Source organism: Singulisphaera rosea, assembly GCF_054877945.1.
Genome location: NZ_JBTYIP020000018.1, coordinates 115,344 through 207,127 on the forward strand (window position 1 = coordinate 115,344; position 91,784 = coordinate 207,127).

74 protein-coding genes and 1 tRNA gene (1 of these 75 only partly in view) are annotated in these 91,784 nt (G+C 63.4%); 25 read left to right on the top strand and 50 right to left on the bottom strand.

The window, feature by feature from the left end; translation table 11 throughout:
* On the bottom strand, positions 1 to 34 hold the start of the coding sequence (locus tag ACYOEI_RS26125; RefSeq protein WP_462852573.1) for a hypothetical protein. Its footprint begins 482 nt before the window's first position; 34 of the gene's 516 nt are visible here — the first part of the coding sequence; the start codon lies at positions 32 to 34; its stop codon lies beyond the left edge, outside the window.
* Positions 35 to 141: 107 nt separating this feature from the next.
* Entirely contained in the window at positions 142 to 606 is a 465-nt protein-coding gene (locus tag ACYOEI_RS26130) for a response regulator transcription factor (protein WP_462852574.1), read from the bottom strand.
* A gap of 391 nt (positions 607 to 997) precedes the next feature.
* Between ACYOEI_RS26130 and ACYOEI_RS26135 the strand changes: the two genes are divergently transcribed.
* Positions 998 to 1,636 (top strand): 3-keto-disaccharide hydrolase, encoded by a 639-nt coding sequence (locus ACYOEI_RS26135; protein ID WP_462852575.1) that lies wholly within the window; start codon positions 998 to 1,000, stop codon positions 1,634 to 1,636.
* 176 nt (positions 1,637 to 1,812) lie between these two features.
* Here ACYOEI_RS26135 and ACYOEI_RS26140 read toward each other — a convergent pair whose 3' ends face one another.
* Positions 1,813 to 3,471, bottom strand: a complete 1,659-nt coding sequence (locus tag ACYOEI_RS26140) for a serine/threonine-protein kinase (protein ID WP_462852576.1) — start codon at positions 3,469 to 3,471, stop codon at positions 1,813 to 1,815.
* A gap of 1,634 nt (positions 3,472 to 5,105) precedes the next feature.
* On the opposite strand from ACYOEI_RS26140, the gene ACYOEI_RS26145 reads away from it, so the two are divergent.
* A complete protein-coding gene (locus tag ACYOEI_RS26145; protein ID WP_462852577.1) occupies positions 5,106 to 6,041 on the top strand; it encodes a Kelch repeat-containing protein in 936 nt (311 codons plus the stop codon).
* 30 nt (positions 6,042 to 6,071) lie between these two features.
* On the opposite strand, the gene ACYOEI_RS26150 is transcribed toward ACYOEI_RS26145, so the two are convergent.
* The 16 genes from ACYOEI_RS26150 to ACYOEI_RS26225 form a co-directional block, all read right to left on the bottom strand.
* Complete coding sequence (locus ACYOEI_RS26150; RefSeq protein ID WP_462852578.1) at positions 6,072 to 8,342, bottom strand: serine/threonine-protein kinase; 2,271 nt, start codon at positions 8,340 to 8,342, stop codon at positions 6,072 to 6,074.
* The gene (locus tag ACYOEI_RS26155) at positions 8,339 to 8,947 is read right to left on the bottom strand and encodes an ECF-type sigma factor (RefSeq protein WP_462852579.1); all 609 of its coding nucleotides are present in this window, start codon (positions 8,945 to 8,947) and stop codon (positions 8,339 to 8,341) included. The genes ACYOEI_RS26150 and ACYOEI_RS26155 overlap by 4 nt, the downstream gene beginning before the upstream one ends.
* Positions 8,948 to 9,562: 615 nt before the next feature.
* Positions 9,563 to 13,981: a beta strand repeat-containing protein gene (locus tag ACYOEI_RS26160; RefSeq protein WP_462852580.1), complete on the bottom strand. Its 4,419-nt coding sequence runs from the start codon at positions 13,979 to 13,981 to the stop codon at positions 9,563 to 9,565.
* 398 nt (positions 13,982 to 14,379) lie between these two features.
* Positions 14,380 to 14,904: a CAP domain-containing protein gene (locus tag ACYOEI_RS26165; protein WP_462852581.1), complete on the bottom strand. Its 525-nt coding sequence runs from the start codon at positions 14,902 to 14,904 to the stop codon at positions 14,380 to 14,382.
* A 580-nt stretch (positions 14,905 to 15,484) separates the two neighbouring features.
* Entirely contained in the window at positions 15,485 to 16,036 is a 552-nt protein-coding gene (locus tag ACYOEI_RS26170) for a hypothetical protein (RefSeq protein ID WP_462852582.1), read from the bottom strand.
* Between the two features lie 950 nt (positions 16,037 to 16,986).
* Positions 16,987 to 17,058 (bottom strand) — tRNA-Gly (locus ACYOEI_RS26175).
* Between the two features lie 174 nt (positions 17,059 to 17,232).
* On the bottom strand, positions 17,233 to 18,534 hold the full coding sequence (gene hflX, locus ACYOEI_RS26180) for a GTPase HflX (RefSeq protein WP_462852584.1): 1,302 nt from the start codon (positions 18,532 to 18,534) through the stop codon (positions 17,233 to 17,235).
* 166 nt (positions 18,535 to 18,700) lie between these two features.
* Positions 18,701 to 19,651 carry a tRNA pseudouridine(55) synthase TruB gene (truB, locus tag ACYOEI_RS26185; protein ID WP_462852585.1) on the bottom strand — a complete coding sequence of 317 codons (951 nt, stop codon included), beginning with the start codon at positions 19,649 to 19,651 and terminating at the stop codon, positions 18,701 to 18,703.
* A 230-nt stretch (positions 19,652 to 19,881) separates the two neighbouring features.
* On the bottom strand, positions 19,882 to 22,356 hold the full coding sequence (locus ACYOEI_RS26190; protein ID WP_462852586.1) for a DUF255 domain-containing protein: 2,475 nt from the start codon (positions 22,354 to 22,356) through the stop codon (positions 19,882 to 19,884).
* A 113-nt stretch (positions 22,357 to 22,469) separates the two neighbouring features.
* Positions 22,470 to 24,392, bottom strand: a complete 1,923-nt coding sequence (locus ACYOEI_RS26195; protein ID WP_462852587.1) for a COG1361 S-layer family protein — start codon at positions 24,390 to 24,392, stop codon at positions 22,470 to 22,472.
* Positions 24,393 to 24,556: 164 nt separating this feature from the next.
* Positions 24,557 to 25,504 carry a tRNA (adenosine(37)-N6)-dimethylallyltransferase MiaA gene (gene miaA / locus ACYOEI_RS26200; protein ID WP_462852588.1) on the bottom strand — a complete coding sequence of 316 codons (948 nt, stop codon included), beginning with the start codon at positions 25,502 to 25,504 and terminating at the stop codon, positions 24,557 to 24,559.
* 746 nt (positions 25,505 to 26,250) lie between these two features.
* Positions 26,251 to 27,093 (bottom strand): FkbM family methyltransferase, encoded by an 843-nt coding sequence (locus ACYOEI_RS26205; RefSeq protein ID WP_462852589.1) that lies wholly within the window; start codon positions 27,091 to 27,093, stop codon positions 26,251 to 26,253.
* A 73-nt stretch (positions 27,094 to 27,166) separates the two neighbouring features.
* Positions 27,167 to 28,726, bottom strand: coding sequence for a hypothetical protein (locus tag ACYOEI_RS26210; RefSeq protein WP_462852590.1), 1,560 nt, complete (start codon positions 28,724 to 28,726; stop codon positions 27,167 to 27,169).
* Positions 28,727 to 28,823: 97 nt separating this feature from the next.
* On the bottom strand, positions 28,824 to 29,774 hold the full coding sequence (locus ACYOEI_RS26215) for a hypothetical protein (protein WP_462852591.1): 951 nt from the start codon (positions 29,772 to 29,774) through the stop codon (positions 28,824 to 28,826).
* Between the two features lie 130 nt (positions 29,775 to 29,904).
* Positions 29,905 to 31,317 (bottom strand): hypothetical protein, encoded by a 1,413-nt coding sequence (locus ACYOEI_RS26220; protein WP_462852592.1) that lies wholly within the window; start codon positions 31,315 to 31,317, stop codon positions 29,905 to 29,907.
* A 171-nt stretch (positions 31,318 to 31,488) separates the two neighbouring features.
* Positions 31,489 to 33,051, bottom strand: a complete 1,563-nt coding sequence (locus ACYOEI_RS26225) for a glycosyltransferase family 39 protein (protein ID WP_462852593.1) — start codon at positions 33,049 to 33,051, stop codon at positions 31,489 to 31,491.
* A gap of 249 nt (positions 33,052 to 33,300) precedes the next feature.
* Here ACYOEI_RS26225 and ACYOEI_RS26230 point away from each other — a divergent pair, with 249 nt between their 5' ends.
* Positions 33,301 to 33,951: a dual specificity protein phosphatase family protein gene (locus tag ACYOEI_RS26230; protein ID WP_462852594.1), complete on the top strand. Its 651-nt coding sequence runs from the start codon at positions 33,301 to 33,303 to the stop codon at positions 33,949 to 33,951.
* A 145-nt stretch (positions 33,952 to 34,096) separates the two neighbouring features.
* On the opposite strand, the gene ACYOEI_RS26235 is transcribed toward ACYOEI_RS26230, so the two are convergent.
* The 4 genes from ACYOEI_RS26235 to ACYOEI_RS26250 all read right to left on the bottom strand — a co-directional run bounded on the left by ACYOEI_RS26235 (position 34,097) and on the right by ACYOEI_RS26250 (position 41,759).
* Positions 34,097 to 35,542 (bottom strand): TolC family protein, encoded by a 1,446-nt coding sequence (locus tag ACYOEI_RS26235; RefSeq protein WP_462852595.1) that lies wholly within the window; start codon positions 35,540 to 35,542, stop codon positions 34,097 to 34,099.
* A gap of 411 nt (positions 35,543 to 35,953) precedes the next feature.
* The gene (locus ACYOEI_RS26240) at positions 35,954 to 39,682 is read right to left on the bottom strand and encodes an efflux RND transporter permease subunit (RefSeq protein WP_462852596.1); all 3,729 of its coding nucleotides are present in this window, start codon (positions 39,680 to 39,682) and stop codon (positions 35,954 to 35,956) included.
* Positions 39,683 to 39,748: 66 nt separating this feature from the next.
* On the bottom strand, positions 39,749 to 40,954 hold the full coding sequence (locus ACYOEI_RS26245; protein ID WP_462852597.1) for an efflux RND transporter periplasmic adaptor subunit: 1,206 nt from the start codon (positions 40,952 to 40,954) through the stop codon (positions 39,749 to 39,751).
* 25 nt (positions 40,955 to 40,979) lie between these two features.
* The gene (locus ACYOEI_RS26250) at positions 40,980 to 41,759 is read right to left on the bottom strand and encodes a TetR/AcrR family transcriptional regulator (RefSeq protein WP_462852598.1); all 780 of its coding nucleotides are present in this window, start codon (positions 41,757 to 41,759) and stop codon (positions 40,980 to 40,982) included.
* 145 nt (positions 41,760 to 41,904) lie between these two features.
* On the opposite strand from ACYOEI_RS26250, the gene ACYOEI_RS26255 reads away from it, so the two are divergent.
* Both ACYOEI_RS26255 and ACYOEI_RS26260 read left to right on the top strand, forming a co-directional pair.
* Positions 41,905 to 42,408, top strand: coding sequence for an N-acetyltransferase (locus ACYOEI_RS26255; protein WP_462852599.1), 504 nt, complete (start codon positions 41,905 to 41,907; stop codon positions 42,406 to 42,408).
* 88 nt (positions 42,409 to 42,496) lie between these two features.
* A complete protein-coding gene (locus ACYOEI_RS26260) occupies positions 42,497 to 44,233 on the top strand; it encodes an ArnT family glycosyltransferase (RefSeq protein WP_462852600.1) in 1,737 nt (578 codons plus the stop codon).
* On the opposite strand, the gene ACYOEI_RS26265 is transcribed toward ACYOEI_RS26260, so the two are convergent.
* Positions 44,227 to 46,230, bottom strand: a complete 2,004-nt coding sequence (locus tag ACYOEI_RS26265) for a redoxin family protein (RefSeq protein WP_462852601.1) — start codon at positions 46,228 to 46,230, stop codon at positions 44,227 to 44,229. The genes ACYOEI_RS26260 and ACYOEI_RS26265 overlap by 7 nt on opposite strands.
* 260 nt (positions 46,231 to 46,490) lie before the next feature.
* A complete protein-coding gene (locus ACYOEI_RS26270) occupies positions 46,491 to 47,327 on the bottom strand; it encodes a SirB1 family protein (RefSeq protein ID WP_462852602.1) in 837 nt (278 codons plus the stop codon).
* Positions 47,328 to 47,510: 183 nt separating this feature from the next.
* On the opposite strand from ACYOEI_RS26270, the gene ACYOEI_RS26275 reads away from it, so the two are divergent.
* The 3 genes from ACYOEI_RS26275 (at position 47,511) to ACYOEI_RS26285 (ending at position 50,257) form a co-directional block, all read left to right on the top strand.
* A complete protein-coding gene (locus tag ACYOEI_RS26275; protein WP_462852603.1) occupies positions 47,511 to 48,335 on the top strand; it encodes a cyclase family protein in 825 nt (274 codons plus the stop codon).
* Between the two features lie 562 nt (positions 48,336 to 48,897).
* Positions 48,898 to 49,494: an SGNH/GDSL hydrolase family protein gene (locus ACYOEI_RS26280; RefSeq protein WP_462852604.1), complete on the top strand. Its 597-nt coding sequence runs from the start codon at positions 48,898 to 48,900 to the stop codon at positions 49,492 to 49,494.
* 34 nt (positions 49,495 to 49,528) lie between these two features.
* On the top strand, positions 49,529 to 50,257 hold the full coding sequence (locus ACYOEI_RS26285) for an esterase family protein (protein WP_462852605.1): 729 nt from the start codon (positions 49,529 to 49,531) through the stop codon (positions 50,255 to 50,257).
* 198 nt (positions 50,258 to 50,455) lie between these two features.
* On the opposite strand, the gene ACYOEI_RS26290 is transcribed toward ACYOEI_RS26285, so the two are convergent.
* The 3 genes from ACYOEI_RS26290 to ACYOEI_RS26300 all read right to left on the bottom strand — a co-directional run bounded on the left by ACYOEI_RS26290 (position 50,456) and on the right by ACYOEI_RS26300 (position 54,726).
* Positions 50,456 to 53,476, bottom strand: coding sequence for a PVC-type heme-binding CxxCH protein (locus ACYOEI_RS26290; RefSeq protein WP_462852606.1), 3,021 nt, complete (start codon positions 53,474 to 53,476; stop codon positions 50,456 to 50,458).
* Between the two features lie 96 nt (positions 53,477 to 53,572).
* Positions 53,573 to 53,968, bottom strand: coding sequence for a VOC family protein (locus tag ACYOEI_RS26295; protein ID WP_462852607.1), 396 nt, complete (start codon positions 53,966 to 53,968; stop codon positions 53,573 to 53,575).
* A gap of 95 nt (positions 53,969 to 54,063) precedes the next feature.
* Positions 54,064 to 54,726, bottom strand: coding sequence for a BPL-N domain-containing protein (locus ACYOEI_RS26300; protein WP_462852608.1), 663 nt, complete (start codon positions 54,724 to 54,726; stop codon positions 54,064 to 54,066).
* A gap of 687 nt (positions 54,727 to 55,413) precedes the next feature.
* Between ACYOEI_RS26300 and lysS the strand changes: the two genes are divergently transcribed.
* From lysS to ACYOEI_RS26330, 6 genes are all read left to right on the top strand, one after another.
* The gene (gene lysS / locus ACYOEI_RS26305; protein ID WP_462852609.1) at positions 55,414 to 56,886 is read left to right on the top strand and encodes a lysine--tRNA ligase; all 1,473 of its coding nucleotides are present in this window, start codon (positions 55,414 to 55,416) and stop codon (positions 56,884 to 56,886) included.
* A 183-nt stretch (positions 56,887 to 57,069) separates the two neighbouring features.
* On the top strand, positions 57,070 to 58,473 hold the full coding sequence (locus tag ACYOEI_RS26310; protein ID WP_462852610.1) for an ABC transporter permease: 1,404 nt from the start codon (positions 57,070 to 57,072) through the stop codon (positions 58,471 to 58,473).
* A gap of 209 nt (positions 58,474 to 58,682) precedes the next feature.
* Positions 58,683 to 59,393: an ABC transporter ATP-binding protein gene (locus tag ACYOEI_RS26315; RefSeq protein ID WP_462852611.1), complete on the top strand. Its 711-nt coding sequence runs from the start codon at positions 58,683 to 58,685 to the stop codon at positions 59,391 to 59,393.
* A gap of 81 nt (positions 59,394 to 59,474) precedes the next feature.
* Entirely contained in the window at positions 59,475 to 60,338 is an 864-nt protein-coding gene (ilvE, locus tag ACYOEI_RS26320) for a branched-chain-amino-acid transaminase (RefSeq protein ID WP_462852612.1), read from the top strand.
* 13 nt (positions 60,339 to 60,351) lie between these two features.
* Positions 60,352 to 60,807, top strand: a complete 456-nt coding sequence (locus tag ACYOEI_RS26325; RefSeq protein ID WP_462852613.1) for a universal stress protein — start codon at positions 60,352 to 60,354, stop codon at positions 60,805 to 60,807.
* 218 nt (positions 60,808 to 61,025) lie between these two features.
* A complete protein-coding gene (locus ACYOEI_RS26330) occupies positions 61,026 to 61,559 on the top strand; it encodes an NUDIX hydrolase (protein ID WP_462852614.1) in 534 nt (177 codons plus the stop codon).
* 84 nt (positions 61,560 to 61,643) lie between these two features.
* Here the strand turns inward: ACYOEI_RS26330 and ACYOEI_RS26335 are convergent, their stop codons facing one another.
* From ACYOEI_RS26335 to ACYOEI_RS26360, 6 genes are all read right to left on the bottom strand, one after another.
* Positions 61,644 to 62,597 (bottom strand): hypothetical protein, encoded by a 954-nt coding sequence (locus ACYOEI_RS26335; RefSeq protein WP_462852615.1) that lies wholly within the window; start codon positions 62,595 to 62,597, stop codon positions 61,644 to 61,646.
* Positions 62,598 to 62,601: 4 nt separating this feature from the next.
* Positions 62,602 to 63,237 carry an RNA polymerase sigma factor gene (locus ACYOEI_RS26340; RefSeq protein ID WP_462852616.1) on the bottom strand — a complete coding sequence of 212 codons (636 nt, stop codon included), beginning with the start codon at positions 63,235 to 63,237 and terminating at the stop codon, positions 62,602 to 62,604.
* Positions 63,238 to 63,428: 191 nt separating this feature from the next.
* Complete coding sequence (locus ACYOEI_RS26345) at positions 63,429 to 63,962, bottom strand: hypothetical protein (protein ID WP_462852617.1); 534 nt, start codon at positions 63,960 to 63,962, stop codon at positions 63,429 to 63,431.
* A gap of 2 nt (positions 63,963 to 63,964) precedes the next feature.
* A complete protein-coding gene (locus ACYOEI_RS26350; RefSeq protein WP_462852618.1) occupies positions 63,965 to 64,804 on the bottom strand; it encodes a sugar phosphate isomerase/epimerase family protein in 840 nt (279 codons plus the stop codon).
* 16 nt (positions 64,805 to 64,820) lie between these two features.
* Positions 64,821 to 66,422, bottom strand: coding sequence for a glycine--tRNA ligase (locus ACYOEI_RS26355; protein WP_462852619.1), 1,602 nt, complete (start codon positions 66,420 to 66,422; stop codon positions 64,821 to 64,823).
* Positions 66,423 to 66,744: 322 nt separating this feature from the next.
* Entirely contained in the window at positions 66,745 to 67,536 is a 792-nt protein-coding gene (locus tag ACYOEI_RS26360) for a 2-phosphosulfolactate phosphatase (protein WP_462852620.1), read from the bottom strand.
* Positions 67,537 to 67,908: 372 nt separating this feature from the next.
* On the opposite strand from ACYOEI_RS26360, the gene ACYOEI_RS26365 reads away from it, so the two are divergent.
* Positions 67,909 to 68,709, top strand: a complete 801-nt coding sequence (locus ACYOEI_RS26365; protein ID WP_462852621.1) for a hypothetical protein — start codon at positions 67,909 to 67,911, stop codon at positions 68,707 to 68,709.
* 285 nt (positions 68,710 to 68,994) lie between these two features.
* Here the strand turns inward: ACYOEI_RS26365 and ACYOEI_RS26370 are convergent, their stop codons facing one another.
* The gene (locus ACYOEI_RS26370; RefSeq protein WP_462852622.1) at positions 68,995 to 69,828 is read right to left on the bottom strand and encodes a hypothetical protein; all 834 of its coding nucleotides are present in this window, start codon (positions 69,826 to 69,828) and stop codon (positions 68,995 to 68,997) included.
* A 376-nt stretch (positions 69,829 to 70,204) separates the two neighbouring features.
* Here ACYOEI_RS26370 and ACYOEI_RS26375 point away from each other — a divergent pair, with 376 nt between their 5' ends.
* Positions 70,205 to 70,627 (top strand): hypothetical protein, encoded by a 423-nt coding sequence (locus ACYOEI_RS26375; protein ID WP_462852623.1) that lies wholly within the window; start codon positions 70,205 to 70,207, stop codon positions 70,625 to 70,627.
* A gap of 924 nt (positions 70,628 to 71,551) precedes the next feature.
* Complete coding sequence (locus tag ACYOEI_RS26380; RefSeq protein WP_462852649.1) at positions 71,552 to 71,908, top strand: ArsR/SmtB family transcription factor; 357 nt, start codon at positions 71,552 to 71,554, stop codon at positions 71,906 to 71,908.
* 75 nt (positions 71,909 to 71,983) lie between these two features.
* On the opposite strand, the gene ACYOEI_RS26385 is transcribed toward ACYOEI_RS26380, so the two are convergent.
* The 3 genes from ACYOEI_RS26385 to ACYOEI_RS26395 all read right to left on the bottom strand — a co-directional run bounded on the left by ACYOEI_RS26385 (position 71,984) and on the right by ACYOEI_RS26395 (position 76,731).
* Positions 71,984 to 74,638: a hybrid sensor histidine kinase/response regulator gene (locus ACYOEI_RS26385; protein ID WP_462852624.1), complete on the bottom strand. Its 2,655-nt coding sequence runs from the start codon at positions 74,636 to 74,638 to the stop codon at positions 71,984 to 71,986.
* Positions 74,639 to 75,125: 487 nt separating this feature from the next.
* A complete protein-coding gene (locus ACYOEI_RS26390; protein ID WP_462852625.1) occupies positions 75,126 to 76,364 on the bottom strand; it encodes a LysR family transcriptional regulator in 1,239 nt (412 codons plus the stop codon).
* Complete coding sequence (locus ACYOEI_RS26395) at positions 76,339 to 76,731, bottom strand: hypothetical protein (RefSeq protein WP_462852626.1); 393 nt, start codon at positions 76,729 to 76,731, stop codon at positions 76,339 to 76,341. The genes ACYOEI_RS26390 and ACYOEI_RS26395 overlap by 26 nt, the downstream gene beginning before the upstream one ends.
* A 514-nt stretch (positions 76,732 to 77,245) precedes the next feature.
* On the opposite strand from ACYOEI_RS26395, the gene ACYOEI_RS26400 reads away from it, so the two are divergent.
* Positions 77,246 to 78,580, top strand: coding sequence for a tyrosine-type recombinase/integrase (locus ACYOEI_RS26400; RefSeq protein ID WP_462852627.1), 1,335 nt, complete (start codon positions 77,246 to 77,248; stop codon positions 78,578 to 78,580).
* A gap of 148 nt (positions 78,581 to 78,728) precedes the next feature.
* Here ACYOEI_RS26400 and ACYOEI_RS26405 read toward each other — a convergent pair whose 3' ends face one another.
* The 11 genes from ACYOEI_RS26405 to ACYOEI_RS26455 form a co-directional block, all read right to left on the bottom strand.
* Positions 78,729 to 79,379, bottom strand: a complete 651-nt coding sequence (locus ACYOEI_RS26405) for a hypothetical protein (RefSeq protein WP_462852628.1) — start codon at positions 79,377 to 79,379, stop codon at positions 78,729 to 78,731.
* 379 nt (positions 79,380 to 79,758) lie between these two features.
* Positions 79,759 to 79,950, bottom strand: coding sequence for a hypothetical protein (locus ACYOEI_RS26410; RefSeq protein WP_462852629.1), 192 nt, complete (start codon positions 79,948 to 79,950; stop codon positions 79,759 to 79,761).
* Positions 79,951 to 79,984: 34 nt separating this feature from the next.
* Positions 79,985 to 81,100, bottom strand: coding sequence for a hypothetical protein (locus tag ACYOEI_RS26415; protein ID WP_462852630.1), 1,116 nt, complete (start codon positions 81,098 to 81,100; stop codon positions 79,985 to 79,987).
* Positions 81,101 to 81,251: 151 nt separating this feature from the next.
* Complete coding sequence (locus ACYOEI_RS26420; protein WP_462852631.1) at positions 81,252 to 81,428, bottom strand: hypothetical protein; 177 nt, start codon at positions 81,426 to 81,428, stop codon at positions 81,252 to 81,254.
* A gap of 19 nt (positions 81,429 to 81,447) precedes the next feature.
* The gene (locus tag ACYOEI_RS26425; protein ID WP_462852632.1) at positions 81,448 to 81,615 is read right to left on the bottom strand and encodes a hypothetical protein; all 168 of its coding nucleotides are present in this window, start codon (positions 81,613 to 81,615) and stop codon (positions 81,448 to 81,450) included.
* Positions 81,616 to 81,669: 54 nt separating this feature from the next.
* On the bottom strand, positions 81,670 to 82,725 hold the full coding sequence (locus ACYOEI_RS26430; RefSeq protein ID WP_462852633.1) for a hypothetical protein: 1,056 nt from the start codon (positions 82,723 to 82,725) through the stop codon (positions 81,670 to 81,672).
* A gap of 89 nt (positions 82,726 to 82,814) precedes the next feature.
* Positions 82,815 to 83,153, bottom strand: a complete 339-nt coding sequence (locus tag ACYOEI_RS26435) for a hypothetical protein (RefSeq protein ID WP_462852634.1) — start codon at positions 83,151 to 83,153, stop codon at positions 82,815 to 82,817.
* Positions 83,154 to 83,195: 42 nt separating this feature from the next.
* Positions 83,196 to 83,747: a hypothetical protein gene (locus ACYOEI_RS26440; RefSeq protein ID WP_462852635.1), complete on the bottom strand. Its 552-nt coding sequence runs from the start codon at positions 83,745 to 83,747 to the stop codon at positions 83,196 to 83,198.
* Positions 83,747 to 85,321 (bottom strand): type IV secretory system conjugative DNA transfer family protein, encoded by a 1,575-nt coding sequence (locus tag ACYOEI_RS26445; protein WP_462852636.1) that lies wholly within the window; start codon positions 85,319 to 85,321, stop codon positions 83,747 to 83,749. Before ACYOEI_RS26445 ends, ACYOEI_RS26440 begins: the two co-directional genes overlap by 1 nt.
* 166 nt (positions 85,322 to 85,487) lie before the next feature.
* Positions 85,488 to 86,300, bottom strand: coding sequence for a hypothetical protein (locus ACYOEI_RS26450; protein ID WP_462852637.1), 813 nt, complete (start codon positions 86,298 to 86,300; stop codon positions 85,488 to 85,490).
* Positions 86,301 to 86,341: 41 nt separating this feature from the next.
* Positions 86,342 to 87,415 carry a hypothetical protein gene (locus tag ACYOEI_RS26455; RefSeq protein WP_462852638.1) on the bottom strand — a complete coding sequence of 358 codons (1,074 nt, stop codon included), beginning with the start codon at positions 87,413 to 87,415 and terminating at the stop codon, positions 86,342 to 86,344.
* A 178-nt stretch (positions 87,416 to 87,593) separates the two neighbouring features.
* Here ACYOEI_RS26455 and ACYOEI_RS26460 point away from each other — a divergent pair, with 178 nt between their 5' ends.
* The 4 genes from ACYOEI_RS26460 to ACYOEI_RS26475 all read left to right on the top strand — a co-directional run bounded on the left by ACYOEI_RS26460 (position 87,594) and on the right by ACYOEI_RS26475 (position 90,005).
* Complete coding sequence (locus ACYOEI_RS26460; RefSeq protein WP_462852639.1) at positions 87,594 to 88,145, top strand: hypothetical protein; 552 nt, start codon at positions 87,594 to 87,596, stop codon at positions 88,143 to 88,145.
* A complete protein-coding gene (locus tag ACYOEI_RS26465) occupies positions 88,142 to 88,474 on the top strand; it encodes a hypothetical protein (RefSeq protein WP_462852640.1) in 333 nt (110 codons plus the stop codon). The genes ACYOEI_RS26460 and ACYOEI_RS26465 overlap by 4 nt, the downstream gene beginning before the upstream one ends.
* 306 nt (positions 88,475 to 88,780) lie before the next feature.
* Complete coding sequence (locus tag ACYOEI_RS26470) at positions 88,781 to 89,524, top strand: hypothetical protein (protein WP_462852641.1); 744 nt, start codon at positions 88,781 to 88,783, stop codon at positions 89,522 to 89,524.
* A gap of 166 nt (positions 89,525 to 89,690) precedes the next feature.
* Positions 89,691 to 90,005 carry a hypothetical protein gene (locus ACYOEI_RS26475; RefSeq protein ID WP_462852642.1) on the top strand — a complete coding sequence of 105 codons (315 nt, stop codon included), beginning with the start codon at positions 89,691 to 89,693 and terminating at the stop codon, positions 90,003 to 90,005.
* Between the two features lies 1 nt (position 90,006).
* Here the strand turns inward: ACYOEI_RS26475 and ACYOEI_RS26480 are convergent, their stop codons facing one another.
* Positions 90,007 to 90,855 (bottom strand): tyrosine-type recombinase/integrase, encoded by an 849-nt coding sequence (locus ACYOEI_RS26480; protein WP_462852643.1) that lies wholly within the window; start codon positions 90,853 to 90,855, stop codon positions 90,007 to 90,009.
* 127 nt (positions 90,856 to 90,982) lie between these two features.
* Here ACYOEI_RS26480 and ACYOEI_RS26485 point away from each other — a divergent pair, with 127 nt between their 5' ends.
* Genes ACYOEI_RS26485 through ACYOEI_RS26495 form a run of 3 tightly spaced genes read left to right on the top strand, consistent with a single transcriptional unit; the run spans position 90,983 to position 91,594 of the window.
* On the top strand, positions 90,983 to 91,243 hold the full coding sequence (locus ACYOEI_RS26485; RefSeq protein WP_462852644.1) for a helix-turn-helix transcriptional regulator: 261 nt from the start codon (positions 90,983 to 90,985) through the stop codon (positions 91,241 to 91,243).
* A complete protein-coding gene (locus ACYOEI_RS26490; protein ID WP_462852645.1) occupies positions 91,243 to 91,440 on the top strand; it encodes a hypothetical protein in 198 nt (65 codons plus the stop codon). The genes ACYOEI_RS26485 and ACYOEI_RS26490 overlap by 1 nt, the downstream gene beginning before the upstream one ends.
* A gap of 1 nt (position 91,441) precedes the next feature.
* Complete coding sequence (locus tag ACYOEI_RS26495; RefSeq protein WP_462852646.1) at positions 91,442 to 91,594, top strand: hypothetical protein; 153 nt, start codon at positions 91,442 to 91,444, stop codon at positions 91,592 to 91,594.
* Positions 91,595 to 91,784 lie beyond the last annotated feature (190 nt).

Consider the following 91,784-nt stretch of genomic DNA (forward strand, 5'->3'; position numbering starts at 1 on the left):
GAAGTTCGAGGCGATTCAGCGGTTTCCCAGCCATGAAACCGTCCTTCGGCAGAGGGGACCTGGGTGAATGCAAAAGCGATACCCGCGCGCGTCCGCGTGCGGGTCCATTGCCATCATGTTAATCGATGGCCCCTGGCTTGGCTAGCGAGGCCGTCGGGCGGCATTGCTCGTCGTGGAGGTTGAGGAAGCGGCATGGAGCCGGATGCCCTGGAAGGGCGGCCCGCCGGCAACGTCTTGCAACTCGAAGTCGATGTGCTTCAGCAGGTCTTCGGGGTGGTAGGGCTTCGTCAGGTAGTGCTCGATCCCGAGAGCCATGAGGTCCTTCTCATGGTCGCTGAGGATCGCCGCGCTGCAGATCATCACCTTCTGGGTTGGATTCAAGCGGCGGACCTGTCGGCAGACCTCGACGCCGGAGAATCCCGGGAGATTCAGGTCGACCAGGATCAGGTCAAACGGCCCCGAATCGGAGAATCTCTCAACCCCTTCGGGACCGTCGGCCGCCTCGACCAATTGGAACCCTTCTCCGCGGAGGAACTGGGAGACCAGGCCTCGAAGCAGATGTTCATCTTCGACGACTAACAAATGGCCCTGTCGTTTTTCGACCATCCTTCCTCTCCTCCTGAGATGGAACGTCGCGGAGGACTTCCGCAAGGATGTGGTCCCATAGCCTTCGACCCTCGGCCATCCTAGCCGCGTGAACCCCTTGCGCCCACACGAAATCTCCTTTTGGACGGCGGAGTGTACCGCCCCGGGGTATCCCCGCCATCGAAGCCCGGCGCGACCTGGTTCCTGCTCGAAGTCATCGAGGGGGAACGTCTCCTCGATCCTTTGATACGGGCCCCGGGGCGTCGGACGTGTCTCGGGAGCCCCCTGAACGACTCCCTCTAGTCCCTGGCGGTTTGCCCAGCGGCGTGTCAAAATCCTTGGTCATTCATTGCCCGAGGTTCTTGCGGCAGGTCGACAACCGACGTGCCACGCCTTCGCGAGGATTACGCTCATGCTGCGAAAGCTCCTTCGTTCCGCCCTCCCCACACTCGCGCTGTTCACCCTGGCTTCGGCGGCTGAGCCGGAGGCAAAGCCGCTCTTCGACGGCAAGACCACCGAAGGCTGGACGGAAGTCGGCGGGAAGAAAGGGAACTGGCTGGTGGAAGACGGCCTGCTGGTCACAAAAGGAGAAGGTGGCGGTTGGCTGAGCACCAACAAGACGTACGAGAACTTCATCCTCAAGCTCGAATACCGAGTCGGCCCCGGTGGCAACTCCGGGGTCTTCATCCGCTCACCGAGGACCGGCGACCCGGCTTACACCGGCATGGAGCTCCAGGTCCTCGACGATGACCACCCGATGTACAAGGATCTCAAGCCGTTCCAGTACACGGGCTCGATCTACGGTGTCGTGGCAGCCAAGCGAGGCCACACGAAGCCCCCGGGCGAATGGAACCAGATGGAAGTCCACACCAAGGGTCCCAAGGTCGTCATCAAGCTCAACGGAACCGTGATCGTCGACGCCGACCTGAGTGAGCACCCCGAGGCCGTGAAGGCCCACCCTGGCATCCTCCGCAAGGATGGGTATGTCGGCCTCCAGTCGCACTCCGATCCGGTCCAGTACCGCAACCTCACCATCGAAGAACTGAAGTAAGCCCACGTCTTCTCTTGGAAGTTCCGATCTCGAGTGCGCCCCGGTCTTCTCCGGGACGCACTCGAAGCGATTCCCCATCGGATGATCTGTCCCAAACCTCGAAAGCTAGGTTCCCCTGGCTCGCGCGAGTTGTGGAAGGCTTGGCCCGAACCCGCGGATCAAGCCCTGTCGATGACTCAAGTCTTTGCGGGAGTCTCGGCCGACGTTCGACGATCTTTTTCGATCACGCGGTCGGCGTAACTCCACCAACGCGAGGCGTGTTCCTCGTCCCAATTTCGGGCGCAGGCACATCGCGCGAAGGCCTTTTCTAGGGCTCGAGCGTCAACGAAACGGTCGTCGACTGCTTTCGCGAGGCACGTCAGGACCACACGTTCGAGGTCCTCGGGGATTCCTTGCACCAACTCCGAAGGCGGCGTCACCGGGTCTTTCGCATGCGCGATGAGGACTCGGATACCGTCGTCCTTTTCGAACGGGGGATGCCCGGTGAGGAGAAAGTATGCGACCGCCCCGAGCGAATAGATGTCGCTGCGGGCGTCGATTTCGACGTCTCCGGTCGCCTGTTCGGGCGACATGAAGAGCGGCGTCCCCAGGACCTGGCCTTCCCCGCTCAGTTGGGGGTTCTCGGAGCCGGATCGGGCCAGGACGAGGCCGAAGTCGAGGAGCTTGGCGACGTCGTCGATCCCGCCTCGCCTCGAGGCGAAGATATTGGACGGTTTGATGTCGCGGTGGATCAACCCCGCCGCATGGGCCTCGCTCAACGCGCGACAGACCTGGCGTAGCAGGAAGACAACCCGGCCGGCCGGGAGGGGGCCGAAGGTCTCGACCAGGCCCGCGAGGCTCAGCCCCGGGAGGTATTCCATCACATAGTAGTAGGTCCCGTCCTTGGTGCGGCCGTAGTCGTAGATCTCGACGGTATTCGGGTTCGAGAGGGTCGCCGTCAGACGGACCTCGCGTTCGAATCGGGCGATGGCCCTCGGGTCGCCCACGCTCCCCGGGCGGATCAACTTCAAGGCGCACGGACGTTTCAGCAACCGGTGTTCAGCGAGGTAGACCTCCCCCATCCCTCCGGCCCCGATCTGGCGACGGAGATGGTACTGGCCGAGCTGACGCGCCTCCGCCGCCTGTCGACGCAGGCGAGAGATCGCCCGGGCCCCCACTGCCGATCCGACGGCCACGATCGGCAAGGTCATCGCGTCGAATCCGAAGAGGACCATGCGCGGCGTCTCGCTCGAGCGCCACCCCTGCACCAGCCAGCCCATCACCTCGCCATGCCGCAGGAAGAGCACGCCGAGCGTGGCGAATGGGAGGACGGCCATCAGCCCTCCCACCAACGCGGCCCGACGCCAGGTCTTCGGGACATAAAGTCCATGCGTCAGGATCAAAACCGTGGTCAGCAGCACGATGTTCTTCACGGTCAACTGGGCCAGCATCGAATCCCCGCGCAGGGAGAAGAGGAGCACGAGGCGATATTCGACGATCGCGACCCGGCAGCCCAGCACTCCGATGATGCCCATCTCCAGACTCTTCAATCGCGAGAGGGGGATCGCGCATGAACTCGAGAGGACGATGACGATCCCACCGAGCATGACGATCAGCGATCCGTCGAGGGCGTGCAAGAGACGGTCCTCATCCCAGAGAACGACATACCTCCAGAATGTCGCCATGGACAGGAACAGGATGTAGATCATCGGCAACTCGCGAAGTCTCGCCCTGACGACATGCTCGATCTCCGGCGTGGAATTCGGAGGCACACCCGCGACGACGGCCGCCTTTGGCGAAAACCCTCCGGGGCCAGGCCCCTCGAACTCGCGAGCCTCGCCGGTGATTCGCCGCATTCCGGATGGTCGAGGACGCCCCGAAGGATGCCAGCTCGCGGTCGGATTCCGGTTTCCTGCCTTTCCCGAAGCCGGAGCCTTCGGCCGCATTTCGTTCGGTCCCTCGCCCAACCGTCGGGCGACCTCCGACCGAAGTCGACTATCGTCGTTGCACGCCGCCCTCAGCCAAGCCTCGCGCACCGCGGGGTCGACCCGGTTTGCTTTCAATACAAGCTCATCGATTCTTTTATAAAATCGGGATTCCATAATATTTCACCTCGAAAACGATCCCTGGCCCCGCCGAGCGAACCGGAGCACACGGTCGCGGGTGGCACGGAGGCGATTCGATCCGTGCCTGGCGAATGACCCCCGAATACTCGACATTCCCGCCCGTCGCTCCCGACGATCCCACCCGTTCCGAGGCCCGTGGCCTTGATCGACGCAGCATTCTCAAAACAACGACCGCCGTCAGTGCCCACAGAGAAAGACGTCATCGGCTCTCTCGAAAGAATCCACCGACCGGGACGGAAAACTCGTATCCTGCCCAACTTCGAGCCAAGGGGACCAGACTCGTCTCGAACCTACCTCATGAGGCCCGAATGACTCGGCCCGCCTGCCGTCTCTCTCCAAGTGCTCCCATTCGTGAGGAGGTAACCATCAGCAAGGCCCCACGCTCATCCGGCCATCTTGAGCGTGAGGGTACTCGGCCGAAGTGCCCTCCTTTCGAAGAACTGCGGCCTGGAATGTTCATGGCCAAACGGGAGGGATTCGCGACACCCCCAGGGCCCAAGGTGCCGAAGCCCAGACACCACCCCCAATCTCCGGGCGAGTTTTAAAACGTGATTTCACAATAAACACTAAGTTATTCACACAAATTTAATATTTTATATAATAAATATTAAAATTCTCGTTCCCATGGTCCCCGTGGGATTGCCGTCTGGGGCGCCCTGCGTCTTGATTCTCGATCTCGGAAAGGCCCCGGAAACCTTCAAAGCGGACCAACCGGTTCACATCACAACTCTCGGTGCGACCCCTCTCCGGCGAGAACGACCCGAGCGAAAAGGTCTCTCCTCCCCATGGCACGGTTGCACTTTAGAGGCGGGAAAACAGGACGCAGAGCGTCCAAGACGGCATTCCCACGGAGAACTTGGGAACGAGCGTCCTGACACTCGGCTTCTTGTGGATTATTGACAAGGTAACCGCGAAAACAAGGATTTTGGCTGTCAGGACTTATGGGAGATGGATCGTCGTTGAGGACAGGAAATTCGAGCGTTTCGGCATCGATATTATATAAAAAGTAATTTACCATATAAATTCTTAATATTGTTGCAATAAAATCAAATCCACATTCTATAAGTATTTCAGACATCCCGTGAAAGACTTGACCGAGAGCTCGGCCTTCCTTAGGTCTCGGCTTGTTAAGGATGATTTCGCAAGAGAGATTTCGCCACCCTTCACTTGCGCCCCGACCACTCGACCGGTAAGCTCGACCAGTGATCGTCCGAAGCTTCCGTTAACGACAGGATCCGTGACGCCAACGAGACGGAGAGGCATCCCAAACGGCAATCCGGCCGACGTAGGCGAACGACGACGAGGACCGCAGAGTCAGGGACGTCGAGGCGAGAGTGACGATGACCCGAGGGACATGACGGCGAATGACGACCTTCTCCTGGCACGCGATCAAGACAGGGAAAAATGGGCCCGGTCCTCGGAGCCGGCATGGCTTGGTCTATGACCAAATCGCTCGGGCGACGATCCTTTTCGGGGGCGTGGTCTACGACGACGAAGATTGGCACCTACAGTCGGACACGTGGGAGTTGAGGGACGAGCAATGGTCCCCAGTCGACGTGTCCGCTCCGCCTCGGGCACGACACCGAGGTGCGATGGTTTTCGACGAGCACCGCGGCGTATCCGTCCTGTTCGGCGGCCAGGCTGACGACGGTTCCCTGTTGGGCGACACGTGGCTCTTTGCCAACCGTCGATGGCGGCGCCGGAGACCTTGGTCCTGGCGTCGACCGGAGCCTCGATGCGGCCATGCCTTGGCCTATGATGAGCCATCGGGGCTGGTCGTCCTATTCGGAGGCGTCGGGAGTGGCGACCGAGCCCTGGGCGACACCTGGGTCTTCAACGGCTCCTCGTGGCGATTGGTCGGTGGTCCGCAACCGCCGGCCCGCCGTTATGCCGCGTTCGCCTACAATCCGACTATGGGGGGATGCCTGCTCCACGGGGGTTCTTCCGACGACAGGGGAGCGGTCCAGTTCGGCGAATGCTGGCTTTTCCGCGAAGGGACCTGGACGAAGATGCCTCGCGGATTCGAGACCGACGTCCGCGACGACCACGGCCTGGGCTACCATCGCTCGGCGAAGATGATGGTCATGCTCGAGGGCGTAGGAGGATCCCGAGGGATCCTGACGAGTTCCCTCAGCGGCTGGAAGCCTGCGACCTGTCACCCGCTCCATCCCCGACACCAGTGCTCGCCGATGGCGTGGGACCCTGGCCTCCACGGCCTGGTCATCCACGGCGGAGAGGCCTATCACGAAGGGCCGCAATCCGCGACCACGCTGGTCCTGCGCCAATCGTCAACGATATGAAGCCCAGAAGCCCTATCGAGAGCACGAGCCTCAGCCCTGCGGCTCGACGGGAGGGCTCGGATTCGTTGAGGCGTCGGAGGGCTTGAGCTTGGCCTCGGCCGCTCGAGTCGCCGGGTGATCGGGGCCGAGGATCCGCCCCGCCTCGGCGACGGCTTGTCGGTAGTAATGTTCGGCCGCCGCGGAAAGCCCCTGGTCGTGTTCGACATCCCCCTGGTTGGTCAGGGCGACGATCCGGTCGGGGTGATTTGAGCCTCGGGCGCATTGGATGTCGTGTGCGTAGCGGTAGGCCAGGTCTTTGGCCTCGCGAAACTGCTTGCGTTCCCGAAGAAGTCGGCTGAGGAGGTAGATCGACCGCAAAGTCTGCGGATGCTCGGCCTTGAAGACTCGGGTCCGGTCCTCGACATTCTGCCGGAGGGTGGCCTCGGCCGCTTCATGCTTGCCGAGGTGCCAGAGCACGGTACTCAGGCGTTCTCCGGCGTCGAGCGTGATCGGTTCGTCAGGCCCGAGCGCTCGTCGACAGCGGTCGAGATTGCCTCGGAGCAAGGTCTCAGCCTCGCCGGAGCGGCCCGTACGATCGAGGAGCGTCGCGAGCAAGTTCGTAGCCCGGAGGCCGGTCCGACCGTCGGGGCCATCGGCCTGAGTATTCAAGCGGATCGCTGAGCGGAGTTGGTCCTCGGCCTGCCGGAACTGGTCGAGGGAGAGATACGCGCCCCCGATGGCGGTACGGACCTGGGCCTCGACGTCCGACTGCCCGTCGAGCCAACCGCCGAGGGTTGCGGCGGTGTGGTCGAGCAACTCGCGAGCGGTCGGGTTCTGCACCTGGGCGTTGAACTCGGGATCGGCCCGGACGAAGACGCGCTGGATCATCAGGTCGACGACGGCGTCGGACCGGGCCCGCTCTCGGACGGCTTCACGCCACTTCCAGGTAACGCCCGTGAAGCCGACGATCAGGAACAGTCCCGCGAGCATGGCGGTCGCAGCAAGGGCGGGGTTGCGTCGCGCCCACATCCAGGCGCGAACGCGAGTCCCCACCGGCCTTGCGACAATCGGTTCACCACGGAGCCAGCGAGTCAGGTCCTCGGACAGGGCCAAGGCGCTGGGATAACGTCGGGCCGGATCCTTTTCGAGGCACTTCCGGCAGATCACCTCGAGGTCGCGAGGGACCCGGGGATTCAGTCGAGACGGTGGCTCGGGAGACGTGGTGCGGACCAGGTCGAGTGTCTCGATCAGGCTCGACCCCTTGAAGGGGGCGCGACCGGCGAGCAGGGCGTAGAGGATCGTCCCCAGGCCGTAGACGTCGGTCGCCGTCGAGACGGCGACGCGGCCGCGGGAGGCCTGCTCGGGGGCCATATACGACGGAGTACCGACCAGGATGTCGGTCCTGGTGATCTCGACGTCGCCATCCAACCGCTTCGCGAGGCCGAAATCGGTGACGTGGGGGGCCCCCTGCTCGTCCAGTAGGATGTTCGCCGGCTTCAGGTCGCGGTGCAGAATCCCTCGTTGGTGGGCGTGGTGGATCGCCTCCGCGACCATCGCGACGAGCTTCGCGGATCGCTTCGGATCCTGGGCGAACTCCTCGAGGCGAGCGTCCAGACTCCCTCCGGAGATCAGCTTCATGCTGAAGAAGTGCCGACCCCGGCGACTGCCAACTTCGTAGACCGGGACGATTTGGGGATGGTCGAGATGAGCGACCGCCTCGGCCTCATTCTGGAAACGGAGCTGCTCGGCCTCGGACGCGAAGCTGTCGGAGCGGATGACCTTGAGCGCCACGACCCGGTTCAGCGAGATCTGGTGGGCCTCGAAGACGATCCCCATCCCGCCCGAGCCGAGGAGTCGGCGGACTTCGTACCCGGCCGACTCGAGGTCGGCAAGTGCCTCGGATCCGAGTCCGACCCGATCCCGGTGGGGGCCGGCGCGGCGGACCAGTCGAGTTTCGCTCTCGCCGTCGACGTCTTCCGACCCGGCCAACTCGGTGTCGGGAGATCGGAAGGCACTCTCCGCAGGTCGGTCGCCCAAGGTACGGAAGACGGAGTCGACCACCTCGCCGAGGTCGGAAAATTGTTCGCGGTATTGCAAAAGGTCGGGAAGCTCCCCGCGACGTTGACGGTATTCGAAGTCGAGGATCAGGAGGTTGCGGAAAAGCGGCTCGCGGCACTCCTGCGAGACCCCGTCCAGATAGGTGGCGAGGTCGGGTTGTCGCCCCGCCCGGCACTCGTCTTCGAACTGATCGCAGGCCGCGTCGATCCGGATGAAGGACGCCAACGGGACAGCAGGCCCGTCGACCTCGGGGCGTCGGTTCATCGCGGACTCTCCTCACTCCAGATGGCGCGGATCAGTTGCAGCTTGCGCTCGACCGTCTTCGTCGACACATCCAAGGCTTCGGCGATCTCTCGGGTCGAATCCCCTTCCAGCCGACGCAGGGCCACCGTGCGGAGCGTCGGCTCCTGGAGCCGGTCGAGGAAGCGGTGGTAATCGTCGGCGAACAGGGCCACTTCCTCGGGCGTCGGCTCGCGACTCAAGACTTCGGCGAGGCCCAGTCCTTCCTTATCCGTGTCGGTGAAGAACGCGGACTCGCCCTGCACCCGAGTCCCCCCCCGCTTCTGACGGGTCTGATGGCGAATCGAGTTCACGGCCTTGCGGACCGTGATCGCGGCCAGGAGCCTCCAGAGATCGTCCCGGCCGCTCAACTCGGGGAACTGACCTCGCGCAGCGCGTTCGCAGAAGCTCTGGAACGCGCTCAGTGCGACATCTTCCTCATCGAACGACCGCCGCGTGTGCGTCGGCAGCCTCGATCCGGCCAATCGGACCAAACGTTCGAAATACCGATCCCATAAGCGATGGACGTCCGACCCATCACCCGCCTTGACGCCATCGATCCATAACGTGACCGAGTTTTCCTGAGGCACGTCGTGTGGCTCCCTTCCGGACGGGGGGGAAAGCCGGGAATCGTCGGAACGCCTCGACGCTCCGGCTCAAACACATTCCTCCGGCCAGACCTGCCCTTCCAAGCTTCCGAGACGGGCTGGCCAAACATCACGACGACGCGCGACAACATCGATTGTCGAGGCAGAGGTTCCTCAAATCAAACGAATACGTCACAAGCGACCATCCGTGACACCTCGACAACCACATCTCTGTCTCCAACCACTCCGGAATTGTTGGCCCGAGCGGCCATTTGACAATGGCCCCTCACGCAAATGTGTCGCGGGGAGCAGGGGTTCACTTCGATTCATCGAAGGAATGAACCTCGCAACCGAAATCTTATTTCCATTCTATCACATTCACATTTTTAGATTTTATACCGCCGGACCAGCCCAAAACGGCTGGGCGTTGGGCCTGGCACTCGGCACCGATAACGACTTATCAACCTGGCGTTGGGGGAAGTGTCGCGAGAGCCTCAGGGAGAGGGAATCCAACGAAAAGAGCCCCGGGAACCCGACGCCGTTTCAGGCATCGGGTTCCCGGGGCCCCGAAACGGAATCGACCGCGCAGGTCGACCCGTGTCAGGAAGGGCCTGCGTTTTAGGAGGACGCGGGGCCTCGAGGATGGATGGCCTTCGAGAAGATGGCCCTCGAGCCCAGGCCACTCGGGGTTGCGACGGTGCCGCCGATGAGGACATCCTCGGCGGGCGTGTCGATCAGCGACTGGCCGCTCGGATAAACGGGATTCGTGACGAAGAACGGCGGAGTCGAGAGCTTGACCCGGACGCCCCCGAACTGCCCGAGCCCGAGGATGGTGCCGATGGTCGTGTGATGCGTGAGGGAGTGGACGGCCCCCGAGATCGTCGTCCGACGCCCCGTCGCGCCGAGGACCTGGAGCCGCTGAACATGCCCGTCCACGGCCCGTTCGATGTCGAGGGTCCCGGGCCCCCTGAGCTTCAGGACGACCGGCGAACTGTTTTCGTCGGTGTAGACGAGCGTATTGCCGCGAGCCACGGTAATCGCGTAGTCGCTCCCCGGGGTCACTCCCAGGGTGCTGTTCAAGGGGTTGCCCGCACGATCGGCGACCGCACCATCGCCGGTACCTCGGACGACGACCTCGAAGAATTCGTTGCTCGGCAAAGCAAACTGCGGGGTCAACGTAACCTTGCCGGAGCCGTCGTACGAGGCGGTTGCCACGCCGACGTGGGTCCCGGCGGGGAGGCCGAACTTGCCCCCGCCCCCGAGGGCAATGATCGAGTAGTTGGCGGTCGCCGTCGCGGTCGCCGGATTCAAGTGGCCGCTGATGTCGAGCTCGATGGCGTTGATGCTGTTGACCAGCCCGATCAACTTGACGTCGGTCACTTCAGGCCCGACGAGCACCGGATCGATGTCGACGACTCGGAGCGTCGCGTTCGTCGGAGCCGTCCCCCCGGGACGCCCGGCCTGGAGGATCCCACCTCCCGTGGGCGTATCAAGCTGAAGCCTGACGAGCTCATCGTGATTATCGAACGGGTCGGCGATCACCGGGACGGTCACCGTCTCCTGCGTGACGCCTGGAGCGAAATGAACGGTTCCGGAGACCGGCTGGAAATCGACCCCGGCCACCGCATTACCACCCCCGACCGTCGAGAAGTGGACCGTGACGTCGCGCTGCTCACCGCCGACCCGCTCCAGGGTGATGACGGCGACACCGGCATCCTCGCGGACGGTGTACGAGGCCGACGTGAACTCGATCAGGCTCGGGGGGAGGATCAGCGTCGTGACTACGCTCGAGGCGTTGTTCGAGGGATCCGAGTCCGTTTCGTTCGCGGCGACCGTCGCCGTATCGGTCTCGCTCCCGGGCTGGGTCGCGATGACCTTCAGGATCACGGTGACGGAATCACCCGCCGCCAAGGTTCCGATCGGCAGGGTCACGACGCCGTCGGCCTCGGTCCCGCTGACGTTGTCGCCTTCGATCGACTGGAAGGTCGCCCCCGCGAACAACGGGTCGGTGAAGACGACTCCAGTCGCTGGCGACGGACCGTGGTTGGTCACGACGGCGGTATAAGTGAGGACGTCGCCGGTATAGACCTGGCCCGACGGGCCCTTGAGGCTAACGGCAAGGTCGATCACCGGGGTGATCGTCACCGACGCGCTCGACTGGTTATTCCCCGTCGACGGATCATTGACCGCGGAGGAGACCGTGGTTGCGTCGCTGAAGTTCCCGACGACCGCGGCCTTCGCGAGGATCGTCAGGACCGCGGTCGCTCCATCGGCGAGCGAGTCGAGGTGGACCGTCACGACCCCGTCAGACTCGGTGACCGTCCCGCCGTCGATCGAGCCCGAGACGAAGGTCAGCCCCGAGGGGAGCGTGTCGACGATCGAGACGCCGGTCGCCGTCGAGGGTCCGTGATTCGCCACGTTGATCGTCAGCGTGACCTGCTGGTTGATGGGGACGGACGAGGGAGCGGCCGTCTCCGACGTGATGGCAAGGTCGGCGACGGGGAAGACGTCGGTGTCGAGGGTCGCCGAGTTATTCGAGGCGTCGGGGTCATCCTCCGTGGCCGAGACCTTGGCCGTATCGGTGATGGAAGGAGGGGCCGACGTGGTCGGAGTGACCACAATGGTCACCGTCACCGAGGCTCCCGAGGCGAGTGCCCCGATCGCGTCGGTCACCGTCCCCGAGGCCTCAGTCGGCGAGGCGCCGTTGTCCGCCTTGGCCGACACGAAGGTCACGTTCGCAGGGAGGGTGTCGGTCAACACGACTCCCGTGGCGTCGGACGGCCCGTGGTTGGTGACCGTCACCTGGTAAGTGAGATCCTGTCCGACCGGCTCGGCGGCGGTGGGACCGGTGACCACCACGGACAGGTCCGCGGACGGCGTGACCTGGGTCGTCACCGACGTCGTGTCCGCGCCTGCGGCCACCTGCGGGATGATCGACGTCACCTGGCCGGTGTTCGTAAAGGACGTCGGGGTCGAGCCCGAGGTTGCGAGCACGATCGTGACGGTGACGGAGTCCCCCCCCTGGAGCGTGCCGATCGAGGCCGTGGCGACCCCGTTCGCGAAAACCACGGGGACGCCGGTCGAGGTCGTCCCCGACACGAATGTTGTACCGGCAGGGATCGTGTCGCTGAAGACCACGCCCGAGTCGTCACCCGTGAAGGGGTTGCTGATGGTGAACGTATCGGTCACCTGCAGCCCGGCGGGGACCGTCGACGACGACGCGGTGACGTCGATGGTGGGCGGGCCGAACCCGTTGCCCGTGCCCGTGCCGATCAAGGGCTCCGAGAACTCGGAGGTATTCCCCAACGCATCGGTCGCCGTGGCGGTGATCAGGTCGCCGGGGGTGAAACCCGACGGGATATTCACGGAGAAGTCGGCCGAGGTCCCCGAGATCGCGACGGTCGCGCTGCCGAGATAGACCTTGCCCTCGGCATGTCCGGAGGCATTCAGGCCCGGGTTCGAGAAGAACTGCAAGGTGTACTGGCCCACGGCCCCGGTCAGGGTTCCCGTGAACGTGCTCACGCTCCCCATCGAGTCGGCCGAGTTCAAGCTCGGGGCCGCCTGGCCTTCATTCCCGTTGTCGAGCTCGATCCCGAGGTCGCTGTTGTCGTAGATCGAGTTCGAGAGCACCGACGTGTTCTTGCTCGTGACCACCACGCCCGAGTGGTCGAACGCCGCCAGATACCCGTTGTTGGCGATGACGTTCCCGGCACCAGGCGCCGTGCCGCCGATCGTGATCCCGTCGTACGTCGCCTGGACGCCGTCCCCGCCGTTGCCGAGATTCAACGTTCCCGACAGGTCGGTCCCGATGAAGTTGCCCTGGATCGTCAGCCCGGGCCCATCGGCGAACGTCGTGATGCCGGAGCCCTTGTTCCCCGAGATCACGTTGGCGTCGCCGGGGTCGGTCCCGCCGATGAGGACGTTGCTCGGTCCCCAGATATGCACGCCGGCGGACTGATTGCCGAGAGGCTTGGTCCCGCCAGCGTCGGTCCCGATGAAGTTGCCCTGGACCGTGAGGTCGCTCGACCCGATGACGAAGCAGTCGATCCCGTAACCGTTGTTCCCCGAGAGCACGTTGCCCGCGCCCGGGGTATTCCCGCCGATCGTGCTGTTCGAGATCCCCTTGAAGATGATCCCGCTGCCGAAGGTCCCGTTGCCGAGGGCCAGCGAACCGGTCACGTCGGTTCCGATATAGTTGCCTTCGACGACCGTGGAGTCGGAGTTGTCGTAGAGCTCGACGCCGTCGGAACCATTACCCGAGATAATGTTTCGGGTCTCCGCGGTCGTCCCGCCGAGCGTCGTCGAGGGCGCATTCTGGACGTAGACGCCCGCCCCGTCATTGCCGACGACGTGGGTGCCCGTCACGTCGGTCCCGATGAAGTTGCCCGTGATGACGTTCCCGGAGGTCATCGGGTTCGAGGCGGCGAAGAGCTGACCGTTGAGATACACGCCGTTCTGCGTGTTCCCCGAGATCACGTTATTCAGAATCGCGTTCTGATTGCTGTTCACCAGGACCAGGACGCCATCCTGGCCATTCCCTTCCTTCACCGTTCCGGTCGGGTCGGTCCCGATGAAGTTCCCCTCGATCGTGTTCTTCCCGGCAACCGACAGCGCGATCCCCTCGCCGGTGAAGCGGTTGATCACAAGACCCTTGACGGTCGAATTCCCGGCCGAGATATCCAGCCCGTCGACACCATTGCCAAATCCACCACCAGCCCCGGAGCCGTTGAGCTCGACCATGGGCGTGATCGAGGTCGGGGATTGAGACGTGCCGTCAATCGTGACCGGGACCGTGATCTTCGGCAGCGCCGAAGTGATCGCGATCGACTGGACGCCCGTCCCCGGGATCGCGAAATCGATCAGGTTGGACCCGGGCGTCCCGTTGGATTGCCCGATCGCCCAGCGCAACGATCCTGTCGACGTGTCGTCGTTGGTATTGGTGACGGTGAATGTGGAGAGCAAAAGACGGCTCTCGACCCCCTCCACCCCCGGTTTCAGCAAACGTTCCGCATTCTTGCGAGGAATCCGCCGTTGCATTCTTGCAACCTCTTCGTAGATGTTGTTTCAGCGGGCGTACGAGATCCCGGCGTTGGCCATCCCGGGGGGAAGGGGAAGAGTCAACGATTTCGCGGGCGGGACAAATTGGAAATGCCTCTGACGGCTAATATAATTAAGACCACGCACTCATGTCAAAAAGAATCACACCAAACTTCGAGTCATCATCGCATTCTGATTTCAATCGTCGCGACCCGAATGATCGATCGAATCGGCCCGAGTGTCGATCGGGTTGCGAGGAACCCACACGGGCCCCGGAGAGAACGATCTCCCCGGGGCCTGCATGTGCGTAACGTCTTGTCAAATTAGCCGTTAGCGAGTTCTTAGGGGTCATGACCGCGATCCGGTCGATTCTCCCCCTGAATTGTTGTCGACAAGAATCACTGGGCATTCATAGTCCAGTAGGGCCCCGGACCGTAGGCGATGCCGAAGCGCTGCGCCGAGGGGTCGAGCATGTTTGCCCGATGGCCCGGTGAATTCATCCATTCCGAGGCCGTGCTCGCGGCGTCGGGGGTGTTCCACGCGCAGTTCTGGATGAAGTTCTGGGCGACGTGGTGACCGATCCCACGCTGGACCTGCTCCGCGTTGTTATTTGAGGCCCACAACGACAAGTCATGGTCATAGACCAAAGGGGAAAGTCCGGCCGACGCTCGGTAGTTGTTGAGGATCGCGGCGAAGCCATAGAGATCGGCCGCTGGCACGGATTCCTCGGGAACCCGCTTCGAGTCGGGGTCGACGCGCCAGAGGCCGGAGTGGGGTCCCTCCTGGATCTGATATCCGTAGCCCCAGACGCCTTGCTTGGCGAGCCAAACCCATTGCTTCTCGGGCTCTCCGTCCGCGAAGGAGGGCGACGTGGTCACGATCAGCATCAGGGCCGCCACGGTGAGTCGGGTCACGTTGAACATCGGTATGTTCCCCTTCAATCAAGGTGGAGCTGGTTCGTCGCGTGGGAAATCTCGAAGTCCCGATGACACGCCAGACCATCCCTGGAGCACGAGGCGCGGACGACGATTCCCAACACTGGGCGTGCAGGATCGTCGCTCCCTCCCTGGAATGTCGGGAAGCGAGACAAAGCTTCGGTCGGGTTCAATTCGGATGGTGACCGCGGAGGGTCTTCCTCACCCCGCTTCAGTCAGCGAGTGCCGAGGACGGCAAGGGAAGAAGCAAGATTTGGGCCAAATGGGGATTTTGAAAGAATTGGTGCGAATTTTAAGGAGACTAGGTCCGATTGTGCGAGTTGGAAAGAGTCTGCAATCATCCTCCCCAAAGATCAGTTCAATAGCCTGGTCGAAATTACAACCCAAGTCCCCCCAATTCTCCAATCTTCCAATCTCTGACAACCGAACCCAATCCCGATTGAAGATTTGACTCACGTGAGCGTCACGAAGGCCGAGAGCTGAGGCAGCGAGTCCAACCGAGGCAAAGGCCCGGATTGGAGAGTACGCCAGGATCAGGGCGAGGTGCGATCCCGAGTCGGGTTCAAGGTCAGTGCGGGGAGGGGAGGTTGACTGGGGTAGGATGGCGGGGATGGATGTCGGCTAAAGGGAGCCAGGCCAGGGTTCCGTAGTGAGGGCGGACCATGATCTGGACCCGCTTCGAGGAGGCGGCGGTCTCGACGACCTTGGCGACCGTCCCGTTCGGGACCACGATCACCTTGCCGGCCTTGACCATCCTTTGGATCGCGTCGGTATTTGCGGACTGGAGAGAGTCCATCATCGAGTCGATCGCGCCGCCATCGAGCGCGAGGTAGACGTCCTCGCCACCGGACCGCTCCAGGACCACGGGGTCGCCGGGGAACAGACCGCCAGCCCCTTGCCCTTCGACGCCTGCCGAGGCTGCCTTGAATTGCTGTCGCGACCGGATCTCCAAGACCATTGCCAAGACGAAGAGGAGACCCAAGCCAATGGCCGCATAGACGGCGATCGGGTGCCCCAGGATCCCAAGCCTCGATCGGAGCCGATGGCCACACCGAGGGCAGACATTGGCACCAGGGTTCACGGGTTCCTTACAACCGTCACAGGTCGGGGCATATCTCAACGGGCAATCCTCTCCAGCATTCGGGGATCCGACCCCGCAAAGGACTTTCCTCTCGCGTGACCACTTCCAAAAGCCGGCCGAAAGGCACCGGCCCAGATGTCTCCCCGACACATGGACGTGGCAACACCCCTGGGCTGGGATCTCAACTCGAGCACATAGGTTGGGAATCGAAAGGAATAATGTACTTTATAATCGTCGGGTTAGGAATGTAAATCCACGAATCACAAAAGGAAACTCAATTCCCAGGTCGACTCATACGACCGAGAAGCCCCATTGCAGGCTCCCAACCAAGTCGCACGACGTTCACTCCTGCAATACTAGGTCACAGACTCGGAATCTCCAAGCCGAGGAAAGGGGGCACACCCTTCCTACGCGGTCGGTATAGATCCGGTGACCTTCATCGGAAAGCGGTCGATACGCCTTTGCCGACTTCTAGTCAACGCTTGAACAAAAAAAAAGACCGATCTCTCAGCGCAATCGTATCAAACCTTCGGTCTGCCCATAGCTATAGACGTCCTCTCCCGATGAGATCGGACGCTGGTCAGGCACCGTCGCCGAGAATTACGGCCCGAGCGTTTACGATGGCTACCGGGCGACGACGACGCGAGAGGGTGGGAGGATGTCCTACCCCACTCGCGATGAAGTCGAGGCCCTATGTGTGGGGCACGCGCCAGCTTCCGACTCGTCGAATTCTAACGGCCGCGACCAACGCAACGCGACCGGCTGAGTTAGCATGCTAACAATATTCAAAGCTACTCGCTTGGTGAATCCTGGCGACTCGAAGGAGTCTTTCGCCGCGAGCCTAGCGACAAAAGAATACTCCTGCGCTTGTCACGGCGAACGGAGAGCTGATAGCTCGTAGAAATCTTGAAATGCACGGACAATGAATGGGCATTGTGGAAACAATGCTGAAGATTGCACGAGATGAGTCGGGAAGGAAGGAGGTGAAGAGCGGGCGATGGGATTCGAACCCACGACGTCCAGCTTGGGAAGCTGGCATTCTACCACTGAATTACACCCGCAAACTTGCGTGAGGGAGAGGCGAAACACCCCTCAACGTCTGGGTCGAGTCTACCACGGACATTCACGAGCGGCAAGGGGTTGCGCCCGGCAATTTCGACGCGGGACCTCTCCGCCTCGCGCCCGAACCCGGGATTCCGGGTCGGGGAGCGATACGGGGAGGCCCCGGGTGGTCCTCAAGCGTAGAGACGCTGGCCGTTGCTGCGGACGTCGGCGCCATGTTCGCAGAGGAAGTCGAGGCAGCGTCGAGGCAGGCGGCACTGCAAAAGAACGCGGTTGTCTTCATAGCTTCGGCTGTGGATCTGAGCATGTTGCGCGAGGTAGGCCAGGACTCGACCGTTCTCGACGCCGGTCTCGATTTCGGCATCGAGGGCCCGCTCGTGCAGGGCCTCGCGGACGGCCTGCTCGAGCCTCGCAAGACCATCGCCTTGCGCCGCGCTGATCGCGACGGAGTCGTGGTGGTGTGCCTCCAGCACGTCGAGGAACGAGCGATCCGGGACGCGGTCCGTCTTGTTGAGCACGAGGATGGTCGGGTGATCGGCCAGCCCGAGCTCGTCGAGTACGGTCTTCACCGCGCGGATCTGCATCTCGGCGTCGGGGCTCGACGCATCGACGACATGGAGGAGCAAATCCGCCTGGCGTGCCTCTTCCAGGGTGGCCTTGAACGAGGCAACCAGGGTGTGGGGCAAGTTCCGGATGAACCCGACCGTGTCCGAGAGCAGGACCTGGCCTCCGCCCCGGAATCGCCAGCGCCTGGTCCGAGTATCGAGGGTTGCAAAGAGCTTGTCCTCGACCAGAACGCCCGCGTCGGTCAGGGCGTTCATCAGCGTGCTCTTGCCGGCGTTCGTGTAGCCCACGAGCGAGACCGTGGGGGCGTCGCTTCGCCCCGCGACTTCCCGCTCCTTGCGTTCCTGGACCTTCGTGAGCTTCGCCTTCAGGTCCTGGATCCGGTGCCCGACGAGCCGGCGGTCCTCTTCGAGCTGCTTCTCACCGGGACCTCGGACGCCGATCCCGCCCTTGTAGCGCGAGAGGTGGGTCCACATCCGCTTGAGCCTCGGCAACGCATATTCGAGCTGGGCGAGCTCGACCTGGAGATGAGCCTCGTGGGTCCTCGCACTGGTGGCGAAGATGTCGAGGATCACTTCCGTGCGGTCGATCACCTTGACGCCGAGGTGCTTCTCGAGGTTTCTCGTCTGAGCGGGGCCGAGGTCGTTGTCGAAAACGACGAGGTCGGCTTCGTGCGCCTGCACGAGTTCCTTGAGCTCTTCGAGCTTGCCCGAACCGATATACGTGGCGATGTCCACCTGATGCCGACGCTGGAGCATACTCCCGACGACGATCAATCCGGCCGTCTTGGCCAGCCCCCGGATTTCGTCCAGGGGATCGTCGAGGTTGATCTCAGCCCCGGGGAGGAGGACCCCGACGAGGATGGTCTTTTCCCGACGATCTAACCGATCGGTGCTCTTGTATTCGATCAAGGTGGGGGTGGTCCTCTTGAAGAGTAGTGAGGGCGCGGGATTCGGAAGAATCACGCCGGATTTTAGGAATTCCCGGTAACCGCGTCAACAACGGCAGGGATGTCCCACTCCGACGGATACGGACACGACCCGCCATCAATAAGTTCGTCGCGTGACCGTCAAATGTTCAGGAGAATCGGCTCGGGGCCTCGTCGAAAGCGCCCGCTCGAGCGAGCACCCTCCGCGGAAAGACTCGGCCGGTCCCGGGGATCGCCTCGCCGATCGCGACCAGTCCCCCCCCCGGACCGACGAGGGCGACCTCGCCTAGTAGCTCGGGCCGATCGTCGAGGGCATCGGGACGGATGGCACGACCCTGGAGGATCTCGACCACGTCCGTCCCTCGGACCGCGAGGCTCGGCAGCTCCGCGGCCGCCTCCAGCGCAGGGAGGAGGAGGCCGGGGATCGACTCGGGCGTCAATGCGGTCGGATCCACCGCGTCGGTCTGCCTGAAGGCCCCGATCCGGGTTCGCACGAGGACCTCGATCATGCCGCCGCAACCGAGGGCCTCGCCCACATCCCTGGCAATGGAACGGATGTAGGTCCCGCTCCCGCAATCGACCTCCACCTCGAGCTTCGGCCATTCGTACGAGAGCAACTCAACCCGGTCGATCCGGACCGGGCGAGCCTGGAGCTCGACCGACTGTCCGGTCCTCGCCAGGTCGTAGGCCCGCTTGCCGTCGACCTTGAGTGCCGAGAAGACGGGGGGCATTTGGTCGATCGTCCCGACTTGAGTCGCCAGGGCCGCGAGCACTTCCGCTTCGGTCGGCATCCGGGGGTTTTCGACCGGGGTCTGCGTTCCGTCCGCGTCGAGGGTGTCGCTGCGAACGCCAAGCCGGATGACGGACCGATACGACTTCGGCATCCGCTGCACGAGTTCGATGAGCCTCGTCGCCGCGCCGATGCAGACGACCAGGACCCCCGACGCCAGCGGGTCGAGGGTGCCGGCATGCCCGACCTTGTTCCCCCGGAGCGGTCGCGCGACGAAGTCGAGCGCCGCCCGAGACGTCATCCCGGAGGGCTTGTCGAGATTCAACAGTCCGCAAAGAGTAGGGCGCATCCCCGACGTCGACTTTCCCATTCTGATTACCGTACCTCAGACCTTCGACAGTGCGACACCGCGGCCGGTTCGCGGCCTTCGGCGTCGGTACTTCCCCAAAATGTCTCGCAAACCGGCCCGGTTACCCGAAACCCGTTATTTTCTTAAATAACGGGTTTCTGATGCACTCGACGTCGACAACCCACCAGGGATGTCATGGTGCATCCGCACAGAAATCGGCCTTTTGAGAAACCAGGTTTCGGGCCTAACGCTCATCGTTTCTCGAGAGTGATCGGGACGGAGACGGTCGCCGGGGCCAGGCAGGAGCGATCGTTGCACGTCTGGTACCGCACCCTCAAGTCGACCGTCTCCGGCATCGTCCTGGCGTCATCCTTGAGGCGGAGATGGACTTTGATCCTGGCCTGGCCTTCGTAGACAGAGACTTTCTCGTCACCGCTCGACGCGAGGACTTTGGCCTCGCCGGTCGGGTACTCGACCTTGGTGACGGTGAGGGGCTGGTCCGGGGCGAGCTCGACGCTGGTCGGGATCAGGTTCTCCACCCCGACGGGATTCGCATACACATGCCAACCCTCTTTAACTTGAAGTTTGACGACGACATCGACGTCGCGTCCCGAGGCGACCGGAGCGACGAGCTCGCCACGTACGGTGACAGTCCCTCCCGAGGGATCCTCAACCGGGGGTGAGGTGACGGCCCTTGCGGCGTTGGGTCGGGCGTCGAGATATTCTCCGAGCCCGACGAGCATGAGCGGATGAGACGCCGGGGTCGTATTCAGGCGGGCGCTGAAGGTCTCGAGGGTTTTGCCCGCGAGGTCGAGATACGAGGACTTACCGGTCGCCTTGGCCAACGCGACGAGGTTCCGGATCGCGACGCTATTGCCGCTGGGAAGGACGCCGTCGATGGCCTCTTTGGGCCGGGCCACGAGGCTCTCGTGGTCGGTCGCCGTGTAGAAGAACCCCCCGTCCTTCGTGTCGAGAAAATCGGCGATCATTCGGTCGGTCAGCTCTCGCGCCTGTTCGAGTCGGCGGGGGTCTCCGGTCGCGGCATGGAGCCGCAGGAGCCCTTGTGCGAGGAAGGCATAGTCTTCGAGGTATGCAGGGAGTTTCGCCCGGCCGGAGCGGAACGATCGGAGGAGCCGGCCATCGGGGGTCCGCATCTTCGAGAGCAGGAAGTCCGCGGCCCTTTCCGCGGCCAGTCGATAGCGAGGCTCCTTGAGGATCCGGAACCCGTCGGCGTAGGCCGCGATCATCAGCCCGTTCCAGGACGTCAGGACCTTGTCGTCGCGCAAGGGTGCGGGGCGCTGCTCGCGGACCGAGAGGAGCTTGGCGCGGAGCGGTGCGATCCGGGATTCGACCACGTCGGGGGTCGTCTTTAGCGTCAAGGCTTGCTCGGCGCGACTCCTCGGCTCGAGCAGGACGTAGCGATCCTTTTCGAAGTTCGGCTCGCGTTTCATCCCATACACGAGAGTGAACGCTTCGACGTCGGGACCGGCGCCGAGGGCCTTGGTGACGGCTTCCTGCGACCAGACGTAGTAACGCCCCTCCTCGCCCTGGGTCTCGGCGTCGAGTGCCGAGTAGAAGCCGCCTTCCGGGGCAGTCATGGTCCTGGCGATGAAGGCGAACGTATCTTCGGCCTCTCGGCGCCAGCGAGCGTCACCGGTCGCCTCGAACGCGAGCAGGTGCGCCGAGGCGAGTTGGGCGTTGTCGTAGAGCATTTTCTCGAAGTGCGGGACGATCCAGTACCGGCTCGTCGAGTACCGGTGGTAGCCGCCGGCGAGTTGGTCGCGGATCCCACCGCGTGCCATGTGGTCCATCGTCGTGAGGACCATCGCCAGCGGTTCCGTCTTGGAGTCCGTCGCGGCGACCTTGGCGGCGCGGTCGCGTCGGTGCTGGTCGAGCAGGAAGACGAGGTTCACCGGCTCGGGGAACTTCGGCCGCCGAGCGTTTTCGGGGTTGAAGCCGAAGCCGCCGAAGTCGGGGTCGAACTGTTCGACGAGTTCGTTTCGTCCCTGCGTGAGGCAAGTCACACCAATCGCCTGGCGACGTCCGGTCCCCGTCCCATCCAAGGAGCGTCGAACGAGGCCGGAGAGCCGATCGGCCGACTCCTCGATCTGGGCACGTTCATCGCGCCAGGCCTCGGCGACCCCTTTGAGGACCGTGGGAAAACCTTGCATCCCCAGGCGATCCTTGGGGGGGAAATAGGTTCCTCCGTAGAACGGCCTCCCGTCGGGGGTGAGGAACATCGAGAGCGGCCAACCGCCGTTCGAGAAGGCCTGGAGCGCCGCCATGTAGACCTGGTCGACATCGGGCCGTTCCTCGCGATCGACCTTGATGTTGACGAACCCCCGATTCATGAGCTGGGCGATTTCGGGGTCTTCGAAACATTCGCGCTCCATGACGTGGCACCAGTAGCACGAGCTGTAGCCGATCGAAAGGAAGATCGGCTTCTTCTCGGCCTTGGCCTTCGCGAACGCTTCGGGTCCCCAGGGATACCAGTCGACCGGGTTGTGCGCGTGGAGGAGGAGGTAGGGGCTGGTTTCCTTGGCGAGCCGGTTCGCCGGCCCTTTCGTCGCCGGGTCGGCGGAAAGGGCCAAGGGAGCGGGCAAGGCCAGGGCCAGGACGATCCCCAGCAGGACGTCCGCGCGGGGGTGCGGACGATCTCGGAGTCGCATCGCGTTGTCCTTCGCCTCGGTGTGCGTCTCGTCGGCAAGGCCCCTGAGGCCGTCCATGTCCCGCGATTCTACGCGAACCGGCGCGAAGATCCAATCATTCCGCCGGCCCTCTGACCTTCGACGAGGCCTCGCCCGGCCGTCGCGGCCGGGAACTCCCGAAAAACGGACGACTATTGCCGTCGTGACCCGGTGATTCGGGTCGTGGCGAGTTGTTCGATCTTGTTCTCGAGCTCGTTGTCGTTCATCAGGAACACCCGGCAGTTCCCCTGCCCCGGTTTGGCCGCCTTGACCCGGATGCCGAGCGTCATCGACGTCTTCGCGGCGAGATGCGGGATCGGCGGGAAGATGACTTCGTGTTTCACGGGGTCGAACTTGGCGGGCTCGTCGGTGCCGATCGTCTCCTTGACGCTCAAGCTATCCGAGATACTGGCGGAGACCAGGATATTGCTGGCCTCCTTGGTACCGACGTTCGTGATCTTGATGTGATACCTCGCCTCGTCATTCACGTCGATCACGCGCCGATCGGTCTCGACGTCCATCTCGAGGACGGCGATTCCCTGGACCTGAGTCTGGCACGTTGCCGGCTTCGAGAGTCCCCCGTCGGCCCTCGCTTCGGCGGCAATATGGACGAAGCCCGGCGCCCCCACGCGGACCTGGAACGGGAGCGTGACCATATCTTTATCGCCCGGCTGGAGCTCGGCGATCGACCAGAGCAGTCGACGCGCGTTGCCGTTCCAGGACATCCCGCTCGGCAAGGTCCCCACGGGGGTGGCATTGACGGGGATCGTGATGCCGACCTTTACATTCCTGGCGGCCGCCGTGCCGGGGTTCTTCAAGGCGATGGAATAGTTCGCCACTTGATCGGTGAACCGTTCGCGATCTCCCGTGAACACCAGTTCCAGACTCGGCTCGACGACCGTGACGGTTTGCGTGCTTTGGGAGCCATCTTGATCGGGGACGACATCCCGACTGACCCCGGTGACCTGGCACGACTGCGACCCGCCCCTCGTGGTGTCGCAGACCAAGGGATCGAGGTCGATGGATTGGCCGGGTTCGAGGTCGCCGAGCCCGATCTGGAAGAGGTTCAGCCGATTGGCCTCGTCGACGGTCGCCTTCAATCCGGGACTCAACTTCGCCCGGACGGTGACGCCTCGCGCGATCCCGCTCCCGGGATTGGTGACCCGGATCTTAAACGTGACCTGGTGCCCCTTGAGGATGTTCCCGGTCGTCGCCATCTGCTCGACGCGGAGCTTGGGCTCCTGAACCACCGTTCGCGCCTTCGCGCCGGCCATCATGGTGACGGTCGCGGCGTGGTGGTAGTCCCCGACCTTGGTCGGCTTCACGTTCAGGGTGATGACCCGCTCCTGCCCAGCCTGGATCGTGCCGAGTCGCCAGACGAGGAGCGACTCCGAGGCGCGTTCCTCGGCCGGTTGGCTCGAGACGAACTCGAGGTTCGGGGGGAGTTCGTCGCGGACGGCCACGCGCAAGGCGTCGGAGGTGCCGGTGTTCTTGACGACGATCTTGTAGAGCGCCGGCTTGTTCAGGTTGACCTTCTTGGGGCCGAGGACCTCGATCATCAGGCCGACCGACTGGTGGTCCGACTCGAGCTTGTCGGCGGGAAGGACGAAGGATTCGGCATCGCCGACCGCTCCGGGAGCCGGGGCCGGGCGTCCTTGTGCGGGCTCGATGGCGGGGGGAAGCGGGTTCTCACCAGGCGCTCCGGCCGCGACGGGAGGGGCCGAAGCCGCCGGTGTCTGGGCCGGTTTCACCTCGGGGTCGAGCGTGGCCGGGGCCGCAGGGGCCGAGTCGACGTCTTCGGGCGGGGGAAGCGCCGGGGCCGGACCCATCGCGGGAGGCTCGAGTGCATCCTTCTCGGGGGCGGTTGGCACGGCCCCCGGTTCGCCGACGGGGTTAGGCTCAACACCCGGCAGTGCTTCCGGTTCGGGTAGACCGGTTCCCTTGGTTTTGGGTTTCGCCCCGGCGCCCGGGGTTTCGCTCGTGCTTCCTTTGTCAACCGATTGCGCAAGCACGAACGGGACGCCGAAAGCGACGGCGAACGCCAATACGATCAATAAGACGAATCGCCGGCCCATGGGAATCGGTCCCCTCCTTGGGAACGGCCCCGAACGATGCGATACCGCACTCGAGATTTCGGAGCGGACAGGCCTAGTTTTCCCCTGGCTGATCGCCGGCCAGGCCGGGGATCGGGGGGGAAGCTGACGGCGTTAGATATCAGATTGCATGAGATCGAGGAAGGTCAGTTTGCCGTCGCGATCCGTTCGGCAAGACGCCTCGCGGTCAACTCAGCCGGCTCCTCCGGGCCGACCGGCCAAGGATGAACCTCTTCGAGTCCCCGGAACCAGGTTGCCTGCCGTTTCGCAAATTGGCGCGTCCGGGCCTGGATCCGCGCGATCGCCTCGGGCTCCGAGAACTCGTCGTCGAGTAGGCCGAGAACTTCGGAATACCCGACCCCTTGCGCGGGGACGGGCCCGATCGTCTTCGGGCCGTCGCGAAGCGATCGCACCTCCTCGACGAAGCCGTCGGCAAACATCCGGACCACACGTCGATCGATCCGGTCGCAGAGCCGATCGCGAGGACGTTCGAGGGCAAACACCGCGACCCCAGCCGGAGCGGGCCGGTCGTGCTCGCGTTGAAGTTCACTGAGCGGCTGCCCCGTGACCTCGAACACCTCGAGGGCCCGGATCACTCGCCGGCGATCATTCGGGTGGAGTCGGCTCGCCGAGGCGGGGTCGAGCGCCGCGAGCCGGGAATGGAGCGCCCCCGGACCGAGCCGATCGGCCTCCTTGTCGAGTTCGCGACGGATCTCGGGGACCGCCGCGGGCCCCTCGAATAGCCCGCGCAAGAGAGCCTTGAGGTAGAGTGGCGTCCCCCCGACGAACAACGCACGTCGCGCGCGTGATTCGATCGACAGGATGGCTTCCGCGGCCCAAGATCGAAATTCGGCGACGCTCGCGGACTCCCATGGGTCGAGAATATCGAGCAGGTGATGCGGCACGCCACCTCGTTCGTCGAGCGACGGCTTGGCCGTGCCGATGTCCATTCCTCGATACAAAGTCATCGAGTCGAGGGCGATCACCTCGGCATCGAGCTCTCGGGCGAGCGCCACGCCGACCGCTGTCTTGCCCGAGGCAGTCGGTCCTGTGAGATAGATCGCACGGTGGAAGGGCGAGGAGTGCTCGGTCATCGTGGAGGGAGCTGAGGAGTATCGATCGGGCGTGGGAATCCGAGCGGAATCCTCTTGCTCAAAATGCGGAACCCGATTATTGATAAGATGAGACGGCGAGTCTTTCGAGATCTATTGTCGCCGGTCTTTCGAGGTAGGGCAAGGAGGATCTTCGCCCCGAAGTGTCTTCACGTCCTCGAGCACGCTCTACGCAAAGGATCCATCCGCACGCCAACCTCCGAAGAACGATTCCCCTCGAGGTCAGACCATCCAGCAACCCGTTCGGACGCGGCCTTTTCAGGCCGACACGTCCGTCCCACATTCCTCCAAGGGTACGGCCAAACCCTTCCGCCGTGGCGTCACCGCCGAACGCTCGATGCGTTCGAGATTGGCCCGTCATTTGCCATGAGATTTGGCCAGGATCGCAACTCGTCCGTCTTCATGAGGTTTTGGGAGACATGGTGTCTTCCATTCCCATCGCTCCACATTGCTCAATTTTATCGAAGTGACCATGCAAACTATGCGTCTCCCCGAAATCGGGGCATCGGATCTCCAGGCCGCCCGCGCCTTCCTCAACGAGACCCGCGAAGAAGGTTCCAAAGCTCGAGCAACAGCACGGCCCAGTGAATCCAAAGGGCTCGTTCCCGTGCGCAACGGGATCGCCCGAGCTCGTCGGCGTTCGACCTCGAGCGATTCCTGAGCGCTCAGACCCTCTCCCAATGTCCGATGCCCCGGCTCTCCGCCGGGGCATTCTCGGACCAACCGTCTTAATTCCTCTCGACGGAGGCCGCCTCGTCCCGTCGCACCGCCACCAGGAAGAATCGGTCGTTGAGGAGCGGGCTATCGGCCCGATAGGGGCGGAAGCTGGGATTTGCCTCCGACGCGATAAACTTCTCGTAATAGGCGTCGGGGAATGAGGTGATCACTTCTTCCACGGAACCGCCGAGCTTCTCGAGGCCATGACCGACATGGACCTCGACGAACGCGTCCGGGCGCCTCGCGAGCGTCTCTCGGGCACCTCGTAGGGCGTGGCATTCGAAGCCTTCGACGTCGATGAACAGCACGTCGAACGGGCCGAACTGTCGGTCGAGGTCGTCGAGCGATCGTGCCGGGACCTCGATTTGGCCCCACTGCCCGCTCCCATCGTCGACCTGACCGTTGAGGCCTCGGTTGAAGGTCAACATGCCGGAATGCTCGGCGACCGCGGCCTCGAGGATCGTCAGGTGCTCGGCATGGTTGAGGTCGCGGTTCGTTCGGCCAACCTCCGCGTTATGAGGATTGGCCTCGACCGCGAGGACCGAGCCGTTCGGCCCGACCATTCGCTCCAGGATCATCGCGACGATGCACTGATGAGCCCCGGCGTCGAGCACTTTCGCCCCGGGCTTGAGGCGGTGGTTTCGGAGCAGGTCGATCTCGGGTGGCATGTCCCAGTCGTTATCGTACCACCCCTGTCCCAGGGAGTCCGCCAGGAAGATCTGCATCGGGAACCCGCCATAATTGTGGCGGACGGTTCGTCGTTGAAAACCTCTGAGGTCGTTCTCGATCCGTGAGATGCGAAGACGGGTCCACAGACCGGCCGGGACGAGCCGTTTGATCGTGGTTTTGATCATTCCTGATCTCACAGAGAATCGCGGGCCCTCATATTCCACCATCGAGAAATATAGAACAAATTTCGGGCCAAATTTACCTCCTTCGGTAGACCTTAAAGAATTTTCCGTCCAGGACGAGCTCAAATTTGGCGAGTGGAGCCCGGAACTCGGGCCATTCGGCGAGGAAGTCGTAATCCGGCGTGGTCATCCCGCCAACCTTGGACAGGACCACGACCGACGCCGTTGAGACCTGGCAGAGCTTCCGCTCAACGTCCGCGGGTCGTTCCGCGCCTCGGTCGAGATAGAGGGCTTGGGGTTTGCCGAAGCTTGGGAAGAGGACTTCGGTGTCGCCCCCGCGATGGAGCATGACCGCCTCGGCACCTCGGCAAAGTACAAGGACACGGCTCCATTCGGTGATCTCGTCGGGAGGTGCCCAAAGCCCGGCGACAATATCGCTGCGGATTCGGGAGTTCCAGAGCTTCGGGATGTCCCGCGCGGCGCTGGTGTCGGCGAGCAAGGCGAGCGCGATCAGGAGCCAGGTCCAAGGGTCTCGCTTCGACCCCAGTCCGGGACGAAGGACGAGCCCGAAGGGGAGCAGGAACGAATAGGTCGCCCAGTGCCCGGCCGTCCCGAAGAACAGGAAGATGAAAGCCAGGTGCATGAGCATCACATTGACGATCGTCTCATCCTGCGACCGGCGTTCCGACGACAGATCGAGGAGGATCCGCCGGAGTGCCAACAACCCGGAGCCGATGAGCACCGCCGTGGCGACCATCCAGGTGGCGGTGAAGGTCCCAAGGTAGTAAGTCAACCTCACGCCCGGCGGGGCCCAGAAGTTGCGCCCGTGGCCGAAGAAAAATCCGAAATGATGCAGGCGGTAGATCCTCGCCCCCGAGACCGGCGACAGGGAACGAATCAGAGACTCGGGCCCGAAGATCACCGAGAGGGCGACGGCCAGCCCGATCGCGACCGAAGCCGCGGTCGCGGGGATCCTCCACCAATATCGAGAATTCCTGGGACTTTCACGCCAGCATGCGTGAAGATCGAGCAAGATCAGGACCGCCCCGGCGATGAACGCCATGCTGGGCTTCACGAAGAGGCAGGTCGTGGCCGCGGCGAGCGCCGAGGCTCGACGACCCTGGCTCTGGGCCAGCAACATCCAGGAGAGGAGCAGCGGCTCGAGGGCGTGCGTGAACGAGCCGTAGGCGGTCGTGAAGGCCTGGGGGATCATCGCCGCCAGAAGGGCGATCCCGAGACGTCCCACGCGATTCTCCACGACGAATCGGGAGAGGATCCAAGCGAGCACCATGTTGCAGACAATCGTCGCCGCGATGAAATTCTCGGAGTTCCTGCCGAGGACACCGAACCAGATCCTCCCGACCCAAAGCGGCAACAGTCCGTAGATGCAACCGAAGTCGACTGCGGGGCGAAGCCCCTGGTCGAGCAAGGCCTGCGCGGTCAGGTTCGCCCCGAAATCACCGAAGGCGTGCGCATCCAGCTCCAGCGCCCGGGGAACTCGTGCGACCGCCAGGCTCAGCAACGCGATGCCGAAGACCGAGAACCAGAAGTGGGGCTTGGCCTCGGAGGATTCGTGCCGGCGACGACGGCCCGTCGGGGAGGACGACCGATCGGTGAGCGATTCCGCGTTGGTCATCGTACTGGTGATCCTGCCCGACCCTGGCGTTGTGGAGGACGTGCGAGCGCCCCCGACACGCCGAGCCGTCGAAGTCGGGTTGGGCTCTCGAGGCGCGTCACGACGTTTTTATAGCACGCGGATCGGAGCGCAAGGCCTTCAGAAATCCGGTCCGAACCAGGTGGGCCATCCCTTCCTGGTAGAGGAGCGTCCGGAAGAAGCCGGGATAGTGCTTGCAGACGAGCTCGGGGGAAAGTCCCGGCTTGGTGTCGACGAGATACGTCTCGGGGAGCAACTCGACGCCGTGAACCTGCGAGCACAGGGCGTGGATCGTCTGCTCGGTGACCCAACGGTTCTCGAACAGCTTCGGGTTCTCGAGCCAACGTTCGATGTCGTCGAAGTCGATCGAGTCGCGCTTGATCAGCGCCAGGCCGCTGTTGATGCGATCCGGGGGACGGATCCCAAACGCCTCGTCCAGCTCGTCGAGCTCCATGCTGTACCAGTAGTCGCAGTCGCGATTGTACCGGTTGACCGCGACGCCTCCCGGGGGGACCAGGAGGAGCTCAGGCTTTCGGAAGAAGACGATGTCCGAGTCGATGACCAGGAGGTACTCGGCCTCGGAGAAGGCGAAGAAATCGAAGAGCTTACGGGTGCTGACGTTCTTCAGGCGGTATTCAAGGCAGCGTTTGAGCCCGCGCCTGGTGAAGATGTCAACGACCTTGGCGTCGGCCTCGGCGGCTGGGACGAGGGTGGCGTCCGGGAAGTGGTGCCGCAAGACGTCGGCCTGGTGGGGGAGCAACCCGCCGTCGTGGATGAAGAGCGGGTAGTCGACCTCGGCGACGTGATAGAAGCTCTTCAGGGCCCAAATCAGGTTCATCCAGTCGCGCCGCCAGGTCAGCACGCGAATCTCGACCGGGCCGCCATGTCCGGTCCGCATTGGGGGGGTGCTGAGGATCCGCTTCTGGTACGACCTCCTGAGCCAGGCGTTCTTGTAGCCTTCCTGGCCCATCTCGCGGAACGCCAGCCAGGACGGGTGACGATGCAGCCAGCTCCGGAGTCGATTGATCATGGAGAAAATCTAGGTGACCTGAGCCCGGGGAATCTCACTTCAGCGGGACGCGATTATATCTTCCGCGCCTCGGATGATGAAACCGGTCGGTCGTCGGATCGAGAGACTCACGCGATCCGGGAGGCCCGACTCAGAGTTCCCAGAGCCGGCGCCCGCCCAGATACATCGTCAGCGAGCCGTCTTCGCTCACCTTGAGGACCGGCCCGTGATACGACGCGGCGATGGCGGCAAGCGTGCGCGCCCCTTCGATGGCGCGGGCGATCTTCAACGCCTCGGGGTCGATGCGGAGGATTGCCCCGAATGTGAGGAGCCGCCCGTCGAGGTCGGTGACCACCGCGCCATCGATGGCGGCGAGGGCCTCGAGCACCGAGCCGTCGATCTCGATGAGCGTCTGGCCCCGGACCACGTGGTGGAGCGACTGCTTCGCCAACCTGGGCGAGAGGTTGTCGGGATCTTGCGGGTCGTCCTCCGCAACCTCTCCCACGATCCGGTCGGCCGGGGCGATCAGCTTCGAGATCGACTCGGCCGGGTCCCGGAGCACGACGAAGAGGGCCCCTTTGCGGTCCTCGCTCAAGTTCATCGCGACCTGGAAGAGCCGCTCGGCGAGGTCGGTGGAGCATCCCTTGTCGACGGCCCGACACCAGGCCGAGTACTTCGCCGGGATGTCGAGCAGCCGCCAGCGGGCGTCGCTGAAGGCGAACGCCATGGTCCCCCGCGCGAAGACCTTGATCTCCTGGGAAGGGGTCAAGACCAAGCAGACATGATCACCGGACCTCGTCGCTTTGGCGTGGTTGACGTAGTTCCTCGGGCAGGGTTGCTCGAGCGGGACAGATCCCTGAGTCAGCTCGGCCCAACGCCCGATGTCGACCGATCGCATCAGGTCGCCTTGCTGATCGACCAGGAAGACCGTCCGGATGCCGTCACAGAGGCGGTGGAACCCCTTGATGGCGGTCAGCCGGATGTTGAACCGAGGGGCACCTTGCGGGTTGACCCAGCCTGGGGCGGAGGGATCGTTCGGCGTCCCGAGCAGGAGGGCCCCGATCGACACTCGGCGATTCTCATAGGTCGACAGCGCGGCGACGCGGAGCGCCTCGAGGGCCGGAGGGATCCGGAACGAGTCGTCCGTGTTCAGGTAGTCCGAGACGATCAGGTCTTCCTGGACGTAATGAAACCGCTCGAGACGATGGGCGACGTCGAGGTCGAAGAGGCTACGAAATCGGAGGTCGAGGGCGCAGAGGATGACCTCGATGAGTCGACGCTCGGCGGGGAGGAATGGCGAGGGGCTGCCGGGGAGGAACAGGTAACGGGTCCGAAACCAGTCGATCTGGACGCCGAGGCCATCGGGGTCATCTCGGACCCGATAGTGGTCCTCTTGCGGCGACCCGTCCCAGTTGATGAAGCTTCGGTCGCTCTCCGCCTCGAGGACTCCGTCAGGGAAGAAGTGCTCCAAACCTCGTCTCAGGAGCGTCTGATAAAGCCCGACGACTTTCGAAATCGGCCCCGACGGCCGTTCGGCAGGGACGAATAGTTGCTGCTCGACCATACTACCCGACCCCCCGATGCCCACCGGATCATCGTTCGCGGGAAAGCCTGACGTCCTGAACAGCTCCATGCCGAGAGCCCTCGGAGACCACCTCGTCCCTCTGCCCCATTTTACCGACCCGGTAAACTCACGATCGGCGAGACGTCCTCAACCATTCGGGCCGGCGACCTCCTAGTCGAGCACGCGCCTGGCGACTCGGCGTTCTTCGACGGGCTTCTGGAAGCCATCGAACGGGAACGGTTCGATCTGCCGGACGCAACGGAAAAATCGGACGCGACGAACCGGGGCCCCCGCGCGTTCCACGTCGAAGGTGCCGAGCGGCTCGATCTTCGAGAAGAAGCGTTCGTAGCACCCCGGCTCGGCCAGCCGGTCATTGAACGAGACGAGGATCCCATCTTGCCCGATCCAATCCCGGGGCCGGCTCCAGTACGAAAAACTCCTCGCATCCCACGAGTTATAGCAAAGCACCGGGGTCTTCGACTGCCGAGTCTCGAACCCGAGATGCCCACTATAATACCAGGCGCTCGTGAACAGAAAGGTCCCAGGGCGGTCGAGCAAGCCTCGGCGTTCGAGTTCGCGACCGATCTGGTCCCAGCCATAGAGGTCGAGGGTCGGATCACGCGAGACCCTCAAGAGGCCGAGGGTCCCGTGGCCCCCGACCTGGAAGATCCCCAGGCGAGCCTGGGCCAGGACCAGGGTCGCGATCACCGGGGGGAGCGTGGCGATGAGGATCCACCTCGTCGAAAGCCGAGGCGAGCGCAGGCTCCAAACCTGGCCGAGCATCGGGAAGAGCGAGAGGAAGGCAACCAGAGTCCAGTGCGGCAGGAGCGGGCGTGTGCAGGCGACGGCGAGGAAAACGACGAGGGGGACGACCGCCTGGCAGTAGAGCAGTCGCTCCGCCGTTGGCCGAGACTCCCCGACCGGTTCGCGGAAGGATTTCCCCTTCCGGAACAGGATCAAGACGAGCGAGGCCCAAATCCAGGGGAGGAGGTAGACGACCGGCCCCAGGATCGCGGCGAGCAAGGTGTCCGGGCGGAAGGCGAGACCTCCGAGGGCTCGCCCTCCCTGGAAGGCAAAGGAGGCCCACCCGTGGATCGCATTCCAAAATAGCACCGGCGCAAACGCCAGTAGGCCCAGGACCATCGCCACGTAAGGCCCGGGCGTCCGCAGGATGCGGCGAGCCTGCGGTTCGACGACGAGATAGACGACCGTGCCGAGCGGGAGGAAGACCGCATGGTACTTGCTCAGCATCGCCCCGCCCCAGGCCAGGCCCACGGCGACCCAGGGGCTGTTCTTCGTCGGGTTCTCGAAGGCCCGGACCAGGGAATCCAAGGTCAACAGCCAGAAGAACAGCAGCGGACCGTCGGGCAGGGCGAAGCTCCCCGCCGCGACGCTGAGGTAGGCCGTGACATTCAACGCGAGCGCCGCGAGAAATCCGGCCCTCGGGCCGTAGATCCGAGAAGCTAGCGAAGCCATCAGCCAGGTCGAGCCGGCGAAGAGGAGGATGAACCCAAGCCGGAGGCTGAACGCGGAGACGACGCCCCCGCAAAGCGCAATGCCCAACCGTTCGACCAGGGCGAGCATCGGCGGGTGGTCGAAGTAGCTCCAATCCGGATGGACGGAGAAGAGATAGTGATACGCCTCGTCATTGCCGAGGCCCAGGCCGCTCGACCAGGCCATCCGGAACAGGGCGGAGATCACGATGAGAAGCCAGAGCGCCTGTCGGGATGTCATCCTTGACCTCGACATCGGGGGTCGAACCGGGTTTTGGCCGATATTAACCGATCTTGACCTTCTAGCGACGCCAATCTGCTTGAGCCCAGTACGAATCTTTGAAGATTCGCCGAGTGATCATCCGATCCCTAATGATAAGGATGGTCGCAACCTGGGCAACCGAGCTTGCCCACGACAGGGGCCTCTGCTAACATCCCGCGCCCCCGGTGAGGGAAGGACCCCTGCCCGTTTGGTTCGGAGCATTTCGAGATGAGCAACCGACGTGTCTGGATCCGCCGGGGCTTGTATTCCGGCCTGGGGATCCTGACGGCACAACAAATCTGGCGACATGGTCGCGACTACGTCTTCGCCGACCAGTTCGCCGTGGTCGAGCCGGGCAAGATCTATCGAGGCGCCTGGCAACAGCCCTGGCCGATGCGCAGGATCGTCCAACAGTACAAGATCAAGACGGTCCTGGCCCTCGCCCATCCCCCCGATCATCCCCTGGCCGTCCGCGAGAAGGAGATGGCCAAGGAGCTCGGGTACCGTTGGATTCACATCCCGATCGTCGACGAACGCGCCATGGGCGACTGGCGGGTGATCTCCGACCACCTCGAGCAGTCCGCCGCGGTCCTCGCCGACCCGAAGAACCACCCGGTGTACTTGCATTGCCACCACGGCATCAACCGGGCGTCGATGGTCCAGATCGCGTATCGCACGAAATACTGCGGCTGGACCCTCGAGATGGCCACGGACGAGATCTCGAGGACATTCGGCCTCGTGGAAGTCTCCCACGGCCCCGACTACCGACACATGGAGTCGTTCTACCAGGAACGCGTCCTCCCCTTCCGCCAAGGCGGGTCGAAAGCCATCCCCGCCACGGCCTCCCGCTCCGGCCCTGAGCCTACCTCTCGGTTCTAAGGCTGGATGCGATCGGGAACAAGAACGGGGAGGACTCACCACAAAGGCACAAAGAACACAAAGTCAAGACAAAAGAATCAATTTCTTTTTGTTTTTACCTTTGTGTTCTTTGTGCCTTTGTGGTGAGTCCTCCCTCGTTTCGGTCTCAGAGTTCGCCGACCGAGCGACGGAGCCGGAAGATGGCGAGGACGGAGTCGTAGTTGGCGTTATACAGGTTCGTGAAGCTCTGGACTCGCCGGTTCTCGGCGTCAAGGACCTCGGTATAAGTGCTCAAACCTTGCCGATAACGATCCGTGACGACCGTGATGTTCTCTTCCGATTGCGTGACGGCCTGGCGAGCGACCGGGATGCGGAGCCGGGTCTCCTGGACGTCCAGCCACCGTGAACGCACTTCGAGGGCGATGTCGGCGGCCAGGTCGTCGCGTCGCTTGAGCGTCGACGTCTCCTGGAGTCGCTGCGAGGCGGCTCGTCGGCGGGTGGTGCCGAAGTCGGAAATCGTCCAGTCGAGGTTGAACGTCGCCATGTAGAAGTTGTTCTTCGGCAGGACGTCGATCCCGAGATAGGCATAGCCCGTCTGCACCGACACCTGCGGACGGATCCCCGCCTGGGTCGCCTCGGCCTGGAAGGCGAGGGACCTGGCCTGCTCGCTCAGACCCGCCAGCTCGGGCCTTCCCCGCATCGCCCTCATCGAGAGCTCGCGGACTTCGTCCTCACCAGGTCCGGCCCCGGAGCCGGCTTCTGGCCCCCCCGTAATTCGGCCGAGTGGGCTGCTGGCCAAAGCCCCCAGATCCTTCGGGGCGCCGCTGGCCGTGAGATCTTCGAGGTCGACACCCTGCGAGAGCGGTCGGCAAAGGTATCGGTTGTAGGTCGACCAGGCGACCGCGAGGTTCCGACGAGCCTGAATCTCCGTGAGGCGGGCGTTCGAGAGCGAGACATCCGCCGCGAGTTCGTCGTTGCGAGTGACGAGGCCTTGCTCTCGACGATTCTTGACGTCCTTCGCGAACGCCGCCAACCTCGACACGTCGCTCTGCGCGACCTGGAGATTCCGCAAGGCGCGGAGGACTCCGACGTACGCCTCCGCGACGGTCAGCTTCAGGTCGAGCGCGGTCCGGAACTCCTCGGAGCGCTGGGCGTTGAACGTGGCCCTCGCCGCCTCGACGTTGGCCTGGAGACGGCCACCGCTGTAAATCGAGTAATTGAGCGTGGTGAGGCTGATCGGGAAATTGGTCTGATTCGACCCGGGGATCTTCGTGTTCGCAAGCCTCGCGGCCGCCGGGGTCGTGGCGCCCCCCGCACCCCCGCCGGTCGTCGCCCCCGTGGCCGTATTCCCGAACGCACCACCGAGGCCCACCGGGGGAACCACCATCGCGTCGAGGGTCGTGTTCCGGATCGTAGGGAGCCGCGCCGTCCTCGCCGCGCTATAGCTCAACGCCGTGGACTGGGTCTGGGATTGCTGCGACTGCAACCGGGCGTTCACGTTGAGCGCGATCGACCAGGCCTGATCGAGATTCTCCGCCCGAGCCGCCTGGCCACCCCAGGGCACCACGCCGACGACCACCATCGCGAGAAATGATCGATGCAACATCCGCATCGGAACGGCCCCTCCCTGGTCCGTTTGACACGCGCGAGTCCCACGCGTCGTCTCGTCGCCTCGGGCCCTCTCGGCCCGGTCGGCTCCTGGCCTCGGCAATCCCCGCGAATTCGGGGATACCCCGCAACCATCCCGTATGTCGAAAGAGCCGATCTTCGGAACCCGCCGCAGTGAAGACTTACCCGATCAGCGAAACGGCATATCCCCGCCCATTCGCGTCATCAGGCTTTGTCGGTCACCTCTCCCAGCGTGATCGTCCCCTAGAAATCCTAAGAGCCCTACAAAAGATCGGCGAAATACAAAGTCCTGCTAAATAGAAAGCGCCGCGGTGAAGGTGTTCAGCCACTCCCAAGAGAAACCCGGTCATGGAGAGAGGACCGGAGTTCGGAGCGGCGACCAATTTCCCTCGGTTCAATGGGTGCCCAGAGGCATCGCGGTCGGTCGCGGCGGCTCGATGTGGATGCGATGGCCGTCGTGGACGAACTCGCGAGGAGGCCCTTCCTCCGAATGTTCGCCTGGGGCGTCCCAGCGAATCATCCCGAGGTCTTCGACGAAGATCACATAAAGGACGGGGACGACGACGGTCGTCACCAGGGTCGCGACGAGCAGGCCGATGATCTGGACGTAGCACAAGGGCTCCCAGAGAGGCCCCCCTTTGACGACGAGCGGGATCAAGCCGCCGACGGTCGCGAGGACGGTGACGAGCACCGGCCTCAGGCGGACGAGTGCGGCGTCGATGACCGCCTGCCGCAAAGGTTCGCCTCGCTCGTGGGCCTCTTCGATGTATTCGAAGAGCACGATGATGTGACTGATGATGACCCCGATGAGCGAGGTCAGGCCCAGCATCGCGAAGAACCCGAGCGGGACGTCGAAGATCAGCAGCCCGATCAGGCCGCCGACCATGCCGAAAGGGACCGCCGCGAACACGACGAACGGCTTCGTGAGACTGTTGAACTGGAGCACGAGCGCCAGGTAGATCGCCAGGGTCGACGCGATGAGCGCCACGGCCATCGAGTTGAAGCCCTTTTCTTGCTCCTCCTTCTCTCCCCCGAACGTGTAGCGGTAGCCGGGAGGCCAGTCCTTGGAGGCGACCCGGAGCTTCTGGTCGAGGAATTCGACGAGACGGCTGGGCAGGACGCCGGGGACGGTGTCGCTCTTGATCGTCAGGCAGCGTTCGTTATCGCGGCGGAAGATCTTGGGCGAGATCATCTCCGCGCGGAACGAGCTGATCTGGTCGAGCGGCACCCGATCTCCGGTCCGCATGCTGAACGTGTTCAGGGTCTTCATGTCGTCGAGCCGGCTCCGCTCGTCGGGCCTGAGCTTCAGCGCGACGGGGATGAGTCGGTCGCGCTCTCGGATCTGGGTCGGCACATAGCCCGCGAGGCCGCCGTTCATCATGACGGCCACGTCCTGGTGGGTAATCCCCGCGAGATTCGCGCGATCCGGATCCACATTGAGGGCGATCTGCACCGACTCGGGATCCCAGTCGTCCTGGATGTCCATGCTCCCGGGGAATTCACGCATGAATCCCTTGATCTGTTCGCCCAGCTTCCGGATCGTCGCCAGTTCGGCCCCCTGGAGGCGGACCTGGACGGGGATCCCGATCGGAGGCCCGGTCTCGATCTGCTGGACAACGACTCGGGACGCCGGCAGCAAGGGGGGGAGCTCCCGCTTGAGGCGGACCGCGAGGGCCTCGGTCGCCCGAGAGTTCCGGGTGTGGACGAGGATCTGGGCATAGTTCGCCGCCGGCTGCTCGGGGACGATCGAGAGCCAGAACCTCGGGCCGCCGGCGCCGACGAACGTGGTATAGGCCTCGACCTCATCGCCCGCCAGGCGTTCGACCAGGCCGATCGTCGCCATCGCCTCGGCCTTGGTCTGGCGGATCGGCGTCCCTTCGGCGAGGAGGAGGTTGACGGTGAAGACTGTGTGCAAATCCTTCGGGAAGAAGTTGGTCCCGATCAGCGGCACGAGGCTGGCGGCCCCGGCGAAGATCACGAGGCACGAGGCGATCGCCGCCCACTTGTGCGCCAGGCAACGTTCGGAGAACCCGTAGTAGAGCCGGGCGAACCACGAGCCCTTGCCCCCCTCGTCCGAGCTCGACTCCATGCCGTGCTGCCCCCTGAGCAGGTAATAGCCCAGGAAGGGGATGAAGGTCATCGAGACCAGCCGGCTCGCGACGAGCGAGGCCGTCACCACGACGGGGAGCGAGTAGATGAACTCGCCGACCACCCCCGTGACCAGGAGGAGGGGCAGGAAGGCGCCGCAGTTGGTGATGGTCGCGAAGAGGATCGCCCTCGAGAGTTTTTGCGGCCCGAGCCAGGCCGCGACGTCGCGTCTGACCCCATGGGCGATCTCGCGGTTGATGGCGTCGCCGGCCACGACGGGGTCGTCGACCAGGAGGCCGAGCGCGATGATCAGGGCCGCGATCGAGATCTGCTGGAGGTCGATCCCGAGCAACGCGCAAAAGCCCAGGGTCATCGCGACCGTGACCGGGATCGAGATCGCGATCAGGAGCGCACTACGCCACTCCATGAACAGGAGGGACACAACCACCACGATCACGACGGCTTCGAAGAAGCAGTCCTTGAACTGCTCGATCTTGTGGTCCACGAGCGCGGGCTCGTTGCTGGTCCGTTCGATCTTGAGGTCATCGGGCAGGACACCCTTGAGCGAGGCGAGGGCCGCGTCAACGTCTCGGCTGAATTCCGAGATCTGGGTTCCCTTGATATGTCGGACCGCCAGGGTGATCGCCCGAGACGTCCAGGCCTGGCCCGTCGGTGCCTTCGACTCCTTGGATTTCGCGTCGGCGTGCCCCGACGGTTCGGTCGGCGTCGTCGTCGTCGAGGAAAGGTTGGTCGGCGGATGCGCCGGGTCGTATTTCAAGGTCCGGAAGTTGAGGAACCTCGGCGGGTCTTCATAGCCTCGGACGACCTCGACCAGGTCGCGGAGGTAAACCGGTGCGCCGCCTCGTGTGTCGATGACCAGGTCGCCGATCTCAGACTCGCGGAGGAACTTCCCGCTCGGCTTGACGACGAGGTTCTGCCGGGGGAGTTCGACGGTCCCGCCCGGTAGGTTGATGTTCCGGAAGCCGAGGGCCTGCGCCAGCGAGGTCGGCTCGAAACCCTGGGAGGCGAGCCGTCTGTTGCTGTAATAAAGATAGACCTCTTCGTCCTGTACGCCGATCTGTTCGATCTTGCCGACCTTGGGAGACTGCCGCAGTCGGTCCTGAATTCGATCCGCGAACCGGTGGAGTTCTTCGTACGAATAGCGCGCAACGCCGCCGGGTTCACGCTGACAGAGCCGCTTCATTTCGGCCGCGAGGCCCTTCAGATCGCCGATGAGCACGCCCGGCCAGACGTCGGGATGCCCCAATCCGGCCCCGATGGTGTCGGTCTGCCAGCGGGCAACCTCGACGCGAAGTCTCTTCTCGTCGCCGCCAGGCCTCAAGCGGAAGTCGACCGCACCGACGCCGGGCTGGGCGACGTACTGACCGTCCTCGGCGAGGCCCCGGTCGGCGAGATCCTGGAGGAGCAGCCTCCCCATCCGCTCGATCATCGCCGGGGAGACCGTCGAGGGGTGGACCAGCACGCCGGTGAAGCGACGGTCGCGGAGCGGTTCGGGGCGTTCGACGCGGACCTTCTCCACCTGCGTGCCGATGAGCTCGGCCCGACGATCGATCTCGAAGTCGGAGATCGGCGGGCTGCTGATCGTGAGCATGACGGCGACCGTGTCGCCGAAATCCTTGTCGAGCCTCGGCTTCACGGGCTCGCCGCCGATGGCCGGCAAGTCGGTCATCGACGCGAGCTTGTTGTCGAGGTCCTGCCAGACCGGCTCGGCGTTCTTGGTCGAGTCGAACAGGTCGACGAAGACGACCGACAGCCCTTGCCGGCTGATCGAGCGGACATGCTCGACGGCCGGGTTCTCGGTCATCTTCTTCTCGATCTTGCGGGTGACCTCCTGCTCGACCTCCTCGGCGTTCGCCCCGGGATAGAGCGTCTGCACGGCCCCGCTCCGGACCTGGATCAACGGATCCTGGCGCTGGGGCATCGAGAGATACGCATAGACACCCCAGAGGAGGGTGAACACGAGCAAGGTCCAGGCGATCGGCCGCTTGTAGACGAAATACTGCGAGGTCGTCATGGACGTCTCCACGGGCGGACGTCGCCCGTCATGTACGTGAACGTCTTCAATCGATCGGGGTCCGGCTCACTCGACGACTCGGACCGACTCGCCGTCGTGGAGGCGGTGGGTCCCGACCGCGACGACATGGTCGCCCGGCTTCACGCCCGCGGGGCCTCCGACGAGGATCGTGACGCGATTGTCGAGGACGCCGCCGATCTGGACCGGCACCTCGCGGATCGTGTTTCGGCCCGAGTCTTCGACGACCCGATAGACGGCGAACGTCCCGCCCGAGGGAGACGGCACGATCGCCGTCAACGGGAGCAGATAAGCCCTGGCCTCGTGCCGGAAGGTGACGTTGGCGACCATCCCGGGGCGAAGACCTCGGGGACGGTCGACGCGGACCTCGATCGGGTAGGTCCGCGATCCGGCGTCGGCGGTCGAGGCGATCTTGTGGATCACCCCCGCGAAATGCTCGCCCGGGATCGCGTCGGTGTTCACCTCGACCGACTGCCCGATCGCCAGGCGGTTGACCAACGAGTCGGGGATGTTGAACGCGATCACGACGCTGGAGACGTCGATGACCAGGAACGCCTTCTGATTCGCGGCGACGCGCTCGTTGTTCTCGATGTAACGCGCGGCGATCGTGCTCCTCGGGAACGGGACCGTGAGGTTGCAGTACTTGAGGTCGACCTCCGACTGCTCGAGCTCGATCCTGGCCGCGGCCACCTGACCCTTGGCGGCGGCCTCGGCGGCGACGGAGTTCCGATGCTTCGTGCGGGCCGAGTCGTGCTCGGCGACCGTCATCGAGCTCGTCTTCACGAGGTGCTCGGCGCGTCGGAGGTCGAGCTCGGCCTGCGCCTTCGAAGATTGGGCCTCGGCCAGGTGGGCCTCGGCCGTCGCCAACTGCTCGGCCGCCCGGCGTCGGCGACGCTCGTAATCGCCCTGATCCAGCCGGGCGATCGGGGTGTCCTTCGCGATCGTGTCCCCTTCGTGCAGGTTCCGGAGCCGTCCCCCTGGCCCCTTCATCTGCAAGAGCGACTCGACCGTCCCGCCGACGCGAAACGAGAGCTCAGCTTTCTGAAGCTCCTTGACCACCGCGCTGTAGCGGGTGCCCGACTCGACCACCTCATCGGCGATCTCGATCACTCGGATCGCGGTCACCGGTGCCTCGGCGACCGCGGAGGCCCTCGAAGCCGCCACCGAGGCCATCAACCAACGGCCGGTGACCGTCAGGGCAACCACGACGACGAGAACGAAGAAACCGAGCGCCGAGTTTCGACATTTCGTCAAAAATCGAGAAAAAAAAGAGGCCGGTTTAACCGGCTGTGACGCGCCGCCATTCATCGGAAAAGACCTCCCGGGAGATGCGTTCGAATGTCTTGGCGTAATCCCACTCCGTGTGGAGCGGCTTCCATCCGAGCCCATCCAAGTAGATCTGCATGTTGAGGCGGAGCGATTCGAGGGGTGCGGTGACGCCGTTCTGGTGGAGGAGGGGCCGGAAATTGACCATGACGAGATGGGTGCCGATCGACATCGTAAACATCGCGAAGACGACGTCGCTCGGCGAAAGGCCGGGCACAAGGGCGAGGTCGCCGAGAGAGACGGCCTCGTCGATGATGTCCCGGACGTACTGGAAACAGCGACACTCGAGGTTCTGCAATGCCCCCATCCTTTCGGTGGAGGCTCGCCCTTCGAGGTCGGCCAGCTTGATGATCAGCTCCGACCGGAAGTAGGACGGGTGGAGCCGGACAAACAGCTCGTCGGCCATCCCGAGCGCGGTGAGCCGCTCGCGCGGCCGGCCGTCGAAGTGGAGGGCCTTGTCGAACAGAACCGTCCGACGCTCCATGCTCTGCTGGGCCAGGGCCGCGACCAGGTCTTCCTTGGTGGAGAAGTGCTGGTAGATCGTCCCCTTGGAATACTCCGTCGCCTCGGCCAGGCGATCCATGCTGAGGCTGGGGTAGCCCTGCTCCACGAGCATCTTGCGTGCGACGTCGAGGAGCATCAGCTCGCGTTCACGTACCTCGCGTTGTTTCCGCGTCAGGGTCCCCATGACGGCAATTATTGACGAACCGTCGAAAATCGTCAAGGAGTCCATGTTCTTTCGATGAACGCTCTTGATTCGTGGGGGCGTTCTTTTACAATGTTCCGTCCGCTCGAGGACACCCGGAAGGGTCTGGGTCGTCTCAACAGCACAGGCAAGAACGCCCGGGGTCAAAGCCGGGGCTTGGGGGATCCCTCGATTGAACATTCGCCCCGCTCGCGTCGGTGATGTGCCGGTCATCCAGGAATTGATTCGCACTTTCGCTGATCGTAAGCTGATGATCCGTCGGTCGTTGGGTGAACTCTACGAATCGATTCGAGAGTTCCTCGTCGTGACCGACGACGACGGCCAGATCATCGGTTGTGTGGCCTTGCACGTGTTCTGGGAAGACCTGGCCGAGCTCAAATGCTTGGCGGTCGCCACACACGCCCAGGGCCGGGGAGTGGGCAGGATGCTGGTCGATGCCTGCTGGGAGGCGGCGAGGCAGTTGGAGATCAGGTCGGTCTTCACCTTGACCTACGTCGCCGACTTCTTCGAGAAATGCGACTACCACCGGATCGAGAAGGCGGATCTGCCGCACAAGATCTGGAATGAGTGCGTCCGTTGCCCCCTCTTCCCGAACTGCAACGAGATCGCGCTGATCCGGTCGGTGGCCCCGGAATGGCAGGCGGTGAACGGCCTGCTCGAGACGACGACGGCCTGACGGGGAGGCCGGACCACCTCGAGGCCGATCGACACCTTGCGGCTTTGCTTGGCCCGGGCGTTCCTCCGCCCGGGCGACTCGAGGCAACATGAAGACCGACACCAGTGGCGCCGGGCCCTCGACGTCTCGTGCGGAGTGGTCGCTCCGCGGTTGGGGGCTCGCGGTCGCGGCCGCCACCCTGGCGCTCATGATCGCGACCGAGCCCCACCTGGCGATGGTCTGGGACGAAGGGTACACCCTCGGCCGCGAGGCGAGGATCCGGAGTTGGTTCCAGGCCATCCGGGACCCGGCGGGCTTCGCCAAGGCCTGGCAACCGCCGAATCCGCAGACCGAGCTCGTCCAGCAGGACGGTACGAGGTTCCCTCTCCCCGATCAGATCAACACCCTCGGAAAACTCTTCAGCCCCGAAGTGCTCGCCTGGTTCTGGCCGTTCGCGCGTGCGGAGCCGCACGGCCATCCCCCCTTCTACGCGATCGAGGGATTACTCGGGGACATCGTCGTCCCGTCCTGGGAAGAACTCCCCCGGGACCGCTTCGGCCCGATGTTCGCGTTCAGCCTGACGGCTGGGGTGCTTTGGGTATTCGTGGCGCGTCGCTGGGGGCGCTGGGCGGCGACCCTTTCGGCCGGGGCGTGGGTCTTCCAGCCGAACCTCTTCGCCAACGGGCATTACGCAACCCTGGATGCGTTACTCTCGTGTCTCTGGCTTTTGGCCCTGGTCGCGTTCGTGGGGGCCGTCACCACCAGGACCGGCGACGTGGTGAAGGGGGGATCTCCCCGCTGGGCGTGGGTCATCGTCTTCGGGATCCTCGTCGGCTGGGCGACGGACACGAAGCTGACCGGCTGGTTCCTCCCACTCCCGTTCTTCGTCTGGACCGCCCTCGAACGGAGCCGTCGCGGAATCCTGACGCTCGTCGTCGGCGGGATCATCGCCGTGCTCACCCTTTATGCGTTCAATCCGGCGTGGTGGCTCGACCCCGTCGGCGGGGTGCAAAAGTTCCTGGTCTCGAACCTGACCCGGGCAGAGACGGTCCGCATCCCTGTTCTTTTCCTGAGTGATATCTACGACACTCCCAGAGAGTCGCTCCCCTGGTACAACACGCTCGTCTGGACCGTCCTGGTGACGCCCGTGGGGTTCCTGGCCCTGGCCTTGCTCGGTGCCTGGCGAGTCGTCCGTCGACCGCGAATCGAGAGCGTCGGTCTCCTGGCCGTCGGGCACTGGGCGTTCCTGCTCACGCTTCGGGCCCTGCCCCACACGCCGGGTCATGACGGCGTCCGCCAGTTCCTCCCGGCGTTCGGGATCCTGGCGTTAGTCGCCGGCCTGGGGGCGGCGGTGGCGATCGAACGACTCGGCCGCTGGGGAAAGGTCGCCCTGGCCGCGGCAGTCTTCGAAGGGGCCGTGAGCGTTGCCTTGATGATGCCGGTCCCGCTCTCGTACTTCAGCCCGCTCGTGGGAGGGTTGCCGGGGGCCGCGCGGCTGGGGATGGAACCGACCTACTTCTGGGACGGGCTGACGGACGAGCCTCTCGGCTGGCTGAATCGCGAGACCAAGCCGGGAGAGAAGATCCTGTTCGCGACCAACCCCACGAATTGGCAGTACCTTCGCGATCACGGCCGGCTCAAGCACGAATTCAGGCCGGATCGGATCGGATTCCCGGCTTGGTACGTGATCCAGAACCGGCCCGGGGCTTTCCACGCGGTCGATCAGGCCCTGTTGACTCGAGCCACGCCAGCCTATGTATATAAGAAATTGGGTATCCCGCTGATCTGGGTCTTCCACTTCCGAGACTTCGAGACGCTGAGGGGAGCAGGCGGCATTGCTCAATAGCGGCGCAGTTTCTCCGAAGTCGCGCTGACCCCGGCAATCAACTTATCGAGCCTTGCGAGGTTCGCCGGGGTCGCGCCCTGGTCTTGCCAGAGGATCCGCCCCTCGCGATCGACGAGGATCAAGGTCGGGAAGGCCTGGATGTGGAGGGCGTGCTGGACGGGACAATCGCCATCCAGTCCGCTCAGCAGGACGGGGTAGTTGATCCCGAGCTTCTGGATCTCCTCCGCAACATGTCGCGAAGACTCCTGCGGGTTCCCCTTCTCGCAGGCGATCCCGACGACCTTGAACTTCTTCCCTCCCAGCCGCTTCTGGAGATCGACGAGGTGCGGCACGGACCGCAGGCAAGGCTGACACCAGGTGCCCCAGAAGTCGAGCAGGATCAGGTCGGCGTCGAGGTCCTTGAAACGCACCGGCCTGCCCTGGAGGTCGGGCAGGCGGAAATCGTTGATCCGACGATATTTGGAGTCGTAGTCACAGAACGACTTCCCCGTGTCAGGGCCCGGCGGTGCGGCCCTTGGCTTTGAGACGAAGCTGACCCGGGCCGCCTTCGGAGCTGCGCCTCGCGCGGAAGTCTGGGTCACGGGTGCGTCGGGGGCTTCGCTGGGGATCTCCACGGTCGCCATCGCCATCGTCAGGTCTTTCCAGGTCGCCCGTTTCTTGGGCTTCGACTCCGACTGGACCTCGGCTAGAGTCGCGAGCGGGGGCGCTTCCATCGCGGGGGGCAAAAGGGGAGCCGCCTCAGCCACCATTTCAGGTTGACCCGCCGGGTGGGAGGCCGGGGCCGAAGGCTCGACCAAGGCCGGAAGCCCCGTCGAGCCCTGGGCCACGGTCTCCGCCCCCCCGGCCGCCGATGCCGATACGGGCGACGACGCCATTCCCATCTCGTCTGGGATGTCGTTCAGGTCGGTGGTCGGCGCAGGGGCGGCCGCTGCAACCACACCAGCCGAGCCGGCAGCCAGGGCCATATCTTCGGGAATCTCGTCTCGAGACGCTTCGTGCGCCACGGGGCTGACCTCCGCCTCGGGAGCGGGTCCAGGCTCCGGTTCTCGCGAGGCGATGGCCTGCCCTTCCGGGAGTTGCATCGGTCGAGGATCGGGAGATGGCCGGGCGGAGGTGTGCTCGGCCTGTCCCGGCTCCAGCGCGGGAGGCAACGGGTTTGCCCCGTCATCCTCATCGGAGGCCGGCGCGACGGGCTCTCGGTTGGCCTTCGAGGCCGGACGCGACTTCGCCGACTCGGGTTCCGCGGGAAGTTCTTCCTCGCCCGACGCCTCGGATCCGGTGTCATCCGCGTTGGCCTTCTGCCACCCCGAGGTCTTGCCCGTTGAGCTCCGGCCGTTCGTCGACTTCCTGCGGACCGGCGCAGGCTCGACGTCGTCGGCCTCGTCCGCGGGCGCGACATCTTCGAGGTTAATGCTGGACTTCGACCCCTTCTTCGGAGCAGACCGATCTTCCTCCGCCTCGTCAATCGGCTCGCGTTCGGAGACGCGGTCGACGGTCTTGGCCCCTGCACCTCGGACGGGCCGACGGCCGACGGGAGCCGTCTCCATCGCCGCGAGTTGGATCTTTACATCCGTGTCGGGAGCATCGACCTCGCTCCGGCCGGACAGCCCCTCGTCCTCGTTCTCCGCGATCACGACGTACTTCGAGCCGGGGCGGACCCCCTTGAGGGTGAAGGCCCCGGTGCGGTCGGTCGTCGATCGGACCACCTTCCCACCCGGCGAGTTCCCGACAGCCAGCCGGACGTCAACGTTCGGGACCGGATCCCCATTCTCATCGTAAACACGCCCGGAGATCCGCCCCTCGGTCCTCCTGGGTCGGTCGGCCGCCGGTTGATCGGCCTCGACCCGTTCCCCGGCGTTGTCCGCGACCACGGGTTGCGTCTTGTCGCCGACGGACGTGATCGTCTGGTATTTCGAGGAAACGCCCTGGGTGCTGGCGCACCCGGCCAGGCAAAGCGGCATGATCAGGAGACGAGCCGTCACTCTCAAGGTGTGCATGGTGATTGTTCCTCCTCCTGACAACCGATCCGGCCCGGCGGACGGCCGACGACCTCGAAATCCCGAGTGGTGTCCGGGTCCGACCGGCACCACTTCGCGGACTTCGGTGTTCGGCTCGCCCTCTCCTCCCGACCGACGGCACCCCCTTTGAATTGAATGTGAATGCCGTAGTCCTCTCATCGACGACCTCGAAGAGGGACTTCAAACTTTCCCCGCGAGTCGACCATTTTTTTCTTCAAAGCGACCGGAATGCAGGCGGATCAATTCCAGGTTGAGACCTCGCGACGAGCCGCGCGGAGGAGGGTGTGGATCGGGTCGGCGTCGTCGGAGTCGGGACGGGCCTCGAGGTAGGATTGGAGGGGGGCGATCGCCTCGGCGGGGCGATCGAGTTGAAGGCAGAGCATCCCGAGATCACGAAGCTCCTTGGGCTCGTCCTTGCCCAGGGCGGCCAACCGCCTCTGGACGGGCAGGACCGTCGAGAACTCCTGGCTCCGGAGATAGATCGCCTTCAGATTGCGGAGCATTCGCAGGACGACCAACTCGAGGCTGCAAGGAGCGAACTGGTCGTCGGTCAGGAGCGCGGCCTCCCCGACGAGGTCGACGATTCGACGCTCGCACGCGTCACGGTCCAGGAGTTGACCGGAATGAAACGGGTCGATGAAGATGGTCGAGTCGGCGTGCCCGACCCTGAGCATAAAATGCGAAGGGAGGTTGACTCCCCCCAGCGAGACCCCCAGCCGCTCGGCCAACGTCCAGTAGAGGATGGAGAGCGAGATCGGGATCCCCGTCTTTCGATCCAGCACCTCGTTGAGGTAACTGTTCCGAGGGTCGTAGTAGTCGTCGCGGTTCCCCTGAAATCCTTCCTCGACGAACAAGACCCAGTTGATCTGCCCGAGCACGTGTCGGATCTTGGCGGAATTCGGGCATCGTTCGCGGACGCGAGACGCGAGGCCCTCGACCCGGAGCAGATACGACTCGATCTCGAGTTCGGGATAGGCGTCGCGGGCGATCTCGAGCGCCACTCGGATGAGGTCGGGTTGAGAATCCCGGGCGATCAGCTTCCGAAACTCCGGGCTGTCCGCAAACGGCAAACGCACGCGATGACCTCCGCGATCGACGCCCCGACGTTTCCACTCCTGGCAAAGATACGCGCGCCCACCGTCCGAGGCAACGGCCCCCGACGGTCGTCGCACACCTTCTCGACTCCACTCGTAGTCAGAATCCGCACGTCTTACCTCTAAACCGAGCGCCTCGCGCCCTCGACACACGGAGCCCCTGTAATGGACCGCAGAATGGTCGTCGCCGCGACTTTCCTCGCCGGGATCCTCGGGACCGGCACCCCTGTTGCCGAGGAAACGAGCACGAAGCCGACCGCGACCTCGAAGTCCGCCGAAATCGCGTTCAAGTCCATTGACCTGACCTACTCGTTCGACGAAAACACGATCTACTGGCCGACGGACCAATCGTTCCACTGGGAAAAGACCAAGTGGGGCGCCACCGCGGACGGCCACTGGTACGCCTCCGCCAACTTCGCCGCGAGCGAGCACGGCGGCACCCACCTCGACAGCCCGATCCACTTCGGGGAGGGCCAAAAGACGACCGACCAGATCCCCCTCACCCGTCTCATCGGCCCCGCCGTGGTCGTCGACGTCCGGAATCATTGCGTCAAGGATCGCGACTACCGCGTTCGCGTCACCGACCTCGACGCCTGGGAACGAGCCCATGGTCCAATCCCCGACGGCGCCATCGTCGTCGTCCGGACCGGTTGGGGTCGCTTCTGGCCCGACAAGTCCCGCTACCTCGGAACCGACCGTCCCAACGACACCGCGAACCTCCACTTCCCCGGCATCTCCCGCGAGGCCGCCGAGTGGCTCGTCTCCCGCCGCAAGGTCTCCGGCGTCGGCATCGACACTGCCAGCCTCGACCACGGCCCGTCGACCGACTTCATCGCCCACCAGATCCTGAACGGCGCCGGCGTCTACGGCCTGGAGAACGTCGCCTCGCTGGAAAAAGTTCCCGACTTTGGCGCCACCCTCATCGCCCTCCCCATGAAGATTAGGGGCGGGAGCGGAGGCCCGACGCGGATCATCGCGATCCTGCCATGAGGACCTGCCCGAAATCACGTCTTGGCACTAGATCCGAAATCGGGTGTCGGCCTCTCGACGACGTCAGCCGCGGGTTTCGGGATCGGGCATGATTCAAGCCCGTTCATCGCACGGAGAGTCGGGTCATCGATTTTTCATCGAGGAATCCAACGGACGGTGAATGACCGGAGCTCGAAGCGGGCCCAGGCGATCGAAGGAGACCATCGACTCGATCGACGCAAGTGCCATTGCGACAGCGAAGAGGCTTTGGGTCCGTGGGCGGTACGGCCGCAGGTCGCCAATTCCGATGAGTTTGCCGCGGGCCTTGTCCCTTGAGCCGTTGGCGGTAAATCAATGACGACCACGCGATAATGGAAGACGAATGGCTCAGTTTCCGGCGTGGACTCGACGAAAAGTAAGGAGTCTGTCAAACGGGCCCCTTCGTCTCCGATTGAGGGATTCCCAGGCACAAGTCGCCGACGCTTGGCAACTCGTCGCCGATGGCTGGCACGCTCAACGCGTCGCAGCCGCTGTCGCGGCTCATGACGATTTGAGACCCGCTTGAGTCCGAGGGAGATCTGTCGTGGAGTGGTATGAATCGGAGGTCCAGGCTCTGGAGCGAGCCGCGATGCTCGGCTCGAACGGGAGTCGACCCGTGGCGTTTTACGGCAGTTCGTCGATCCGGCTGTGGTCGACGTTGGTCGACGACCTGGGCGATCACCGGATTGTTAACCTCGGCTTCGGTGGCTCGACTCTGGCAGCATGCGACTATTTCTTCGAACGCCTGGTCGTCCCTCGACGGCCGACCTCGCTCGTACTCTACGCGGGCGACAACGACATCGGCGACGGCCGATCGCCCCACGAGGTCTCCGAATCGTTGCGATCGCTCCTCCGGAAGCTCGATTCGCACCTGGGCCTGATCCCCTTCTCGTTCATTTCCATCAAGCCCAGCCCCGCTCGATGGTGGCTGGACCAGGCGATCCGCACGGCGAACGAGCTGGCCCTCGAGCAGATCCGCTCGCGTCCCAACTCCCATTACATCGACATTTACACCCCCATGCTCGGATCCGATGGCCGCCCACAGCCCGGGCTTTACGCCGATGACGGCCTGCATCTCAGCCCGTCCGGCTATCGACTCTGGACGGATCGAATCCTTCCGCATCGAGACACCATTTTTTAACCGATGCTTCAAATCCATCGACTAAATTGGGGATATGAAGCGTGAGTATCACAAATGGTGGAGTCCCCGACTGGGACGAGACATGGAGCTGCTGGCCTTCGGCCATGAAGGGGCTCGCGTGCTCGTCTTCCCCTCCCGGATGGGAAAGTTCTACGACTACGAAAACTGGGGCCTGGTCGGGGCCGTCCGCTCGAAGATCGAGGCGGGCTGGATCCAGCTCTTTTGTGTGGACAGCGTGGACGAAGAAGGGCTCTACAGCAGTTGGGTGCGACCCCCCGATCGAATTCATCGGCATTGCCGATATGAAGACTACATCCTCTCGGAAGTCCTGCCGCTGACAAGAGACTTGAACCCCAATCCTTTCATGATCGCCCATGGTTGCAGCCTGGGCGCCTACCATGCCGTGAATATCGCCTTGAGGCATCCGGAACTGTTCGGCAAGGTCGTCGCCCTCAGTGGCCGGTACGACCTGACCGCGGCGATCGGCCCCTATCGTGGCCTCTTCGACGGCCATTACGACGATTCTATTTATTTCCACACTCCCAGCCATTATCTGCCGAATCTCTGGGAGCCCCACCGCCTCGAAACACTCCGCCATCTCGAGATCACCCTGGTCGTCGGGGCCGACGACCCGATCGCCGAGAATAACCGGCACCTCGAATGTGCCCTGCGTGAGAAGCAGGCACGAGTGGCCCTTCATCAATGGCCGGGGGAGGCTCATAAGCCCCGATATTGGCGGGAGATGGTTCCTCAATACCTGTGAAGGCAATCCGTCGAAATGGATGACGAGGTTTAAGTGTTATCCTTCGGCATGGTCAGAACAGTGGCCTTGCAACAAAACTAAAACATTGTAAAATTATTAATTTTACCAATAAAAACATTCTAAAACAAAATTCGCGAACCTGTCAATCAAACGACCTCCCGACGGGCGGAGGCGCATCGCCTCCGCCCGCGACGGGACTCATGGCGTCTTCGGATCCTGCTTCTGCGAGAGCAGGTATGCGAGCAGATCGTAGAACTCGGACTCGGGGATCTGGTCGACGAAATTCGCGGGCATCGGGGAGAGCTGGGAGACGGTGCGTTCCTCGACCTGATCCTTGGGGATTCGGACCTCCTTGCCTTGCGCGTCGGCGAGGACGTAGACGGCCCCTTCTTCCTTGAGGAGGAGGCCGGTGACGATCCGACCGTCGTTGAGCGCGAGGTTGGTCACGCGGAAGGCCTGGTCGACGTTCCGGCTCGGGTCGATGACGTCTTCGAGGAGGCGGTCGACGCCACGGACTCCCACGCCGTCGAGCTGAGGGCCGACGCGCGCCCCCTTGCCGGACAACTGGTGGCAGGCGGCGCAGGTTTTCTCGAAGACGGTGGCCCCTTGGGCTGGATCGCGCCGGGATGAGGCAAAACCCGTGCGACGATGGTCCAGGAGTTCCTTGAGTCGCTGGTCGGCGGGCGGGAGCCCCTTCAAGAGGACATCGAGGCGTCCTTTCAAGTCGACAACGCCGGAGTTCGACAACGGATTGGCGACGCGTGGTTCTTGCAAGAGTCGCGCCGAGGCTTTGCCCGTCTCGACCGCGTCAAGCAGGGCCTGGGCGCCTGGCTTCCTCGCCGCCAGGCCTGCGGCGATTGTCGTCTGGAGACGGTCGGGGGCCGTGGGAAGGACCTTGAGCAGGGCCTCGCGGGACTCGGCCTGGTCGATGGACGAGAGCGCCGAGGCGGATCGTTCGCGGAGGGAGACGGGGGCGGTCGCGTCGTTGAGAACCAGGGCCAACAACCCCGAGGTCTCCTGCGGGCCCATCGTCACGAGGGCCGCAAGGGCTTCGATACGCACGGTCTCGGGAGCGTCGCCGTTCTTGGTGATTGTTTCAAGTCGCTCACGCATCTCGCGGAGTTGGAAGGAGCCGGCCAAGCTGATCCCCAGGACGACCTGTTCTTGATCCTTCGAGTCGGTCAACGACCTGGACAGCTCGGCGGCCAACTCGTGGAGGTCCGCCCCGGGACCTTCGCCTCGTTCCTGGAGCCCTTGCTGGATCGCCTTGAGTAACTTGACCTGCGCCCCGGGGCCGTCTTCGGAACGACCGCGGACGAAGGCGAGGAGCGAGCCCCCCGTGCCGCCGCTCCCGTAGCGCGCGATGTGGTGGACGTAGCGCACCCGGTTCGCCGGGGTCTCGGAGCTCCGCTGGATGTGGTGGACGAGGAAGTTGGCGGACTCCGCGCTCGGGACGCCCGGAGCGATGTCGGCGACTCGGCGAGCGTCGGTCTCGTTCAGCTCAAGGCCCGCGAGTTGTCCCCAGTTCTGCGAAGGGCGGAGCTGGTCGCGAAGTGCCAAGCGGACGGCGTGGAGCAGGTGCGTGTCATCGGCGGGGACATCGGCCCGAAGGTCGAGGAGCGGCCGGATATTGGCGAAGTCGGGGTGCTGAGCGAGAGCGTCGGCGGCCAGGCGCCGGACGAACGCATCGGAGTCTTTCAAGCCTTGCCGGGCGAGCCGCAGGGTCTGGTCGGTCGCGGGACGACGCTCGGAGAGGACGCGCATCAGGTGAACCCGGAGCTCGCGAGCGGGGTCGGCGGCGGCCTTCTCCAGCAGGTCGTCCGTCAAGGTTCCTCGGCGTTGGAGGGACCAGAGGGCGTGGACGCGCTGCCAGACCTCTCCGTCCGAGGAGACGATCGAGACGAGCCGAGGGTCGATCCGGTAGTCCTCGCGGAGGACCAGCCGATTCGTGGCGAGGGTCCGGACGAAGAGGTTCGGATGGCCGAGCTCGTCAATCAGATCGTCGGTCGAAGCGGTCGCGATCTCCCGTCGAGGGGCGACGGCCTTCCCCTTGCCGTCCGGCCCTCGATAAATGATCCGCCAGATCCGGCCGTGGTCGTGGTCACGACCCGGGTGGGTTAGCGGGACTTCATAATGGCCGATGATCCGGTTGTAGAAGTCCGCCACGTAGAGTGCCCCGTCGGGGCCGAGCTCGATGTCGACGGGCCGGAACCAGTTGTCTTCGCTCCAGAGGAAGTCGGGCTGCTCGATCCCCTTCGGGCTCGAACCGTGCCACTCGATGCGATCGTGATTGATCCGGTTGGTCATCACGTTGCCGAGGAAGAGGGTGCCGCGATAGGCCTCGGGGAATTGGTCGGCGGCGTAATAGGTCGCGCCGTCGATCGCGGTCGAACCGTGGTCGTGGGCCACCATCTCGGGGCCGAACCCGAGGCCGTCGTCGGGCTTCCCGAAGCTCGGGTAATAGGCCCCTCGCAGGAGGAGATAAACGGGCTTGGTGTGGCAGTCGGACGAATAAAGATTCCCGAGCGGGTCGAACGAGAGGCCGAACGGATTGACCTGGCCGTGCGTAAAATACTCGGCGTGGGACCCGTCGGGCCGCATCCGATAGACGTTGCCCGAGTTCATCGTGATCGACGCCTTATCCCCCCCCTCGACCTTCGAGGTGTTCGAGAACCCGTGGCAGGCGTAGATCCAGCCGTCGAACCCCCAACTGAACGAGCCTGTCATGCCGTGGGTGTCGCGGAACCCGTACGACTGGTAGAACGGCGCCCGGCGATCAGCCTTGCCGTCGCCGTCGACGTCCTCGAAGCGATCGAGGGTGGGGATGCTGTAGACGAGGGCCCCCTGCCCTCCCGAGTTCGGCAACAGCCCGATCGGGATGTTGAGCCCGTCCGCGTACGTAGAAATCTTGCCGGCTCGACCGTCGGGCTGGAAGTCCTCGAGGATCTTGACGGTGTCCCTTGCGATCGTCCCCTTGGCGGCCGGGTAGGGATACTCCACGGTCCCCGTCACCCAGAGTCGGCCGCGATCGTCGAAAGCAATGTTCATTGGCTTCTGGATCGCGGGCTCGGACGCGACGAGCTGCACCTCGAACCCTTCGGGGACGTGGAGCGCCTTGCGCTCCTCGAACGCGGTCCGGGGCGGGAACGTCGAGACATTCTCAACAGGGGCCGGTGCCTGGGCCACGCTGGAGACGATGAGGGCGAGGACGAACTGCATCAGATGCTCCCAGTATCCTCAGTGATCGACGCCGGAACGACTTCGCGGCGGCAGGAAGGCGGGTCGCTCGGTCGTTGTGGCAAGGTAGGGTCGACGTCAGGCGGTCGTGGGGGGCGAAGGAGAAGGCAACAGGCTGTAAATCGTCAGGGGGATACCCTCGGGATCCCGCAATCGGGCCTCCCGGTACGATTCGATCGGATGATCGACGGCGGGCGAGACCTCGACGCCCAGGCCGATCAGTCGGGCCCGCTGCTCATCGACACTCGCCACGTGAAAGACGAGGCGGAGCCCCGACACCGGCGGGACGGACTCGGCGAACCCCCTCAGGGCGAGCCTGGCGTCGCCCGCGGCCAGGAGCGCGAACTCACGTTCGGCATCCTCCAGGACGACCTTCAGCCCAAGGATCCGCGCGTACCAATCGACCGCCCGACGCCAGTCCGAGACGCGGACTTCGGTAAACGATAATTCGAGGCTCGCGACCGATCCTGCCATCCCCTTATTGTGTCACCATTCGGAACGCGAGGCGAGGGCACGCTGACAACGGGCCTCCGTTGACATCGGAGATTCGTCGACCGCTTCATCCACGACTACATCGCGGGTTCCGGTTGAGAGCCGGTCGGTGAAGGCGGCCTCGCGGCCGAACGCAGAGCGGCCTTGACCAAGATCTCGCTGGCCGGCAATCGTTCGGGATGGGGGCTAAATGCGATGACTCGGCCTTCTCCAAATCGGGTGGCGATCATCGAAGGGGTTTGAATCATGGTCCCGCGATGGGCCTCATGATCCGCGAGCTCCGTCAGGTAGCGCGCCAGGGCCAGGACCGTGGGCCGGTCCGACTTGCCGGTCTCGATGAAAATCGGCCCGCCGGCGAATTCGACGAGGATTACCTTCGGAACCCCGCCGAGGATCGACTCACCCGCCTCGGTCAACTCGATTCGAGCCTGGCCGGGCCCTCGGGCCTGGATCGAACGGAGTCCGACGCCAGGAATTATCCGGTCCCCGGTCAGGACTTCGACGTTGGCGAGGTCCAGATATCGTTGCGTCGCGAGAAAGCCGCCGGCGCAAATTCCCACGAACCCACCCCCTCCGGCGACGAAGCGCCGGACGCCGTCACGGCCCTCATTTCCCAACGCATGGAGTTGGCCCGTGGCTCGTCCTCCAGGGAAGAGCACGACGTCATAGGAGGCGAGGTCTCCCGCTCGGATTTCCTGGGGACCGAGGACATCCCCACTCCAGGTCGACTCCGAACTCACGATCCGTGTCAGATCATCGAGCGGGTCGCAGCAAGCTTGGTCTTGAAAGTAGGCAATCCGTACTCGGCGCGTTGGGGCGAGAGGCAAAGGCTCGAACGATTCGGCCGTCCCCACGAGGAAGCCGGGATTCGCCGGAGGACTGGGAGCGGGCGCGACGGCTGGCCGAGTCTTTGGATCGAGCGTGATGGAGCGCGGCTGAGCTTCCGAAGGAATCGGCTTGATCACTCCGGCGATCCCCAGTCCCCGCTCGGCAACCGGGGATTTTGCGCCGTAGACAATGGCGAGAAAAACGACCAATCCAATAATCACAGCTATTGATGAACATATCAAAACAGACAGGATTCGAACTCGGGATGTCGCTCGCCTCCCATCGTCCATGCCACTCTCCTCCATAGCAACTGCGATCGTTCGGTCTCGCTGAAGTCGAGGCACGGAGAGGCCGCATTCCTCTAAGCGGTCATCTGGGCCTTGGCGGCCAAGTCCGAACCATTCGCGTGGAAGCCGGGTCTCATTGAGTGTTCCTGTTCATTATATAGGCCACCGACCCAACGCTGTCGACAACGAGTTCACGGTCCCCGAGACCGAGTTTCTGCCCACAACTCGGTTGGCGTTGACCAAAGTTGGGAGTTCTCTACAATTTGGCTCAAGTTTGCCTCGGAATGCGGCTCGACGAAACGAAGGCGTGCGATGTCGGAAGAATCCCTCGACGGCTTGGAATCGGTGCGGTTGGAGAAGCTCCGGCGGATCGAGGCGCTCGGCCTGGACCCTTGGGGGCAACGTTTCGACGGCCACCAACCGATCGAGTCCGTCCGGGCCCTCGGCTTGCCCGAAGGATCCGACTCCAACACCGTCGGGCCAACCGTCCGAGTCGCCGGGCGGATCATGCTCCGGCGCGGGCAGGGGAAGGTGATTTTCCTCGAGCTCCGCGACTGGACCGGCAGGATTCAGATCTTTGTCGGTAAGAATCAGCTCGGCGAGGCCGGATGGGCCCTCGCGAACGAACTCGACCTCCGCGACCGCATCGGCGTCGACGGCACGCTCGGGCTGACCAAGACCGGCGAGCTCACGGTCTTCGCCACGGCGCTGACTTTCCTGGGGAAGTGCCTCGCCCCGCCCCCGGAGAAGTGGCACGGCTTGACCGACCTCGAACAGCGCTACCGCCAGCGTTACGTCGACCTTTCGAGCAACCCCGAATCCCTCGAGACGTTCCTCGGTCGGTCGAAGATCGTCGCCGCCTTCCGCAAGGTGATGGGCGAGAAGGGGTACGTCGAGGTCGAGACCCCGACGATGCAGTCGATCGCGGGGGGGGCGGCGGCCCGGCCGTTCGTCACGCACCATAACACGCTCGACATCGAGCTCTTCATGCGGATCGCCCCCGAGCTCTTCCTCAAGCGACTGCTCGTGGGTGGTATGGAAAAGGTCTTCGAGATCGGCCGAGTGTATCGGAATGAGGGGATCAGCCCCAAGCACAACCCCGAGTTCACGATGCTGGAAGCCTATCAGGCCTATGGAGACTACCACTCCATGATGGACCTGACCGAGGCGCTCATCGTCGGGGCAATCGAGACGATCGGCGGGGGCTTCGAGCGGGCCTGGGGCGACTCGACGGTCGATTACACCCCCCCTTGGCCTCGCGTGACCTACGCCGAGCTCCTGCGAATCCACGCCGACGTCGACCCCTCGGACTTCGCGACCATCGAAGCCCGGGCCTCGGCCCTCGGGCTCGAGACCCGCGGGAAAGACCCGGACGTCGTCACGAGCGAGCTCTTCGAGGAGGTCGTCGAGGATCGCCTCGACGGCCCCGTCTTCGTCATCGACTATCCCGCGGCGATCTGCCCGTTGACCAAGCGAAAGACCTCGAACCCGGCGGTCGCCGAGCGTTTCGAGCTGTACGTCAAAGGCATGGAGCTCGCCAACGCGTACACCGAGCTGAACGACCCGCAACTCCAGGAGGCCCTGTTCCGGAACCAGCTCGCCGGGCAGAAGGAAGAGGACTCGATGGCGGTGATGGACGACGACTTCGTCCGCGCCCTGAAGCACGGGATGCCCCCCGCCGGGGGCTTGGGGATCGGGATCGACCGGCTCTGCATGCTCCTGTTGAATCGGTCGAGCATCCGAGACGTCGTCCTCTTCCCGCTGATGCGGCCTCAGAGCTCATAAGGCGTCGAGGGAACGCCGACCCGTCCAAACGCATCGTCATTCTCTCGATCGCCGAGGCACGCCAAGGTTGGCCACGCCTCGAATGGGCCGTGGCGGCCCGAACGATCTCGGTCTCTTCGGGGCGCACGCCGTGCGAACCATCGGGTCGAAGGTCAAATCCCAGGGCGTATGGAGGCGCCTGACGTGTACAAATACTTGCTCTGCTGGCGATATCTTCGCACCCGATACATCGCCTTGGCGAGTGTGATCAGCGTCATGCTGGGCGTCGCGACGATGATCGTCGTGAACTCGGTCATGGCCGGGTTCTCCGAGAAGATGCGCGACCGCCTCCACGGCGTGCTCGCCGACGTCGTCGTCGAGTCGGTCCGCGACATCAACGGGTTCTACGACTCGGAACAGGTCATCACGCGGATCAACGAGGTCGCCGGGGACATGATCGAGGCAACCGCCCCGGCGCTCGAGACCTTCGGGCTCATGAAGTTCAACGTCGGGCCCGAGACATATACCCGACAGGTCCTGATCATCGGCGTCGACCCGAAGAAGCGGGCGATGACCGGAGACTTCGCGAAGTATCTCTACAACCAGTTCAGCAAACCCATAGAGCCCTCGTTCAAGGTCCCGGAAAGCCTCCGCATGGCGACGACCCCCGCCGGCCAGGTTCTCCAGGATTCGGGCTCCGTCGACGACGAGATGGAACGGATCCTCCGAGCGGACATGGAGCAACAGTCCTCGGAGTTCGGCGCGGTCATCGGCTGGGCACTCGGGACCCACCATTTCAACGGCAAGGACGAGGTGATCATCAGGCCCGGTGCGCAGATCGGCCTGGTCTTCCCGACCGCGAGCCAGAAGCCGGAACCCGGCTACGACAGCTATACGGTCGTCGGCTACTTCAAGAGCGGTATGAGCGAGAATGACTCGACTCATGTCTATGTACCACTAGAACGGTTCCAGCGAATCCGCTCGCAGCTCCAGCCGGACGGCCGGGGCGCCGTCAACCAGATCCAGATCAAGGTTCGCCCCGGAGTGGACATCAACGTCGTCCGAGACAAGCTCCAGATCGCGCTCGAGAAGATGCATCCGTTCTACTTCCGCGTCTCGACGTGGGAGCAGAAGCAAGGCCCGCTGCTGGCGGCCGTCTCGGTCGAGCAGAGCATCTTGAACATCCTCTTGTTCTTCATCATCGCCGTGGCCGGTTTCGGGATCCTGGCGATCTTCTCGATGATCGTGGTCGAGAAAACCCGTGACATCGGGATCATGAAGGCCCTCGGCGCCTCGACCTCGGGAGTCCGCGGGATCTTCCTCGCTTACGGACTCCTCCTGGGGAGCGTCGGCAGTAGCGTCGGGATGGCCGGCGGCCTCCTCTTCGTCTACTACATCAACCCCATCGAAAAGGGGCTGAGCGTACTCACCGGACGAAGGGTCTTCGACGACACCATCTACTACTTCAACGAGATCCCGACCCTCGTCGAACCCTGGACCGTCGTCGGCGTCGTCTTCGGCGCCCTCTTCATCGCCACCGCCGCCAGCGTCTGGCCGGCCCAGCGGGCCGCAAGGTTGCATCCGGTCAAGGCGCTTCGCTTCGAGTAAGCAGTTAGACAGTAGACAGTAGACAGAAAACAGGAGACAGCAGTCGGAAGACGCAGAAGGCGGAAGGTAGGAAAGGGTTAGGCGAAGGTGAGCCTGGGACGCCCCGCCGGGACGGTGAACCCTGAATCCGTGCCTTCCGCCCGACGTTCGCGCCTGTTGATGCCTCCGGATCTGACACGGACGACGGATTCTCCGGGGAGACAATCGAGATGGCCATCCATCTATCGGCGACGGGGATCGAGAAGAGCTATCGCAAGGGGAAGAGCCAGGTTCCCGTCCTCCGGGGCGTCGACCTGGAGGTTGAACACGGCGAGTTGGTGGCGATCGTCGGCGCCAGCGGGTCGGGCAAGAGCACGTTGCTGCATGTGCTCGGGATGCTCGACGAGCCCGACGTCGGTGCGGTTTACCTCGAAGGTAGCCGGATCGACGACCGTCCCGAACGGACGCGGGACCGATTGAGGAACCGGACCTTCGGCTTCATCTTCCAGTTCTATCATCTGCTTCCCGAGCTCACCGCGCTCGAGAACGTGATGATGCCCCACCTGATCCGACACGGCCTCTGGTCGTACATGTCGCACCGGGTGAGGATCCGCAAAGAGGCCGCGGCCTTGCTCGAACGCGTGGGGCTCGGACACCGGCTCGACCACTACCCGACGGAGCTCTCCGGGGGCGAGATGCAACGCGCCGCGATCGCTCGGGCGCTCTCCGGATCGCCCGCCTTCTTGCTCGCCGACGAGCCCACCGGGAACCTCGACGCGACCACGGGTCATGGGGTCCTCGAGCTCCTGCGTGACTTGAACCGAGAGCGCGGACTCACTATGATCATGGTCACTCACGACGGTCAAATTGCCCAGCAAGCCGACCGGGTTGTTCGGCTCGCCGAGGGACGAATCGAGGAGTGGGCCCCCGCGCTCGCCTGACCAACGGTCGGGCAAGGGCGGGGGCTTGCCGCCCCCCAGAGGGCGGATTTGACCCGGCCCGAGTGGCGGAGCGCGATTCGGATGAGCCTCAAGGTATACATCGGCGGCAAGCTCTTCGATAAAGCGGATGCTAAGATCAGCGTCTACGACCACGGATTGCTCTACGGAGACGGCGTCTTCGAAGGAATCCGTTCGTATTCCGGCCGAGTCTTCCGCCTCAAGCAGCACGTCGACAGGCTCTACGAATCCGCCCGCTCGATCCACCTCGAGATCCCGATCTCCAAGGGAGAGATGGCGGCGGCGATCACCGACACCCTCGCGGCCAACTCGCTGATCGACGCCTACATCCGCGTCATCGTCACCCGAGGTGCCGGGAGCCTCGGACTCGATCCGAGGAAGACGACCGATCCCCAGATCATCGTCATCACCGACGCGATCAGCCTCTATCCTCCCGAGTTGTACGAGCACGGCCTGAAGATCGTCACCGCGGGGACCCAGCGCAACCACCCGAGTGCGCTCAATCCCAGGATCAAGTCGCTCAACTACCTCAACAACATCATGGCCAAGATCGAGGGGACCAACGCCGGTTGCCTCGAAGCCCTGATGCTGAACCACAAAGGTGAAGTCGCCGAGTGCACGGGCGACAACATCTTCGTCATCCGCCGAGGCGAGATCCACACGCCCGGGATCGACTCCGGGATCCTCGAGGGGATCACGCGCGATGCGGTCATCGAACTCGCCCGCGAGGCCGGGTACACGGTCGTCGAGCGCTCGATGGATCGGCACGACGTTTATACCGCCGAGGAGTGCTTCCTGACGGGGACCGCGGCCGAGGTCATCCCGGTCGTGGAGTGCGACGGCCGGGCCATCGGCACGGGCATTCCGGGACCGGTCACCCGAGACCTCCTGCGACGGTTCCATTCCCTGGTCCGCGAAGAACGCTGAGGGAGCCGCTCCCGTGATCGAGATCCGAAAGATCCTGGCGCCGACCGACTTCACGGCCCATTCCGCCAAGGCCGTCCGGTACGCCTGCGGCCTGGCCGAGCGGCTCGGTGCCGAGCTCCACTTGCTGCACATCCTCTCGGATATCGTCCCGGCCGGTCCCGACCCGATGCTGACCCCGATCCTCCCTCCCGAGTTCTATACCGAGAGCGAGACAAACGCGCGCGAGGCCTTGGCGAAAGTCGTCGACCCGTCCTGGGGCCAGCCGGCGAAGATCGTCACCTCGACGCGCTGGGGCAATCCGGTCGAGGAGATGGTCCAGGAGGCCGTCGACAAGTCGGTCGACCTGATCGTGATCGTCACCCACGGCCGCACCGGCCTCAGCCACGCCCTCCTCGGGTCGTCCGCCGAGCACATCATCCGCGAAGCCCCCTGCCCCGTCCTCACGATCCGAGATCACGATCACTCCTGAATCACTTCGAGGGCAAGGGACGCCCGCCCCCCCCGCGTTATCCGCCGTCCTCGCTTCGAGCCTTGCCCGGAGGCGATCCTCGCCCCGGGCCGTTGCATAGACGGACCATCCCTCGAATGATCCTCGACCGAGAGTTGAGTGCTCGACTCCATGCAAGGTGGTGTCACGGAGATTTCCACGTCCGTATTTGTTATTAGAGGGGAAAGGAACGCACCGCCATGTCGGAAACGTCAAAGCCGAGGCGTCTTGTCTACCGAGGTCGGAAGATCGACCTGGCGTTGCAGACGGTTGTCCTGGCCGATGGCTCCTCCGCCGAGCGCGAGGTGGTCGTGCATCGCGGGGCCGTCGCCCTGGTTCCGATGGTGGATCCCGATCATGTTTGCTTGATCGAGAACTATCGATATTCGATTAATAAGACGCTGCTGGAAGTCCCCGCGGGGACGATCGACGAGGGCGAATCGCCCGACGAGACCGCGCCTCGGGAGCTGACCGAGGAGACGGGCTACGTCGCGGGGAAGATCACCCGGATCCGCGATTGGTACGTGTCGCCCGGAGTCATGAACGAGCGGATGTATCTTTACCTCTGCGAAGATCTCCGTCCCGGCCCGACGGACCACCAACCCGACGAGCAGCTCAAGCCGGTGGTCGTCCCGTGGGCGGACGCCGTACAGATGGTCCTGGACGGGCGGATCGAGGATGCGAAGACGATGGTGGCGATTCTCACCCTCGACCGGAATCGTTCCGGACGCTGATCGGCCGCAAACGCAGACGGCCGGGCGAAATTCGCCCGGCCGCCGAGAGACGACGTACGTTGTCGGGAACGTGCACCCCGAGTTTTACCAGCCGGTGGTGAAGGGGCAGAGGCTCGGGACGAGGGCGGCGTCCTGGATGTTCACCCCAGGACCGGCCTGATTTCGGGCGTTGAGGAAGACGTCGAGGTCGTCGGGGCTGACCCGACGCGAGTCGTACCAGGAGGAGTGGCCGTCGCTGAAGAGGACGTTCTGACCGCGGCGACCGTGGTTGGGGCTATTCCCCTCGAGGATCAGGCTCGCGTCGTGGGGCGGTTGGTCGGCGACGAGCGGAACCCGGGACGTGAGCACCGCGGGTACGGCCCCGACCTTGCCAGACTCGTGTCGATATCCGGCGTGGTAGGCATAATCCCAGCAGAGCAATTTGCGAAGTCGGTCCGACGAGGCGGACCGCAATTCGGCGAGCTTGCCCAGCTTCGGGAGCGTGGCTGTCTTATCGTGGGGGCCATTGCACGGGCAGTGCAGGGCCGAGAGGTCGTGGAGGAGGTTGGAGTCGTGCAGCGTGGCCGCGAACGTGCCGGAGGGCGCGTTGGGATAGCCCGGAGGAGCGTAGGGGAAATGTCCGTGCTGCGCGGCGTACTGGGCCAGGCTGACGCCCAACTGCTGAAGGTTGAAGGCGCAACCGGCTTGATCCATCTTATCCTTCGAACGTCGCATGGCCGGGATCAACGTCAAGAGGCTGGCCAGGAGGATCCCGGCGGCGACGGCAACATCCGCCCACCGAAACGGGATCTTGGTCGGCACGAAATCAAGGATCGAACGACGCCTCCGGTTCTCGGAGACGAATGCGATCGTACGGCTTGCTAGCCCGGCCGGCGGGTCGAACGAGTCGCCGTCGTCGAGCAAGCGGTGGAGCGCCCTCCCGAGCCGATCGAGCGATTCCGCAAGGACAGGGTCGTCCGCGATTTCCCGCTCGGCACGCTCACCGGCGGCTCCATCGAGCTGGCCGAAGGCGTAGTCGATCATATCTGATGAGTTCATGGGATTAACCGTGTCCATCTCGATTCGCCGACTTGGCCATTTGTTGGAGCTTCGCAAGGGCGGCGTGCAGCCTCGACTTGACCGTCCCAACGGGGATCTTCAAGATTTCGGCGATCTCGCGATATTTCAGGTCTTGGTTGTAGGCAAGGATCAGCGTCTGCCTGAGGGTCTCCGGGAGCTTGGCCACGCTGTCACGGACCCATTCCGCTCGTTCTTGCCCTTGCAGCTCGTCCAGCGGATCCGACTCTTCGCCCACCAGGATATCGACCAGGCTCCCCGCGTCGGCCTCGCCTGAGGCAACGCGCTGGTCGATGCTGACCGTCGGGTGGCGGCCGGTTTTCCTCAACGCGTCGACCGCCTGGTGGGTGGCGATCGCATAGAGCCAAGGGCGGACCGGCCTACCGTCTTCGTACAACGCTCGTTTCAGGTGAACCTGCAAGAAGGTGTTCTGGAAGACATCCTCAGCCAGCGCCTTGTCGCCAAGGTAGCGGGCGAGGTAACGGTAGAGCTCGTTTTCGTAGCGGTGAACGAGGGCGTCGAAATCCTTGGTCTGGCCCGAGTCACGATAGCGGGCAAGCAGGGCCTCGTCCGAGGTCTGGGCGAGGTCTTCCGCCGCATCAGTGTCAAGCGCCTTCATCATGAGTACGTTCTTCCGCGCCGGAGTGTTCGCGGTTATGAGCCGAATTTGTTTCGGGTCGAATCGGGAAGGATTTGCAAACAGTCCCGCGCAAGCTGTTGTAATCGTTAGTCTAAGCGCCGTCGAAGGCGTGTCAACACGTTCATCGGACCAACAGCGGAAGGGAGGCCTGGCTCAGGGAGAGGATGCGACGCTCAAGACCCCGGCCGGATCGCCCGCTCCAACGCCCGAGCGAGGTCCTCGGGGTGCTGGCTCCCGATCAAGAATCGCGTCCCATCCGCAAGGTCGATCCGGACCCCGCGATTCCCCCGAGCGTTCAGGACGCGAACTCCGTCGCGACCCTGACGAATCCCCCATCCCCCATAGTCGACCAGGGGGCGGTAACTGACGACCTCCACTCGTTGGATCGTCCCCAGCGGGATCATCCGTCGGTACGTCGGGATCCAGCCGAACCAGACGCGGAGATCCGTCGGGCCGACTTCGGTGGTCATCCGGAGGAGTCCGACGACCAGGAGCGCGGGGAGGACCAACCCAACCCCCGCCACCACCGACAGCTCGACCAGGCCGAGGCGATGCCCACCGCCAGGCTGGACGGGTTGCTGGTGAAACCAGAGGAGACCGAGCCAGACCAGGACTTCGCTCGCGACGACGAAGACGTAGACGCGCCAGTCGAAGTTCTGCTCCTCGCGGTAGACGACCATCGAAGGTTGGAATGCCACCGAGGCCACGCTCAGGATCCTCCCAACGAGTCGGTCCGATCCCAACGCCCCAGGGTTCGCCGCGTCGCGTGCAGGCCGAGGTCGGCGACCCGATCGGCCGAGACGCGCCAGAGTTGGGGGTTGAGGACCTCGAGCGAGACGTAGCCCTCGTAACCGATGGAACCCAGATGGTCCAGGATCGGATCGATCTGGAAATCCCCTTCGCCCGGAAAGATCCGGTCGGCGTCCCCCGCGAGCTCACGGGGGACCCCGCTCAGGTCACAGAGCTGGACCCAGGCGAGATTCTGGGGGGACAGGTAGGCGAGGTCCTCGAATTTGCTGGGCCCCGTGTAGTAGTGGAAGACGTCGAGGCAGACCCCGATCCCTTCGACTCCGCACTGGGCGATCAGGGCCAGCGTCGTGTCCAGGCTGGCGCAGAAGCTGGCCGACTTCTGGAACTCGAGCGCCAGCCGAACTCCTGCCCCTCGGGCGAGCTCGGCCGCCTCGACGAGAGACTCCGCCGCGCGGCCGTAGTCATCGGAGACCATCTCGCGGACGAAATCCGCGACGACGATCAGGGTCGGCACCTTCAACTCCGCGAGAGTGTCGAGCCGACGGCGGTAGTGGTCCCAATGGGCCTCGCGCTCGGGGCCTCGCGAGAGGAGGAGGCCCCCCTGAGACGAGGCGGCGACCGCCTCCAGCCGGTTCTCGGCGAGCCGCGTCTTCGCCTCGTCGATCGAGTGCGATTCCAGGAACGTCTCGAGCTTCGTCAGCCAGAGTTCGACGGCGGACCAGCCGGCCTGGGAATAGGCCGTCAGGTCCTCCTCGAAGGGCGTGCTCAAGGTTGTGGCTTGGCTGATGCAAGGTTTCATCGGGTTGCCCTCCGGATCACGACCCGACGCCCGAGGGGATCGGCTGGCCTTCGAACAGGTCCCGGAGCGCCGAGAGCAGTCCCTCCGAGGGGACTCGCCATTGCCGACAACTGTCGCGGTCGCGAAGTGTCACGGTGCCGTCGGTCAGGGTCTGGCCGTCGACCGTGATGCAGAACGGAGTTCCGATCTCGTCCTGCCTCCGATAACGTCGGCCGATCGCCCCCTTCTCATCGTAGAAGACCGGGAATTGCCGTTTCAGCTCGCGATAGATCGCCTCGGCCTTCTCCGGCATCCCGTCCTTCTTGACGAGCGGGAAGACGGCTGCCTTGATCGGGGCGAAGCGGGGGTGGAACTTGAGGACGGTGCGGGACTCGCCCCCGACTTCGTCCTCGTTGTAGGCTTCGCAGAGGAATGCCAGGGTCGCCCGGTCCGCCCCCGCCGACGGCTCGATGACGTGCGGGAGGTACTGGTACGGGTAACCAGCCTTCGCCTCCCCTTCGCGACGCTTCAAATACTCCTTGAAGGACGTGAAGCCCAGGCCTGCCTTGTCTCGCTCCCAGCGGTCCTCATCGAAATAGCTGAGGTCCTTGCCGCTGAACTTCTGGTGCTGCGTGAGGTCGTACTCGCCCCGGTGGGCGATCCCCTCGAGCTCGCTCACCCCGAACGGGAAGCTGTATTCGATGTCGGCCGTCGCCGTCGAGTAGAACGCGAGCTCGTCGGGGTCGTGGTCCCGAAGGCGGAGCCGGTCGCTCCGGAGACCGTGCGTGACGTACCACTGGAACCGCGTGTCTCGCCAGTATTTGTACCACTGGGCCGCGTCGTCGGGATGGCAGAAGAACTCGATCTCCATCTGCTCGAACTCGCGCGAGCGGAAGATGAAGTTCCGGGGGTTGATCTCGTTCCGAAAGCTCTTCCCGACCTGAGCGATGCCGAAGGGGACCTTGACCCGCCCCGTGTCGACCACGTTCTTGAAGTTCGCGAAGATCCCCTGCGCCGTCTCGGGACGGAGATAGACCTTGTTCGCGTCGTCGGCGACGGCCCCGGCGTGCGACTCGAACATCAGGTTGAAGTTGCGTGGCTCGGTGAGCGTGCCGGCCTCCTTGCAGGTCGGGCAAGGGACCTTGGCATATTCGTCGGCGGGGCCCTGGGATTGGGCTGCCAGATTGAACTCGGCCTCCTGGGCCGTCCCCAGCTTCTTTCGGTCCTTATCCAGGTCCTTCTGGTTCGCCTTGCGGACGTCGTCCACGCTGCCGACCGCACTGTAGTAGCGTACGGCCGCGGCGCCTTCCGCCCCCTGATACTGGATCCTCAGGACCGTGATCTGGTCGGCGCGGAACCGCCCCTTGCAAGAGCGGCAGTCGACCATCGGATCGCTGAATCCGCCGACGTGGCCGGACGCTTCCCAGACCTTCGGATGCATGATGATCGAGCAGTCGAGCCCGACCATGTCGTCGCGCAACTGGATATTGTCGCGCCACCACGCATCCTTGATGTTCCGCTTCAATTCGACACCGAGCGGCCCGTAGTCCCAGAACCCGTTGATTCCGCCGTAGATCTCGCTCGAAGGGAAGATGAACCCTCGGCGCTTGCAGAGCGAGACCAGCTTATCCATGTCCATCGCGTCGTCGTCCTCTGGATGCGGGTGGGGATACCGCCGATTTCTCAAACTTGATCGCGGATCCCGCCGCTCTCACCGGCATTGACTTCGTGTTGCAGGGTCTGGTTCGTGACTGGGACCGTCGAATGTCACCGCAAACCTCGCGGATCGCCCGTCGATGGCCGCTCTCTTCGTCGCGAACGACGGGGAAACTCGGCACCTTCGCTCGGAACCCGGGCGGCCGCAGGCACATTCTCTGCGAATCCAGGCGAGTCGTCCAGGCGTCGTGACGGGAGTACTCCAACTCTATTACGGTGGATCCCGGCACTTCCGGGCACTCGGTCTAAGGAATGGCCACGATTCTCAAAGGATCTCGGAGCAATTCGGCAGTCAGTTGGTGGTCCGAGTCATTCAAACGTGCCGCGACATGGATGTCTTCGACGAGGCCGATTTCCGTGACGCGTCGCCCTCCCCGCCCACGTTTCAGGTAGCGAACCAGGGGGTTGGCTTCGCCTTCGGGATCCCCGCCCTTGAACCAGAGCGAATTATGAATCTTCGACCAGGCGCCGGCGGCGATCTCCGCCTCGTCGTTGCTCAGGGTCGAGCCCAGATCCTTCATATGTTGGGCGAAGGCCCCGGCGAGCAAGGTATCCTCGAAGCTGATCTGCCCGTCGGTCCCGGCACAGACGACGTGGAGGTCGCGACGTTCGTTGTGGAGGGTGAGCATCGTCGAGGCGAAGTTGGGGAACGCCCCGATCAGGACACGGTCGGCTTCGAGGCTGGCGAGGATCGCCCGCGTGCCGTTCGTCGTGGTCATGACCAGCGTCTTTCCCTGGCAGACTTCGCGGGTGAACGCCCCCGGCGAGTTCCCGAGGTCGAACCCCTCGATCGGCAACCCTCGGCGTTCGCCGGCCAGAATCGCCGAGCCGTGCGGGAGTCGCCCGGCCACCTCCAGGGCCTCTTCGATTTCACCGCAAGGGATCACGGCCTCGCACCCGGACGCCAGGGCATGGATCATGACGGTCGTCGCCCGGAGCACGTCCAGCACGACCGCGATCCCGCCCCGGAGTGCCCCTTCCGGGATCAAGCTCGGGAGCAAATGAACGAACACCGACGGACCTTCGGAATCGGGCATCGGCCATCATCCTAACGCGAGACTTGATCCGCTATCAGGCATTTCGTCCGTGATTATGGCACGGCAACCCTCCCCTTGGGGAGTCCTCATTCCTCGCCAACAACACCCGAAGGAACCTACATCCCCGCGCCCGACCGGACCCGGTCCCCTTTTCTCAACCTTCGGCTTCCCACGAACGGACGATTTCGTTACTGTGCCGCCCTCAAGCCGACCCGATTTCCCATCCGGACCGCTTGTGGATCTGGGTCGGCGGTTCAGCCTGGGCGAGGTGCATGGATGCACGAGCCAAAGGGAAGGATTCTTCCGATTTCCGGGCCCAGACGATTCATCATCGATCTGGTGCACTTTGCCCGTCAGGTCCCTTCGACTCCCGTGAGCCGAGTCATCAACGTCTCCGCGTTGAGCGACCCTCGCGTGAACCATCCGAAGCGACCGTCCTGGGCCGTACTGTTCATGAAGGCGTACTCGCTGGTGGGGATGAAACATCCCTGGCTCCGGCGGGCGCTCCTGGAATTCCCGACATCGCGGATGTACGAACATCCCTGGATGAATTGTGCTCTCGCCATCGAGAGGACGTTCCAGGGCGAGCACGTCGTCTTCGTCGGGCTCTTCCGGGCCCCCGAGCAGCAGTCGATCGGCCAGTTGCAGGATGCGCTCCAGTACTATAAGAATCAGCCGCTGGAGCGCGTCGGCGTCTACCGAAGGGCTCTCAAATTCAGCCGGGTCCCCCGGCCGATTCGACGGCTCTTCTGGTGGAGCACGCTGAATGTCTCGGGGTACAAGCGGGCCAAACGCTTCGGCACGTTCGGCCTGACGAGCTACGGGGCGTTGGGAGCGGAGTCGCTCCACCCGATCTCCCCACTCACGACGACCTTGACCTTCGGCCCGATCTCCCCCTCCGGCGAAGTCACAGTCAAGTTGATCTATGACCATCGCGTGCTCGACGGTGCCTACATCGCCCGAGTCCTCCGCGACGTCGAGAACACCCTCAACGGGGTGATCCTCGAGGAGCTCCTCCAGGAGACCGAGAACGTCGCTAACTCGGGAAAGCCTCTCGGGATGCCGAAGTCCTCGGTGAAGCTGCACATCCCGGTCACCTCCGACGAATCCGAGATCCGCATCCTCCCAGCTCGGACCGGAGACTTGAAGGTCAAGGGGCAGGCCGCCGTCTGAGACGGACCAAACGGCGTCGATCCTAATCGACGAGGGACGGGCAACCCGCGACGCGGGATGCCCGTCCCTCTTTCTCGTTTCACCGGCCATCGTCCCAGACTGGGCCACGCACCGCGCGTCTGCTCGGACCATCCTCCCGAGACGCCTCGCCCTATCCTCTCGAGGAGGCCGACCGCCCATCGGAATTCGCAAGCGTCCCGACCTGTTACGAAGGTCGACGATCGCTGCAAGACCGGAAGAGGCGAGGGGCACTCGCCTCGTCGGGCGATTGGAAAGGGCTCCGTGTCAGGGCTGGGCCACTTCCTGGTCGGTCGTGACGCGAACTTCGAGGCGGCTCATGAGGCGCTTCAGGCCCTCCTCCTTCCGATTGATGAAGAGGACGTTATCCAGCACGATCGCCTTACGCTCTTCCGTCACGTGCAGGACAAGTCGCCCCGCGCCCAGCATGACGAACTCGAAGACGTCCGGGATCTCCTTGTCGAACTTGAGGTTCAGGGTCGGGTACCGCTCGAGGTCGCTGAGCGGGCCGTGGTGGTGGAGGATCTCGTTCGGCAAGATCTCCCAGTAGTCGAGGAATCGCGTGACGTAGATGATCGCGAACATCACGAACAGGATCATCGAGAACATGAAGTAGAAGCCGGAGTTCGCGACCGTATAGATCTGGCCGAAAAGCCACTTCGCAGGGTCCATCAGGTCGTAGTCGAAGTACGCTCCGATCCAGAGTAGGACGAATAAGACGAGGAGCACCACCAGGAAGATCGCGACGACCGTAAACCTCGGGAAGTCGATTGCCATGATCAGCAGGTTGAAGGCAAAGATCCCGAGGAACAGGACGCCGAGCAAGTTCTGAGAGGTGAGAAACCGTTGATCCTTGAGAACCACCGGGGTCTTGGTGCCGACCACGTGGTCGACTTTGGCCCCGGGCGCGGACGCGCTCGCCTTGAGCGGGTCGGCCGTCTTGTCCCCGATCAAAGTCATCCCGATCCCGCAGATCATCGCCGCGAGGAACGTCGGGAAGATGAAGATCAGCTTGGGATAGGTGAAAACCCGGATCCCATGGTCGCGCTGGACGACCGTCGGGGTCACGGGGGGCGGCGTGGGCTTAGCGTCCGAGGCCATAACAGGGAATCTCCAGGACCGGACATCATTGTGGGTCGAAAAACCTTGGCGGCAACTCGCCGCGCGGTTCCACCGGGCGGCAAAGACGTCCGGATTCAGGGCATGGTAACGCCTGGCGATGGCTCGGTAAAGTCCCCACGATCAAGGAGATCCGCACTAAACACATCGCACTCCGTGCCGCCAGAAAGTGTTCGCACGCCATCGTCAATCATTATGACCGACGGGCATCAACACCTCGAAGTACCCCGTCTCGACCCCGATTCGAAAAAATTGGGAACCATTGAAAAAAGCACTTGGCCAGGTACCAAACGGTTTGTACACTATCACCGAGATCGTGACCGCTTTCAATGTTCTTCGTTTTGAAAGGTAGGATGTGATGACTTTGCCTCGGCGATTCGGCGGTGTCGGTATGGGCCTTATAGGCTTGGCCCTCCTCGGAGCGATCGCGACGGCGGCCCAGGAACCGGCGACGAAAGAGTCGTCGGATAAAGAGGCACCGCCGTCGGCGAAGCGCACCTATAACCCTTCGCGACGGGTCCCCGACTTCTTCGGCCAGCTCGGGCTGACTCCGGAACAGAAGGAAAGCATCTACACAATCCGAGGTAAGCACTACGACGAGATCACCGCCCTGCAGAAGCAGATCGCCGACATTCAGGCGAAGATGCTCACCGAGTGCGAGGGCGTGCTGACGGACGCCCAGAAGCAGTCGCTCGCCAACAGGCGCAAGGCTGCGGCCGAGACCAAGAAGAAGGCCGCGTCGGAGAAGTCGACGTCGAAGACCTCGACGCCCACCTCTTGAAGTCGCCCAGGCCTCGGTCATCCGACCGAGGCCCCCTCACGTCCGGCCGACGAAGATCGCATCCGTCGGATTCGCCGCGCCTCGAAGTCGATATCCCCCCTCCCCTCTCCTCCCACCCTGACTGAACGTCCCAGCGGCCCCACCCCCGGACGTTCGGCCGAAGACGCAGCCGGCCCTAACCGAGGACCAATCGCCACGGTCTAAGGACGAACCGGAGCGTGGCTTGGCGAATCAACGCGTCTCGACCCTCGACATTTGTTCCCCGGCCGTCGTCCTTCTTACGATCTTCACTACGACACTCCCTTAAATTCTTCCGATCCGGCGGTAAAAGGGAGTCGCACGACGCTCGATCATGGTTTATGCTAGACCGTCGACTCGGATCCGCGCCCTCCGCGTTCCGCCCGATTCCCCCCCCGACCGGCCCGACAGCCTCACAGGTAGCCACATTACTTCGCCCTTGAAGATTTCCGGACCTCGACGCCGAGGCCGAGCTCACCACAATCGCCCGAGTGCGACCGTCGCCCGTCGAGGACTGGGGGACAATCGAGCCCGGGACTTCGCCACACCATTGACACTAAAAAATTCATCATGTTAGGACATTTTAACAAAATATCGTCTGCGTTTCGTCCGGATCGGCCTCAAGGACGGCAAAACCCCATCGATCGGACACAAAATCCTGGCGATATTCTCTGATAAGCGAAATTCGGATTGACGAAGCGTCACTTCATGCGAACAATACACGAAATGAGATCGCTTTAGGATTCATCTTCGTGACTAACCATGAAGTGTCGAACACTCCCTATTGTGTTTCGACGAAGGATCTCCAGCCAAGGCGACTCTTTTTTTGGTGACTTCCTGAATCTCGGAGAGGCGGAGGGGCTATCCCCGACCGTACCGGGAACCTTTCAAACGAAGGACGGAATGATGGCGACGGCGACCGGACGAGCGAAGACCACCCCGAAGACCCCGGCGACCAAGGCGAGCAAGGCCCAAGCCGCGGCGGCGGGCCGACTGAAGTCCGCCCAGAAGGCGGCGATGCTCCTCAAGCAGATCAGCGACGCGACCCGGCTCCAGGTCATCCTGATGCTCGACGAAGGCGAGAAGCACGTCGGGGCGTTGAGCGAGAACCTCAACATGAGCCAGCCCGCCGTCAGTCATCACCTCGCCCTCCTCCGTCACGGCGGGATCATCGTTCCCCGCCGCCAGGGCAAGAACAACTACTACGCCCTCAGCGAGACCGGCGAAGAGCTGGCCGAGGTCGTCAAGACCGTCCTCGCCTGATCGAATCTCGACGCGTGAATTTCATGGGCCCTGCGACAACGCCTTTTGGCGAGTTGTCGCAGGGCCCATCCCCTTTCAGTACTTGAGCTCGGCCAGCACGAGGCGGAGTTCCTCGGGATCCACGGGCTTGACGAGATGGAGGTCGAAACTCGCCGCTTGGGTCCGTTGCCTCGCCGACTCCTGGCCCCAGCCGGTCAGTGCGATCAAGCGGATTTCCCCGAAGTCGGGCCGTTCTCGCAAGCGACTCGCCACCTCGTACCCGTCCATGCCGGGCATCCCCAGGTCGAGGAGGATGACTTCGGGGCGGAACTGCTCGCACAACTCGAGTGCGGTGGGGCCGTCGTGGGCGACCTTCACGTCTTGACCGTAGAGCCTCTGGAGCAGTTTCCCCAGGCTCGTCGCCGCGTCCACGTTGTCGTCCACCACGAGCACCCGACGTCGAGGCAACGGCCGGTCGGCCGTCGACTCATCTCGATCAGCCTCCGCGAGCGTCCCGGTTTCGACCTTCGCAACGGGCAAGCGGATGATGAACTCACTTCCGCACCCCGGCCCATCGCTCTTGACCGCGACCGAGCCCCCGTGTTTCTCGACCAGGGTTTTGACGAGGCTCAGCCCGATGCCGAGGCCGCCCTGGGCCCTGACCGAGCGATCCTCGACCTGGACGAACATGTCGAAGACCTTCGGTAGCATCGAGGCCTCGATCCCGATCCCCGTATCTTTGAGCTGGATGACGCAATCGTCCCCGTCCCTCCGGGCGGAGAGTTCGATTCGGCCTCCCGGCTCGGTGTATTTTGAGGCGTTGTTCAGCAGGTTCCCGAGGATTTGCTCGAGCCGAGTCGGATCCGCCTCGATCGGGATCGGGTCGAGGGGCAGGGCGACCTCCAGGGCGTGGTTGTGCTCGACGAGCCCCGGTCGGGCCGACTCGACGACCCGACGGATCACCGAGGCAACCTCGATGAGCTCCATGCGAAGCTCGATCTTGCCTCGGCTGATCCGGGCGATGTCCATGAGGTCGCCGACCAGTCGGGCGAGGTGGACGACTTGTCGCTCGGCCATCGCCCTCTCGGGTTCATACGGCTGGCCATTCGTCGCCGACTGGTCCCTTCCCATCAGGAATAAGGCATTGCGGATCGAGGCGAGCGGATTCCTCAACTCGTGCGCGAGCGTGGCGAGGAACTCGTCCTTGCGACGATCGGCTTCCTTCAAGGCGTCTTCCATCTCCATCCGATCGGTGATGTCGGTGTGGGTCCCGAACCAGCGCACCACTCGCTTCGACTCATCCCGCACGGGCAGTGCGCGGGAGAGATGCCAGCGCATCGTCCCGTCGTGTCGTCGCAGCGGAAAGGTATCCTCCCAGGGCTCCCCGGTGGCGATCGCGGCAAGGAAACCCGGGAGTACCCGTCCCAGCTCGACCGGGTCGTGGACCGACTGCCAGCCCCAACCTTCCATTCGGGCGAGAGGCTCTCCCGTGTATTCCAGCCAGCGCCGATTGAACCAGGAAATCGAGCCGTCCGGCCGGGCCATCCAGGCGAGTTGCGGGATCGAATCGGCGAGCGTGTGGAACTGCTCCTCGCTCAGCCTGAGGGCCTCCTCCGCCCGTTTCAGCCCGGTGATGTCGATCGCCATGCCGCCGACGAGCGGGGCCGCCCCTTCCTGGGGTGGGATGGGGAACTTGCTGACGACCGAGTGATGGAGAAACCCATCCTCATGTTCGAGAGTTTCGATCACCTGCACACCTTTCCGACTCGAAAGGGCTCGGCGATCGTTGGCCTTGAATTGGGCGGCGGTCTCGGCGGTGAAGACCTCGTCGTCGGTCTTGCCGTAGAGCTGCTCGCGGGCGCGTTTGAACGCCTTCTCCGCCGCGTCGTTGGCATAGATGTAGCGTCCCTCACCGTCCTTGATCCAGGCGAGCCCGGGGAGGTGCTGCATGAACCGGGCGAACCGCTCCTCGCTCGCCCGCAGCGATTCCTCGGCCTTCCTGCGCTCCGTGACGTCCCGGAAGATGATGACAACCCCGGTGATGTCCCCATGGTCATCCTGGATCGGCGCCGTGCAGTGCTCGATGGCGATCCGCCGCCCCCCCCTGCCGACGAGCTCGGTCTGGTCCATCGGTTGGACGATCCGCCCTTCGATGACCCGCATGACGGGCAACTCTGCCGTCCGATGCGTCACCTGGTCGACGGTGCGGAACACCTTAGACAGGGGGAGGCCCGTGGCATCGCTCGACGTCCAGCCGGTCATCTGTTCGGCGACGGGGTTCAGCGACGTCACATACCCTCGGGAATCCGTGACGATGATCCCCTCGGCGATGCTCTGGAGTGTGACCCTGAGACGATCGCCCTGGACCCGTTCCGCATCGAGCGCCTGCGTCGCCCGAGTTTCTCCCAGGATGGCCCGCTGCCGAGCAGCCCGCATCGCCCCTCCGAGCAATGCCACCACCGACCCCGTGAACAGGAACCGCCACGAATTGATCTCGGCCTCGACGCTCCAGTAGGGCAATCCCCCACGGACATCCGTGAACGTCGGGACGGCGACGAACGCGATGACCAGAGCCAGCAACGAAGGCCCGAGCCCCCCGTACCAGGCGACCACCACCAGGGCGATGAAGTAGGTACCTAACGGGAAGCGATCCCCCACGAGCGGAGTCAGGATCCACCGCAAAGCCGTGGCGACCAGGATCGCCAACACGGCTCCGCCGTAGCGCAGGAGAATCTCTCGAGTCCTCGCCATGATCGTGCCCAACCCCGCACCGCCGACCCGGTCGCCGGGCTGCCATCATGGGAGCCCTTTCCCCTACCATCTTAATCTCCCGACGATTTCTCGGGGACCGCAGACTTGACCCGCGTCACCCAGTTCCCGATTCCCTAACCCGAGGCGACCCGAAGCTCACGTGCAACATTCCCTCACGGCGGCTCACCGAGGAGAGACGTCGCCTTGCTGCGACTGTTCACCATCAACGTGACAACATTTCGCAAGCCCTGAGACCATAAATCATTACGAGCCGGATCCCGCCCCCGAGCCTCGCCTCTAAATTCTCTTCCTTTCACCGGCTTCGCGCAACGGGCGACGTCGGCGCCTCACACCACATCGTCGTACCTCGTTCTCAAAGGGAACGCGATTCCACGAGAAATCTTGGTGTCGCCATTCGACAATCATCGCCTTGGTCGCCGAGACTTCCAAGCAAGGGGGTGCAAGACGCGGTTCGTAATCTGGGGGATTACGCAGCTTTCGCCTTTTCCCTAGCCTTATAGCTACGAAATGGGCTGGCCGGACGTGTCTTCAGGTGGTGCTGCAGCCGGTTGTCTTCGGAGAGGACCGCCGCCCGAAGTTGGAGGATCGTCTCCGCTCCCGACTCTCCCCAGAACTTCTCCGAACCTTTCACCCGCCGGTTGAAGAGCTTCACCGTCGACTCGATGTGGCTGCTCGTCCAGGGCAAGCCTTCTTGACGATAGCGCGGGTAGCCCATGCGTGACTCGTTCCGCTCCAAATAACCGAGTTCCTGAGCCAGGACCTTCCGCGGGTCGTCCTCGGCCAACTCCTTCAACTCCTGGTCCGAGATCGCTCCCTGCCCATCGCGCAGGTCCCGGAGTTCACTCAGGACTCGGGCCGTCTGACCCTTCCAGATCGCTTCGGCCCAGGCTTGGAACAACGTCCAACGCTCCGAAACCCCTCCTACCGCCGCCTTGGCCGCCGCGAACACATGGCCCAGGACATGGAGGAAATCGACCACCGCTTGATAGGTCGGGAAGCACTCCTTCTTGAGTGTCCAGATCCAGGCCGATCCGTCTCCTATGAAGACACGGCCCGAGGCGTTGTCGAAGTTCCGCCGCCGGGCCTCGGCAGCGACCATCGGCCCGAACTCGTCGCTCGGGCTCATGCTGGCCACATACGTCCGTACCAACAGCTCCGGCCGCTTTCGCGCATCCGGTCGGCCCTCCGCCGGACATGGCGACGAGTCCGATGGGCCTTCGGGGGCCGCCGTGCTACTCAAGGGCCCTTCTCCGGCAATCCCGCTCAACAGCCTTTCGACGTATTCGCGATCCCGGAAGCACTCGGGCAACTCCGGCTCGGGGTCCGAAGCCGACACGGTCCTCGCGGCCGTGGCGAGCAACGCGAACTTATCTTCGCGCCATCCGGCCTCATGGGCGCCCGGACCCTCCCCCGTGCCACGGACCTGGAGCCGGCCGCCGTCGACTTCCACGATCGCCAGCGCAGGTCGCGTCGTCACGTCGCGCGGGAGCTCTCCTCGACGGAATTGCTCGACCTGCTGATCGCGTCGCGCCTCCAACTGGTGACCGACTTCATGGGCGATGCGCGCCAGCTGACGGCCGCAGAGCTTCACCTCGGCGAGTTCCTCGAGGACCACGGCCGCCTCTTGGAAGGAAGATCCCCGTGCGCCGGCCCGGACGGCCTTCTCTTGGACCGAGGGGCTATAGTGGTGGGAGTTCAGTCGCAACGTCGGCCGCTGAGGGAAAAAAATCCCGGCGGCAGGCCGGGCAATGGCACTTCGGTTCGCGATACTCGACCTCAGCCCCCCAGAAGACGATGGTTCGGGATTCGCGTCGGACGGGACAAGATCGCTGGCACTGGGGGCAGGACTGCTCGGGGCCGAGGGCGGCGGCCTTCTTCTCGAGGAGTTCCTCGATCGCGCTCTTGGCCACGGCGCAGGCGGCCGTCTTGGCGATTTGCTCGATCTCATCGGCGTCGAGGTCCAGGTCCGGGCCGATCTGCTCCTCGACGCGCCGCGCGACGACTTTCCCCCACCCCTCGGCCACCTTTCCGATCCCCGCTGCATCCATCAAAGACGACTTACGGAAAGGCATGGGAAATCCCTCCTTGGACTTGCGGAACGAAACGAATTGGAAAAGCTAGCTTGACATCCTACCTCATGAGGTAGTCCCTGCGAACCGCGTCTTGCACCCCAAGCAAGGCGAGGGAGGGATTGCCAGGACACCGCCATTCCGGTTATCTTATGGCGGGTCGAGTCCACCCAACCCGGGTGGGATCGTGAGACTCGAGGTTCCCAACCAACCTCGTCCTCCCGTAACTCCGACTGCCTTCTTGACTTCGGCGACGTTTGGAGAGGTGACCGAGAGGCCGAAGGTGCGGCACTGGAAAAGCCAGAAATCCACCCATTTTAACATTTTGAATCGACATAAACCCCCTCCCAGCAACGACTTAGAACCCATCAAAAAACTCCTCTCCCTCCGAATCCCGTAACAAATCGCCCCGAATCGTAACAAGTCCCAGTAACAAAATCTTGCCTCTCGGGCACCCCATTGGGTAGCATCGAGGGAGCGGCATTTTGCTACTCCGCTTGTTACTCCCCGAGGCACCATGGCCAAGCGCCTGGCGATGACCTGGGTCCCCTCCGGCCGCCGTTGGAGGAAGGTCCACGACGGCAAGGTCTACGTCGTCTCCTGCCGCCAACTCGGCGTCCCCGATACCAAGGATGCATCCTGGCGCGCGGCCAACGAGTGGTGGGAACAGCAGCAAAAGATCGCCGACATCCCGCCCGAGGACGACCGGCTCCGGCGTGCCGCCCGGATCGGCGCCCTCGTCCGCGACTTCTCCCAACTCGACGACGACGCCCGACGCGAGGCCGTCGAGGCGTTGCTCGGCGGCGGGTCCTATGACGGCCTCAAGGCGCAGGCCGACGCCATGCTATCGAGCATGGATTCGCCCTCCCCGGATCGCACGGTCGCCGTCCAGGTCGACCAATGGAAGACGCTCCTCCGCTCGGTCTGCCAATCGGGCCAAATCTCCGAGGGACGGTACGACGCCTATTGCCGCCGGATCCGGCCGTTCGCGGAATGGGTCGGCCCCGGTGCGTCGATCGACTCCATCGACGAGGCCAAGCTCGAAGGCTACTTCAACCGCCTCTCCGCCAAGGTCGAGGCCGGCGAATACGCCCCGAGTTCCGCGCACGAACTCCTGATGACCGCGAAGCAGTTCATCCGCCGCCTGGTCAAGATGAAGCTCATCGCCCTGCCCGGCAACATCGACGAACGCCGTTTCCGATTCAATCATTCCGCCGCCAGGACGATCGAGACGTTCTCCGTCGAGGAAGTCCATGCCATGCTCGCGGCCTGCGACGGCTTCAGCGAACGGACCAAGCTCTACCTGCTCCTGATGCTCAACTGCGGCATGTACCAGAACGACGTCGCCGAGCTCCGGCAAGATGAGGTCGATTGGACGCGGGGTCTGGTCCGTCGGGCGCGGAGCAAGACCCGCGAACGGAACGGCCCCGTCGTCACCTACCGCCTGTGGCCGGAGACTTTCGACCTGCTCAAAAAGTCCCGAGCGGAGGGCGAATTGGCCTTGCTCACCGATGACGGCAATCCATTGGTCAGGGAATGGCTGGAGGAGGGGAAATATCGGAAATACGACTCCATCCGATCGGCCTGGGAGCGTCTGGCCAAGAAGATGGGCCGCAAGAAGGGCCGGTTGGGCCTGAAGCACCTGCGGAAGACCAGTTCGACGATCCTCGGCGAGCACCCCCAGTACAAATTCTTCACCACGTATTTCCTCGCCGACTCACCCCGGGGGATGTCCGAGAAGCACTACACCAGGCCGAGCGACGTCGAATTCTTCGAGGCGCTCGACTGGCTGCGGGGCCGGTTCCTGACGGAAGACGGCCAGCCTCCGCCTGATCCCGTCCTCGATCAATAGCGAGAGGATGAGCCGGGAAACCTGCTCCCGGCTCAAGTCGAGGTAGGGTTCCGCAACCTCCTCGAAACCACGCATGCGATCCCTCCTCCCCTGCCGCCGCTCCCTCGGCGTATCCTCGCGTCGTGCTGTCCGGTCGATCTCCACTCGATCACGCCGACTTCGATCTCGTGAACGTCCCGAACCCGAGAGAGTCCGCCCATCGGCGGAACAGACCGGGACTTTCGGGCTCCTCCCGGCCGGCGACCGGGTTCGACGCCACGGCACCATCCTCCCAGTGGATGCCGCTCAAGATCCCGACGAAGGCGTCGGTCAGCATGTCGAGCGTTCGCTTTGGCATGTTCGGGATGCGGTCGCAGAAATATTCCACGAGGACGCGGAATCTCGACCTGCTCTCCTCACCGTCACATCGCACGTAGCCCTCTTTCAGCGCCTGATTGCAGAAGCCATGTCTCCATTCCTCGAGGGAAAGATCGTCTCGATCTCGCGGCATCGACCTGATGAAACTCATCACGGTCCCCGGCGTCACAGGCAGCCCCGCCTGGATCAGAATCGAAGAGACGTTCCGGGCCAGCGTCTCGCAGCCCTCCCTGAAGAAGGCGTAGCTGGGTCCGATAGATCGCCGGAAGACCACGGGGTCAGCGCCGTCCGTCTTCAACGTCGGGACGCTGATGGCGAACTGGGCCAGGCAGGAACCGCATTGCCCCAGTCGACCCTCCAGCGAAGGGTCGGCCTCGTATTGGCGGAGACAATGCGGGCAAGAGATCACGGCGGTCATGCCGCCGGAAGGTGTCGCGCTCATGGTTGCTCAATCTCCGTTTGTTTGGATCTAGTGCTCTGTCAAACTTCTGATTTAGGGTTGTACTCCTTGGTTCCTGCGGAATCGGCTGGCGTCCGATCGACCACTGCACCCTAATTTAGAAGCTTGACAGACCACTAGGACCGTTTGGGCTACGGCAGTCGTGGAGGTCGGTGTACGCATCGTGCTCGTCGCCTGAGTTTGACACTCCACCCCGGAGGTTCACGTCCGCACCGATTCCCGAGACGACCTCTGGGACTCGCTAGACTCGCGGTCCAGTGATCGAATCGCCAAGAGGCCGGAGGCCGCGAGGAGGGCGACCCCTCCACCGTCTCGACGCGATTGTCCCTCCCCCGGAGCACGTTCCAGACGAACATGGGCCTCAGTTCTCCGAGGGGCTGAACCGGGCGTCGTTCAGCTCCTGGGCCGACAGCCGCATGCTCTCGAGCACGATGATCAGGACTCTGCCAAACGCCTCGCTCTTGGGGAGCGACGGGTCGATCAGGTTGACGATACGGGCTGCGGCCGATGCGGCGATCGGGTAGTGGTGTTCCTCGAGATGCTGTGATTTCAATGTTGGCTCCTTGTGGTGGAAGACGATGAGGTGTTCAGTCTTTCGCCTCCGAGCCCGCCCCAGTCGCCTTGGCCCTGGCTTCCTCCTCGTCGGCCGCCTTGCGTCGCGCGGCGAGATCCGCTTTCTTCTTCGCTTCGAGACGCTCTCTAACACTCTCGCCATAGCTCTCCGCTTCCTTCCCACGAATTCTTATCATGCCTGAACCAGCAACATATGTAGAAAAATCTGTATCAAGCTCGATTGCCTTCCGCGGCTCCCATCCGTCTTTGATTCGGCCGGCAATGGCGTTTGCGTCAACGCCCTCTCCCCGGATGTCATCCTTAGCCCATTCGGCGATGGATTTGGTCTCGCCGAAGGCCGTCAGAAGCCGAGAGTACCGTTCCGCTTCCTTTCGCTTCTCCTCCAGTTCCTTCCGCTCCACCTCCGATTTCGCCGCATTCTCCTCGGCGAGCAAAGCGGACTCGTCCGGCATGTAAGATCGCGTCCAGCGTGGATGACGCCGGAGGATCCCGGCCATCTCCTTGCTGATCGTCGCGTTCCGCTGGCAAGCGGCACACTGCCGATGGTAGTAGGAATCATCGTCCGGGGACGTGACGAACCTGGATTGCCACCCGGTGGTCGTCTTGCTCATGTGGTCGACCTCGGAACCGACGCCCGACGCATGAAGGTCATCGAATGCCTTCGAGAGCTTCTCCATCGTCGACCTGTCCTTGGACGGATTGAGATCGACCGATTTCCTGTTCAGCTCGGCCACCTGTTTTTCCAACCTTGCGTTCAACTCCGCCACCTGCCGCTCGGCCTTGGCTCGCAGCTCGTCCGCGCCCGTCTTCTGATATTCGGCCTGCCGACGCTCCTGGTCGGCGACGGTGGCCTCGCGCCTGGCCTCGTCGATGTAGCCTTCGTATTGCTTCAGTTGCGACTGGAGCGTCTTGATCTGCTCGTTGTCCGACCCCGTGAGCGTGCGGAACACCTCCCTCACCACGACCTTCTCTACCGGCTTCTCCACGACCTTGGCGGGCATCAGCTTGTATCCCGCCGCGAACGAGGCGGGGCCGAGACACGCGACGACAGCGAGGAGGAGGACGGCCCGGGGTCTGGCCTTGATGCCTCCGGCCATCCTCCTCGCAAGATCCGGGGCTTTCGCGAGCAAAAGCTTGATCGGCCGGAGGAGCAGGCCAAGGACCACGAGGCCCCCGGCCGCGCCCGCGATGTGCCGCCAGTGGACGGCGACGGAATCCCAGCCAAACTGCTTGATGATGTCTTCCATTGCGAAGCTCCTTGATGGGTGAAGCGGCGTGGTATCAACGGTCGATCAGGACCGCGTCGCGAGCCGGATTCGTGGCGATAGCGAGAGGTGACGGTCGGACGGGCTTTTCGAGGCGCACGTAGTCGGCCCGGCGGAAGGCCAGCAGCCAGGCGACGACGGCGCCGTGGACGAACGTGACGAGGATGATCAGGAGCGAGAGGAATTCGATCATCGCGGTCCCCTTTTGTGGGTCAGATGCCGACTTTTCTCGCGAGGATCGACCCCGCCGCGAGGGAGAACGCCCCGAACGTGAGTTGCGTCCAGTGGTGGTGCAGGGACAGTATGAATGCAGACATGAGCATGAGAGAATTGCTCGGCTTTCGGAGCCAACGAAGGATCCACGCTCGCAAGGTCTTCACGATCGATCTCCTTGAACGCGAGGCGAAGAACGGACACTTCAATGGAGTTCCCTTTCACTTGAAGAAGGTTTCCAGAGCCTTCAGCCCGGCGGCCCGCTCGGCCCGTTCTTTGAGTTCCTCCTGCTCGGCCTTCACGCGAGCCTTGAGGGCCTCCTCACGCTCCTTGATTTCCTCCTCCAGCTCCGCCTTCTTCCTCGCCAATCGGTCGGAGGCCTCGTCCCTGACACCGCCCATCCCCTCTTTCACGATCCCGACACCCCTGTCGATTGTTCCCCTCACGTGATCCGGGAACTCGACCCTCGCGCCCATGATCCAGAGCGGGATCGACAGGACGATGGTGCCGGCGGCGATGAGGATGTTGAAGCCGAGCGCCCCGCTGATGAGTGAAATGATCACATGAGCCACCATATGGCTCCTCACCCTCTGCCCGAAGGTCAAGGGACGATGGGGGGCGGGGACACTCTCGGCGGTTTCCGCGACCGAAGGCGGCTTGGCACCGAACGCACGCCGGGCTAGGCTCAGCGTGATCGCACCCGCCGGGAAGAAGAACCCCGCCAGGGTCGCGGCATGACGGCGCACGACCGGCATCGCGGCCCTGGCGTGGTCAAGGACGGGTCGGCACGGGGCCAGTAGCCGCTCGGTATCTTCACCCGACCAGGCTTCGGCACGCCGCCTCGCCCGGACGATCCAGAGTTGCGCGGCGCTGCACGCGAAACAGATCATGAGGAAGAGGCCCGTGTATTCCCGCAGGAACGCGTCGGCGACCAGTGCGAGGATGATTGCGAAAATCCATTCATGTTTGCCGAGCCAACAATGGCTGATGCCAGGGTCGAGCGGAGGCTTGTGGCTTCGCCATTTCACGATCATCTGGACGAGGGTCCAGAAGATAAGGGCCCACCAGGACAAGGCGCAAGCCTTGAAAGTCGGGGCGGTTGGAGAAAGCGGGCAGGCACCCGGATAGATGACCAGCACGCCGAACCAGGTAGCCGGCCACGTCAGCGGGCCGCCGAATGTCCCGAGCTTCCAGGCGACGACCCGGTACACGCCACCGCAAGGCGTGAGAAGCAACAGCAAGGCATTGGCGACGGCGGCGATCAGGAGCTTTCGCATCGATCCTCCTTCAGTTGGTGTTAGGGATCGCTGGGGCGGGATGCCTAGATAGTCATCCCGCCCTGGGTTCTAACGGGTTGCCGGGAGCGTCAGCGCTCGATGCCCTGGCTCTGGTCCTGGGCCTGAACGTTGCCACGGGCCGCGGCGCGGTCGAGCATGTCGTTGTAGCCCATCTCGTCGCTCACGATCTGGGCCGTGGGATTGCCGCAAACCCCGGGCTCTTCGATTGGTCGGACGTTGCTGTCGGGAAAGGCGGCGAGGGCCTGAGTCAGCTCATGCCCACCGAGACGGCCCATCGCCGTGGCATGGCCGTCGCCCACGCGGAGGTTCTCCCATCCCTCCTTGAAGGCCTGGACCGCCCGTTGCACAATCCCCGGCTTCACCTCGGGTTCATTGACGCCGAGGTTGGGATACGCCTTGTCTGCCATGGACCGCTCCGATCATTGTTGATGTGAATGGGACAAAATCACTCAGCGGCGGCCGCGGAACATCCGCCCCATGTGCTCGTGATAAAGGGCCGCGTCTCGCATCTCTCGCATGCGACGGCTGAGCATCTGCCTGTCGAACGCCGCGACGAGGGCCATCGCCGCGGCCCCGAACAGGAAGAAGACGCTCAAGGCCTTCGAGTAAGACTCGATCCCCGCACCGGCCCCGGCGACCAGGAGCGGCTCGACGAACCTCCCTCTCGACGCGGTGTTGATGAAGGGGAGCTTCATCGCGACCACGGGGTCTCCGGTATAGGTCGAGATCTCGTCCCTCTCGGTGCACCAGATGCGGCGATAGATGATCATCAGTAGCCAGGCCCCCATGAACCAAGTCAGTTCCGGGGCCTCCGCGAAGCCGATCCAGACGAACATGAGCACCAGTGCGAACGGGCCGTACCACGCGAAGGCATGGGTCCCGAAGTGCGAATGCAGGAAGGGGTAGAAGCATGTCGACAACGTCATGCACAGCGGATAGAAGATGTCGATCGCCTCGCTCGGCTTCATCCACATCGACTCGGGTTCTTTCTCTCTCGACATCAGCGTCTCCTTGTGGGCTGGCGGAACGCGGCGCGGTGCCACGCCTCGCCCGAGGAAAAGGGTTGTCCGCTCCTGATCACGATGGCCTCCGCGATCCAGTCGGGAGGCCCACCGGTCGCAAGACCGGTGGAGAAGGCGTTCGATTGCAAGATGGGCTGGTATTGGGACGAGAAGGAGCTATTGAATCCGCTCCTACCGCACATCTCCTCCCCGGCGCTCCGGCTCGGATCTTCCGATCCCCCGGTCATGGTCTCCTGGCGCTGGCCGAGCAACGCCACGCCAAGCTCTGCCGTCTTGGCATCGCCCACCGCATGGAAGATTTTATATAAATAATTCGACAAAAGTGAATTCGATGGATTTTCGCCCATCGCCTCGTACATCCCGTGGACCGACTGAGTGAGAGCGACGAGGCTCCCACGATGACTCCGGCACTCGGCCAGGTAAGCCGCGTCGTAGCTATTGGCCACCTTCTGATATTCATCTGTCCATACGACAATCACTCGGTCGTCACCGCCGGCCTTCCGCCGGAGGATCCGGCGCTCGACGGCATACTTCCAGGCGACGTTGACGAAGGTGGCCGTGGCGTCCCCGGCGACGATCGGCATGTTGATGAGGATTGACCGGCCCTCATCCAGGATCGCCGGGGTGATGTTCGTCTCGCCCGCGATGAGCTCGCGTACTATTCCGGTGTTCAGTACGTGGAGCAGGCCCAGGACTCCGGCCTCGATCGAAGTTCGTGTACGATCGTTTAGTGTCGGTATCTCCTCCGTCCAGTAGAGGCGAGCCAGCTCGAAGTCGTGTTTGGCAAGCGCCGTTTTCTCGCAATGGCAGGCTCGCATGAGCACTTCATTGTGGAAGCTCGCCTTCCACTTGTCATCCTTCAGGTCTGCGGGGGAACGCGCCGCCCCGGTGATGAACCGCTGGAGGTCCCACGGGTCGACGCGGCCGGTGGCTTGCTTGAGCGCCTCGATCGCGTTGTGGAGCATGCGACGGTTCGCCTCCCTCCAGAATGGGTCTCGATGCGAATCGCCGTCACCCCGGCCCAGCCCCTCGGCCAGGGTCAATAAACATTGGGTGATATCTCGAGTCTGCCCTCCTTCCTTCAGCTCCGCGTCGAGCACGTTGAAGCAGAGGCCGCCTCCGGGCTCGACCACCACGAGCTCTCGCTTGGCGGCGGCGAAAATCCCCCCCCAGAACTCCTTGTCCTCGATCTTCGAGGCCAGGATGAGCATCGAAGTGGAAGGGTTGCGCGCGATGGCGCTCCCGATCCCGAAACCGGCACCCGTCGTCTTGCCGGAACCTGTACCTCCGAACACTATAGCATTGCGTGTAAGATCCCGTAACGTGTAGGAATCTTGCTCCGTCCACTTGAATAACACCTGCTCGAGCACATCCCGGGCGCCGGGCCTCCTCTTCACGCCCAGCGACCCTAGCTTTCCGAACAGCCGGAACACGGAGAAAGCGACCAGGGCGACGACGAAGCTGGCGGTCAGGGCCTGGCCGTCGAACCGCTGGCCGAACGAGTAGCACATGGCGGCGTGAAACACGCCCCAGAGGCCGAGCAGACGTCGCATAGGCTCCTCACTTGTTCGGGAAGGTTTTTTGGTCGGCGGGTCGTCCGGCGCGCAGCCCGGCCCAACGCCTGACCGAGGTCAACCGGCGAAGGTCAGGACGTGCCGGGTCCGTCACCGGGATCCGGCGCACCCTACGTCGAGATGGTCGGCCGCGAACGACGCGGCGTCAGCTCGCCTCGGCCATGTCCTTCATGGCCTTGGCGAAGGTCCTGGGCGATATGCCACGCTTCTTCGCGTCCCGCAGGGCACGGAGGGCCTGGACAAGCAGGCCTTCCGCACTGTCGAGGTCCATCTCCTCGCCGGGCATGCTGGCCAAAGTGACGGTGCCGTGAACGCTGATATCGCCCTCTTCGACCGCCAGGCGAATCGGGAGCCGCGCGACCTTGTCCGGAGGGGTTTCACCCGGATCCCGAGGCGGCTTCGGCACCTTGCCGCCGGCGAGGCGTTTCGTGAGGCCGACGAGCTGGTCCTCCTGAGAGAGGCGAGCCAGGTCGGCGCAGTCGGCGAGGCCGATCTTCCCGGCCTTCAAGGCTTCTTGGACCGCCAAGACGCACTTCGAGGGGGAAAGCCCTCGGCTGACCGTCCCTTCGTTGACGTGGAGTTTCTCGGCGATGTCTCGTTGCTTCAGGGACGGATAGGCCGCCACAATGTTTTCGAGGGTTCGCCACTGCTCAGCGCCGCTGAGCCCCTTCCGGTGGTAGGCGGTTGCCCAGCCCGCTTCGAGCAATTCAGCGTCGGAGAGGTCAGCGTCGGTTTGAAAGCCGTCGACTTCCGTCTCGCCGAGAAGCAGCAACCCGTCGAGCCTGCGATGGCCATCGACCACGGTGAAATCGGATCGCCAGATGATTGGATGGATGGGACGGGAGAGCCACGAGCGGGCGAGGGACGTCAGAACATCCTCGGGTTCGAGGCCGTCGCGGATGGAGTTGCGGCGGAGGGAGGAGATGGGGGCGCGGACGTGCTTTCCGGTCATGGTCATTGCGAAAATCTCCTGCGATAAGACAATGGTAATTTTGCGACTTACGCATCGAGCTGCTCGCTCGTCCTTTCTGCTCCTTGCACCCATTGAATCGCCGACCTGACGAGCCCGTACTTGCTGATTTCAACGAAGTTGGACCCGTTGATCGGGCAACGATGCTCCCAGATGTCTCTGCCCGTAATAGGGGTCTTGCGTCCGGAGGACACGTAGCCGAGAGTCCTGAGACGTTTGGTCGCCACCGCATCGCCTGCGAGTGTCACAGACCTGGGCTTCATCTCATCTTTCTTCAGGAGCGGGCAAATCGAGGCGGTCTGTGACAGCATAGTCCGCACTTGCAAATAGGCCCGAGCGGACTTCCCGCGAGCCTTCATGATCTCGGGATCCTCACAAGCTTGGTTCACATGAAGCCAGAGACTATGTTTCGGAAGGTCATCCCGCCCGGCCTCGATTTCCTCGGCCCGGCCCTCGAGGAATCGCATATAAAACTGTTCCGTGATAGGAACGATACAGGTCATGCCGATTCGCCGCGGTCCGTCTCTCCCGGGGGCGACGGTGAATAGCACCGAATACTCGTTGACCTCCCAGCATCGCCTGAAGTACGCTGTATATTCGGCGAGATCCCGATTCATACTCTTCGTAGAGTAATCAAGTGCTTCGGCTTTGGTCTTGCGCTTGCCATCCATGACACCGTGGTAATGCATCGCCATCTCAGCAGCCGCCCTGAGGTCATCCTCATCCTTGCACAAAGCGTCTTCCGAGATGACGAATTCCTTTGTCATCTCGTTAATCACCCAGGGCCATCCCTTTTCCCATACATTTTCGCGCGGCGGAGGCATGCTCGCAGATCTTCTCGTGGGGGGTTCGCCTTCGGCAGAAACCTCCGTCAGCTTGTACGACCCCAATTTCAGAACATGATTTAAATAATAAATCAAATATTCGATCATGTCCGCCGGCACATTCTCGCCCTCCTTCATTGGTTTCCACTTTTGTTTGCTGAAGAACTGGTTCTGCGTCCTCCCCCAGTCGCGGAACGCGTCCCTATCGATCACATCCAGATCGACCTTGCTCAGGAAATCATCCGTGAGAGATCGGTACTTCACCTTCACCGGTTCCATCGCATAGTTCTCCCGGCACAGGTTACGGCCAAATCAGTTCCTGGACACGATAGCGGCGGAACAATCAGCCCGCCATGGTTTCCGCCTCAGGGTTCGTACGCGCGCGTACCGCCCACACACTAAACGCTTGACAGCCATCCGAATCCGTGCCACCGCTCTCCCCAACCAAGGAGGGTTCATGGCACGCCGCAAATCCAAATCAGACTTCACCGCAACCCTTCAAGAACCCGTTCCCATCGCGTCCGCCCTCGAGGAGGTCATCGAGAAGGCTGGACTCACGACCGCCGATCAGCTTGAGCACCCCGCCCCATCGCTCGAGCAAGCCGCCAAACGACTCGGCGTATGGGCCCATCCCGATCCCGAGCCCGAGCTCGTCCTGCCCGAGCCTTCCTTCGTCGAACGCCTGACCCAGCCAAGCGGCCTGCGACCCACGCCCAAAGGCTTCCGCGGCATGGAGGGTCACTACTCGGCGGGTATCCGCCTCACCCGATCGGACGACAAGAACGTGGTGGGCATCCAGTTCAGCGACGAACATAAGCCTTCCCGTGATGGGCTGAACCCCGAGACCGAGCGGATGAGGGAGCGCGGGTTCCTCTACGTGCCGATGCGAACCCAATGGGAACGGGTCGATCGGGAGCAGCCGGCGGCGAACTATCAGGACGCGAAAGAGTTGGTTTTCGCGCTGGTGCAGGACCGACTCGAAGGGCCTGACGAGGGTAGAGGGCGATGATCGAGACGCCATTGGATTGCGTAGGGATTGCGCCGCGCAAGGCGGATGTCGGCAAGCATGATTTCCGTTTTCACCAGCCAAAGTGCCATGAAGCCGATTACCTGGCCAAGTTGTCCAGAACGGTGGCCGGGCCGAGCGATTTGACCACGGCTGAGGAAGAACTCGCGGAAGTCACGCGCGAGAGAGACATCCTCGTCGCCAAGCTCACCGAGGTCGCCAATGGGATCGATACTCGCCCTGGACGGGTGATCGCACGGGAGTTGCTGGCGAAATTGAAACCCGAAAACCTCCGCACGGCCTCGAATGCTTGCCCACCTCACCGTCCGTAACGGACGCCTCGCCTGGTCCGGATACACGGCTTCAGGTGATCCCGCCCATTCGTTCGCGGCCATCATCGACGTGGGGAGAGACTTCATCATCACGAGCGAGGGCAACCTCTACCTCACAGGGCCGGGGCCGCATCAGTTCGAGGATTTCTCGCCAGCGGGGTTGGTACTGGCGGCTCGGTCAGGGATGTTCGGCTTCAGGATCCTCGAGGAAAAAGAGTTAGCCTCCAGGTGCGCAGACCGATCCGATCACGAGAGGCAGCGGCTGGGTCGCCGGGGGCGCATTGCCGAGGATCAGAGGGGGCGAGCGTGATTCCTTATCATGGTCTACCCATCACGCCGGCCTCTGCGGCTACACGAGCCATCGCCGGAGGTCACGCCTTCGTCTCGTTCCGCTATCCCGAGCAGCTCGGACTGGCCATCGAGGTCGCCCAGAGCTTCGCCGTCGACAACGGGGCGTTTTCAGCCTGGAAGAGCGGAGAGCCCGTCGAAGATTGGCAATCCTACTACGACTGGCTCGCGGGCATCCGGCGTGTCCCGAACTTTGACTTCGCCGTTATTCCCGACGTAATCGAGGGCTCCGAGGCCGAGAACGACGCGCTCATCGAGGAATGGCCGTGGGGACACGCGGGCGCCCCAGTCTGGCACCTTCACGAATCTCTTGGCCGGTTGGAACGGCTGTCCTATGAGTGGCCGCGAATCTGCCTCGGAAGCTCCAGCCAGTTCGCCCAGATCGGCACGCGGGCCTGGTGGAATCGCTTGGCGCAGGCGATGAACGTCGTCTGCGACCTGAACGGCCTGCCCGTTTGCAAGCTCCACGGACTCAGGATGCTCGACCCGAAGGTCTTCACACGGTTCCCGTTCGCCTCAGCGGATTCCACGAACATCGCCCAGAACATCGGGATCGACGCGAAATGGAGGGGGACCTACACGCCCCCGAGCAAGGAATGCCGGGCCCAGGTCATGCGAGAGAGGATCGAGTCGCACCAGGCCGCAGCGAGGTGGGATCGGGCGGCGCATCCGGTGCAGGTGGAGTTGGATTGGGTTGCGTAGACAGTCGCAGACCGCTCCATCAAGGTCGGTCCGCCAGCTTCCTCCGTGAGTACACTCCGTGCAGCCGGCTCCTCTCTCTTGACTCCGCTCAATCCAGATTCGGCCTTTAGGCCGCGAATGGCCGGCTGCGCCGCCATCGCCGCCTCGTTCGATTCTGGAGAATCCGATGCGACACCGAAAAGAACGCCAGCTCCTGCTCTTCGAGATCACCTATCGCAAGTCGAAGCCCAACCGCCTTCCCGGGATCAACGAGACGCAAGCCGCGGAGATCATCGCCAAAGAATGGAGGATGCTCAACGGATCACTCGTTCCCGAGGATCAGGCGTCCTACTGGGCCTCGCAGTTCTTCCGCTGCATGCGGTTCGAACCGATACCGATCTGGATGCCACCGAAGCCAAAAAAGCGACCGGAACGACCGACGGCAGAGCGATTGCGTCGTTTCATTGGGTTGGAGACGGATTGGGTGCGAGCGACGGAATAGATCAATCCTCCAACGCCTTCTTCAGGTACGCATCGTCTTTCTCCACGTGAGAGTAGATTTTCGAAATCATCGAGCCGTCCGCGTGTCCCATGAGGGCTGCCAAGACCAGATGACCGTGCCCCTGCTTGAGCTTCCTGGTGGCCCACCCATGGCGCAGGGAGTAACAGAAGAGCCGCTTGCCAAGCTTATGTGAGAGCCGGTGGAACCTGTTACAAATGGCATACTTCGTCCACGGTTGACCCCGGCTATTCAAGAACAACTTCCCTGCCCTGCCCTCTCCCATCAGCCTAGTGACGGATTCCAGTGAGACGCCTTGCAGGTAGATGACCCGCTTGGCCCGCTTGCCCTTCGACTCCTCGGCCGGGAACACGATGCGCTCCGAGTCGAGCTGGACGTGCCTCGGCTCGATGTGCCTGGCCTCCTGCGGCCGGCATCCCGTGAGCCAGACGAAGAGGAAGAAGTCGCGGAACGGGTCGCCTTCGCGTAGCTCGGCCAGGATCGTTTGGAAATCCTCCGGCGTCATGAACACCTCGCGACGCTTCGCTGGCGGCTTCTTGATCTTCTTGACAGGATTGGCCGAAACATACCCGAGCTCTTCGGCCCAGTTGAACGCCCGCTGGACGGCGACGATCGCACCGCGCCGATAGTTGTCGCCCCAGGTTTCATGCGAGTCGACCCACTCGACGATGTGGTAGGGCTTCAGATCCATCGCATGCATCTCGGCCTGGTCGCCCAGGTGGTCGAGAAAACCATGCAAATGACCCCCGTACCACTCGCACGTCCTCGGCGACCGGTGCTTGCGGTTCCAGTCGAGAAACTTGTGGAGAATGGCGCTGACAGTGGGTTCCATGAGGGTAGCTTGCGCGCGCTTTGAAAGTTTGCGCAAGCAGAAAATGCATCACTGAAAATAATGCTTGCAATGTACGCCAAAACGCTCTACAGCTTACTCATTAACGAGCGAATGCAGGGAATACGATATGACCCCAATCGAAAGATTACAGAAACAGATCGACGACGTTGGTGGAATAAGGAGGGCCGCCGCCCAGTTGGGGATCAGCCCCAGTTATCTGTCAGACCTGATGAATGGTAAGCGGGGTGTGTCCGTTGCCTTGGCTGAGCGCGCGGAGGAAAAAATGGGGATCAAGGCCCTCGACCTCTTGAAATGGCAGGCTGCCGAGGATTGGCGGCTCTATCAGGAGCGGAAAAGAAAGCAAAACGAAAGGCAATGGAGCAAATAATGATCTTCAAAAACCAAAACGGCTATCACACTTTTGCTGAGTTTCATTGCGATACAGTAATTGTCGAGGCCGCGATGACAAAGATTCAGGAAGGGGTCATCGCAATCGATCAGCATTACGCAAATGTCGATCCTGAGCAACATGCAAAGCTTTTGGCGATGGCAAGCACATTAATGACAATGTTGGAGGACGAATAACATGAAAGCAGCCCACGCAATATCGATGGCAATTATTTGGATTGCAAGTGCAGTCGGCGCGGTTCTCTTGAAGGAGCCGAACATCTTCTGGGCGCCGGCCGTTGCAACGCTCGCATGGTTGGATCGGCCATGGGACAAGCAGAAGGAAGATTAACCGCGAAAGAATCCAGTACACAAGGGTAACGAGGAAGAGAGGTGATATGGGAACGGACATACATGCAGCCTATGTTCCGCACATCCGCCCTTCATTTTCTCTGAATTTCTTTCGCCTGTACTCGCGATCGGTGCACTCAACGAAGACTCGCCGTGCCAGCCTTCGGCGGGCGCTGTCCCTATGGACCGTG

What these genes read in the sequence shown, in the direction of transcription:
- ACYOEI_RS26130 (WP_462852574.1), bottom strand. Translation starts at nt 606, where the DNA reads ATGGTCGAAAAACGACAGGGCCATTTGTTAGTCGTCGAAGATGAACAT.
- ACYOEI_RS26135 (WP_462852575.1), top strand. Translation starts at nt 998, where the DNA reads ATGCTGCGAAAGCTCCTTCGTTCCGCCCTCCCCACACTCGCGCTGTTC.
- ACYOEI_RS26140 (WP_462852576.1), bottom strand. Translation starts at nt 3,471, where the DNA reads ATGCGGCGAATCACCGGCGAGGCTCGCGAGTTCGAGGGGCCTGGCCCC.
- ACYOEI_RS26145 (WP_462852577.1), top strand. Translation starts at nt 5,106, where the DNA reads ATGACGACCTTCTCCTGGCACGCGATCAAGACAGGGAAAAATGGGCCC.
- ACYOEI_RS26150 (WP_462852578.1), bottom strand. Translation starts at nt 8,342, where the DNA reads ATGAACCGACGCCCCGAGGTCGACGGGCCTGCTGTCCCGTTGGCGTCC.
- ACYOEI_RS26160 (WP_462852580.1), bottom strand. Translation starts at nt 13,981, where the DNA reads ATGCAACGGCGGATTCCTCGCAAGAATGCGGAACGTTTGCTGAAACCG.
- ACYOEI_RS26165 (WP_462852581.1), bottom strand. Translation starts at nt 14,904, where the DNA reads ATGTTCAACGTGACCCGACTCACCGTGGCGGCCCTGATGCTGATCGTG.
- truB (WP_462852585.1), bottom strand. Translation starts at nt 19,651, where the DNA reads ATGGGAAAGTCGACGTCGGGGATGCGCCCTACTCTTTGCGGACTGTTG.
- ACYOEI_RS26190 (WP_462852586.1), bottom strand. Translation starts at nt 22,356, where the DNA reads ATGGACGGCCTCAGGGGCCTTGCCGACGAGACGCACACCGAGGCGAAG.
- ACYOEI_RS26195 (WP_462852587.1), bottom strand. Translation starts at nt 24,392, where the DNA reads ATGGGCCGGCGATTCGTCTTATTGATCGTATTGGCGTTCGCCGTCGCT.
- miaA (WP_462852588.1), bottom strand. Translation starts at nt 25,504, where the DNA reads ATGACCGAGCACTCCTCGCCCTTCCACCGTGCGATCTATCTCACAGGA.
- ACYOEI_RS26205 (WP_462852589.1), bottom strand. Translation starts at nt 27,093, where the DNA reads ATGATCAAAACCACGATCAAACGGCTCGTCCCGGCCGGTCTGTGGACC.
- ACYOEI_RS26210 (WP_462852590.1), bottom strand. Translation starts at nt 28,726, where the DNA reads ATGACCAACGCGGAATCGCTCACCGATCGGTCGTCCTCCCCGACGGGC.
- ACYOEI_RS26215 (WP_462852591.1), bottom strand. Translation starts at nt 29,774, where the DNA reads ATGATCAATCGACTCCGGAGCTGGCTGCATCGTCACCCGTCCTGGCTG.
- ACYOEI_RS26220 (WP_462852592.1), bottom strand. Translation starts at nt 31,317, where the DNA reads ATGGTCGAGCAGCAACTATTCGTCCCTGCCGAACGGCCGTCGGGGCCG.
- ACYOEI_RS26225 (WP_462852593.1), bottom strand. Translation starts at nt 33,051, where the DNA reads ATGACATCCCGACAGGCGCTCTGGCTTCTCATCGTGATCTCCGCCCTG.
- ACYOEI_RS26230 (WP_462852594.1), top strand. Translation starts at nt 33,301, where the DNA reads ATGAGCAACCGACGTGTCTGGATCCGCCGGGGCTTGTATTCCGGCCTG.
- ACYOEI_RS26235 (WP_462852595.1), bottom strand. Translation starts at nt 35,542, where the DNA reads ATGCGGATGTTGCATCGATCATTTCTCGCGATGGTGGTCGTCGGCGTG.
- ACYOEI_RS26240 (WP_462852596.1), bottom strand. Translation starts at nt 39,682, where the DNA reads ATGACGACCTCGCAGTATTTCGTCTACAAGCGGCCGATCGCCTGGACC.
- ACYOEI_RS26250 (WP_462852598.1), bottom strand. Translation starts at nt 41,759, where the DNA reads ATGGACTCCTTGACGATTTTCGACGGTTCGTCAATAATTGCCGTCATG.
- ACYOEI_RS26260 (WP_462852600.1), top strand. Translation starts at nt 42,497, where the DNA reads ATGAAGACCGACACCAGTGGCGCCGGGCCCTCGACGTCTCGTGCGGAG.
- ACYOEI_RS26265 (WP_462852601.1), bottom strand. Translation starts at nt 46,230, where the DNA reads ATGCACACCTTGAGAGTGACGGCTCGTCTCCTGATCATGCCGCTTTGC.
- ACYOEI_RS26275 (WP_462852603.1), top strand. Translation starts at nt 47,511, where the DNA reads ATGGACCGCAGAATGGTCGTCGCCGCGACTTTCCTCGCCGGGATCCTC.
- ACYOEI_RS26285 (WP_462852605.1), top strand. Translation starts at nt 49,529, where the DNA reads ATGAAGCGTGAGTATCACAAATGGTGGAGTCCCCGACTGGGACGAGAC.
- ACYOEI_RS26290 (WP_462852606.1), bottom strand. Translation starts at nt 53,476, where the DNA reads ATGCAGTTCGTCCTCGCCCTCATCGTCTCCAGCGTGGCCCAGGCACCG.
- ACYOEI_RS26295 (WP_462852607.1), bottom strand. Translation starts at nt 53,968, where the DNA reads ATGGCAGGATCGGTCGCGAGCCTCGAATTATCGTTTACCGAAGTCCGC.
- lysS (WP_462852609.1), top strand. Translation starts at nt 55,414, where the DNA reads ATGTCGGAAGAATCCCTCGACGGCTTGGAATCGGTGCGGTTGGAGAAG.
- ACYOEI_RS26315 (WP_462852611.1), top strand. Translation starts at nt 58,683, where the DNA reads ATGGCCATCCATCTATCGGCGACGGGGATCGAGAAGAGCTATCGCAAG.
- ilvE (WP_462852612.1), top strand. Translation starts at nt 59,475, where the DNA reads ATGAGCCTCAAGGTATACATCGGCGGCAAGCTCTTCGATAAAGCGGAT.
- ACYOEI_RS26330 (WP_462852614.1), top strand. Translation starts at nt 61,026, where the DNA reads ATGTCGGAAACGTCAAAGCCGAGGCGTCTTGTCTACCGAGGTCGGAAG.
- ACYOEI_RS26335 (WP_462852615.1), bottom strand. Translation starts at nt 62,597, where the DNA reads ATGAACTCATCAGATATGATCGACTACGCCTTCGGCCAGCTCGATGGA.
- ACYOEI_RS26340 (WP_462852616.1), bottom strand. Translation starts at nt 63,237, where the DNA reads ATGATGAAGGCGCTTGACACTGATGCGGCGGAAGACCTCGCCCAGACC.
- ACYOEI_RS26350 (WP_462852618.1), bottom strand. Translation starts at nt 64,804, where the DNA reads ATGAAACCTTGCATCAGCCAAGCCACAACCTTGAGCACGCCCTTCGAG.
- ACYOEI_RS26355 (WP_462852619.1), bottom strand. Translation starts at nt 66,422, where the DNA reads ATGGACATGGATAAGCTGGTCTCGCTCTGCAAGCGCCGAGGGTTCATC.
- ACYOEI_RS26360 (WP_462852620.1), bottom strand. Translation starts at nt 67,536, where the DNA reads ATGCCCGATTCCGAAGGTCCGTCGGTGTTCGTTCATTTGCTCCCGAGC.
- ACYOEI_RS26370 (WP_462852622.1), bottom strand. Translation starts at nt 69,828, where the DNA reads ATGGCCTCGGACGCTAAGCCCACGCCGCCCCCCGTGACCCCGACGGTC.
- ACYOEI_RS26375 (WP_462852623.1), top strand. Translation starts at nt 70,205, where the DNA reads ATGACTTTGCCTCGGCGATTCGGCGGTGTCGGTATGGGCCTTATAGGC.
- ACYOEI_RS26380 (WP_462852649.1), top strand. Translation starts at nt 71,552, where the DNA reads ATGGCGACGGCGACCGGACGAGCGAAGACCACCCCGAAGACCCCGGCG.
- ACYOEI_RS26385 (WP_462852624.1), bottom strand. Translation starts at nt 74,638, where the DNA reads ATGGCGAGGACTCGAGAGATTCTCCTGCGCTACGGCGGAGCCGTGTTG.
- ACYOEI_RS26395 (WP_462852626.1), bottom strand. Translation starts at nt 76,731, where the DNA reads ATGCCTTTCCGTAAGTCGTCTTTGATGGATGCAGCGGGGATCGGAAAG.
- ACYOEI_RS26400 (WP_462852627.1), top strand. Translation starts at nt 77,246, where the DNA reads ATGGCCAAGCGCCTGGCGATGACCTGGGTCCCCTCCGGCCGCCGTTGG.
- ACYOEI_RS26405 (WP_462852628.1), bottom strand. Translation starts at nt 79,379, where the DNA reads ATGAGCGCGACACCTTCCGGCGGCATGACCGCCGTGATCTCTTGCCCG.
- ACYOEI_RS26420 (WP_462852631.1), bottom strand. Translation starts at nt 81,428, where the DNA reads ATGATCGAATTCCTCTCGCTCCTGATCATCCTCGTCACGTTCGTCCAC.
- ACYOEI_RS26430 (WP_462852633.1), bottom strand. Translation starts at nt 82,725, where the DNA reads ATGCGAAAGCTCCTGATCGCCGCCGTCGCCAATGCCTTGCTGTTGCTT.
- ACYOEI_RS26435 (WP_462852634.1), bottom strand. Translation starts at nt 83,153, where the DNA reads ATGGCAGACAAGGCGTATCCCAACCTCGGCGTCAATGAACCCGAGGTG.
- ACYOEI_RS26440 (WP_462852635.1), bottom strand. Translation starts at nt 83,747, where the DNA reads ATGTCGAGAGAGAAAGAACCCGAGTCGATGTGGATGAAGCCGAGCGAG.
- ACYOEI_RS26445 (WP_462852636.1), bottom strand. Translation starts at nt 85,321, where the DNA reads ATGCGACGTCTGCTCGGCCTCTGGGGCGTGTTTCACGCCGCCATGTGC.
- ACYOEI_RS26450 (WP_462852637.1), bottom strand. Translation starts at nt 86,300, where the DNA reads ATGACCATGACCGGAAAGCACGTCCGCGCCCCCATCTCCTCCCTCCGC.
- ACYOEI_RS26455 (WP_462852638.1), bottom strand. Translation starts at nt 87,415, where the DNA reads ATGGAACCGGTGAAGGTGAAGTACCGATCTCTCACGGATGATTTCCTG.
- ACYOEI_RS26460 (WP_462852639.1), top strand. Translation starts at nt 87,594, where the DNA reads ATGGCACGCCGCAAATCCAAATCAGACTTCACCGCAACCCTTCAAGAA.
- ACYOEI_RS26465 (WP_462852640.1), top strand. Translation starts at nt 88,142, where the DNA reads ATGATCGAGACGCCATTGGATTGCGTAGGGATTGCGCCGCGCAAGGCG.
- ACYOEI_RS26475 (WP_462852642.1), top strand. Translation starts at nt 89,691, where the DNA reads ATGCGACACCGAAAAGAACGCCAGCTCCTGCTCTTCGAGATCACCTAT.
- ACYOEI_RS26480 (WP_462852643.1), bottom strand. Translation starts at nt 90,855, where the DNA reads ATGGAACCCACTGTCAGCGCCATTCTCCACAAGTTTCTCGACTGGAAC.
- ACYOEI_RS26485 (WP_462852644.1), top strand. Translation starts at nt 90,983, where the DNA reads ATGACCCCAATCGAAAGATTACAGAAACAGATCGACGACGTTGGTGGA.
- ACYOEI_RS26490 (WP_462852645.1), top strand. Translation starts at nt 91,243, where the DNA reads ATGATCTTCAAAAACCAAAACGGCTATCACACTTTTGCTGAGTTTCAT.
- ACYOEI_RS26495 (WP_462852646.1), top strand. Translation starts at nt 91,442, where the DNA reads ATGAAAGCAGCCCACGCAATATCGATGGCAATTATTTGGATTGCAAGT.